The following is a 114357-nucleotide window of genomic DNA, read 5'->3' as shown; positions in this document are numbered from 1 at the left end:
CGGCGTCCAGGTCGGTCAGCTTGGCCAGCATGGCCGCGCGGCGGGAGCCGTACTCGGGGCCGGAGGCGTCCAGCCGGCTGTCGACGACGGTCATCGGGGCACCTGCCCCTCTCCGAGTCGGATCGCTCTGGCCCACAACGTCGTCAACATGTCCACCGCCGTCTCCTCGTCGCACGATTCCCCGAGATCCAGCCACACGTGGGCGAAGTGTTCGACCATCCCGCCCAGCATGACGGCCGTCAGCCGCGGGTCGAGCGAGGGGTCGGCCAGCCCCTCCTCCTGGAGGCGCCGCAGCCCCTCGGCGCCGCGCCGCACGAACACCTCTCGAAGCTCCAGCAACAGGCCGCGGAAGCTCTCGTCGGCCATCGCGGCCTGTTCCAGCATGCGCATCAGGCGCGAGTTGTCCGCCCAGGCCCGCAGGTACAGCCGGTTGGCCGCCGCGACCCTGGCGTGCGGATCGCCGGAGGCGGCCGTCCCGACGGCGCTCGCCGCGAACATCTCGCCGACGACCGCCTCGGCCACCTCGCGGAACAGGGCTTCCTTGGAATCGAAGTAGGTGTAGAAGGTGCCGTGCGAGACGCCCGCCCGCGTGCACACGTCGTCCACCCGCACGGCCTCGTACGGATGCTCCTCGAACGCCTCCCGGCCCGCCCGGACCAGGGCGGTCCTGGTGCGGCGGCCGCGTCCGGTGATCGGCGGCCCGGACTTGACGATCACGTCAGGTACCCTACCCGCGAATGGACCGATTCAGAGGGCCTTTCCCGGATTGAGGATGTTGTGGGGGTCGAACACCTGCTTGATCCCCAGTTGCAGCTCGGCGGCGACGGGCCCGATCTCCAGCCCGAGCCACCGGCGCTTGAGCACGCCCACGCCGTGCTCGCCCGTCAGGGTGCCGCCCAGATCGAGAGCCGTGCGGAAGATTTCGTCGGCCGCGGCCCAGACCTCGGCCGGCGGGTCCGCCAGGCCGCGGTCGAAGATGAACACGGGGTGCAGGTTGCCGTCCCCCGCGTGCGCCACCGTCGCGATGGCGACGCCGTGCCTGCTCGCGGCCTCCTCGACCGCGGAGATCATCTCGGGCAGGCGTGAACGGGGCACGCACACGTCCTCGACGAGGCACTGGCCGAGGCGCTCCTTGGCCTCGTAGGCGAGCCGCCGCAGACCGATCAGCTCCGCCGCCTCCTCGGGCGTCGACGCCTCCGCGACGAAGGAGGCCGCCCCGCACAGCGCGGCCATCTCCTCCGTCGAGCCCTCGGACTGCGCGATGAGCATGGCCCTCGTCTCCGGCTCCAGGCCGATGTTCTTCCAGGAGTCGATGGCCTCCAGTGTGGTCCTGTCCATCAGCTCCAGCATCGAGGGCCGGCAGCCGGCCGCGATGATCGCCGAGACGGCGGAGGCGGCGTCCCGCAACGAGGTGAACTCGGCGGCGACGGTGGCGACCTGCCGCGGCAGGCGCCGCAGCCGGACGGTGGCCGCGGTGATCACGCCCAGCGTGCCCTCCGAGCCGACGAACAACCCCGTCAGGTCGTATCCGGTGACCCCCTTCACCGTCCGCCGCCCGGTGTCGAGCACCCTTCCGTCCGCGAGCACGACCTCAAGCCCCAGTGTCGAGTCGCGGGTCACGCCGTACTTCACGCAGCGCAGACCGCCCGCGTTCGTCGCCAGGTTGCCGCCGATCGTGGAGATCTCGTACGAGGACGGGTCGGGCGCGTACATGAGCCCGTGCTCGCGGGCGGCCCGGTCGAGGTCGGCGGTGATCACACCGGGCTCGACGACCGCGATCTCGTCCGCCGGGGACAGTTCGCGGATCGCCGTCATCCTGGCCAGCGACAGGATGATGCACCCGTCGACGGCGGTCGCCCCACCGGCGAGGCCGCTGCCGGCGCCGCGCGGCACCACGGGCACGCGATGCTCGCTCGCCCAGCGCATCGTCGCGACCACGTCGTCCCTGGACTGCGCGAGCACGACGCCGAGCGCCCGTCCCGGCGTCACGAACGTGCGGTCCCGCGCGTACGAGTCGGTGACGTCCGGGTCGGTCAGCACCCGGCCTTCGGGAAGTGCGGCGACGAGCCCGCTCAGCGGGTCGGTCACAGGGTCGGCGTTGTGGTCTTTCACAACTGGACTGTACGGCCGGTCACAAAAAGGCGGTAACGCGCGTTTCGAAGAAAGATCACGGTTTGACAACCTTCGGTGAAGGGTCTTTACCCTCCTTTACCTTCTCTTTATGGTCCGTCCAGCGCGCCTATCCCGGTGCGACCTGAACGGCGTCCGGAGAACCCCGGGCGGGGAAGGGATCTTGTTGTCTAAGAGATTTCGGCGGTTAGCCGCCATCGTTCCTGCATTGGGGCTCGCAGCGGCCGGTCTGGCCACCACCGGCGCCGCCGAGTCCACCGCCTCGTACCAGCCGTCGGCCAAGGACCACTACATCAACTACGCGTCCCCCCGCGTCCAGGGTGATGTCACCACGGTCGACGAGAGGGTGCCGTCCAAGGCCGCCAGGCGCGGCCCGACGGCTGCGGAGATCGACCGCAAGTTCGCCATGGGCAACCCGGTGGCCGCGCGCGTGCTGGCCAAGCACGAGAAGCAGGCCCTGCGGACCGGGAAGAACCCCTTCGACTTCATTTACAAGAAGGCGAAGACCACCAAGAAGGCCGAACTCCTCACGCTGCTCGTCGAGTTCAACGACCAGGCGAACGACGACTTCTCCGGCTGGTCGCACCCGAAGACGATTGACGACGTCAACGATTGTGTGACCGAGCCCCCGGGCACCAAGCTGAACGGGCCGTTGCACAACAAGATCCAGAACCCCGCCCTCGCCGCCGGCGGCGGCAAGGACAACAACTCGATGTGGGTCTCCGACTTCAACACGGCCCACTACAACGACATGCTCTACACGTCCAAGGGGATCACCAAGCGGGTCCGCCCCGACCTGACCGACCCCAGGGACGGCAAGAAGGGCATCGACATCTCCGGCTCCACGATGAAGAACATGTACGAGGAGCTGTCGAAGGGCGCCTACACCGTCACCGGCCAGGCGGTCGGCTGGATCAAGGTCCCGCACTCCGAGGCCTGGTACGGCGCGGGCAAGTGCGGCACCATTCCGCAGGACATGTCCGGCCACCCCGACAACCCGCGCGGAGCCGCCCAGCTTCCCATCGACGCGGTGAACGCGCTGGCCGCGTCGAACCCGTCGTTCAACTGGGCCGACTATGACAAGGAAGACGTCTCCGACGCCGACGGCGACGGCAACCTCGACGAGCCCGACGGCGTGATCGACCATCTCGTGCTCATCCACGCCGGCGAGGACAAGTCCGGCGGCGGCGGCGCCGAGGGCACGTTCTCCCTCTGGGCGCACTCCAGCGACGTGACCGGCGGCTACACCGTGCCGGGTACGAACGTGAAGATCTCCAACTACATCCTCCAGCCGGAGGACGCGGGCGTCGGCGTGTTCGCCCACGAGTACGGCCACGACCTGGGCCTGCCCGACCTCTACGACACCTCGGGCACGGGCGACTCCGACATCGACTTCTGGGACCTCATGTCCAGCGGCTCGCACTCCGGGCCGATCTTCCAGTCGCTGCCGACCCACATGGGCATCTGGGACAAGTGGGTGCTCGGCTGGGCCAACCCGAAGATCGTCAACCCGGGTGACCGGACGAGCCTCCAGGTGATCGGCCAGACCTCCCGGACGCCGAAGGGCACGGAGGACGGTCTGCGGATCAACCTCCCGGACAAGCACGTCGTCATGTCGACCCCGCACAGCGGATCCAACCTGTGGTGGTCCAACAGCGACCAGAGCTGGGCGGACACCCGCCTGACCCGCACGGTCAGCGTCCCGGCCGGCACCGACGTGAAGTTCCGCTGGTGGAGCGACTACAGCATCGAGCAGGACTGGGACTACGGCTTCTTCGAGGTCTCCGCCGACGGCGGCACGACCTGGACCGAGCAGAAGATCTACCACGCGGACGGCACCCTCGCGTCGACCGACGACGGCTACGACGACCCGAACCACCGCATGGTCGACTACGGCAACAAGAAGTACGGCCTCACCGGTGAGAGCGCCGGCTGGCAGAACCTCTACGCCGACCTCGCCCCCTACGCCGGCAAGAACGTGCAGGTCCGCCTGCGCTACGCCACGGACGCGGCGGCCGAGGAGCGCGGCTCGTTCAACGACGACTTCTCGCTCACCAACGGCGCGGCGACCGTGTGGAGCGACGACGTCGAAGGCGGCGCAAACGGCTGGACCGCCACCACGGGCACCTTCACCGACACGTCGGGCGCCGGGTTCGTGATCCACTCCGGCCAGCTCGAGTCCGCCCAGTACTACCTGGCGGAGTGGCGCAACCTCGACGGCTTCGACAAGGGCCTGCAGTACGCCTACGACACCACCTACCAGCGCGACGGCGCCTGGAAGGTCGAGAAGATCAAGTACAACGCGCCCGGTCTGCTGGTCTGGTACCGCGACGCGTCCCGTACCGACAACAACGTGGCCGACTCCTCCTTCGACCTGCCGTCGGTGGGCCCGAAGGGCGAGCTGCTCCTGGTGGACTCGCACTTCGATCCGCTCCGCCGTACGGGTGCGGCGGCCACGATCGACACGTCCGCGCTGAAGAACCTGCCCTCGCGGCCCCAGTCCTCCAACGCGGCGTTCAACTTCGAAGGCACCTACCCGTTCAAGGAGTGCATCGAGGGCGCGCCGTTCACGCAGTACTGCACCTCGTACGGCAAGCAGCCCGCGGTGAAGACCTTCACCGACGCCAAGGGCTGGTACCCCGGCATCGAGGTGCGTGACGGCAGCCTGTTCTACCGGATGCGCGACGCCTCGACCGTCGTGCCGTCCAAGGACAACCAGCCGTACACCACCCGGGTCGTCAACCCCGACGGTTCCCCGGCGACGGACTACTACGGCGCGGACATCGGCAGCATCCTCGGCACCGGCAACCCCGGCGACGAGGGCAAGCAGCTCGGCGTCCAGGTCAAGCTGGTCAGCCCCCTGCCCGGCAACCTCGGTGTGATCGTCCAGGTCACGCCGCCGAAGACCACGCCGGTGAAGAAGTAGCCAAGTAGCGTCACGGGTGCCCAGCGGCCTCAGGCCGCCGGGCACTCCCGGCTCCCGGCACCGGCGCGGAACCCTCCGGATGTGCCTACGATGTGATCATGCGGAGTAAGGCGGACCACACCGCGGCCATCCACGAGCACCGGCGGGCCGCCCTGGTGGTGAACACCAGATCCAGACGAGGCCGGCGTCACTACGCCGAGGTCTTACACCTCGTCCAAGCCGCGAACTTCCAGCTCACCGGCGTGCATCCGATCACGGACCCCTCCCGCCTCCGCGAAATCGTCGAGCGCGCGCTGTCCGCGAAGCCCGACCTGCTGATCGCCGGCGGCGGCGACGGCACGCTGAGCAGCACGATCAAGCACGTGGCCGGCAAGGACGTCGCCCTCGGCGCCCTCCCGCTCGGCACCACCAACAACTTCGCCCGCAGCCTCGGCCTGCCGCTCGACCTTCAGGGGGCGGTCCGCGTCCTCACCGAGGGCAAGGTCGCCGACATCGACCTCGGCCTGTGCGGCGACCGGCCGTTCGCCAACCTCGCCAGCTTCGGAGTCTCCGTCGAGGTCGCCGGGACCGTACGGCCGTGGTTCAAGCGGCTCGTGGGCCGGGCCGCCTATCCGCTCACCGCGATGAGGGTCCTCCCCGGCCACCAGCCGTTCCGCGCGTACATCACCGCGGACGGGCGGCGGCACGAGCTGCTCACCCACCAGCTCAACATCGCCAACGGCCGTTTCCACGGCGGGTGGCAGATCGCCAGGGACGCCGGGATCGACAACCGCATGCTCGTCGCCTACCAGCTCGGGTCCGGCAAGCGGCTGCGGCTGATCGGCGAGACCCTCGTGCGGGCCACCACCGGCCGGTGGCGCAGCCTCGCCGGCGGCCCGTTCGTCACCGGCAGCGAGATCCTGGTGGAGACCGATCCGCCGATGGCCGCCGACATCGACGGCGAGGTGCGGCTGCGCACCCCCCTGGTCATCAAGACGATCCCGAACGGCGTCAGGGTGATGGTTCCCCAGGACTTCGTGGATCGATGAGCCGCCGGTAGGCCGGGCGCAGCAGATCGGTGATGGGGATGTGCCTGGCCTTGACCGCGGGCGGGTCGAGCGAGCGGAGCAGGATGTCCGCGGGAGCCGAAGCCCGCGAAGGCTGGTGCCGCAACCGGGCCAGCGACGTTCCCGCCTCGTAGAAGGTGGTCAGCCGTTCGGTGAACGGCACGTCGTCGGTGACCTCACGGAGGTCGTCGAGCAACGACTGCTTCGGCATGCCGCGCCACGCCAGCACCAGGAACGGGTCGTCGTCGAACCGCTCGGCGAGCAGATAGAGCACCGCCGACAGATGCTTGCAGGGAAAGCCCCAGTCGGGGCAGGAGCACTCCATCTCCAGTCCCCGCTCGTCGGGGAACAGCGGCAGGCCGCAGTCGGCGAACACGTCCTCGATCTCCGGCGGCATCTCCCCGGCGAGCAGCTTGGCCCGGTACAGCGCGCGTGCGGCGAGGGCCTCGGTCAGGATCTCCCAGTCGCCGTCCCCATAGGCTTCGATCCGGACGTCCACGCGGTACGGATCGGGCCGTGAACCCTGGACGCGGGCCGCGACGTGGCCCCGCGCGATGTCGAGCTCGAGCACCCTGCCGGAGCGGGCGTAGTTGCGCCCCCGGCTGAGCCGGCCCTTGTCGCAGATGGTCTCCAGGATGTCGATGAAGCGCCGGGACCACCACCGCTCGCCCATGGTCCCGCGCCTGGAGCGCGCCCGCAGCCCCTCGGGCTGCTCCTGCGGCTCGCGCAGGTCGCGCAGGTCGCGCTGGTCGCGCTGGTCGCGCTGGTCGCGCTGGTTGCGCAGGTCGCGCGGGTCGTGCGGGTCGGGTGGGAGCCCCATCAGCTCACCGCCTCAGGCGACAGGCGGAACAGCTCCCGCAGTTCCTCGGTCGACAGGTTCGCGATCCAGTCCTCGCCGGCGCCGACGACGCTCTCCGCGAGGGCCTTCTTGCGCTCGATCATCTCGTCGATCCGCTCCTCCAGCGTCCCCACGCAGATGAACTTCCTGACCTGGACGTTCTTGGTCTGCCCGATGCGGAACGCCCGGTCGGTGGCCTGGTTCTCGACGGCGGGGTTCCACCAGCGGTCGACGTGGACCACATGGTTGGCCGCGGTCAGGTTCAGCCCGGTGCCGGCCGCCTTCAGCGACAGCAGGAACACCATCGGCTCGTCGTCCTCCTGGAACCGCTCGACGAGCGCGTCACGCCCGGCCTTTGGCAGGCCGCCGTGCAGCCAGAGCACCGGCCGGTCCAGGTGCGCCGCCAGATACGGCTGGAGCAGCGTGCCGAACTCGGCGTACTGGGTGAAGACCAGGGCCTTGTCGCCCTCGGCGACGATCTCCTCGGCCAGTTCCTCCAGTCGGGCGAGCTTCCCCGAACGGCCGGCCAGGCGGGAGCCGTCCTTGAGGAGGTGCGCCGGGTGGTTGCAGACCTGCTTGAGCTTGGTCATCGCGGCCAGGACGTTGCCGCGGCGCTCGATGCCCTCAGAGCTCGTGATCTTGCCCATCATGTCCTCGACGACCGCCTGATAGAGGGTCGCCTGCTCAGGCGTGAGCGTGCACCAGATCTTCATCTCCAGCTTGTCCGGCAGGTCAGAGATGATCGTCTTGTCGGTCTTGAGGCGGCGCAGAACGAACGGGCCGGTGGCGCGCCGGAGAGCGGCCGTCGCGGCCTCGTCGCCATGACGTTCGATCGGCTCCTGGAAACGGGTCCTGAACGCCTTGGCGGTCCCGAGAAGCCCCGGGTTGCAGAACTCCATGATCGACCAGAGCTCGGCCAGATGGTTCTCGACCGGCGTTCCGGTCAGCGCCAGCCGCGTCCTGGCCGGTAGGGAGCGGACGGCCTGGGCCTGCCTGGCGGCGCTGTTCTTGATCGCCTGGGCCTCGTCGCACACGATCCGGCCCCAGGTGAACCCGGCGAGCGTCCCCCGGTCGCGCAGCGCCGTGCCGTACGTCGTGAGGACGAGGTCGGCCCGGGAGACACGCTCGGCGAGCTCCTCCTCGCGCAGGCGGGACCCGCCGTGGTGGAGGTAGACGTCGAGGGAGGGGGCGAACCTCGAGGCCTCCTTCTGCCAGTTGCTCAGCAGGGACATTGGGCAGACCAGCAGCGTCGGGTCCGGCCGTGCGCCGTCCGCCCGCTCCTCCAGCAGGAGGGACAGTGTCTGGGCGGTCTTGCCGAGCCCCATGTCGTCGGCGAGGACGGCGCCCAGCCCGATGCCGGACATGAACGCCAGCCAGGAGAGGCCGCGTTCCTGGTAGGGGCGCAGGCTGCCGTGGAATGCCACGGGCGTGGCCACCGGCGTCAGACGGCGGTCCGCCTCGCCGGACAGCAGGTCGCCGAGCAGGCCGTCGGCGTCCACGACCATGGGCAGGTCCTCCTCGCCGCCGTGGACGACCTCCTGGATCACCTCTGCGACCGTCATCTCGCCGGAACGGCGGCGTTCGACCGCTCTGAGCGCGGCGCCGAGCTGGCGGTCGTCCAGCTCGACCCAGCGCCCTCTCACGCGGACCAGCGGGACCTTGAGCCGGACGAGCTCGGCCAGCTGGTCCTCGGTGATCGTCTCGTCGCCGATGGCAAGGTCGACCCGGAAGTTCACGAGCTGCCCGAGGCCGAAGCCCTGATCCGAGGCCGCTCCTGGGCCGGATCTCTGTGATCTGGTGGTCAGCTTGAGGCCCAGCCGCGACTTCCCGGCCCAGGCGGGCAGCTGGACTCCGAATCCCGCCGCCTGCAGGAGAGGGGCCGCGTGCCGGAGGAAATAGAAGGCGCCCGCCATGTCGAGCCGGATTCCGGACGGGCGGGTGCCCCGGAGAGCCTCGTCGATCTTGGGATAGAGGCGAGCGGCCCTGCCGAGCCCGGCCAGCAGCGTCTCCTCGGGGCGTCCATGGAGGCCTGGTACGGTCTCGCCCGCCCACAGGAACTCGGCGGGAAGGTAGAGGCTCGGGTCGTCCGCGCCCTGGAGGGCGAACTCGACCTGCCAGGCTTCGCCGTCCTCGGTGGTGGGCGGTTCCGGTCCAGTCGCTTCCTGTTCGGTGCTCTCCTGTTCGGTGGTCTCGGGTTCGGTCGCTTCCGGTTCGGGTGGTTCCGCGAGCCGGAAGCACACGCGGAAGGGGCCGTCCGCACGCTGTGCCTGACTCATCCAGGCGTTGAGCGGCCGGGCCAGTTGCTCGGCCGCATGCGCGGTCACACCGGGAAGGAAGGCGTCGTCCCCGGTGAGGGCGATGATCCAGCGGTCGGCCAGAGGGCTGCGCGTGCCCGGGCGGTGGCCCCCGAGGAGGCGTTCGGGGAGCGCCTGCCGTACGGCGGCGTCCGCGAGCCCGGCGACGAGCTCGCCGAGCACGTGGACGGAGGGCCGCTCCTCGCCCGCCGCGCGGCAGACCGGTGGCATCGCGGCCGTGAGTTCCCGGAAACGCGTCCCGTCGGCACCGGTGAGCACCGGCCGCCAGCGTGCCGCGTAGCCGTCCCCTTCTGCGACGAGTTGCGGCAGGATCCGGCCCCGGCGGACCATGTCGCGAACATTCGCCGCGACGACGGCGAGGTAACGCAGCGAGGTGCCGGGAACCGGCGCGCCGTCGAGTGACTCGCCCGGTTCGTACGCGGCCGCGGGGAGGCGGGCGATGTCGTCGACCACGTCGAGCAGGTCGAGCGCGGCGGCGGGTTCGACCAGTAGCCCTGGTACGCGCCACGAGCTGATCCTGGGCCGGCGGGCGCCGACGTTCAGGCCTGACTCGGGAGAGGGGAGCGGGCTCCGAGCAGCGCTCGGCAGCAGCATGGTCAGCTCGGAGACGGTCGCCTTGCCGGAGATCGCCGCTGCGAGGTCACCCCAGAGCGGCAACTCGGTGAGGAGCCCGTCCGTGGAGGCCGCGAAGGGATGCGCACGCGCGGACGAAGACCCGCCTGATGAGGTCCTGGTCGACGAGGTTCTGGTTGATGAGGGTCTGCCTGAGGAGGGTCTGTCTGAGGAGGCTCCGTTTGATGAGAGCCCCTTTGCCGCGGCTCCGTTTGTCTCGGCTTCGCTTGGCGTGTCCTCAGCCCACAGCGCCAGTCGGCCGTCGATCCATGTTCCGTGGACCACCAGCACCGCCGCCGCCTCCCTTCGCCCTTCGAAACCGTAGCAGCGGCAGATGCCTGCCATGCCGGGCCGGGCTCAGCCTGTGGATATCGCCTTGGCCGAGCTCGCGCCTTCGCGACCCGGGCATCGTGGGCTCGAGCGGAGGCACGAAAAGGACTCCTGAGCGTGACAGGCCAGACCCGGCGACGAGCCTGCAGCTATATAGCCCTCACTGGGTGCAGAGCGGCGATCCGACCGCTGGCGCAGGCCTCACGGAGATTCGCGTACGGGCGCTGACCGTTCCGACAATACGTGCCGTTTTGCTCGGAAATTTGGAAGTTATTGACGATTGCCTCCTTCTCGACCAGTTTCGATTACTTAAAGCTTCGAGTTGCTCACGCTCTGCGTTTGTGAAAGGATTCATACACGTGTTCGAATTGCTTGGAGGTGCGCGGCGTTGTTCGAGATTGTTGAGCCGGTGGGGCGGGCGCCGGACGCGGGTGGTGAGTGGCTCTCTGGAGTGGGTGGTTCGTCGGGGTGGTGGTCGGATGGTTCGGCTGCTCGTGATTTCGGCTCCGCGGATGAGGCAGGTTTCGGCGCCTGCGCTGGTGACGCGTCATCCGAGGCGGGGGCCGCGTCTGGGGGTGACCACGGCCGTGGCGGGGTCAGCGGTCGGGCCTCATGGGTGGTGGTGGCTGAGGTTCGGCGGGTCGCACTGGAGATGGCTGGGGTGGGGATGCCGGGGTCGGCGGCGGGGTGTCTGGCCGAGGTTGAGGAGTTGGTGTTCGCGCGGGATCGGTTGATGTCGGCGATCGCGGCGCGGGTGGGGCGGGTGCACGGCGCGGGGGAGGCGCGGGCGCACGGTCATGCGAGTACGCGGACCTGGTTGCGCAGCGGGTGTGGAATGAGTTCGGGTTCGGCGTCGTCGCTGGTGGGTTTGGCGGTGGAGTTGGCTCGGTTGCCGGTGGTGCGGACTCGTTTTGCTGAGGGGTCGTTGAGTGAGGGGCAGGTTGCCGCGATTTGCGTGGCGACGAGCGGGCTCAGCGATGAACAGGCGAGGGTGGCTGAGCCGATTTTGGTGGGGTTGGCGGATCGGGCGAGTCCGGGTGAGGTGTCCCGGGCGGGCCGGTATCTGCGGGAGGTGCTGGACCCTGGGTGGTCGGATAAGGAGTCCGAGGCTGACCATGGGCGCCGCTTTCTCCGCGTGCGGCCGACGGGGTCGGGTGGCCTGGAGGGGGAGTTCCGATTGCCGCGGGAGGCGGGGGCGCGGTTGCGGGCGTTGCTGGACGCATTCGCGCGGCCGAAGGTGGAGGGGGATGATCGGCCGCTTCGGGTGCGGAACGCGGATGCGTTCATCGCGTTGCTGGGGCAGCAGATAAGTACCGAGTTGCTGGTGCTGGTCAACGCGGAGTCCCTGCCCGATGACCACCCTGCCAAGAACTCCCCGCCCGGCCCGCAGGCCGCAGACAAGGGCGAGCAGGCCGGTGCTGATGACGGTGCCGAGCCCACAGCTGATGGCAGCGCTGAGCCCACTGCCGAGACTGACCCGGGACCCGGCCGATCAACCGCCGCCCCAGAGCAAGAACGAGAACCGGGGGCAGTACCGAGGGACGAGCCTGAGCCGGAGTTGGGGGATGGTGCGGCCTGGTGGGCGGGCCTGGGTGAACGGGTGGATCGCCTGGTGCCCGGGCTGTTGCTGGCGACCGGGCAGCTGCTGCCGGTGCGGGAGATCCACCGGCTGGCGCGGACCTCGTCGCTGGTGCGGTTGGTGATGGACGCCGACGGTCAGGTCCTGGACATGGGCCGGGCGGTGCGGCTGGCGACCAAGGCCCAGCGCAAAGCCGCCTTCGCCCGCTACGCCACCTGCTGGGTGCAGGGCTGCCCGCTCCCGGCCACGATGTGCCAGATCGACCATGCCGACAACTGGTCCGACGGCGGCCGTACCGACCTGCGCCTGCTCGGCCCGGCCTGCCAGTTCCACAACCGCGACCGCTACCGCCGCCCCCATCTCTACCAACGGCGGCGAACCGGCAAAGACCGCTGGGCCTTCACCTACACCGGCACCCACACCAGCCGGAACACCGCCCGGAACACCGGCCAGAACACTGACCGGAACGCCGGAGGGCCCGTCAACCGACCCACGCGAACATGATCAGCAGACGCCGGCCGGTACCGACACCGGGAGGGGCGACCACGCCACCGGACGGGAATGACGCCTGCCCCGAAGGCCGGAGGTCGCAGCGCCGCCGCCACCGGCAATGCGGGGCCGGGTGATCGTCTCCACGGGTGACCCATCGCTCGGCGGCGTGACATGTCGCGGCGTGGCATGTCGCGGCGTGGCAGGCGTGACATGTAGACGTCAGTCAGTGAGAACCGCAAGCTTCGGAAAGTCTCCTGTGTGCCAGGTGGCACCGGAGGCCGTGACGGCGAAGGCCTCGAAGCCTTCCAGTTCTCCGACCCAGTCGCGGGCGGCGTCTCCCATGGCGAAGGCTGCCGTGGCGTACGTGTCGGTCATGGTCAGGCTTTCTCCAATGAGCGTGATGGAGGCGAGCGCCGTCGCGGGGCGGCCGGTGTGCGGGTCGATGATGTGTGCGCCGCGCTCAGCCGTGCCCGAGGTCGCGACCGCCAGATCGCGCCCCGTCACCACGGCGGCGAGTTCGCCCGGACGCAGGGGATGGGCGATGCCGACCCGCCAGGGGCCACCGGAAGCGGAAGATCCGGCGAGCTGCACGTCGCCCCCACCGTTCACGCAGTGGTTCGCCGCTCCCGCACGCGTCAGGATGCGTGAGGCCCGTTCGATCGCCCAGCCCTTCACGACGGCCGACGGGTCGAGACGGCCGCCGGGACGGGGCGTGAAGTATCCGCGGGACACCCGCGACGCCTCGTCACACAGGCGAAGGACCTCCACGACCTCCGGCGGGCAGTCGGCCAGGGTGATCTCCCCTCTGTCCAGTCGGCTGACCACGCTCTCTGGCCGATACGTCGAGAACGTCTCGTCGACCCGGTGCAGCCACTCCACGGCCTCGGCGACCGCACGTTCGAAGCCGTCGTCCCGTACGTCGAAGGAGAAGACGGTGCCCATCACATGCTCGGCATGGCGCGTCACAGGCCGGCCCGGTCGAGTGCGCTCTGCAGGGACCGGACGTAGCCGTCGCTCGTGTAGGTGGCGCCGGAGACCGTGTCGATCCGCGCGGACTGGGCGGCCAGGGCCTCCTGATCGAGGATCGGCAGCGCCTCGCTGTTGATACTGAAGTCCCTGCGGCTCTCCTGCGGGGCCTGAAGGACCTGCACTCCCGTGATCTTCCCGTCGGAGAGCACGAGTTGCACCTGAACAGGACCGAATCGTGTGTCGGCGACGACACCGCTGATGACCTTCTCGCCGGCTGTCTCGCCCAGGCCGGCGCCGTCGCCCGGCCAGCTTCCCGGGTTAGCCGTTACCTTCGGTACGGCCTTTCCCGTGCTCTTCTTGCCGGATGTCGCGGGAGTATCGGCCTGACCGTTCGCGTCGCCGGCGGGGGGGTCTGACATCACGCCGGGGCGTTCCGGGGCCGCCGTGACGTTGTGGGGCTTGAAGGACAGCAACAGGACGAGGCCGGTGGCGGTGACGATCACGGCGAATATCGCGCTTCGCATGGGCGCCCTTCAGAACTCGAACGATTCGTGGTGGATACGACGGCGGGGCACGCCCGCGGCCCGGAGCGCGGGGATCACGCGGCCGGTCATGCCGGTCGGCCCGCAGACGTAGACATCGTGGTCGGGCAGGTGGGGGACCAGCGCCGTAAGGGTGTGAGGAGTGAACGGGTCGCCGACCACGCTGCGGGGCCCGACGCAGTAGAGGAGCCCCGTGCCCCGTCTGGCGGAGATCTGCTCAAGTTCGGTACGGAACACCAGGTCCTCGGACGTCCGGGCACGATAGAGCAGCGTCAGGTCGCCGGGCGCCGCCGGTATCGACTCGAACAGAGCCCTCAGCGGCGTGATGCCCACTCCTCCGGCGATCAGAAGCACCTTGCGCCTCGTACGGCGTCTCGCGGTGAACGAGCCGTACGGCCCTTCCGCGAGGACTCTGGTCCCCGGGCGTATCCCGGCCAGGCCCCTGCTGTGGTCACCCAGGTCCTTCACGGTGATCCGCAACCCGTTCCGGCGGGGAGCGGCCGACAACGAGTAGGGATTGGCCGACCACCACAGTCCACGGGTGAGGAACCGCCAGCGGAAGAACTGGCCAGGCTCGATCTTCAGCCTGTCGAGGCGGCGCCCGGCGATGTGGATCGAGATGACCCCTGGAGCCTCCTCGATGACCCGCGTCACCGTGAACCGGTGCAGAAGGGCCTGGCGTATCGGGGTGAGGAATCGATTCCACACCAGCACCAGAGCGACCCCGAGGTAGAGGGCGTACCACGCGGCCTGAGCCGTGCGGTTCCCGATGAACTCGTTGCCGTCGGCCAGAACGTGCCCGAACGCCAGCCATGCGGCCAGGTACGTGTAGAAGTGCAGGTGGAACCAGGTTTCATAGCGCAGTCTCGGTCTGATCGCGCGGGCGGAGACGATCCCGATCCCGACCAGGAGAAGCACGGCCACGGTGGCCTTGAGCACGTCAGGGTAGGTCAAATTCAGCGTGACGGTCTCGCTGACGATGCCGGTGCCGTCGGTGACCGCGTATCCCCAGATGATCAGGAGCGTGTGACTCACGGCCAGGCACACGACGTACCGTCCGCCCATCGCGTGCCAGCGGGCGAGCCGGTCGGAGCCGACGCCGTGCTCCAGCACCGGAATGCGTGCCATCAGCGCGAGCAACACCGTGATCGCGTATCCGGCGAGCAGACCGGTGATCCGGCCGGCGCCGGTCAGCCATTCGTCCAGGCCCACCACGGCCGGGGTGTCGGCCCACCACAGCGCCAGTACCGCCACGGCGCCCGCCCCGATGGCCGAAATCGCGGCGGCCGGGACCATGCGGGTGGGCATGCCGCCCGTCGCGTCGCCCGGCATTTCGCCGGGTGCGTCGATGGCCACGCGAGTGTCTCCCTTCTCGGTCGAGCCGTCGAGCCGTCGAGCCGTCGAGCCGTTCAGCCCTCGAACCGTTCAGCCCTCGAACCGTTCAGCCCTCGAGCCGTTCAGCCCTCGAGCCGTCTCCGTGCGAGAGTCCGATTCGCCGGAGTGTCTGTCGGATCACCACCGTGCCAGCCGAACCTCTGAGTCGCCCTTGAAAAGGGGCAAAACGGATTATTCATAGGATTCTCAGAGAGAACGCAGAGAGTCGGCAGGGTGACCAGGAAGGACCCTTGGAAGCTATGCAGCCCGTTTCCCTCCCGCTTCCGAAGGTGCTCCGTCCCGACGGCACCCCGGTCAGGGTCCTCGTCGTCGACGACGAGCCCGATCTGGTCGAGGTCCTCGGCGCGGTCCTGCGCTACGAGGGCTGGGATGTCCGTGCCGCCGCTGACGGCCTGAGCGCCCTGACCATGGCCCGCGACTTCCGTCCGGACGCGGTGCTGCTCGATGTGATGCTGCCCGACATCGGCGGCCTCGAGGTGCTCCGGCGCCTGAGGTCCGACGCGCCGCAGGTGTGCGTGCTGTTCCTCACTGCGAGGGACGCCGTGGAGGACCGGATCGCCGGAATAACCGCGGGCGGCGACGACTACGTGACGAAGCCGTTCAGCCTGGAAGAGGTGCTCGCCCGGCTGCGGGGGCTGCTGCGCCGTGCGGGCATGGCCCAGGCCGCGGTGGGCACCCCGCTGACGGTGGGGGATCTCGTGATGGACGAGGACGCGCGGGAGGTGACCCGCGGCGGCGAGTTCGTCGAGCTGACGCCGACCGAGTTCGAGTTGCTGCGCTTCCTGATGCGCAATCCGCGCCGGGTGCTCAGCAAGGCGCAGATCCTCGACCGGGTCTGGTCCTATGACTTCGGCGGTCAGGCCCATGTCGTCGAGCTGTACATCAGCTACCTGCGCAAGAAGATCGACGTGGGCAGGCCGCCTCTCATTCACACGGTCCGGGGTGTGGGATACGTCCTCAGGCCATCGGAAAAACCATGAAGGCCGTGAACACCGTGAACACCGTGAACACCGTGAACACCGTGAACACCGTGAACACCGTGAACACCGTGAACACAATGAACACATGAGGCCGCGCACGCTTCGGGGCCGCCTGGTGGCGGGAGTGCTCGTGCTGCTCGCTCTTGGCTGCGTGGTGGTCGGCGTGGCGACCTCCCTCGCGCTCAGGGGGTTCCTGCTGCAGCGGGTGGACCAGCAGCTGTCGATGACGGTCGGCAGGTTCGCCGCCAGCCTGGAGCACCACAATGAGAACGGCGAGGGCGGGGACAGCAGGGGGCAGTCGCGCGGCACGCTCGGAGTCCGCCTGGTTGGCGGGCACGTGACCGACGCCGCCGTGGTGGCATCCGGGACCGTTCGCATCACGCTTTCCGGGGCCGACGCGTCCGTCCTGGCCGGTGTGCCGCTTGACGGCAAGGCCCACAGCGTGGACCTGTCGGTGCTCGACGACTATCGCGTGATGGCCGTCGCCGGCGCCGACGGCGACGTGCTGATCAACGGGCTCCCGACGGAAGGCGCCAACGCCACGCTTCGCCGTCTTCAGCTCGTCGAGGCCGTCGTCTTCGCCGCCGTCATGGCGGGCACCGGGGTCGCGGGCACGATCTGGGTACGGCTCTCGCTCCGCCCCCTGCAGCGGGTCGCGGCCACGGCCCGGCAGGTGACAGAGTTGCCGCTGGCCAGCGGGGAGGTACAGCTTCCCGAGCGGGTGCCGTACGACGACGACAGGACCGAGGTCGGGCAGGTCGGCGGTGCTTTCAACCGCATGCTCTTCCACGTCGGCGACGCGCTGGCCAGGAGGCACGCGAGTGAGCAGCGGATGCGCACGTTCGCGGCCGACGCCGGCCACGAGTTGCGCACGCCGCTCGCGACCGTCCGTGCGCACGTCGAACTGGCCCGGAGGGACGCGGCCCAGGTCCCCCCTGCCGTACGGCATGCCCTGGAGCGGATCGACGCGGAGTCCGCGCGGATGGGGTCGCTCGTCGACGATCTGCTGCTGCTGGCCAGGCTCGACGAGGGCAGACCGCTGGCGCGGGACGAGGTGGACCTGAGCCGCCTGGTGATCGACGCGACGGGAGACGTACGCGTGTACGGCCCGGGCCACCGGTGGCGGCTGGAGCTCCCAGAAGAGCCGCTGACGGTGACCGGTGACGCCGACCGGCTCCACCAGGTCGTCGCCAACCTGCTCGGCAACGCCCGGCTGCACACCCCGGAGGGCACCACTGTCACCGTCAAGCTCCGGGTTTTGGGCACGGGGGAAGCCGGGAGGATCGAACTGACCGTGGCCGACGATGGGCCGGGCATCCCGGAGGAGCCGCAGAAGGAGATCTTCGAACGCTTCGTCAGGGTGGACAAGGCCCGCTCACGGGCGTCCGGCGGCAGCGGCCTCGGCCTGGCCATCGTCCGGGCGGTGGTCACCGCCCACGGAGGAACCGTCGACCTGGAAAGCCGTCCCGGCCGTACGGTGTTCCGCGTGTTCCTTCCAGCCGGATGAGCCGGATGAGCCGGATGAGCCGGCTCGCCCGGCCGACGGGACCGCCAGGCCTCACACGATCTCGTCAGACAGTTGTGAGCCGATCCCGCGGGACCGGCCTTCTGCCACGTCGCGGCACGTGACCCGGCCGTTTCGTGACTGAAACTTTCATGTTCTCCGTGTGGGTTAGGGCTCCTTTGTGCGGGTAGGCCGCACCCCATCGCTGGAAGGGAGGCATGCCATGACCGACCAGATGATCAGACAGACCGAGAAGCCGTCGACCGGTGAACTGGTACGACGCCTCTCCGAGGACGTCTCCAGACTCGTCCGCGACGAGATGCGCCTGGCGAAGGCGGAGATGACGCAGAAGGGCAAGCGGGCGGGCCGGGGCGCCGGCCTGTTCGGCGGCGCGGGAGCCATGGGCTTCTACGCCGGGGCCGCTCTGGTGGCCGCCGCCATCCTCGCCCTGGCGCTGGTGCTGCCCGGATGGGCGAGCGCGCTCGTCATCGGCGTCCTGCTGCTGATCGTGGCGGCCGTGCTGGGCATGCTCGGCAAGGGTCAGGTCTCTCGGGCGACCCCGCCGACTCCCGGTCGGGCGATCCACGGGATCAAGTCCGACATCGACGCCGCGACACCACACAAATCGTATCGATGATCCACGGGGTCGTCCGAATACGATTCCAGTGTGACGGTGCATGAGGCCCGGATCGGGCGCTACTACGAGGATTTCGTGGTCGGAGACGTCTACCAGCATCCCCTCGGCCGGACGATCAGCGAGGCGGACAACACCTGGTTCACGTTGCTGACGATGAACACGAACCAGAACCACTTCAACGCCCATTTCGCGGCCGGTGCGCCGGTGGGGCGGATCATCGTCAACTCCGGCCTGTCGGTCATGGACGTCAGCCAGACCGCGATGATGAACCTCGGCTGGGACGAGATCAAGCTCACCCATCCCGTCTTCATCGGCGACACGCTCTACGCGGAGTCGATCGTGCTCGAGGCGCGGGAGTCCAGGTCGCGGCCGTACGCCGGAATCGTGACGTGCCGGACGCGCGGGCTCAACCAGGACGGCGACGAGGTCATGTCCTGGCGCCGGTCCGTCATGGTCTACCGGCGCGACGCCCCGCACGACAAGGGCTACTTCCCGCGTGCCAAGACCGGCCCGCTGGAGGCGTGATGGACTTCGAGCTGAACGAGGACCAGCGGCTCTTCCAGCGGACTCTGCGGGAGTTCGTGGAAAAGGACATCGTGCCCGTCGCCTCCGAATGGGAGCGGACGGGGCGCTACCCCACGGAGATCGTCGACCGTTTCCGCCAGATGGGGCTGTTCGGCCTCACGGTCCCCGAGCAGTACGGCGGGCTCGACCTCGACCGGGTGTCGTTCGCCCTCGTCTTCGAAGAGATCGCCCGCGGCTGGATGGGGGTGGCCGGCGTCCTCGGCTCGCATTCGCTCGCCACCTGGATGATCGCCCATCACGGCACCGAGGAGCAGCGAGCCCACTATCTTCCCGACCTGGCGAGCGGCGCCCGCCGCACGGGGATCGCCCTGACCGAGCCAGGCGCGGGGACCGACCTGCAGGGCATCCGCACCCGGGCGGTCAGGGACGGGGACGAGTACGTGATCAACGGCACGAAGACGTGGATCACCAACGCCCGGCACGCCGACCCGCTGCCCGTGCTGGTGAAGACCTCAGAGGAGACCCCCGCGCACCGCGGCATGTCGGTGCTGCTCGTCGACGGCTCGCGGGAGGGCCTCACGATCAGCAGGGACCTGCCGAAGCTCGGCTACAAGGGCACCGAGACGTGCGAGGTGGTCCTGACCGACGTGCGCGTCCCCGCGTCCTGTCTTCTCGGCGGCGTGGAGGGGCGGGGCATGCAGCAGGTGTTGTCGGCGCTCGAACTCGGCCGCATCAACATCGCCGCGCGGGCCGTGGGCGTGGCCCAGTGCGCCTTCGACGCGGCGCTGGCCTACTCGCGGCAGCGGCAGGCCTTCGGCCAGCCGATCGCGGACTTCCAGGCCGTGCAGCTCAAGCTGGCCGACATGGCCACCGAGATCCAGGCCGCCCGCCTGATGACCTATTGGGCCGCGGTGCGGTCGGAGTCGGGCGCCGTCGCCAGCGAGGCCGCCATGGCGAAGTACTTCGCCTCGGAAGTCGCGCTCAGGGCGACGATGGAGGCGATGCGGATCCACGGCGGCTACGGCTACTCCCAGGAGTTCGTGGTCGAGCGGCTCTACCGCGACGCCCCTCTGATGGCGATCGGGGAGGGCACCAACGACGTGCAGCGGCTGGTGATCGCCAGGGCGCTCGTCCAGGGCACCGCCACCCTCGGCTGGTGATGGACAATACCGAGATGCCGAATGCGGGGCCGTACGTGCCCGGATGCCTGTTCTGCGAGATCGCGGCCGGGGAGCGGCCGGCCCAGGTCGTCTTCTCCGACGAGGTCGTGGCCGCCTTCCTCGACGCCCGGCCGGTGTTCAAGGGCCACGTGCTGGTCGTCCCCCATGGGCACGTGGAGACCCTGACCGACCTGCCGGTCGAGATGGTCGGGCCCTTCTTCGAGCGGGTGCAGGCCGTCGCCCGGGCGGTCGAGGAGGGCATGGAGGCCGCCGGCACCTTCGTGGCCATGAACAACCGGGTCAGTCAGAGCGTCCCGCACCTGCACGCCCATGTCGTGCCGCGCAACCGCAAGGACGGCCTGCGCGGGTTCTTCTGGCCCCGCATGAAGTACGCCGACGACGCGGAGGCCGTTGAGACCGCCGACCGCATCCGGGCGGCGCTCGAAAAGTCCACGCTCAAAAAGTCTGCGCTCAAAAAATCTACATCGTAAAGGACCGCGCATGGACGTCCTCCGCACCCCCGCCGAGCGCTTCACCGATCTCCCCGGCTTCCCGTACGAGCCTCGCCTCGCCGAGGTGGGCGACGGGCTGCGGATGGCGTACGTCGAGACGGGCCCCGCCGACGGACCGCCTGTGCTGCTGCTGCACGGCGAGCCGAGCTGGTCGTTCCTCTACCGCCATGTCATGGAGAGGCTCGCCGCGGCGGGACTGCGGGCGATCGCACCTGATCTGATCGGTTTCGGCCGGTCGGACAAGCCCGCGCGGACCGAGGACCACTCCTACGCGCGACACGTGGAGTGGACCCGCGCGCTCGCCTTCGACGTGCTCGACCTGCACGGCGTCACGATGGTCGGGCAGGACTGGGGCGGCCTGATCGGCCTGCGGCTCGTCGCGGAACATCCCGGCCGGTTCGCCCGGGTCGTCGCGGCCAACACGGGTCTGCCGACCGGCGACATCCCCATGCCGGAGGTCTGGCACCGTTTCCGGGAGGCGGTCGCCACGGCGCCCGTGCTCGACGTGGCGCGGTTCGTCCAGTCCGGCTGTGCCACGACGCTCCCCGACGACGTACGGCGGGCCTACGACGCGCCCTTCCCCTCGGAGGAGCACAAGGCGGGGCCGCGGGCGATGCCGGGGCTGGTGCCGACCACGCCGGACGACCCGGCGTCGGAGGCCAACCGGGCGGCGTGGGCCACGCTGACGACACTGGACCTGCCCTTCCTGGTGGCCTTCTCCGACGGAGACCCGATCACGGGCGGGATGGCGCCGATCCTGAAGAAGTCCATGGCGGGGGCCGCCGGGATCGACCACCCCGTCATCAAGGGCGCCGGCCATTTCCTCCAGGAGGACGCCGGTCCTGAACTGGGGGAGATCGTGGCGGCCTTCGTACGCGAGTAGGCTCCGGCGGCGTGGAACCGCTCGTCGCCGCCCTCGTCGTCGTGGCACTCATCGCGGTGCCGGCCACCGTGTTGTGGCGGGTCCTGCGCGGCCGCCGCGACCTCGGGAGCAGTCCCGCGGAACGGGCCACCTTCGAGACCCTGCACACGGCGTCTTTGGCCGCGCCGCCCCTGCGGGCCGGGCTGACCCCCGCGGGTGCGCTCAAGGCGTCCCGCCACCTGCGCGAGCTGCTCGGCTCGCGTGCCATCGCCATCACCAACGGCGAGGAGCTGCTGGTCTACGACGGCGCGGGGGAACACCACGCGCGAGAGGCGTTCGCGCACGCGGCGGAGACGCTGGAGGACGGCCGCACGCAGGTGCTCGCCCTCGACTGCGGGCTGCCCGAGTGCCCGATCCGGCAGGCCGTGGTGGTCCCGCTCACCACGGACGACCGGGTGATCGGCTCGCTGGCGGCGTACGGCGACCACGCCTCGGCGGGACTCGTCCGTGCGGCGCAGGAGGTGGCCCGCTGGGTCGACTCCCAACTCGAGCTGGCGGAGCTCGACCGGTCGCGGACCATGCTCATGGAGGCGGAGGTCAGGGCGCTGCGCGCGCAGATCTCGCCGCACTTCATCTACAACTCGCTCACCACCATCGCGTCCTTCGTCCGCACGGATCCCGAGCAGGCGCGGGAACTGCTGCTGGAGTTCGCCGACTTCACCCGCTACTCGTTCCGGCGGCACGGCGACTTCACGACGCTCGCCGAGGAACTCCGGTCGATCGACCGCTACCTCACTCTCGAACGGGCACGCTTCGGCGACCAGTTGCAGGTGACGCTCCGCGTCGCCCCCGAGGTGCTGGCCGTGGCCGTGCCGTTCCTCTGCCTGCAGCCGCTGGTGGAGAACGCCGTACGGCACGGCCTGGAGAGCAAGCCGGGCGTCGGCCACGTCACGATCATCGCCGAGGACGCGGGCGCCGAATGCGGCATCACCGTCGAGGACGACGGCATCGGGATGGACCCCGAGCACCTGCGCCGCGTGCTCGCGGGCGAGGACAGGTCGGGCGCCGGCGGGATCGGCCTGGCCAACGTGGACGAGCGGCTGCGCCAGGTGTACGGCGACGAGTACGGCCTCGTCGTGGAGACCGGCCACGAAGCGGGGACGAAGGTCACCGTGCGCGTGCCCAAGTACCACCCCGGGGTGTCCGCGCACTGAACACCTGGTGCCCGACCACTGTGATCCGGTCGTGATGGCGGGAAACGTTGACTTTCCAATGTCCGGGTCATCACTCTCTAGGGGATTCGTCGGTGAGAGGGGTGGAGCTTGACCGGCCTCCGGGTCCTGGCGGTGGACGACGAGCAGCCCGCTCTGGAGGATCTGTCGTACCTGCTGCGGGCGGATCCGCGCATCGGCGACGTCCTGACGGCCCGTGACGGCGCGGCGGCGCTCAAGCTGCTCGACCGGGCGATCGCGGACGGGCGGCCGGTCGACGCGGTCTTCCTCGACATCCGCATGCGCGGCCTGGACGGCGTGGTACTCGGCCGGCTGCTCACACAGTTCTCGAGCCCGCCGAAGGTCGTGTTCGTGACGGCCTACGAGGACCACGCGGTCGACGCGTTCGAGCTCAAGGCCGAGGACTACCTGCTCAAGCCCGTCAGGCCGGAACGCCTGACCGAGGCGATCCGCCGGGTGTGCGGGAACCGGGACGTCGGGGAGGTCGGGCCGCGGGCCGACACGATCCCGGTCGAGCTGGGCGGGGTCACCCGGTTCGTGGCCAGCACCGAGGTCAGGTACGTCGAGGCGCAGGGCGACTACGCCCGGCTGCACACGGCGACGGGAAGCCATCTGGTGCGCATCCCGCTCGCCGCGCTCGAGGAGCGGTGGGCGTCCGCGGGGTTCCTCCGGGTGCACCGCAGCCACCTCGTCGCGGTCAAGCACATCGAGGAGCTGCACATCGACTCGGGCAAGTGCGTGGTGCGGGTCGGCGGGGCGGAGATCCCGGTGAGCCGCCGTCACACCCGTGAGCTGCGCGACCTCCTCGTACGGCGGGCCCGCAAGGTCAAGCGGGAGGACGCGGAATGAGCGAGCGATGACGGGCAAACCGCGACGGGTCGTGGTGACGAGCCCCCGGACGGCCGCCGCCCGCAGGCCGCGCCACCCGCTGACCCGGGAGATCGACGAGCAGACCCGCCTCGGCGAGGTGTACATGCGCTCGCTCGTGCGCACGCAGTTCCGCCTCGCGCTGTTCGTCTGCACCCTGCTCGCCTGCCTGGTCGGCGGCCTTCCGTTGCTGTTCCTGCTGGTCCCCGACCTGCGGTCGGCCCACCTGCTCGGCCTGCCGCTGCCGTGGGTAGTGCTGGCCGGGCTCATCTATCCCGCGTTCATCGCGGGCGCGTGGCTCTACGTGTGGCAGGCCGAGCGCAACGAGCGTGACTTCGCCGACCTGGTGGAACGCCAGTGAGCATCGCCGCCATCGTCGTCGTGGTGCTGGCGGCCATCCTCATCGGCGCGTTCGGGATCCGGATGTCCCGCACGACCTCGGACTTCTACGTCGCCTCGCGGACGGTGTCGCCGCTGTGGAACGCGTCGGCGATCGGCGGGGAGTACCTGTCCGCCGCCTCCTTCCTCGGCATCGCCGGCCTGCTCATCACCTACGGCGCGGACATGTTGTGGCTGCCGGTCGGGTGGACGGGCGGCTACCTCGTGCTGCTCGTGCTCGTCTCGGCGCCGCTGCGCCGCTCGGGGGCCTACACGCTGCCCGACTTCGCGGAGGCGCGGCTGGAGTCGATGGCGGTCAGGCGGGCCTCCAGCGTGCTGGTCGTGCTGATCGGCTGGTTCTACCTGATGCCGCAGTTCCAGAGCGCGGGGCTGGTCTTCCGCACGATCACGGGCGCGCCCGAATGGGCGGGCGGCCTCGTGGTCGCCGCCGTCGTCGCGGCCAACGTCCTGTCGGGCGGGATGCGCTCGATCACGTTCGTCCAGGCGTTCCAGTACTGGCTGAAGCTCACCGCGCTCGCCGTGCCGCTGGTCTTCATGCTGCTCGCGTGGCGGTCCGACGGGTTCCCCGGCCTGCCACCCGGCGATCCGTGGGCGTTGCCGCTGCACGGGCGCGAGCATCCCCTCTACGAGACCTACTCGCTCATCCTCGCGACGTTCCTCGGCACGATGGGCCTGCCCCACGTGCTCGTGCGCTTCTACACCAACCCCGACGGCCGCGCGGCGCGCCGTACGACCCTGGTGGTGCTGACGCTGCTCGGCGCGTTCTACCTCATGCCCGCGATCTACGGCTACCTCGGCCGGGTGTACGGCCTGCCGGCGACGGACACGGTGGTGTTGTCGCTGCCCGGGCGGCTGGTCGGGGGCATGGGAGGAGAACTGCTGACCGCGCTCATCACGGCGGGGGCGTTCGCCGCCTTCCTGTCCACGTCGTCCGGGCTGACCGTCTCGGTCGCGGGTGTGATCGCGCAGGACATCCTGCGGGGAGGCGTGCGCTCGTTCCGGGTGGCCACGATCCTCGCGGTGGTCGTGCCGTTCGCGCTGGCGGGCACGGCCAGGTCGCTGCCGGTGGCCACCGTGGTCGGGCTGGCCTTCGCCGTCGCGGCGTCGTCGTTCTGCCCGCTGCTCGTGCTGGGCATCTGGTGGCGGCGGCTGACGACGGTCGGCGCGATGTCCGGGCTGCTCCTCGGTGGCGGCCTCGCGTGCGCCGCCGTCCTGGCGACGATCACCGGCGGGCCGAAGACCGGCTGGATGGGTGCGCTGCTGTCCCAGCCGGCCGCGTGGACGGTGCCCGTCTCCTTCACCGTCATGGTGGTCGTCTCCCTGCTGACGCAGTCGCGGGTGCCGCCAGGCGTCGCCCGCACGATGGTCCGGCTGCACACTCCGGAGAGGCTCAACCTCGACCGCGGCGACTGGCGGCCGCGTTCCCTCTGAGCGTTCTCTCTGACATGTTCCTTCTGTCGTGCTCCTGACGGGCCGACTGCCGTTCGGCGCGCGGAACCGACCTCTCGTCGCATGCACCGCTCGCGCGAACGTGCGGCCTGTACGGCTGGGCGACGGGGCGGCGTCAAGGTCTCGTATGGAGGGGACCGCGCTCCTACCTTGAAGTGATTCAGATCACTGTCGAAGGAGGGCATGTGACCGTACAACACGACTCATCGGTCTACGAGGAGATGCAGGCCAGTGAGCAGTTCCAGGAACTGCGTCGCCGGTACCGTTCCTGGGCCTTCCCGATGACCGTCGCGTTCCTGGCCTGGTACCTGCTCTACGTGGTGCTCTCGGGCTTCGCCCGCGGCTTCATGGGCACCAAGCTGCTCGGTGAGATCAACGTCGCGCTGGTGTTCGGCGTGCTGCAGTTCGTATCCACGTTCCTGATCGCCTGGGCGTACTCGCGCCACGCGGCCGCCAAGCTCGACCCGCTGGCCGACGAGCTCCGCGCCCAGGTCGAGGAGAAGACCCAGTGAAACACGAGACGCTTGCCACGATCCTGTTCCTGCTGTTCGTCGCGGGAACCCTGGCGATCACCTTCTGGGCCAGCCGCAACACGAAGACCGCCACGGACTACTACGCCGGCGGCCGCTCGTTCAGCGGTGTGCAGAACGGCCTGGCCATCGGCGGCGACTACATGTCGGCCGCCTCGTTCCTCGGCATCGCGGGAATCATCGCCCTGTCCGGCTACGACGGGTTCCTCTACTCGATCGGCTTCCTCGTCGCCTGGCTGGTGGCGCTGCTGCTCGTCGCCGAGCTGATGCGCAACTCCGGCAAGTTCACGATGGCGGACGTGCTCGCGTTCCGGATGTCCCCGCGTCCGGTCCGCACGGCCGCCGGTGTCTCCACGATCGTCGTCAGCATCTTCTACCTGCTCGCGCAGATGGTCGGCGCCGGCGCCCTCGTGGGCCTGCTCCTGGGCATCACGTCGGAGTCCGGCAAGGTGTGGACGATCATCGCCGTCGGCCTGCTGATGGTGATCTACGTCGTGATCGGCGGCATGAAGGGCACCACCTGGGTGCAGATCGTCAAGGCCGTCATGCTGATGACCGGCGCCGCCCTGGTGACGTTGCTCGTCCTCGGCAAGTTCGGCTTCAACCTGTCCACCCTGCTCGGCGACGCCGCCCAGCAGAGCGGCAAGGGCGACGCCTTCCTCAACGCCGGCCTCAAGTACGGCACCGAGGCGCAGGGCATCTGGGGCAAGATCGACCTGATCAGCCTGGGAATCGCGCTCGTGCTCGGCACGGCGGGCCTGCCGCACATCCTGATCCGCTTCTACACCGTGCCGACCGCGAAGGACGCCCGCAAGTCGGTCATGTGGGGCATCGGCATCATCGGCGTGTTCTACCTGCTGACCCTCGTCCTCGGCTTCGGCGCCGCGGCGGTGGTCGGCTCGGAGAAGATCGCGGCGGCGAACGCGGCGGGCAACACGGCGGCGCCACAGCTCGCCGAGGCCATCGGGGCGGACATCTTCGGCGAGGTGGGCGGCACGATCCTGCTCGCCGTCATCGCCGCGGTCGCGTTCGCCACGATCCTCGCCGTCGTCGCCGGCCTCACGCTGGCCTCGTCGTCGAGCTTCGCGCACGACCTGTACGCCCACGTGTTCAAGAAGGGCCAGGTCACCGACAAGCAGGAGGTGCGGGTCGCGCGGATCGCCGCGTTCGTCATCGGTGCGATCGCGATCGCCCTCGCCATCCCCGCCCAGTCGCTCAACGTCGCATTCCTGGTGGCCCTGGCCTTCGCGGTCGCGGCCTCCGGCAACCTGCCGGCGATCCTCTACAGCCTGTTCTGGAAGAGGTTCAACACCGCCGGCGCGGTCTCGGCGATCTACGGCGGCCTGGTCTCGGCGCTCGTGCTCGTGATCTTCTCGCCGGCCGTCTCCGGCGCGCCGACCGCGATGTTCCCGGACGTCGACTTCCACCTGATCCCGCTGTCCAACCCGGGAGTCTTCTCGATCCCGATCGGCTTCCTGTGCGGCTACCTCGGGACGATCTTCAGCAAGGAGTACAACGCGTCGAAGTACGCCGAGATCGAGGTCCGCTCGCTCACCGGCGTCGGCATGGAGAAGGCGGCAGAGCACTGATCGGAGCACTGATCGGAGCACTGATCGGGTGCTGACCTGACACCGAGCCTTTTGGCTCTCTCCCGGCGAAGCCCGGCCGCGTCCCTTCCCGCGGCCGGGCTTCTGCTATTTCGCCCCGTTTTTGCAGGATCCACTGTCCATTGCGTCATGGTGTTGAGGCCCCAGGTCCGGATATCGTCTGGCCCGTGGACGACCCGCTCGAAACCGCCAAGGCGAGGACCCGCATCCTCGACGCCGCCGAGGAGTTGTTCGCCGACGGCGGGTACGACGCGACGCCGACGGCCAGGATCGCCGCGGTGGCCGGCGTTCCGAAGGGCCTGGTCTTCCACTACTTCCCGCGCAAGATCGATGTGCTGGTGTCGCTCGTCGACGAGCGCACGATGGTCACAGAGGAGGACGTCGAGGCCGTCCCCGGGGACGCGGCGGGCACGTTGTCGAAACTGGCCCGCATGCTGCCCCTGCGGGCGTCGCCCGACATGCGGCGCATCCTGTTCCGCGAGGCCGACACCCATCGCTCCGTCCGGGACCGGCTCGGGCGGCTGAACGCCGAGATCATCAGGCGGGCCAGGTTCGCTCTCGAACTCGCGCTCCCGGGTACCCGCGGCGACGCGGCCCGGCTGGAGGCCGCGGCCGCCACGTTCGCCGCCGTCCTCCTCTACCAGGAGAGCCTCTGCCTGCTGACCGGCCACCACATCGACCCCGACGCGGTGGCGGAGCTGATCGCCCACGCCCTGGGATAGTCCCGGGACAGCCCCGGGACAGCCCCGGGATAGATGGATGGATGGAGCCGGCCGGCTAGGCCGGGATCTTCTCCCGGATCGGAGAGGCAGGCCCGGGCACGGTCGCCGTCGCGCTCTCCTCCGTCCGCACGTCGGCGGGCGACTCGTCCGTTTCCTGGGCCGGCTCTTCGACCAGGGCGAGCAGTTCGTCCATCGCCTCGCGGAGGTGGCCGATGACGCTCCAGACGTCAGGCAGCCGGGTCGGGCACGCGACGACGCCGAAGTCGAGGCGGCCGTCGTAGGACATGCAGGTGACGCTGATCCCGCCGGTGACGTCGGTGACCACGGACATCGGGTGGTACGACAGCAGTCGCGCGCCGCACATGTACAGCGGGGCCCGCGGTCCGGGGACGTTCGAGACGATGAGGTTGACCCCGGTGCCCGCCATGCCCGCCAGCCGGAACAGCGCCGGGGTGGCCAGCGCGGTGAACGCCGCGGGGAACATCGCGCAGACGTCGGACAGCCAGGTCCTGCGCGACAGCGCGAAGCGCCGCTTGGCCGCCGCCATGGTGGCGCGGACGGTGGTCAGGCGCTCCTTCGGGCACTCCACGTTGGTGGCCAGCGGAGTGATCATCGCGGAGATCTGGTTGCCGATCGTCTCCCCGCCGCGGGTCGTACGCACCGCGACGGGGACGGCGGCGAGCAGCGGCCGGTCGGGCAGTGCGTCGTGGGCGGTCAGCCAGCGCCGCAGCGCAGACGAGCACAGGGTCATCACCACGTCGTTGGAGCTCATCCCGGAGGCGCGGGCGACGGTCCTGACCTCGCTCATCGGGATCGAACCGTAGGCGAAGGCGCGCTCGGCGGAGATCGGGCCGTTGAACGGCGTGCGCGGAGCGGCGAGGGGCGGCACTTCGGGAAGCGGCCTGTCGTCGCCCGTGATCCGGCGCGTCAGCTCGGCCATGAACCGCGCGCCCGGCAGCGCGGCCACGACGGGGATGGTGTCGAGGTCGGCGGCGGCGCGGGCGATCGAGCGGAGCGTCTCCACGGGCTGGGTGACCGACCGGGCGAACGCGCCCGCGAGCATCGGCAGGATTCCCGGCTCGGCCGCCGGGGCGACCTCGGGCGGAGCCTCCACCAGGCGCGGCTCGGGGGAGGGGTCGAGAAGCGAGACGAGGATCTCCGAACCGGAGACGCCGTCGATGGCGCAGTGGTGGACCTTGGTGTAGACGGCCACCCTGCCGCCGGACAGGCCGTGGATCAGGTGCAGTTCCCACAGCGGGCGCCCGCGATCGAGCCGCCGGGCGTGGATCTCCGCCACGTGCGCCGCGAGTTGCCGGTCGTCGCCCGGCGCGGGGAGGGTCGACTCGTGGACGTGGTCCTCGAGGTCGAAGTCGGGGTCGTCGACCCAGTAGGGCCGGTCGAGCCCGAAGGGCAGCCCGGCGAGCCGCATCCGCAGCGGAGGCGCCAGGTGGATCCGCGCACGCAGCAGGCCGATGAGGCACTGCCTGGTCACCGTGCCCGACGGGGCCGAGGACGGGTCCAGAATCGCCATGCCGGCCACGTGGGCGGCCGTCGTGCTCGACTCGACGCTCAGGAACTGCGCGTCGAGGGCCGTCAGCTGGCGCATGCTCCATCCCCTCTGCTCGCTTCCGGAGTGTGACCATAATGGCGGCAGAGAGTTACCGGGACATTACTCAGGCATCTCCGGGAGATTCCTTCAGCACGACGCGCTCGATCTCGCGTCGTCCGCGAACCGTCCGCCTAGCTGACTGCCGATGACATTCCCCGATCCCGTCGATGGAATGACCCGTGATGTCGTATCGGTGTCGTATGGCCTGCGCAAAACCTCACGATCGCCTGCGCGTCTACGGCCGGTCGAGGTAGGCCAGCAGGCGCTCCAGCGGCCAGGTGTTCACCACGTCCTCGGTCGTCAGCCAGGCGCGTTGCGCGATGCCGATTCCGAACCTCTGGTGGGCGAGGTGGGGGATCGCGTGGGAGTCGCTGTCGATGGAGAACTTCACGCCGTGGTGGCGCGCGAGCCGTACGAGATCGGAGGGGAGGTCGGCCCGGTCGGGGTAGGAGTCGATCTCCATGATCGTGCCGGTGCGCGCGGCGGCGCGGAAGACCTCGTCCCAGTCGGCGTCGACCGGCGGGCGCTTGCCGATCTTCCCCGTGGTCGGGTGGCCGATGATGTGGACGTGCGGGTTCTCGCACGCCGTGATGAAGCGGCGGGTCATCTCCTCGCGGGACTGGCCGAAATGCGAGTGGACGGAGGCGACGCAGAGGTCGAATCCGGCGAGCACGTCGGCGGGCCAGTCGACCGAGCCGTCGGGCGCGATGTTGAGTTCGCTGCCGTGTAGCAACCGCATATCCGGATATTTCCGTTGAAGGTCGGCGAGCTGCGCGCGCTGTTCGAGGGCCTTGTCGAGGGTCATCCGCTGCATGGACAGGTTCGGCGCGTGGTCGGTGACGGCGTAGTAGGCGTATCCGCGCGCCGCGCCCGCCGCCACCATGTCCTCCAGCGACGCGATCCCGTCGGTGAGGTCGGTGTGGGTGTGCAGGTCGCCCTTGACGTCCTCGAGCGTCACCAGTTCGGGCAGCTCGCCGCGCAGGGCGGCCTGGACCTCGCCGCCGTCCTCGCGGAGCGTCGGCGGCACCCACGACATCCCGAGCGCCCGGTAGACGTCCTCCTCGGTCTCGGACGCGATGACCTGGTCGTCGGCGTCGAAGAGGCCGTACTCGGACAGCTTCCAGCCCTTCTTGACCGCCATCTCCCTGATGCGGATGTTGTGCTGCTTGCTGCCCGTGAAGTACACCAGCGCCGCGCCCCACGACTCGGCGGGCACGACCCGGAGGTCGACCTGGATGCCGCGGTCGGTCCTGACCGACGTCTTGCGGTCGCCGTGCGCGATCACCTCCGTGACGTACGGCTGCCGCACGAAGGTCTCCATCAGGCTGACCGGGCCGACGGCGAGAACGTCGATGTCGCCGATGGTCTCCTTCATCCTGCGCAGGGATCCCGCGTAGGCGATCCGCTCGGCGGAGAGCGAGGCCATCACCCGCTCGGCGACGTCCGTGGCGATGCCGAGGTGGACCCGCCGACCTGACTGCTCCATCTGCTCGATGCCCTTGAGGAGGTTCTCCTCGGTCCTTGCGCCGAATCCCCTGAGCCCGGTCAGCCGTCCGGCCCTGATCGCCTCGGCGAGGGCGTCCGGGGAGTCGATGCCGAGCTCCTGGAACAGGAACAGCGCCTTCTTGGGGCCGAGCGACGGGACGCGGGTGAGCCTGCGCACGCCGTCGGGCACGCGGCCGCGCAGGTCGTCGAGCTGGCGGAAGCTGCCCCTGGCGAGGAACTCCTCGACCTTCTTGGCGATCGCCTCGCCCACGCCGGGGATCTTCCTGACGTCGGTGCTCCTGAGGTCCTCGGGGAACCCCGCGATCGACTTCGCGGCCTTCTGGTAGCTCCGCACGCGGAAGGCGTCGCCGCCCGTCAGCGCGAACAGGTCCGCGTACTCCTCGAGGGCCGCCGCTGCCTCGTCATTCGACCGTCCCATGGAGATCAGCGTACGCGGCCCGGACCCGCCGGCCCGGGGGGATCCCCGAGCCGGACGGCCCCGCGGCCGGCACGACCGGTCAGAACTGCTGGGGCCGGGTCTGGTACGGCTCCTCGAGGAAGGCGATCTCCTTGTCGGACAGTGTGAGACCCGCCGCCGCGATCGCGTCGTCCACGTGACGCTCCTTGGTCGCTCCGACGATGGGAGCGACGACACCGGGCCGGCTCAGCAGCCAGGCCAGCGCGACCGTCGCGGAAGTGGTCCCGCGTTCCGCCGCGGTCTGCGCGACCCGCTCCAGGATCGCGGCGTCGCCGTACCCGCCGTAGAGCTGCTCCTGGCGGGCCCCGTCGCCGACCTGGCGCGTGGTGTCGGCGGGGGCGCCGGCGCGCGCGAGCAGGCCGCGGGCGAGCGGGCTCCACGGGATGAGCCCCACGCCCTGGTCGACGCAGAGCGGGACCATCTCCCGCTCCTCCTCCCTGTGCAGGAGGTTGTAGTGGTCCTGCATGCTCACGAATCTGGTCCAGCCGCCCCGCTCCGCGACGTGCTGCGCCTTGGCGAACTGCCAGGCCCACATGCTGGACGCCCCGATGTACCTGGCCTTGCCGGCGCGGACGACGTCGTGGAGCGCCTCCATCGTCTCCTCGATGGGGGTCTCAGGGTCGAACCGGTGAATCTGGTAGAGGTCGACGTGATCGGTGCCGAGCCGGGTGAGCGAGGCGTCGATCGCCGAGAGGATGTGCTTGCGGGACAGGCCGTAATCGTTCCTGCCGCCGCCCATCGGGAAGTACACCTTGGTGGCGAGCACGTAGTCGTCGCGGCGCTGGAAGATCTTGCGCAGCAGGTTCCCGGTTATCTGCTCGCTGACGCCCCCCGAGTACACGTCGGCGGTGTCGAAGAAGGTGACGCCGCCGTCCGCAGCCTTGCGGACGATCGGTTCCGCCTGCTCCTCGTTGAGCACCCAGCCGCCCCACGTGTCGGGGTCGCCGTAACTCATCATCCCCAGGCAGATCCGGGAGACCTTCATTCCGGTGGAGCCGAGCCGTACGTAGTCCAATATCCACACCTCCTCCGGACATCTCACCACGATCAAGTCGGGGGTGCGCGGTGAGGTGCACGGTCAGGTGCACGGTGGGATGCGCTGTGCTGAACGCCGCGGATATTCGAAGGCGCGAACCCCGGCGTACGGCGTAGAACTGCCGGATGAGCACATTCGACACCAGGCGGCCGGACGTCGCCGACGCAGAGGCGGTCCACGACCTGGTCGCCGAGCACGACACCGCGGTCATCGGCAGGCCGGACATGACCCGGGCCGACGTCGCCGACCTGCTGGGGGAACTCGACCTCGGCAACGACAGCTGGCTGGTCCACGAGGGCGACCGGATCCTCGGCTGGGGCTGGGCGCAGCGGCAGGGGGACAGCGACAACGTCGAGGTCGACGTGCGCGCCAGGAATCAGCCGGCCGCGGACCTGTTGTGGGACGCCGTGACGGAGCGGGCGCGGCGGCTGGCGCGGGAGGCCGGTCACCCGCGGGTGCGGATCGACATCGCCGTCTACGAGCAGGACGCGGCCATGCGGGCGGCCGCGGCCGAGCGCGGGTTCGCGCCGGCGACCAGCTTTCACCGGATGCGGATCGACTTCCCCGCGCCCGTGCCGGTCACCGTGCCCGGGGCGAGCCTGGAGGCCGGTTCTCCCGGCGACATACGGCTGATGCGCACGGCGCACGGCGTCCAGCAGGAGGGGTTCGCCCTGCATTTCGGGTTCGTTCCCCGGACGTTCGAGGAGTGGGTCGAGGTGATGGAGGCGTCAAGCGCCAACGACTGGAACCAGCTCCTGCTCGCCCGCGTCGACGGCGAGCCTGCGGCGATGCTGCTCGGCACCGACCACTTCGTCGAAGACGAGAACTGCGGCTATGTGAGGACGCTCGCCGTGCTCCCGCGGTTCAGGGGGAGGGGGCTCGGCAGGATGTTGCTCGGGCACGCCTTCGCGGCGGACGAGCGGAGGGGGCGCGTCGGCACGATCCTGCACGTCGACTCCAACAACACCACCCCCGCGCTCGGTCTCTATCTGTCCGCCGGCATGCGCCCCGTGCTCGCCATCGACGTGTGGCGCAAGACGGTCAGCGCCTCCTGAGCAGGGGAAGGGCGACGACGCCGGCGGCCAGTGCGGTGATGGCCAGTCCGACGGAGGTCACCGAGATGGCGTGCGCCGACGGGGTCAGGCTGAGGAACAGGGTGCCGAACGCGGCGACGCCGACGACCTGGCCGAGCTGGAGCATCATCGCCATCAGCCCGCTGGCGTCCGGCGCCTCCGACTGCGGGACGTGCGAGAGGGCCACCGTCATCAGCGGGCTGAACGCGCCCGCCAGGCCGGTTCCGATGACGGCGAAGAGCACCTCGAGCAGCACCTCGTGGTGGCCGCCGTCGGACAGGACGGCCGCGAGGCCGAGCTCGCCGAGCGCCGTCAGCACGGTGGCCGACACGATCATCGGCCGGTGCAGGCGGGCCGGCAGGCGCTTCCAGTTGAGGCTGGTCAGGCCGAACATGGCCGCCGCGGGGATGAAGAGCAGCCCGGCGTGCAGGGCGCTGTCGCCGAGCGCGCCCTGAAGGTGCAGGGCCATCGTGAACAGGTAGCCGCCGTAGGTGACCATGACGAGGAAGATGCCGGCCGCCGCGGGGGAGACCCCGGGCGTGCGCAGCAGGTGGCCCGGCACGAGCGGATGCCTGGCCCGCCGCTCCACGAGGAGGAACGCGCAGAACACCACGACCGACGCCGCCATGGAAATCCAGCCCCACAGCGGCCAGTCCTGCTCGTGGCCGAGCACGAGGGGGACGACGAGCAGCGACACGGCGAGGGAGAGGGTGAGCAGGCCGGGCACGTCGACGCCCTGCTCGCGCGGCACGTGACCGGTCGGCAGCAGTTTGCCGCCCACGATCAGCAGGACGACGCCGATCGGCACGTTGACCAGGAAGACCGGGCGCCATGACGTGCCGAAGAGGTCGGCGGTCACCAGCAGGCCGCCGAGCACCTGGCCGACGACGGCGGCGCCGGAGATGACCGCCGCGTAGACGCTGATCGCCTTCAGCCGCGCGGCGCCGTCGAAGGAGAGCTGGATCAGGCTGAGCACCTGCGGCACCATCAGGGCGGCTCCCGCGCCCTGCAGGAGCCGGAAGGCGATCAGAAGGTCGGCGGACGGCGCCAGCCCGCACATCAGCGAGGCGACGGTGAACAGGCCGAGGCCGTAGAGGAACAGCTTCCGATATCCCAGCAGGCCGCCGAGGCGCGCGCCGGTGATGAGAAGCATCGCGTACGCGATGGTGTAACCCGAGATGACGAGCTGGAGGGCGGATCCGCCGGCGTTCAGGTCCGTCCGCAGCGTGGGGGCCGCGACGTTGACGATGGAGACATCGAGGATCGCCATGAACTGCCCCACGAGGATGACGGTGAGCAGCCACGACCTCGACCGCTGCACCGGGGGCGCGGCTGTTGCGAGGGTAGTCATGGTGTCATCATGGGGAGACCCCGATACCAGTAACGAGAGCCTGCTGATACTGGTACTGACACCACCAGGCTGCGCGCGCCGTCGTCAGCCGGAACCGGAGGGCGAGCATGGCGACGGTCACACACACCCAAGGCACACACACCGGGGGCACACACACCAGGCGGGACCAGCTCGCCTCGTTCCTGCGGAGCAGGAGGGAGCGTGTCACACCCCAGGACGTGGGGCTGCCGCCCGGGACGCGCCGCCGCACGCCGGGGTTGCGGCGCGAGGAGGTCGCGCAGCTGGCCGGGGTGGGCGTCACCTGGTACACCTGGCTCGAGCAGGGCCGGCCGATCAACGCGTCCGTGCAGGTCCTGGACGCCATCGCGCGGACGCTGCGGATGGACGCCGCCGAGCGGGAGCACCTCTACCGGCTGGCCGACCTGCCCGAGGTGGTCGACCCGGGGGCGGACGACGAACTGGACCCCGAGATCCACAAGATCCTGGGGCACCTCGACCCGGTGCCCGCCTGCGTGTACAACAGCCGTTACGACCTCATCGCCTGGAACGCCGCCTACGCCGCCTTCTTCCCCAGCCTCGTCCGTCAGGCGGCGTGCTGCCGCAACGTCCTGTGGCTGATGTTCGCGATGCCGGGCTGCTGCTGCCCCCTCGTCAACCGGGAGCAGGAGTTGCCGCAGATGGTCGCCACACTGCGGGGGGCCTACGCCCGGCACGCGGGCGAGCCTGCATGGACCGCGCTGGTGTCCCGGCTGTGCGCGGAGAGCCCCGAGTTCGCCCGGATGTGGGCGACGCACGACGTGGCCAAGCCGGGTAGCCGGATGAAGATGCTCAAGCACACGTCCGCCGGGCTGATCCGGGTGACCTCCACCAGCCTGGCCCTGTCGTCGCCGCAGGAGACGCGGCTCGTCGTCTACAGCCCGGCGGACGACGAGAGCAGGCGGCGCATGGAACTGGTCCGGGCGCATTCCGGGCCTGCCTGCGAGCACGACGTGGCGTATGCCGCCGATCGTGAGTAGGGCCGTCGCTTCGCCCATCGGGGGAGGTCTCCCGTCGTCGCACAACCAGATCCGGGGAATCTTCGCATTTGCCCCAAACAGGCAGCAACCTCTCCAGGGTTAACTCTGCGTTGCGGCGGAAACGGCTGCCACGATGGAAGCGGGTGTGACAGGTCGCACCCGGATCGCGGTCAACCCCGGGTATCGTCGCGGTCAAGTGACACGGGGGATCGGCGGGGCGGGACGGGCGTTTTGTTGCGCGGCCCTGCAATTCCTTGACACATGATCACCGCCGGGAGTACAAACCACCCAGCGCGTCGCATGTAACCGCTTTTCGCCGCGGTATGGCGCTTTCCGCCCGTCGAAGCGTTGCCGAGCCCTGCCGAACGTCGCCGAATGAGGTGGACAGGATCTTCACCGTAGAAGAGGCCAAGTCGCTGTTGCCGAAGGTGCTCGAACACGTCCGTGAACTCGTCACGTTACGGGCCGATCTGGCGGAGCTCTCCTACGACCTGAAACAGTCCGGGCTGTCCGCCATCGGGGGGATCCCCGAGTCCAAGGCGTTCGAGGCGCGGATGGACGAGATCCTCAGCTGGTTCGCCGCCGAGGGTATGGAGATCAAGGGGGTCGCCCCCGTCCTCATCGACTTCCCCGCCGTGCTGGACGACGGCGTCTCCGTCCGGCTGTGCTGGATGGAGGGGGAGGAGGAACTGGCCTGGTTCCACCGCAGCGAACTGGGCTTCGCGGGCCGCAGGCCCCTCGTCGGCGACCACGTGTAGCCCGACCACGTGTAGCCCGACCACGTGTAGCCCCGTCCCAGCCTGGGCGGGGCGGTTACTCGGTCAGGTCGTCGAATTCGGGGAGTCCGCCCAGCGCGGCCCCGTAGCGCACGCACACCATCCTGGCCACGGCCTCGTGCGCGCCCAGCGGCGCGGAACAGCCTGCCTCGATCGACTCCGCGGCGGCGGTGATGCGGTCGCCGTCCGCCTCGGGCCCGATGACGTAGGGGGCCACGGCCAGCCGGTTCGCGCCGATCTTCCGCAGCCGCTCCGCCGCGTCCCTGACCGTGGGCACCCCGTCGAGCGCGGCGGGGACCACCGGCAGGGTGAGGCGCGCGGCCAGCAGGACGGCGGTGGCGTCCGCCCCGCGCGCCGCCTCGTCGCCTCCCGCCGTCGCGACGATGATCCCGTCGACGGGCGAGGTGACGTTGAACAGGCGCATGCGGTCGGCCCGGGCCAGACCGGCCTCGGACAGCCGGATGTGCAGCGCTTCGGCGAGCAGCGGATGCGGGCCGAGAGGCTCGGTGATCTTGACGGTGGCCTCGCTCTGCGTCACGGCGTCCCGTACGGCGCGCAGCACACGCGGGTGGGGGCCCGTGACGAGGGGGACGACCACGGCGGACGGGCCCTCGGCGGTGCGCTCGGCCGAGATCGAGGAGAACTCCGTGATGAGGTCGGCGCCGCCGTCGCCGAGGGAGACGAGACGAAGGTCGATCTGGGGGTTGTCGAGCTTGATGACGGCGGCCACCTCGGTCGCCACGTCGCCGGCCTTCCCCGGAACCGCCAGGACCAGCGAGGGGGCGTCGGGCGGCAGGCTCGCCGGCAACGGCCGTCGGTGACGGCCGCTACCCATTCGGGAGGATCGCTCCCGGATAGGGAGCTTTGGCGGCTCTTCGTGACCTTCGTTCACATCGGCGGATTCTAGGGTGAATCAGCGCCAATAGCAGAACCAACGCGCGGCTTGTTGCCGACGGGTGATCCTTTCGCGTCCCGTCCCCCGGACGGAGGCGCCTCCCGCGAGGCGCTGGAAAGGCCGCTCGCGGAACGGGGCGATCGCGGGTCCGGGAGAGCCCGGCCCGGCCGTCCTGGGCGCCTCTCAGCCCCGCGCAGACACCCGCCGGAGACGTGAGAGCCTGGGCGGGCACGGGAGAGGACGGATGATGATCTCGGTTTTCGGCAGCGCCAACATGGATCTGGTCGCCTACACCGCGAGGGCTCCCCAGCGCGGTGAGACCGTGGCGGGCAGGGCGTTCGCGACGATCCCCGGGGGCAAGGGCGCCAACCAGGCGACGGCCGCGGCCCTGGCGGGTGCGGACGTCGCCTTCTTCGGCGCGGTGGGCGACGACGCCTTCGGCCCCGTGCTGCGGCGGGGGCTGGAGGCCGCGGGGGTGGACGTGAGGGGCCTCAGGACGGTCGCGGGCTCCTCCGGCATCGCCCAGATCGTCGTGGACGACGACGGATCCAATTCGATCATCGTCGTCCCGGGCGCGAACGGCGCCGTCACGGGCGCCTCGGCGGACGACCTCGAGGTGATCGGGCGCTCCGACGCGCTGCTGCTCCAGCTGGAGCTCCCCATGGCGGCCGTGGTGGCGACCGCACGGGCGGCCGGGGCGCCCGTCGTCCTCACTCCCTCGCCGGTCCAGGAACTCCCGGGTGAACTGCTCGACGCGGTCACGCTGATCGTCCCCAACGAGCACGAGGCTCGGGCGATCACCGGCCTGGCGGATCCCGAGGAGGCGCTCGGCGCGCTGCTTGAGCGCGTCCCGGAGGCGGTCGTCACCTTGGGGTCCGAGGGCGCCCTGTACGGATCACGCGCCGGGGAGCGCCTGCATGTGCCCGCCGTACCGGTGCGGGCGGTGGACACGACAGCCGCGGGCGACACCTTCGTCGGGGCGCTCTGCGTCGCCCGCGCCGAAGGCCGGTCGAACGCGGAGGCCCTGCGCTTCGCCGCGACGGCGGCGGCCCTTTCCGTGCAACGGGAGGGGGCGAGCACGTCCATGCCCGCCCGGGCCGAGATCGACGCGGCACTGACGGCCTGACCCCCTGATCCTCGGCCCCGCGTAGGCCGCTGAGGACTGAACCGGAGCATCTCCCGTTTTGTCGCCGGCCGCCGAATTTGGGAGCCTGTGACGTTCAGGTGACCGGCTGACGGGGGAGCGCATGGGGATCCACGACCTGTCCGGGGGAGACGGCGTCCTCGCCCACGTCGAGACGGTCGCCCGCCGCGCGCTGCGCCACTACGACGTGGCGCCCGGCGCGGACGTCCGCCTCATCAACGTGTCGGAGAACGCCACCTTCACCGTCGACGGCGGCGGCGTCCGCACCGTCCTGCGCGTTCACCGCCTCGGCTACCACTCGCCGCCGGCGATCGCGTCCGAGCTCGACTGGGCCCATGCGCTGCGCGCCGAGGCGGGGGTGCGCACGCCACGGGTGATTCCCGCGCGCGACGGGTCCAGGATCGTCACCGTCGAGACCCCGGGAGCCGACGTCCGCCAGTGCGTGATGTTCGAGTTCCTGCCCGGCGGCGAGCCGCCGCTGGACCGGCTGGTCGAGGACTTCGAGCCGCTCGGCGCGATCACGGCGCGGATGCACCTCCACGCCCGCGGATGGGCCCGTCCGCCGGGGTTCACCCGCTTCCACTGGGACCTCGACGCGGCCTTCGGCGCGTCCCCCCGCTGGGGGAGCTGGCGGGACGGCCTCGGCATCGACGCCGAGGCCCGCGCCGTACTCACCCGGCTGGAGGCGAGGCTGCGCGACCGGCTGCGGCGCTTCGGCACGGGACCGGAGCGCTACGGCCTGATACACGCCGACCTGCGCCTGGCCAACCTGCTCGTGGACGGCACGGGGCTCGGTGCCGCCGGGACCAGCGTCATCGACTTCGACGACTGCGGCATGGGCTGGTACCTGTACGACTTCGGCGCGGCCGTCAGCTTCATCGAGCACGACCCGCGGGTGCCCGAGATGATCGGCTCATGGGTGCGCGGCTACCGGTCCGTCGCCGACCTGCCGCGCGCCGACGAGGACGAGATCTGGACGTTCGTCATGTTCCGCCGCCTCCTCCTCGTCGGCTGGATCGGCTCCCACTCCGCGGTCGACGTCGCGCGCGAACTAGGCGCGGGATACACCCGCGGCACGTGCGAACTCGCCGAGCGCTATCTCGCGACCCCGTGATCATGGGAGGCCGCGACGTATCGTGGCGGCATGACGCTGGAGGTCGAGGGCAGGGAAGTGAAGATCACCAATCCTGACCGGGTGGTCTTCCCGCAGACCGGGCACACCAAGCGGGACCTCATCGCCTACTACCAGGTCGTCGCCGAGGGCGCGCTCCGCGGCGTGGCCGGCCGGCCGGTGATACTCAAACGGTTCGTCCACGGCACCGACCAGGCGGCCTTCTTCCAGAAACGGGCGCCGTCGAAACGGCCCCCCTGGATCGAGGTCGTCGAGCTGAGCTACCCCTCAGGCCGCACGGCCGACGAGGTCGTCATGCGCGACCTCGCCCATCTGCTGTGGACGGTCAACCTCGGGTGCGTCGACCTCAACCCGCATCCCGTGCGCGCCGAGGACCTCGACCATCCCGACGAGCTGAGGATCGACCTCGACCCGGTGCCGGGGATCGAATGGGAGCAGATCGTCTCGGTCGCCCTGGTCGCCAGGGACGTGCTGGAGGAGCACGGCCTCACCGCCTGGCCCAAGACGTCCGGCTCCCGCGGTTTCCACGTCTACGCCGCGATCGAGCCCCGCTGGGCCTTCCGCGACGTGCGGCGGGCCGCCGAGGCCGTCGCACGCGAGGTGGAGCGCAGGGCGCCCGAGGTCGCCACGAGCCGGTGGTGGAAGGAGGAGCGCCAGGGTGTCTTCGTCGACTTCAACCAGAACGCCAGGGACAGGACCGTGGCCTCGGCCTACTCCGTCCGCCCCACGGGCCTGGTCTCCACCCCCCTCGAGTGGGACGAGGTCGGCGGGCGCCGTCCGGAGGAGTTCACGATGGCGACGGTGCCCGACAGGTACGGCGAGGCCGGTGACCTGTGGTCCGGCATGGAGCGGGCCGCAGGCTCGCTCGACGCCCTCCTGGAGCTCGCCGACGCCCAGGGCCCGCGGCCAGCGGCGCCCAAGGGCACGGGACGCCGGGTGCCCGTGATGCCGCTGATCGAGATCGCCCGCGCGGAGACCAGGGACGAGGCGATGGCCGGCTTCGAGCGCTGGAAGGCCAGGCATCCCGAGGCAGCCGCCCGGCTCGAACCCGCCGACGTCCTGGTCGACTCCATGCGCGGCAGCAGCACCAACTGGACGCGGATCCGGGTCAACCTGCAGCACGTCCCCGAAGAGGAACGGCCCGCCCAGGAACCCCTCGAAGTCGACTACGACCCGTGGCGCGGCCGGTAGATCTCCCACAGTTCGCCGAGGAAGAAGCCGCAGAAGCGGGCCAGCGAGGACGGCCCGTCGGGGCCCGCCGTACGGAACGTCGTCAGCATCTTGACCAGGTCGGAGGGCAGGATGTGCAGCGTGCCCGCGGCGATGGCCTTGGCGTCGTCGTCCGCGCCCTCCTCGACGTGGCCCTCCAGCAGCCGGGCGTACAGCGTGGAGGTGTCAAGCCACAACCGGGTGGGCGGGCCGTGGTGGACGTCCTTCCACCCCGCGAGAGTGCGCGGCCGGTTCTCCGCGTCATAAAAGTGCAGCCGGTAGCGCATCTCCCTGCGGTCGGGCGAGTCCCCGGGCACGAACAGGTTGAACCAGCCGCGCGTGACCGGGCGCCTGCCCCCGCACATCGCGGACTCGACCCAGCCCTCCGCCCTGGCCTGGTGCTCCGGCTCGGCGAGGAAGCGCTGCACGTCGTCGGCCGTGATGGTGAGGCGGAACATGAACTGGCCCGCCTCGGACGTGCCCATCCGCGAATGCGGATCGGTCCTGCCCACCGCGAGGGACCCGCGCATCTCCTCGACGAACCACAGCGAGGTCGGGTCGCCGGGGGAGCCGGCGTCCCACGCGGGTACGGCGGCCTTCGCCCGGGGCACCTCGAGGGCGGCGGTCCGCCGGTTCTCGAGGATGCGCGTCGACATGCGGTCGGACAGGGCCGCGATCGTGAGCGCCGGGTTGGCGCCGACGGGTCCAGGCATCGCCGCGCCGTCCGCGATGTAGAGCCCGGGGTAGCCGAAGACCTCCCCGTAGGCGTCGCAGACGCCCTCCCCGGGATGGCGGCCCATGGGCGCCCCGCCGAGCGGGTGCACGGTCATGACCCGCTTGTGCCGCCACGAGGGGCTGTCGGCGTACTCGGCGCCGAGCACGTCGCCGATCCGCCGCATCGTCGAGCGGACGCGGTCGAAGTACTCCTCGCTCGTCTCCGCCGTCCAGACCACGTCGAGCCGGCCGTCGCGCAGCCGTAGCCTCCCATCGGGCACGTCGCGCCCCATCCCGAGGAGCGGCAGCGAACTCCCGGACAGCTCGCCGGGGCCGATGAGCCCGGCGATCTCTGCGGACAGGTTGGTGTCGCCGGTCACCAGGCCGCGCAGCCGCTCCAGCAGGAACCGGGCGGCCCTGCCGAGTTCGCTTCCCACGTTCGCGCCCTCGACGATGAAGTCGACGAACGAGGGGTAGCCGCCGTCCTCGATGTAGGCCCCCCGGCCCTCGTCGCCGTCGGCCAGCCGGATGGCGCTCGTGATGACCGGGCCGCGGCTCGCGTTGATCGGCCTGGTCCTGGTCCTGTCCCTGGCGCGCAGCAGGAACGACAGCAGGTCGCCGTTGCCCGAATACCGGGTGCCCAGCGCGTCGCCCAGGAGGGGGAACCGCCCGCGGTTCTTCAGCAGCAGCGAGGTCGTCCCGTACGTGCCTGCGGCCAGGACGAGCCGGTCGCAGCTGATCGTGTGCGGGCCGGTCCAGCGTCCGCGGCGCGGGCCGTCCTCGTTCTCCGCGCTCGGCATGTGCTCGACGTAGTCGACGTCGTAGCCGCCGCCGACGCTGGGCCGGATGGCCCGCACCTCGTGGAGGGTGCGCAGGTCCGCGCCGTTTCGGCGGGCCGCGGCCAGATAGGTGTGGTCGAGGCTGTTCTTCGCGCCGTCGTTGCACCCGATGTCGCACTCGCCGCACAACCGGCACGTACGGCGGGGCACGCCGTGCGCGTTGCCGTACACCGGGTCGACGATCGGCAGCCCGAGCCCGGGTTCCGCACCGGGGGAGGGGGCGAAGCTGACCGCGAGGGGCGGCAGCCGCCAGTCGAGGCCCAGCTCCGCGGCGGCGTCGCGCATCGCCAGCGTCTTGAGCGTGTCGTCGTAACTCGGATGCCCGAGCGGGTACGGCGTCGCGCCGATCATGCGCTCGACCACGTCGTAGTGGGGATCGAGGTCGGCCCGCGTCACCGGCCAGGACTCGTGTCCGCCGCCGGGGAGCGGCTCGTCCTTGACGAACCAGTCCTCCTCCTTGCGCAGCAGCACGTTCGCGTAGATGAGCGAACCGCCGCCCAGCCCGCTGGACACCACCGAGTCGCAGTCGCGGAAGCTCCACACGTCGAACAGGCCGTGCAGGCCCTCACGGGGATCCCAGAAGGCCCGTCCCAGCTCCGAGGGGCTGCGGGGGAACGAACCCGGAGGGTACGGCCTGCCCCGTTCGAGCACCACCACCGACAGTCCCGCCTCGGCGAGCCGGTAGGCCGCCACAGCGCCGCCGAACCCCGAGCCGACCACCACCGCGTCGACGTGTTCCATCTCTTTCGCTTTCCGTGTCGCCCCGTGCGCCGAGTGGCCCGAGTGGCCAGAGCCGGCCTAATGCCGCTTGATGAAGTCGAGGATGTGCGGGAACACGTCCAGGTGCGCGTCCTTGCCGATCAGCGTGTCGATGTGCCCGTAGCCGGGCAGGACCCGCAGCTCGTGCCGTCCCGGCGCGGCCTCCGACAACCTCTCGTGGCACACGATGTTGGAGTCGGTGAAGACGTCGTTGTGGTCGCCGGTCATGAGCAGGATCGGCGTCGTGACGTCGGCCGCCGCCGCCAGGTAGTCGTCGCCCAGGTCGTCGTGCCGCCGGTCCCCGGGGTCGAACCTCACCGCCTGCCCCGCCGCCACCATCTTGTGGACGTGCCGGTAGTAGTGCATGTCGCACGCGCCGTTGAGGTCGGCGAGACGCTCGTGCAGGTGGGTCTCAGGCCGCAGGTTGCCGTGGCGGTACATCGCGGGCTTGCCGCTGCCCCACATGAAGCTCTGCATGTGGCAGGCGGGTTCGCGGCACTCCGGGTGGAGGAGCGACACCGCCCGGGCCAGCAGCCACCGGCGGGTGAGCGGCGGCGCGTCCTTGAACCGCGGATCGAGGTAGGACAGGCCCGTGCCGTACTCCATCAGCACGGGGCCCAGGGACAGCTTGACCCTGGACCACCGGTGCACCCGCGGAGTCAGCGCCACGCTGTTGGCGACCAGGCTCGCGATCCCGTCGACCGCGCCGGCGAACAGGCTCATGCTGAACGACAACGACCCGAGGCAGTGCGCGATCACGTGAATCCGCCGCGCCCCCACATGGCGGCGGAGTTCACGTAACGCTGCCGGGTAATCGAAATGGGCGATGTCGTCCAGCGTGTGCCTGCGCGTCTCGACGTTGTACGGGAACCGGTTGCTCATCCGGAAGTCCAGCGCCCATACGTCGCCGAAACCGTTCTCGTGCAGGAACCCGACCAGGTTGGTGTGCTCCGGCATGATGAACATGTCACTCGACGAGGTCAGGCCATGGATGAGCAGGACCACATCGTCCGGCGTCCCCTCCGCCGTCGGACCGCCCGCCCGGCGGAACCGGGTCAGTGTGAGTCCCAACTCGTCCTCGGTGGCGAACGGATGGATCGAGACCTCGGCTTCCCGCACGCCGTCAAGCGTGAACCGGGGAATTCGGTGCTCCATCTGATCGTCCTCCTTGGCCCAGGCCAACGATCCCAATCCGGCCGTGTCCGGCGGCATCGTGGAAAACCCGTACTCGTGGTGAGAGGTCAGTGACGACGGTTGAGCGCGGTGGCCACGCCCACCCGTGACGACACGTCGAGCTTGGTGAAGATGCGCGACAGATGGGTCTCGATCGTCCGCACGCTGAGGAACAGCCGCTGGGCGATCTGCTGGTTCGTGAGCCCTTCGGCGACCAGCCGGGCCACCTCGAGCTCCCTTGGCGACAGCCCGAGGTCCGCGGCGTCCCGGCCGGCGCCGGCCGCGCTCGGCGCACCGCTCACGCGGACGCCGAGGCGGCGAAGCTCACGATCGGTCTGCGCCTTGAGGCCGCGCGCCCCGCACGCGTCGAACGCGGCGGCGGCCGACCTGAGGCTGTCGCGCGCCGCGCTCTTGTCGCCCGCCTCCATGTGGGCGAGCCCGGCCGTCAGCAGTGCCCTGCCGGCGTCGAGGTCGCGCTGCCCACGCGACAGGAGACGGGCGGCCTCCTGCGCGGCGGCGGCCGCCGCGGCCGGGTCCTTGCCCCGCAACGCGTGGGCCCGGGCGAGGGGGACGATCCCGGACGGCGTCTCGAGTCCCCGGTCGTCGAGCTGCGCCGCGCGAGCCGCCCACGTCATCGCCCCTGCCTCGTCGCCGCGGGACGCCGCCACCCGGGCCAGCACCTCGCACGACGACGTCAGCGTCGCCCGGTCCAGGCGCGGTGACTCGAACCTGTCGCACGCGTCGAGGACGGCCTCGGCGCCCTCCTCCAGCCGCCCGGCGTTGACCAGCGCCTGCCCCCGCGCGTAACGGGCCTGCGCCCCCCACACCTCGCCGCCTCCGACGCCGCGCTGCACCGCCTCGTTCCCGGCGAGCAGGGCGGTCTCGTCGTCACCCGCCCACGACGCGGCCAGGCAGACCTGGGTGAGCGCGAACACGAGCTGCTGGCCCGAGTCGAGCAGCCTGGCGCCCTCAACGGACTCCTCGGCGGTGGCCGACGCGTCGGCCAGCCGTCCCATCGTCACCAACGTCTTGGCCCGCCCGGCGAGCAGGTTGGTGAGGATGTAGCTCTGGCCGGTCGCGCGGGCCACCTCCGCAGCCCGGTCGAAGTGGCGCAGCGCGTCTCCGTACCGGCCGAGGTTGATCTCGGCCCAGCACAGCCAGGCGATGGCGTCGAGCCACTCCGCGAGATGGTCGTCGGGCACGGAGGCGAGCAGGCGGTCGGCCGTCCGGGCGTATCCGAGCGCCTCTGCGGCGCGGCCCGCCGCGTAGGCCGGCATCGGGCGGAGCGCGGCCACCGCGACGGCGAGGCCGGGCTCCCAGTCGTCGGCCGCGTCCGGCATCAGGTCGAGGACGGCCTGGGCGGCGCGGAAGTCGACGCGCATGAGGCTCTCTGCGACCAGCCGCATCCGCAGGGGCACCGCGGCGGCCGACCGCGGGTTGGGCATGCGGCTCAGCTCGTCGAGAAGCAGCGCCCGGGCCTCCTGCGGGCGGTCGAGCTGGCGCTCCATGAGGGCGCACACCCGGGCGGCCCGGCCCCTGCGGGGATAGTCGTCACCGGGGAGGAGCCGCAGCAGCTCGCGTGCGGTGTCGCGTCCTTCGGCCAGCCTCCCGCTGACGCCCTGGGCCCAGCTCAGCTCCATCAGCAGGGCCAGGCGGTCCTCACGCGTCGCGTGGTCGTCCGGCATGAGCCGCAGCGCGGCCTGCAGCCAGTGGGCCGAGGTGGCGGGCGCCTGCGTGATCACCGTGCGGGCGGCCGCGAGCAGGACGCCGACGGCCTTGTGGTCGCCGAACGAACCGGATCGCTGCACGTGATGGGCCTGGACGGTGGACGGCGCACCAAGTTCGGCCAGGTGGGCGGCGATCCTCGCGTGGGCGCCCACCCGCCAGCCGGCCGCGGCCGACTCGTAGACGGCCCACCGGACGAGGGGATGCCTGAAGCTGAAACGCCCCCCGCGGGTCCTGACGATGTCGCGCTCCACGAGTTCGTCGATGGCGGCCAGGGCCGTGGCCTGGGACACCTCGGCGGCCACCGCGGCGATCGCCGGCTCGAACTCGTCCGCGGCCACCGCGGCGGCCTGCGCGACCCGCAGCGCGTCGGGGGACAGGACCCCGAGCTCGACCTGGAGCACGGCCGGCACGGTGGGCGGCAGCTCCCCGGCCTCGGTGTGGTCCATCCGCGCGAGGGCCTCGAGGTAGAACGGGTTGCCGCCGCTGGCCTCGTAGAGGGCCTTGCCCCGGCTGCGGGCGACCTCGGGGCCGAGGAACTGGTCGACCTCGGCTCGGCTGAGCGGCCCGACCGTGACCTCGTGACCGCGCGGCCCGGCGGCGGCCACGAGCGTCGCGAGCCGGGGCGGGGCCTGCGCCGGGCGGTAGGCCGCGGCCACCAGCACGGGACCGCCCGGAGGGTGGCGGACGACGTGGTCGAGGAACTCCATGGAGCTCTCGTCGGCCCAGTGGACGTCGTCGAGGATGAGGACGAGCCCGTTGGACCCGGCCAGGGCGTCGATCATCTGGCGCAGGGCCCGGTAGAGCCGGTAGCGGGCCAGCCCGCTGCGGTCGTCGGCGACGGTCTCGCCGGTGTCCTGCGCGGCCAGGGCGGGGAACACTCCCGCGAGCATGGCGGCCTGCGCGGCTCCCACGGCGCCGACCACGTCCGAGTGCCGGGCGTCGATGTGGTCGTCGAGCGCGTCCACCAGCGCGCTGTACGGCATGACCTGCTCGTACTCGGCGGCTCTTCCCCACAGCGTGGTGAACCCCTGCGCGGCGGCCAGGGTCGTCAGTTCGGACAGCAGGCGCGTCTTGCCCGCTCCCGGGTCGCCCACCAGGGTCAGGAAGCGGAAGCCGTCGCCGATGCTCAGCGCGCTCCGCAACATGTCCAGCGCGTCCTGCCGTCCGACCAGAGGCCCTGCCGGTGCGCCCCGCGCAGGCGCGGGAGAGCCGGTCACGGCCGGCGAGGTCGTACGACCGTCCATTCCCACCCCACAGCGACGCGGAGACGCCCGAGGTCCCGATCGCTCGCGCCGACATTCCTCAGTAAACGCACTTTACAGATCATGCTCCCCCCACACCGGACACACAACGTCATTAACCCCCTATGGAAATTATTCGAAAAGAAACCGGTCAGTCCCTCCGTTTCCGGGGTCAGAGATGCGCCGCCGGGTACGAGCAGCCTCGTTCGCGCAGGTCGTCGGAGCCATGTCGCTGTCACGGAGCAATGTCGGAGCTGTCGCGCCACCGCGGAGGTGCCAGGTGCCTGAGCCGATCGCCGACCACGGGGGAAGGCGCACGCCGTACGGACCTCCGGGTGGGGTGGAACGGCTCGCCGCGGCACTTCCCGGACGCCTGCGCGACGCGCTTCCCTCGGAGATCGGCCTCGGCAGTCCTTGGCCCGTGCGCGTCGACACCTTCCTCGACGAGGGGGTGACCGAGGCCGACGTCGGCGCCTGGATCCAGAACGTCTCGGCGACGCACTCGAGCGGCGACGCGCTCGACATCGCGGTGCGGGACGGCCGGATCGTGGGCGTGCGCGGCAGGTCGGCCGACCGCGTCAACCACGGCAGGATCGACCCCCGGGACCGGTACGGTCCGTCCACCGGCGACGGCGCCCGGCTGACCAGCCCGATGATCAGGCAGGAGGGCCGCCTGGTCGAATGCGACTGGGACACGGCCATGGACGCGGTCGCCCGCCGGTCGAAGGAACTGCTCGGCCCTCCGGGTGGCTGGGGCCGCGTGGGGTTCTACACGGGCGGCCGGCTTCTCCTCGAGGAGCACTACACGCTCGCGGTGATCGCCAAGGCCGGGATCGCCACCCCGCACGTCGACGGCAGCACCCGCGTCGGCGACGCGACGGCGGCGGCCGCGCTCAGGGCGAGCTTCGGCGCGGACGGGCAGCCCGGCTCCTACACCGACGTCGACCACTGCGACGCCATCGCCCTGTGGGGGCACGACATGGCCGAGTCCCGCGTGGTGTGGGAGCGGATGCTCGACCGCCGCCTCGGCCCGCGCCCGCCTGCCATGATCGCGGTGGATTCGCGGGACGCGCAGGTGGCCAAGGAGGCCGACGTCCACCTGCCGGTCCGCTCCGGCACCAACGTCCCGCTGATGAACGCCCTGATGCACGAACTGATCGCCGGTAACCGCGTCGACGCGGCGTACGTGGCCAGGCACACGATCGGCTTCGCCGAACTCTGCCGGGTCGTCGAGGCGTACCCGCCCAAACGCGCGGCCGAGATCTGCGGCGTGCCGGCGGCCCTGATCGAGCAGGCCGCCGAGATCCTCGGCTCCTGCGAGCGGCTGGTGTCGGCCGTGCTGCCGGGCTTCTACCGGTCCAACCAGGCGACGGCCGCGGCGTGCCAGGTCAACAACCTCCACCTGCTCCGCGGGATGCTCGGCCGCCCGGGTGCGGGCCTGTTCCAGATGACAGGCCGGCCCGCCGGTCAGCACGCCAGGGAGACGGGGGCGACCGGCGACCTCCCCGGAATGCGCAACTGGGAGAACCCGGACCACGTGCGAGAGCTCGCCGAGCTGTGGAACGTCGATCCCGCGGCCATTCCGCACTGGGGGCCGCCGACCCACGCCATGCAGATCTTCCGTTACGCCGAGCAGGGCTCGATCCGGCTGCTGTGGGTCTCCGCCGCCGACCCGGTGGTCTCGCTGCCCCACGCCGACCGGGTCCGCAGCGTCCTCGAGAGTGAGGGCTTGTTCCTCGTCGTCCAGGACCTCTACCTGACGGAGACCGCCCGGCTGGCCGACGTGGTCCTCCCCGCCGCGGGCTGGGGCGAGAAGCCGGGGACCGTCACCGGCGCCGACCGGTCGGTCCACCTCTGTGAGCGGGCCGTTGAACCGCCCGGGGAGGCCCGCGCCGACCTGGACATCTTCCTCGACTACGCCCGGCGGATGGACTTCCGCGACCGGGACGGGGCGCCCCTCATCGGCTGGCACGACGCCGAATCGGCGTTCGAGGCGTGGAAGGCCTGCTCGAAGGGCAGGCCGTGCGACTACACCGGCATCACCTACGAGCGGCTGCGCGGCGGCAGCGGCGTTCAGTGGCCGTGCACCCCCTCGTCGGGCCACGGCGCCGAGCGGCTCTACGCGGGCGGGCGGTTCGCCACCGACTCCGGCGTCTGCCAGAGCTTCGGGCACGATCTCGCCACGGGCGCCGAGTGGGGCGCGGAGTCCTATCTCGCCAAGGAGGCGCGCGGGCGCGCCTTCCTCCACGTCGTGGACTACGAACCCTCGTCGGAGGCGATCGGAGACGGGCGCCCGCTCTACTGGGACCCGGTGTCCAAACAGCCGATATACAGCGTGGCGACCGTGCCTGTGACGCCGGACGCCGCCCCGGACGCCGGGGCCGCCGAGCTCGCGGAAGTGGGAGGAGGTGCGGAGGCGGACGGCGTCGTGCCTGTTGAGGTCTCCCAACGGCTAGAGGAGGTATGAGCGATGCACCTCGCCCACTACCTGCGGCTGCTCCACAGGTCACAAACCGCGCTGGCGGAGGCGTTCCGCGAGATCAGGCGCGGCCACCCACATGAGCCCGACATGTACGGCGTCTGCGAGCGCCTGGCCGTACAGTGCCGGGACCAGGCCAGATGGCTGGAACCCTTCGTCCGGCGCTACGAGCCGTGGACGTCGCCCGCCCAGGAGCCGGAACGGCTCCATCAGCCGCTGTTCGCGGGGACCAGGCCCGGCGGGCTCGGACTGCTGCGCGATCTGCACGACCTCTACCTGCTGGTCACCGAGTGCGACATCGCCTGCGCGATGATCGCCCAGGGCGCCCTGGGGGCGCGCGACGACGAGTTGCTCGACGTGGTCCGCCGCTGCGGAGGCGAGCTCGCCGTTCAGCTCCTGTGGTTGCGCACCCGCATGCGGCACGCGGCCCCGCAGGCTCTGGTCGTGGCGTCCTGACCTGACGTACGGCCCGACGGCCGTTGCGGTTCCGCTCCGCCGCGCCTAGCGTGGACGCGGCCGGGACGAGATCGCGCGGAGGGACGCCTGGGTGGCGGGGGACGAGGGACCGGGGAGCTCGCCGCCGTTGCGGGCCAACCGCGACTTCCTGATCTTCCTGGGGGTCCAGACCCTCTCGGTCGCCGGCGACTCCTTCTCCGCGGTCGCGCTGCCCCTGCTCGTCTTCCACGCGACGGGGTCGGTCACCCAGATGGGGCTGGTGACGGCCCTGGCCGGCGCGGCGGGCATCGTCGCCGGGATGTTCGCGGGGATGACGGCCGACCGGCTGGACCGCCGCCGCCTGCTGATCGCCTGTGACGCGGTCCGGGCCGTCCTCTACGCGGTCATCCCGATCGTCTGGCTGGTCTCCCCGCAGACGTGGCTGATCTTCGTGATCGTGCCGCTCGGGGCCGCCATCGGGATGCTCTTCTCGGTCACGTACGTCACCGTCGTGCCCGCGCTGGTCGCCGAGGGCCAGGTCATGAAGGCCAACAGCCATCTCTACGGGACCTACGCCGTGGCGAGCCTCGTCGGCCCCGCGCTCGGCGGCACGGTCTCCGCGCTGCTCGGTCCGGCCGCCGCGATCGGGATCGACGCGGCGACCTTCGCCGTCTCCGCCGCGGGCCTGTGCCTGGTGCGCCCCCGTGCCCGTACGACTCCCGCGCCGGAGCCCGCCGGGCACGGGGGAGCGCGGCGGGGAGCCCTCGACGACTTCCTGGCCGGCGCGCGGTTCCTGTGGCGCCACCCGGTCCTGCGGACGCTGACGGTCCTGCTCTCGGTCCTGACGTTCGTCACGTACGGCATGTCCGACGTGCTGATCTACCACCTCAAGCACGATCTGGAGCAGCCCGACACCGCGGCAGGGTACGTGCTGGCGGCGGCGACCGCGGGGACGCTGGCGGCCGCCCTCCTGGCGCCCGCCTTGCGCAGATCCCTGGGTTTCGGCCCGCTGTGGATCGGCTGCTACGCGCTGGGCGGCGTCGCGGTCGCCGGGGTCGGCCTGGCGGCGAGCGTCCCGGCGGTGGCGGTGCTGGCGACGGTCTTCCTCTTCTGCACCGGTGCGGCGGGGATCTCGTCCATGTCGCTTCGGCAGGAGGTCACTCCCGACGCGCTGCTCGGCAGGGTGACGTCGGCCTTCTGGACGATCCACTCTGCGCTGGGGCCGCTCGGTGCCGGGCTCCTCACCTGGGCGGCCTCGCGGCACGGCGTGGCCGCGGCGTGCCTGGTCGCGGGGTTCGGGTGCGTGACGATCGCCGTGGCGGCCACGCTGACGCCCGTGCGGCGGCCCCGGCCGGAGGGACTGGGCGCCGAGCCTGGGTGATTCCCATGGTGATCTACCCTGGTAACTTCGACGCCGATCACCGGGGCTGGTCATCGAGGCCGGTCCCCGTGGTGTCCCGCGGCAGCCGGAACTGAGGAAGGGTAACGCACCCCATGAAGCGTGGAAGGCTCCTGGGCATCGTCATGGCCGGGGGCGTCGCCGCGACGGTCCTGGTGATCGCGACGCCGACACACGCGGGACCGGGGTGCGGAACGCCGTTCAACGGATTCGACGTCGGCTCGGAGCTCCGAAGCGCCGCCAGGACCGTGGAGACCGCCGAGGGCGTGCGGACCCTCCGCGTCCGCCTGGTCAACGGGCGGGTCTTCGACGAGTCCCGTGCGGTCATCACCGACGGGTACCGGCCGGGGGATCTCGTCTGGGTCGAGCGGTCCTACGACAGCAGGCGGACCTGGACCAGGTGCGGGCCGTTCAGCGCGTCCTCGTCGAACGAGCAGGACAACATCGGCGCCTGGATGCGCGCGTGCGCCTCAACGAAGGAGGACGGCGTCGCGGACGGCTTCTGCACGCGCTGGTACTTCGACCATGACTGAGCACTGCTGAGCAACCCTGAGCACGGCTGATCCGTCGCGGCCGTTTACCGCGTCGTTCTGTGCCTTTCCGTGCCGTTCTGGGCCCGGACGCGCCGAAGGCCTCCGGGATGTCCCGGAGGCCTTCGGATCTTGTGGTGGGCGATACTGGGATTGAACCAGTGACCTCTTCCGTGTCAGGGAAGCGCTCTCCCGCTGAGCTAATCGCCCGTGCCCAGTGCTGTGACGCACTCTGCGAGCGGAAGACGGGATTCGAACCCGCGACCCTCACCTTGGCAAGGTGATGCTCTACCACTGAGCCACTTCCGCGTTGTCGCGAGATGAATCATTCGCGACGCTTCGCCAACTCTAGCGGATCCCCAGGCGTCCCGGCGCCATCGCGCCCGCTCCGGAAGAGAGCCCGGCGCTTTCCGCGGGCCCGGTGCGAGACTGGGGCCATGGCTCATTCGGACACCCACGTGCACGAGTCGGACCCGGCCTGCGCGGTGGCGCACGGGGAGGCGGCGCCGCCACAGGGCGACCGCACGCTCGTGGCCGTGTTCGCGTCCCCCGTCGCCGGCTATCTGCTGCGGTACGGCGCCGATCTCGGCTATCGCGGAATCCTCCTCGAGCCCGACCGCGATCTCGCCGAGAAGGTGCGGGCGGAGGAGCCGCCCTTCGAGATGACGAGCGGCCCGCCCGCCGGCTTGGACGGCACGGCCGACGTCGTCGTCACCGACCACCACCGGGCCGACCTCGGGCCCGTGCTCCGCGACCTGCTCGCCTGCGAGTGCCGGTGGATCGGGGTGATGGGCAAGCCGTACCATCCCGCGCCGCACGAGGTCGCGCTGGCCGAACTCGGGGTGCCCGCGGAAGTGGTCGCCCGGGTCCACCGGCCCATCGGGCTCAACATCGGTTCCCGCACTCCGCCGGAGATCGCCGTCGCCACCCTGGCCGGGCTGGTGGCCGATCGCAACGGGCGGCCGGGCGGCTTCGCGTTCTGACGGGGGGCCCGGCGGCGTTGACCCGACCGCCCGCTCGTGCGCAGGATCGGAGGCAGAGCGCACGAGAAAGGGTGATCCCATGACGAAAGTGCTGATCATCACCGGTGACGCCGCCGAGGACCTCGAGGTGATGTACCCCTACCAGCGGTTGCTCGAAGAGGGGTTCGACGTCGACATCGCGGCGCCGTCGGCCAAGAAGCTCCAGTTCGTGGTGCACGACTTCGTCGACGGCTTCGACACCTACACCGAGAAGCCGGGCCACGCGTGGCCCGCCGACGTGTCGTTCGCCGACGTGCGGCCCGGAGACTACGACGCACTCGTCGTGCCTGGCGGGCGCGCGCCCGAGTACATCAGGAACGACGCCGCCTGTCAGGAGATCGTCCGGCACTTCGCCGAGCGTTCCAAGCCGATCGCCGCCCTCTGCCACGGCCCGCTCGTGCTCGCGGCGGCGGGAGTCCTCAAGGGCCGGGTGAGCAGCGCGTACCCGGCCTGCGCGACCGACGTCGAGCAGGCGGGCGGCACGTGGGTCGACAGCGAGGCGCACGTCGACGACAACCTCGTGACCGGCCGGGCCTGGCCCGACCATCCGGCGTGGATGCGGGCGTTCCTCAAGGTCCTGCGCGACGCCGGACCGGCGGCCTGACCCCGGGATCTGGCGAACGGAACGTATCGCGTATTTCTGTACGATCTACGAGAGCCCGCCTAATGGTGGCGGGCTCTTTCGCGTCTCATGGGACCACTTAGCGGCTGATCCTGCCCGAATCCGGGCAGGAATCTTGATAGTCGGCATCCGCGCTACGTTAAGGTCCTGCTCTGTGTCCACGGCACGACATCCCTTCGAGGACCTGATCGGTCACCTCACCAGGACGACCCCGCTCGGCCCCGGTGAGGCGGCACGGGTGGTCGCCGACGTCCTGGCGTACTTCGGCGAGCCCGCCGAAGACTTCGTCCGGCGGCGTCACGGCGAGCTCCAGTCGAAGGGGTTCACCAACGACGAGATCTTCCCGAGGATCTCCGCCGAACTGTCGGGAAGGCGTGTCGCGGCGCCGGAGCTGTCCCTCCGCCAGCTCCGTCGGATTGTTTACGGATAGGAGCGGATATGTGCGGAATCGTCGCTTACGTGGGATCGCAGGACGCGGCGCCCATCCTGCTCGAAGGACTCCAGCGCCTGGAGTACCGCGGATACGACTCAGCCGGTCTCGCCGTCGTCAACTCCAAGAGCCTGCGGACGCGTAAGGTCAAGGGCCGGGTGGCCGACCTGGCCGCGGCGGTCCCCGCCCGCTTCAAGGGCGGATCGGGCATCGGCCACACCCGCTGGGCCACCCACGGAGTGCCGAGCGACGTCAACGCGCACCCGCACCTCGACCAGGAGCAGCGCATCGCGGTCGTCCACAACGGCATCATCGAGAACGCCGACGAACTGCGCCGTCGCCTGGAGGCCGACGGGGTCGTCTTCGAGAGCGAGACCGACAGTGAGGTGCTCTCCCACCTGATCGGCAGCACCGTCAAGGAGACCGACACCCTCGAGGAGGCGGTCCGCCGGGCGCTCAAGAGCGTCGTCGGCACGTACGGCATCGCCGTCGTCGACTCCCACCGCCCGGACGAGATCGTGGTCGCACGCAACGGCAGCCCGATCGTCCTCGGCATCGGCGAGAAGGAGATGTTCGCCGCCTCCGACGTGGCCGCCCTGATCCGTTACACCCGCCAGGTCGTCCACCTGGAGGACGGCGAGCTGGCCGTCCTGAAGGCCGACGGCTTCAACACGTTCACGAGCGACGCGCGCGAGACCTCCAAGGAGCCCTTCACGGTCGACTGGGAGGCCGGCCACTACGACAACGGCGGCTACGAGCACTACCTGCTCAAGGAGATCTCCGAGCAGCCCGACACGGTGGCCCGCACGCTGCGCGGCCGGCTCGACGACCGTTTCCACATCGCCCACCTCGGCGGCCTCAACATGGACCCGCGCGAGAGCCGGTCGTTCCGCCGAGTGAAGATCATCGGCTGTGGTTCCGCGTACTACTCCGGCCAGATCGGCGCGCAGCTGATCGAGGAGCTGGCCCGCATCCCCGCCGACGCCGAGCCCGCGTCGGAGTTCCGCTACCGCAGCCCCGTCGTCGAGGCGGACACCCTCTACATCGCGATCAGCCAGTCGGGGGAGACCTACGACACGCTCGCCGCCGTCCAGGAGCTGAAGCGCAAGGGCGGCCGGGTGCTCGGCATCGTCAACACCGTGGGCAGCGCGATCGCCCGCGAGTGCGACGGCGGCGTCTACCTGCACGCGGGCCCGGAGGTCTCGGTCGCCTCGACCAAGGCCTTCACCTCCACCGCGGTGGCGTTCGCGCTGATCGCCCTCCACCTGGGACGGGTCAGGGACCTGTCCCCGGCCGACGGCAGGCGGATCGTCGACGGCCTCAGGCGCCTCCCCGAGCAGATCAAGGAGATCCTGACCCAGGAGGAGCACATCAGGACGCTGGCGATGAAGTACGCCGACGCGCCCGGGATGATGTTCGTCGGCCGGGTCCGCGGCTACCCGGTCGCCCGCGAGGGGGCACAGAAGCTCAAGGAGATCTCCTACGTCCACGCCGAGGCCTACCCCGCGAGCGAGCTCAAGCACGGCCCGCTCGCGCTCATCAGCCCCGAGCTGCCGACCGTGGCGATCGTCCCCGACGACGAACTGCTCGACAAGAACCTCACCACGCTCGGCGAGATCCGCGCCCGGGAGGGACGCATCCTGATGGTCGGCCACCGGACGGCCGAGGCCGCCGACGACTGCATCGTGGTCCCCAAGAACGAGACCGAGCTCGACCCCATCCTGCTGACGATCCCGCTCCAGATCTTCGCCTACCACGCGGCCGTCGCCCTCGGGCGGGACGTCGACCGGCCGCGCAACCTGGCCAAGAGCGTGACCGTGGAGTAAGGCGCCCGGGGCGCGTCATGGACTGGGTCATGGACTGGGTCATGGACTGGGTCATGGGCTGTGTGATGGACGGTGTCACGGCAGAGGCGCGAGAGCACCTATGCCCGAAATGTAGTCACATGGCGTAATAAGTCGTACGCTGTCGGTATGCGGGCTCCTTTGGGGGGAGGATGCCGACGTGCGACGCCGATCGGTCTTCGCGCTGGGGGCGGGGGTTCTGGCTCTCGCGGCGGGGTGCGGAACGGCTGATCCGCCGGTCCAGAGCGAGATCGCCTTCGTCGTCCCCGGCCCCTCCGGAGGCCAGAACGCGGCGTTCGCCCGCGTGATGAAGGAGCTCATCGAGCATCGCCGGTGGGCGCACAAGGTCGGCGTCAGCGCGCGGCCGGGCGGTGGCGGGACGCTCGCCATCGCCCGATTCGTGGCGGCGGGCCGTCAGGGCGACCTGATGGTCGCCGACCCGGCGCTGGTCTCCGTCGCGGTGATGGACCGCGCGGCGCCCATCGCGGGCAGCACCTGGCCGCTGGCCAGGCTCGCGGGGCAGTGGGAGGTCCTGGTGGCCTCCCCATCCTCGCGGTTCAGGACCTTCGACGACTTCGCCGCCGCCCTCCTGCGCGACCCCGCCGGGCCCAAGGTGGCCGGCGGGGCGGCGGGCGGCCCCGACCACCTGCTGTACGGCCTGACGGCTCAGGGCCTGGGGGCGGACACCCGGCTGCTCGACTATGCCTCGTTCCCCACCGGCGCGCAGGCGGTGGAGGCGATCGTCGACGGCCGGGTGGCCCTCGGCTTCGGCTGCCACCGGGACGTGGTCGCCCACATCAGGGCGGGACGGCTGCGCCCGCTCGCCGTCTCCGCCTCCGAGCGCATCGAGGGCGTGGACGCGCCGACGCTGGTCGAGTCGGGTGTGCGCCTGGTCTACGCGAACTGGTGGGGTCTGCTCGCCTCCCGGCGGCTGGGCCAGACCCAGCGGGACGCGCTGCTCGCCCTCTGCCAGGCGATCGGGGAGTCGAACGCGTGGGGCCAGGCCTGCGCGCGCAACGGGTGGACGCCGATGTTGCTGGCCGGCGACGACTTCCGCATGTGGCTCGAGGCCGAGGCGGGCCGCACCGACAAGCTCCTCGGCGATCTCGGTCTGCTCTGACCGCCGGAATCCGGGCGTTCAGCCAGGTAAACCCGTCTGGCAGTATTCGTCCACTGGTGTGTGTTTCCTCCTCACCGTGGAAGGGCAAAGGGCGACGATGACGACGAGTGGGGGCGCCGTCCTGTCGGCCGCGTGGAACTGGGGCACTCTCGCCGGTGCCGTCGTCGTCGCGATCATCGCCGTCGAGCTCGTCAGGCGCGTGCTGAAGTCCCGGCTCGTGGGCGATCGCTGGTCGCTCGCCGGCCCGGTGGTCAGGCGCTGCACCTGGCCAGGATTCGCCTCCGCGGTCGTCGCCGCCGCCAACGCCGTGTACACGCCGGAGATGATCGCCCCCCGGGCGGACGGCCTCCTCCGGCACGCGTTCACGCTCCTGCTCATCACCTGTGTGACCTGGCTGGTGATCCAGGCGGCGTACGCGGTGACGGACGTGGTCCTCGACCGCCTCGTGCACGTCCAGGGCGACCGCAACCGGCGGGCGCGGCGGATCCGCACGCAGATCACCCTGGTCCGGCGGATCTCCGCCGCGGTCGTCGTCGTCGTCGCGCTGGGCGCGATGTTGTTCACCTTCCCCGAGGTGCGGGCCCTCGGCGCCGGGCTGCTGGCCTCGGCCGGCATCGCGGGCGTGGTGGCCGGCATCGCCGCGCAGTCCATCCTCGGCAACATGATGGCCGGACTGCAGCTCGCCTTCAGCGACGCGATCCGCCTCGACGACGTGGTGGTGGTCGAGAACGAGTGGGGCAGGATCGAGGAGCTGACGCTCACCTACGTGTCCCTGCGGCTGTGGGACGAACGGCGGCTGATCCTCCCGGTGTCCTACTTCACCAGCAACCCGTTCGAGAACTGGACCCGCCACGAGAGCCGGATCCTGGGCAGCGTCTACCTGCGGGTGGACTGGTCGGTGCCGGTCGAGGAGCTGCGCACCGAGCTCTACCGGGCGTTGCGCGACAACCCGCTCTGGGACCAGAAGGACTGGACCCTCCAGGTCACCGACGTCACGCCGGAGGGGCTGGTCGAGCTGCGCGCGCTGATGAGCGCCGCCGACTCGGCCAGTGCCTGGGATCTGCGGTGCGACGTCCGCGAGCACCTGGTGACGTTCGTCAGGGAGAAGTACCCGGAGGCGATCCCGCGGGTGCGGATCGAGCCGGTCGAGGAGAGGTCATGACGTGTTCGAGGGGCGCAGCACCCGGGTGCCGCCCGCGATGAGCGCCGTGGCCAGGATCCACCCCGCCACGATCAGGCCGTTGGCCAGCCACTGGGTCCAGCCGACCGGCTCCCACGCGCCGCGCTGCTCGAACACGCTGACGGGCGCGAGCAGGTCGATCGTGTAGGTGAACGCGTTGAAACTGCGCGACTCGTCGAGCCCGATCTGGTGGGGTCTCCAGTGGGAGAAGACCGAGGTCCCGGCGGCGAGGAGCAGGCCGACCCACAATCCCGCCAGCCAGGGGCGGTAGCCGTACCCCACGACGATGTCCAGCAGCCGTCCCCACACGCGTCCGGGGAGTTTGAGCGTCCGCCGCCGCGCCCGCTGCTTGGCCAGCAGAACCCGCCGGGACTCCGACTCGTGCCCGATCCTGCGGTAGTAGGCCGATAGCTGCTCGTACGGCTGGGGCCGGTAGCCGTCGGGGTCGCGGTTCAGCCAGGACAGCCGGTCGGCGAGTACGGCGGGCCCGCGCAGCGACTCGTAGGTGGTCCCGTTGAGGTGCACGTTCTCGGGGTAGCAGTCCGGCCGGTCGAACAGCACGCCGATGCGGGAGTAGCCGAGGTTGATCCCCCCTTCGACGGAGTCCGGCAGGAGGATCAGCTCGTCGACCTGCATATGGCTCAGGTGCAGGACCCGGCCCTGCGCCTTGAGAGCCGCCTTGTCGAAGGACAGCACCCCGGAGATCCGGGCGCCGCGCAGCCGGATCGCCCCCGTGGCGGTGAAGCCCTGGCTGAACTCCGCCGCCGTGGCCTGCAGGTGGTCGGCGAACACGGCGTGCCCGTCGGTGCCGGACAGGACCGCGCCCTCCAGGTAGAGGCCGCTGTTGAAGTGCGCGCCGATGAACCGCAGCCCGCCGGTGGTCCGCAGGCCGCGCAGGAACGCGCCGCCGTCCACGGTCAGGCCGCCCGCCCAGACCGCGACCGCCACCTGCGTGACCGGCTCGGAATCCCTGCCCGCGTTGTACGGCTGGCTCCAGCCGGGAAGGTCCTCGGTCCCGCCGCCCCTGGACGGGACGGACGGAGATCCGACCACGGCGCGGGACATGCGGAACTGGCCGGTGACGTGGCAGTTGTCGAGGCGTACGCCGTTCTCGATCGTCGATCCGTCGAGGTCGAGCAGGCCGTCGATCGTGGCCCGTCCGGCCCGGAACCGGCCGATGTGGCACCGGCGCAGGCGCACGCCCCGGGTCCGCGCGTCGTTGAGGGAGACGATGCCCGGGATGTGGCAGCCCAGAAGGTGCAGCCGGGAGGTGACGACGGCGTCGGAGAGGTTCAGGTCGCCGACGATGTGCGCCCCCGCGAGCCGGATGCCCGGCACCCGCCCGGGCTGGTTCTCGCTGATGCCGAGCAGCAGGGCGGCGAGCACCTCCGCGCGGACCGCGCGCCCGCGGGCCCAGGTGTGCCCTTCGGCGGGATCGTCGTTCTTCCCGTCGCGGAGATCGACGGGGGTCCCGGTGGGGTAGGCCTCCCAGACCCTCCGCTCAGCCGCGTTCAGGTCCCGGAAAGGGAGCGATCTCCCCTCGCCTGGGCCATACCGGCCCGCCAGGCGGATGAGTCCGGAAATCCATCCCGATCCGTTCACGAGCAGTCGCAAGTGCCGTCCCAGCATGCCCCGCAGCCGAAGTTGCTCAGGTAGCAGCGGCCCTTCTCGCCCCCCTGGCGGTACCTGCTCCACGGCGGCCGGTAGAGCCCGCAGGTCAGGAACGTGACGATGCCCGCGGCGATCTTCCTCCTCGGATCCGTCGGGTGGACGCGCTCGGCGAACGCGCGGCGTACGGCATGCCGGGTCTCGCCGACGAGCAGGGCCTCGACGAGGTGCCGGTCGCGCAGTTCCAGATCCTGTACGGCAAGGCCGAGCCCGGTCAGCGCGTCCTCGCACAGCCGCCCGGCCTCGGCGACCGACGTGCCGGTCGCCACGAGGGGGTTGTAGCTCCCGCGGGCCCGGTCCTCGTCGAGGTCCTCGACGGCGTCGATGATGTGCGCGATCCGGCCGAACAGGCGCCCGGCCTCGCGGAGGCTCTCGGCGTTGCGGGGCTCGCCCGCCAGCGCGGCGGTGTGGGCGAAAGCGGCCGCCACGGCCGTCTCCGTGGGTTCGGTGACCTGGAGCAGGGACGGCGCCGCCGCGGCCTCCAGCGCCACCTGCCGGTCGACGGCCTCGGTCAGCACGGTCATGTCGAACCCGAGCGACTCGGCGTCCCGCGCGGCCGCGACGGACCAGGAGGCGGCGACATGGCGTAACGGGGCGCCGGAGACGCGGCGTCCCGCCATGCCGTCCCCGTCGGCCGCGTGGTCGCGGATCTTCCCGGCGGCCAGGGCGAGCGACACGACGGCGGCCAGCCGGGCGCCCCGCTCCGCCGAGGAGACCACGTCTGTGGTCCGGAAGCCGCGCAGGGGACAGGGTCCGGCGGTGCGCTGTTCCGCCGGCCGGGAGTCCTGCGCCTCGGTCAGGACGGACAGGATGAGCCCGTCGTAGTTGGTCGCCATCCGGGCGAACTGGCCGTGGTGGTCACGCAGCGTGAGGCACAGCCCGCACAGATGGGCCCGCCAGGCCGTGAGCACGGAGCCGCAGGAGTGATCTACGCATGGTCGAACGATCCCGAACATATCCGGTACTCCCCGTCCTGATCATCCCCGTTTCGTTGGCATTGTGACACCGGGCGATGGCTTTCGGTAGAGAGCGCTGCCCCGGACTTCGAGCATTCGCGAGGCATGCATTACCGGGGGTTCGGATCCGTCCCAGGCCGGCACCCGAAGGGCTTTCCCGGGACGCCTCTCCGATTGCGCGTCGATGCTCATATTCCGCAAATTCCGTCACTTAGGGATAAAGGTGATAACTCTCGGCGCATGGCCCACGTGGATCGAGTCTCCGGGGCTCGTCTCGCCCCGTGCGGAGCGCGAACGCCCGGAGGCGGATGGGCGCGTCGGGGCACGAAATGGCCGGTGGAGGCGAGCTATTCGGGGAGGGGAGTTCCCACCGATTCTCTTGGGCGGCAAAATAGGCATAAACGGGACTCGCAGTGGTAATGACCCTGTGAGGTGTGTGATGTCACAGAATCCATTCGCCAGGTTCGTCAGATGGCTCGGACTAGACAGGAATCCGCTTCGGCGCCGGTGTGACCGGGTCGAAGCGCTGGTCCGGCTTGTCGCCGTGCTGGGCGCCATGATCGCCATCGTGGCCGGTGTGGCCCTGGGCGTCCGGGAGTACGGCGCCGGCCTGAAGGCCGAGGCCGATCAGGCTCGCGCCCGGCACCTGGTGAACGCCACCCTGACCGAGAACGTGATCGCGCCGCGCCTGTCGGCCGCGGGAGCCGCCGTGGGCCACGCCCAGGCGACCTGGAAGGCGCCCGACGGCACCCCGCGCACCGGTGTGGTCGACGTCAGCCCCACCAAGTCCGCGGGCGACGTGGTGCAGATCTGGACCGACGGCACCGGCGCCATCACGCAGCGGCCCCAGGACAGGGAGACCACGATCGTCTCCGCCCTGACGGTGGGGACCGGCGTCCCGCTGACCACCGCGGCGTTCCTGGCGATGGTGGTCGTCGTGACCCGCTCGGTGAACCAGCGGCGTGCCCGGCGCGCCTGGGAGGCGCAATGGACGGTGGTCGAACCGACCTGGCGGATCAACGGCCGCTGAGCGGCGTCGCCGTCAGGCGCTCGCGGATCAGCGCTCGATGATCTCGTTCTTCCCGATCACCACGACGCCGCTGCGGGTGACGGCGAAGCGCTTGCGGTCGTAGTCGAGGTCGAAGCCGATCCTGGCGCCGTCCGGGATGACCACGTTCTTGTCGATGATCGCCCGGCGCACCACCGCGCCCCTGCCGACCTTCACACACCCCATCAGAACCGAGTCCTCCACCTGCGAGTGGGAGTGCAGGACCACGCCGGGCGACAGGATGGAGCGCAGCGCCGTGCCGCCCGACACGATCACACCGGGCGAGACGATCGACTCCAGCGCGTGACCGATCCGGTCACCCTCGTTGTGCACGAACTTGGCGGGAGGCAGCGGATCGTTGCCGGTGTAAATGGGCCAGCGGTCGTTGTAGAGGTTGAACACCGGGTGCACCGAGATGAGGTCCATGTTGGCCTCGTAGTAGGCGTCCAGGGTCCCCACGTCGCGCCAGTACCCCCGGTCCCTGTCGGTCGAGCCGGGGACGACGTTGTGGGCGAAGTCGTACACCTCGGCCCCGCCGCCCTTGACGAACATCGGGATGATGTTGCCGCCGAGGTCGTGCCGGCTGCTCGGGTCGAGGGCGTCCTCGCGCAGTGCCTCGATCAGGGCCTGGGTCTTGAAGACGTAGTTGCCCATCGAGGCGAAGATCTGGTCGGGCGCGTCGGCCAGGCCCACCGCGTCCTTCGGCTTCTCCCTGAAGGCCACGATCCGGCGTCCCGCCGGGTCGGTCTCGATGACGCCGAACTGGTCGGCCAGGTCGAGGGGCTGGCGGATCGCCGCGACGGTGACGTCGGCCCCCGAGTCGATGTGCTGGTCGACCATCTGCCGCGGGTCCATCCGGTAGATGTGGTCGGCGCCGAACACGATCACGTGGTCGGGGAGTTCGTCGTAGATCAGGTTGAGGTTCTGGAACAGCGCGTCGGCCGACCCGGAGAACCAGTGCGGGCCGAGCCGCTGCTGGGCGGGGACGGGCGTGACGTAGTTGCCCAGCATCGACGACAACCGCCAGGTGCGGGAGATGTGCCGGTCGAGGCTGTGGTTCTTGTACTGCGTGAGCACCACGATCTGCAGGTAGTGGGCGTTGGCCAGGTTCGACAACACGAAGTCGATGAGCCGGTAGATCCCCCCGAACGGAACGGCGGGCTTGGCCCTGTCCGCGGTCAGGGGCATCAGCCGCTTACCTTCGCCACCTGCGAGCACGATCGCGAGGACCTTCATAGGGAGGACCTTAACCCCCCAAAGCTCTGACAAACACCCGTGTCGTACGACAGGGCACGAAGAGGTGTGATCAATCCGGCACGGCCTAAGCTCCTGCTATGCGTGTCGATCTGCTCAGCCGCGAGTACCCGCCCGACGTCTACGGCGGGGCCGGAGTCCACGTCGAATATCTGGCGCGGGAACTGCGGAGACTGGCCGACGTGCGGGTGCGGTGCTTCGGCGCTCCCCGCGAGGAGCCCGGCGTCAGCGCCTACCGGGTGCCCGGCGGCCTGGAGACCGCGAACGCCGCGCTCCAGGTGCTCGGCGTCGACCTGGAGATGGCCGCCGGCTGCGAGGGCGCCACCCTCGTGCACAGCCACACCTGGTACGCCAACTTTGCCGGGCACGTCGCCAAGATGTTGTACGGCACGCCTCACGTGGTCACCACCCACAGCCTGGAGCCCCTGCGACCGTGGAAGGCCGAGCAGCTCGGGGGCGGCTACACGCTCTCGTCGTGGGCGGAGCGCACCGCCCTCGCGAGTGCGGACGCGGTCGTCGCGGTGTCCGAGGGCATGCGGCGCGACGTGCTGACGGCCTATCCCGAGATCCAGGCCGACCGGGTGACCGTGATCCACAACGGCATCGACACCGACCAGTACGCCCCGGACCCCGGCACGGACGCGCTCACGCGGCACGGCGTCGACCCGGACCGCCCCTACGTCGTGTTCGTGGGGCGCATCACCCGGCAGAAGGGCCTGGTGCACCTGCTGCACGCGGCCCGGTCGTTCGACCCGGCCGCCCAGCTGGTCCTGTGCGCGGGGGCGCCCGACACTCCGGAGATCGCCGACGAGGTCGGCGGGCTGGTCCGGGAGCTGTCCGCGGCCCGCGACGGGGTCGTCTGGATCCGCGAGATGCTGCCCAGGCCCGAGGTGATCCAGATCCTCACGCACGCGACGGTATTCGTGTGCCCCTCCGTCTACGAGCCGATGGGCATCGTCAACCTCGAGGCCATGGCGTGCGAGACCGCCGTCGTGGCGACGGCCACCGGCGGCATCCCCGAAGTGGTCGCCGACGGCTCCACCGGTCTGCTCGTGCCGATCGACCAGGGCGCCGACGGCGAGCCGCACGATCCGGACGCCTTCGCCGCGGCGATCGCCGAGCGGGTCAACGAGCTTCTCGGCGACCGGGAACTGGCGGCGGCGATGGGCAAGGCAGGGCGGCGGCGGGCCGTCGACCACTTCTCCTGGGGGAGGATCGCCGAGCGCACGCTCGATCTCTACACGAGCGTCACGGCAGCCGGGGGTCGATCATCGTGATCCCGGCGGCGCCTGCGGCCCCGGAGAGCGCCTTCAGCGCGGCGGGCACCTCGCCGAGCCCGATCGTCCGCGTCACCAGCAGATCCGGGCGGAGCACCCCCGCGGTGATCATTTCCAGCATCGGGGGGTAGGCGTGGGCGGCCATGCCGTGGCTGCCCAGGATCTCCAGTTCGTGCGCGACGACCCGGCCCATCGGCAGCGCCGCTCCGCCCGGGAGCAGGCCCACCTGGACGTGGCGGCCGCGGCGGCGCAGGCTCTCGATCGACGCCGCGCACGTCGCCGGGCTGCCCAGGGCGTCGAGGGATACGTGCGCGCCCCCGCCCGTGACCTCGCGCACCCGGGCCGCGGTGTCCTCGCCCGCTTCGACTTGTACGCACGCGGCCGCGCCGAACCTCCCCGCCAGCTCGAGCGCGGCGGGGGAGACGTCGACGGCAACGACCCGGGCGCCCATCGCCGCCGCGATCATCACGGCCGAAAGGCCGACGCCGCCGCACCCGTGCACGGCCACCCACTCGCCGGGCCGCGTCCTGCCCTGGGCGGCCACCGCGCGGAAGGCCGTGGCGAACCTGCACCCGAGACTCGCCGCGGTGGCGAACGCCATGTCGCCGGGCAGGCGGACGAGATTGACGTCGGCGTAGTCGATCGCGACCTTCTCCGCGAAAGACCCCCAATGGGTGAAACCGGGCTGGGTCTGCCGCTCGCAGACCTGCTGGTCGCCCGCGGCGCACTGCGGGCATCGGCCGCACGCGCCGATGAACGGCGCGAGCACCCGGTCGCCCGGCCGCACGCCCGTCACCGCCGAGCCGACCGACTCCACGACTCCGGACAGCTCATGGCCCGGCACGTGGGGGAACGCCCTGATGTCGTCGTCGTGGCCCATCCATCCGTGCCAGTCGCTGCGGCACAGCCCGGTCGCCTCGACCCTGATGACCGCGCCCTCAGGGGACGCGACGGGCTCGGGCACCTCCCGCACCTCGGGATCCTCGCCGAATCCCTCGTACACCACCGCGCGCACCGGTCCTCCTCGTTCCGCTCCGCCGCGTCCTGTCCGCCAGGTCGCGCCCGACAAATCATGCCCTGCCGTACGCGCCTGATCGTCACGGCGCCGCGGCCGGGCCGTCCCGCGCTGAGTACGCTGGTCCGGTGATTGCGATCGAACGGGTCCGCATGGCCTTCACCGACCGGCACGGCGGCGTGAGCACGCAGCCGTACGGGTCGCGCAACCTCGGCGGGGCGGTGGGCGACGCCCCGGCGGCGGTGGCGGAGAACCGGGCCAAGACCGCGGCCGAGTTCGGCGTGGACCAGGTCGTTTTCATGCGCCAGGTGCACAGCGCCGACGTGGCCTACGTGGACGAGCCGTTCGGCGCGGAACCGCCCGCACTCGACGGTGTCCTGACCGACCGCCCCGGGCTCGCGCTGGCCGTGCTCGTGGCCGACTGCGCGCCCGTGCTCGTGGCCGATCCCGTCGCGGGCCTGGTGGGGGCGGCGCACTCGGGGCGGCCGGGAACCGAGGCCGGGGTGGTCACCGCCCTGGTCGAGGCCATGGCCGGGCGGGGCGGCGACCCCGCCAGGATGACGGCCGCCATCGGGCCCTGCGCCTGCGGCCGGTGTTACGAGGTGCCCGCAGACCTGCGGGAGCGGGTCGCCGGCCGGGTCCCGGAGACCTGGTCGACCACCGGTTGGGACACCCCGGCGCTGGACATCAGGGCCGGGATCGCCGCGCAGCTCGCGCGGGCCGGAGTCGCCGACGTCCGGCATGACGACCGCTGCACGATCGAGACGACCGACCTGTACTCCTACCGGCGGGAACAGCAGACGGGCCGGTTCGCCGGATACGTGTGGATCGGCGCCTGAGCGCGCCGCTCAGCGGGCGGTGAGGCGGCAGGCCTCTTCCCAGCGGCCCGCCTCGAACGCCGCCTCTGTCTGCGCGGGCGCGCCGACGATTGCTCTGCAGTCGTCGATCGCCTGGGCCAGCAGGCCCCGCAGCAGCGGGTTCGGGTCCTGGACGCAGGCCTGGGCGATTCCCCTGACGGCCAGCTGAACGGTGTTCGGGGCGGCGTAGCGACGGAAACCCTTGGCCGAGATACGGACTCCGCGCCTGAAGGCGAACGCCCACCGCATGGCGTCGGGAACCTGCTCCAGCACCTCACGGCTGGCGTCGCTGAGGTTCCCGGTGGCCCGGCCGTCCAGTTCGGCGAGGACGTGCTCGGCCGACAGGATCGAGACCGCCATGGCCAGTTGCCGCTCGTGCGCGACGACCGGCAGCGCCGTGGTCGCGGCGCGCAGCGCGATCCGGGCGTCGATCCGCAGATCGTCGCCGGTCAGCCCGATGACCGCCGGGATGAGTTCGGCGAGGCGTGGCCGGGCGGCGTCCGAGGTGTGGTCGTTGACCAGCCGAGCGAGCCCCGCGAGCAGCGGATGAGTGCACGACGGGTGGTCGCTCCACCGCTCGCCCGCCAGGTACGACGCGAGTTCCATGAAACACGCGCCCTTGCTCGGGTTGCGATGCTTGCCGCGGGACAGCAACGGCATTGCTTGGGGCATCTGACCGTGCATGAGCTACTCCCACCAGAATCGCCCACCATGTCCCTTCCAGTGTGCGCTCAGGCGGGGCCGTTGAGAAGGACCCCGCCCGAGGTGGCATCGGTGGAGGGCTGGACGCCCCGTGGGAGAAGGAGATCAGCCGCCGCTCTTGCGGCGGAAGGACCGCCGGCTCGCGGCGGGACCCTGCGCTCCGTGGATCTTCGCTGAGCCCTTGCCCTGACCGCCCGTGTTGTGCTCGTCCTGCGCCTGTCGCTTGCGCTCCAGGGCCTCCCGGAACTTCCGCTTCATATCGTCCTCAGAAGCTTCGGGCTCGGCTCCGGATTCCGGTTCGGTGGCAGCCATGAGGACCTCCTGCTGGGATGGGACCACCGCGCGGAACAGGTGAACCCGGCGGTGTGAGATCACTCTATCGCCACCCGTCCGCCGTCGGACGTCAGGCATGGGCGCTCTGTCAGGAGCCTGTCAGAAGCACCGGCGAAGGTGTGGTGGGCGATACTGGGATTGAACCAGTGACCTCTTCCGTGTCAGGGAAGCGCTCTCCCGCTGAGCTAATCGCCCTTCGATCACAATCATTCGATCACAATCAGAGGTGGAGACGGGATTTGAACCCGTGTACGCGGCTTTGCAGGCCGCTGCCTCGCCTCTCGGCCACTCCACCGAGCGAGGCCCCCGCAATGATCTAAAGACCTCTCGGAGCGGAAGACGGGATTCGAACCCGCGACCCTCACCTTGGCAAGGTGATGCTCTACCACTGAGCCACTTCCGCGTGACGCCTTACGGCGACGAGGTAACTGTATCGGGTTTTCGACGCCGGTGCGTACTCATAGTTGCTCGGCCGACGTTCTCCGCGATGCCCGCTCGGCGCCGCGTTCGATCGCGGGCAACATCAGGAAGATCTCCAGGATCCGGGTGAGCCGGTGCACCTCGGTGCGATGGAACGCCGGCCCCTCCGTCCGCGCCAGCACCAGGGACAGCGCCAGCGGCGGCAGCGGCGCCGTGATGACGTGGACCCCATCCGGGAGTGTCGCGGCGGCCGGACGGGCCGGGATCCCGGCAGGGAAGGCGATGTCCGACGGCGCCCGCCAGCTCGAGTAGACGATCGAGCGCGGGCTCCGCTCCGTGGCCGCGGCGGCCCAGTCGGCGCTGAAGAGCACCGGCATCGAGTCGATCAGGGTGGCGAGCGCGCGGTCGCCCGCCATCGTGAGGAACTTGAGGATCTCCAGCTCCGGATAGGTCCCCGGAGCCTCCCGCGTCGTCCAGACGCCGTCGACCCGCACACCCTCGACGCTCTCCAGCGCCCGCATGAGGTGTTCCCGCGGGACGGCGTCCGGCCAGTAGACGGTGAAGTCGTCGAGAGCCTGGCCGTCCCCCCGGTCCAGCACGACGACCTGTGTGATGTCGGCGCCGACCGTGCCCAGCGCCCGGGTGACCTGGCCGAGCGATCCAGGACGGTCCGGCAGGCCGATTCTCAGCCGCAACAGCATGGGTGACCTCCCCCGACCGTGGTCAGCCCAGCGTAACCGGGGCAAAAGTCCCACGTCCACGATCTTGTACGGCTCACGCCTCCGGCCGGGCGAAAATGAAGAAGTGAAAATCGGGACGTTCGATGTGTGGCCACCCGTCGTGCTCGCGCCAATGGCGGGCATCACCAACAGAGGTTTCCGCAGGCTTTGCCGGGAGCAGGGCGGCGGCGTCTTCGTCTCCGAGATGATCACCTCGCGTGCCCTCGTGGAGCGGATCCCGACCACCTTCGAGATGATCCGCTTCGGCGACGAGGAGTCGCCGCGCAGCATCCAGCTCTACGGGGTCGACCCGGCGGTCATCGGCGGGGCCGCCCGGATGATCGCGCAGGAGGGCCTGGCCGACCACATCGACCTGAACTTCGGCTGCCCGGTGCCCAAGGTGACCAGGCGCGGAGGCGGTGCGGCCCTGCCGTACAAGCGGAACCTGCTGCGGGCGATCATCAGGGCGGCGGTCGAGAACGCCGGATCCCTGCCCGTGACGATGAAGATGCGCAAGGGCATCGACGACGACCACATCACCTACCTGGAGGCGGGCAGGATCGCCGTGGAGGAGGGCGTGGCCGCCGTCGCCCTCCACGCCCGCACGGCGAAGCAGCACTACGGGGGGTTCGCCGACTGGGACGCGATCAGGCGGCTCAAGGAGGCGGTGCCCGAGGTGCCCGTCCTCGGCAACGGCGACATCTGGAACGCCGACGACGCGCTGCGCATGGTCGCGGAGACCGGATGCGACGGGGTGGTCGTCGGGCGCGGCTGCCTGGGCCGTCCCTGGCTGTTCCGCGATCTCGACCGGGCCTTCCAGGGGTCGCCCGAACGTGCCCGGCCCTCCCTGGGGGAGGTCGGCGCCATGATGTTCCGCCATGTCGAGTTGCTGTGCGAGGTGCTCGGCAGTGAGCGGCACGGGCTGGTCGACTTCCGCAAGCACGTGGGGTGGTACCTGAAGGGCTTCGCGATCGGCGCGGACAGCCGCCGCGCGCTCACCTCCGTCGCCACACTGGCCGAGTTCGAGGCCAGGGTCGGGGAACTGGACCCGGACCAGCCGTGGCCGGACCTGGTCGACGGCCCGCGCGGCAAGAGCGGTGAGCGGGAGAAGGTCCTGCTGCCCCACGGCTGGCTGGACGACCCCGACGACATGACCGTCCCCGGCGTCGGCGCGGAGGACGCCACGTCCGGTGGCTGAGCGGTCACGTGATGAGACTGTGATCAGATCATGACTCGCGGGAGTCAGCGTCCGGCGTAACGTGCGGTCAAGAGTCGGCGGCATGCCTCACGCGAGGGACGAGACGCTTGACGGGGACCGGGCACGAGACAGGCGCAGGGACGGGGCGCGGGCCGGAGGCGCCGCAGGAGACGTCGCGGGAGACGCCACCGGAGACGGGACGGGCGCAGGCCTCGGCCGAGAGCCTGATCGCCGAACTCGACGCAGAACGGCCGGCCAGGCGCCTGCGGGGACGCACGGCCGCGGCCGTGACGATCGTCGCCCTGGGGCTGTCGCTCTACGCGTTGTACTGGACGTTCCGGCCGGGGCCCGTCCTGCCGTACCGGATGGTCTTCCTGGCGGTGGTCCTGCCGCTGACCTTCGTCTGCTACAAGCCGAGGCGGAGCGGGCGCGACACCCTCTCGCCCCTCGACTGGGCGCTCGCGGCGCTGTCGCTGGCGGTGTGCGCGTACCCGCTCGTCGTCTTCGACGACTTCATCCGCCGCGCCTTCGCCCCGACGGCGGGCGACGTGATCGCGGGGACCCTGCTGACGCTGCTGGTGCTGGAGGCCTGCCGCCGGACGGTGGGCTGGATCCTGCCCGCGGTCTGCCTCGGGTTCCTGGCGTACGCCTACTACGGCGGCTACCTGCCGATCGACTGGGTGATCGGGCACCGGGGCTACGACCTCGAGCGGATCGTCGCCTCGTTCGTGATGGGCACGGAGGGCGTGTACGGCGTGCCCCTGGACGTGGCCGCCACCTACATCATCCTGTTCACGATCTACGGTGCCGTGCTCGACCACTCCGGCGCGGGGAAGTTCTTCGTCGACGTCTCCTTCGCGGCCTTCCGCCGCTCGCGTGCGGCTCCCGGCCGCACGGTCACGCTCGCCGGGTTCCTGCTCGGCACGGTGAGCGGGTCCGGGGTGGCGACGACCGTCAGTGTGGGCAGCGTCGCCTGGCCGATACTCAAACGGGCGGGCTACCCGCGTGAGCAGGCCGGGGGAGTGCTCGCGGCGGCGGGCATCGGCGCGATCCTTTCGCCCCCCACGCTCGGGGCGGCGGCGTTCATCATCGCCGAATACCTGCGGGTCAGCTATCTGACCGTGCTCGTCTACGCGACGATCCCCACGCTCCTGTACTACCTCGGCATCTTCCTCGCCATCGAGATGGATTCGCGCAGGTACGGCACCACGAGCGCGGGGGCGGACGGCCCCCGCGCGTGGGACCTGGTCAGGCGCTTCGGGTACCACTTCAGCTCGCTGTTCGTGATCGTCGCGCTGATGGCCCTGGGGCAGTCGCCGTTCCGCGCGGTCGTCTACGCCACGGTCCTCGCGTTCCTGCTGTCGTTCCTGGACCGGGAGCGCCGGCTCACGCCGCGCCGGGCCGCGCGTGCCCTCGCGGAGGGGACCAGGGGCGTCCTGCCCGTGGCGGTCACCTGCGCCGCCGCCGGGACCATCGTCGCCGTCGTCACGCTCACCGGCCTCGGGCTGAAGGCCAGTTCCGTGATCGTCGGCCTGTCCGGCGGGGTGCTCGCGATCACGGCCGTCGCGTGCGCGCTCGCCGTGCTGCTGCTGGGGCTGGCCGTGCCGGTCACCGCGTCGTTCGTGATCGCGGCCGTAATCATCGCGCCGGCGCTGTTCGACCTGGGCGTCGAACGGCCGGAAGCCTACATGTTCATCTTCTATTACGCCGTGCTCTCCGAGGTCAGCCCGCCGACGGCGTTGTCGGCGTTCGCCGCGTCCGCGATCACCGGGGGTAACGCCACCCGGACGATGCTGGCGACCTGGAAGTACACCCTCCCGGCGTTCCTCGTGCCGTTCGCGTTCGTGCTGGCCCCGTCGGGCTCCGCGCTGCTCGCCCAGGGGCCCGCAGGGGAGGTCCTCCTCGCGGCGGCCGTCTCCGCGCTCGCGGTCGCGGCGCTGGCGGTCGCCACCGGCGGCTGGATGCTGGGGCCGGCGGGCCCCGTCGAGCGGTCGCTCTGCGCGGCCGCCGCCGTGCTGCTCCTCGTTCTGTCCCGAACGCCCGTGCTCGTCGGGCTCGGCGCCATGGTCCTGGCGCTCGTCGTCCATCTGGTCCTGAGAAACGTCCGGAGAAACAGGGAGGCGTCCGCGTGAAATCCACGAAAGGCATCAGGTCCCTCGTCGCGGTGGCCGCGGCGGTCGCGCTGCTGGCCGGCTGCGGCGGCGACCGGTCAGGCTCGCGGAGCGGGGGCGGCACGCGGCTGTCGATCGCCACCGGCAACACGACCGGCGTCTACTACGTGCTCGGCGGCGGGCTGGCCGAGCAGATCGGCAGGCACATCCCCGGCCACCAGGCGACGGCGGAGGCGACGGGCGCCTCGGTCGAGAACATCCAGCGCGTGGTCAAGGGGCAGTCCGACATCGCGTTCACGCTCGCGGACACGGCCGCGGACGCGGTCGCAGGGAAGGGCTCCTTCACCGCTCCGCAGCCGATCCGGGCGATCGCCCGCCTCTACGACAACTACACCCACGTGCTCGCCAGGACGGACGCCGGCGTGAAGTCGGTCGCCGACCTGAGGGGCAAGCGGGTCTCCACCGGCTCCCCGAACTCCGGCACCGAGGTGATCGCGCTGCGGTTGCTCGCCGCCGCCGGGCTCGACCCCGACAAGGACGTCACCCGTCAGGCCCTGTCGCTGCCGGAGACCGTGCAGGGACTCAAGGACGGCACGCTGGACGCGCTGGTGTGGTCGGGCGGCCTGCCCACCTCCGGCATCACCGACCTGGTGACCGGCATGGGAGACGACGTGTCGTTCGTGCCGCTCGACGGCTCGCTGGCACCGATGCGGAGCGCCCACGGCGAGGTCTACGCCGCGGGGACGATCCCCAAGGCGGCGTACGGCACGCCGTCCGACGTGCCGACCGTCGTCGTCCCGAACCTTCTTGTCGTGAACGAGAAGATGGACCCGGCCCTGGCGGAGAGCCTCGCCCGGCTGCTGTTCGACCACAAGGCGGACCTGGAGAAGGTGCACGCCGCCGCCAAGGACATCACCCGCGACGCCGCGCCGAGGACCGACCCGGTCCCGCTCCACGACGGCGCGAAGAAGTACTACGGCTGAGGCCCGCGCGGGCCTCAGCCGCGCGGCTCACATCCGGGTCAATCCCCTGACGTGCAGGACGGCCGTGCCCTCCGTGTCGGAGGCGGCGAGGTCGACCTCGGCCCCGATGCCCCAGTCGTGGTGGCCCGCCGGGTCGTCGATGACCTGGCGGACCCGCCACAGCTCCTTCTCCTCCTCGATCTGGAGCAGCGCAGGGCCGCGGGCGGCGGGCCCGGTGCCGATCTCCTCGTGCTCGTCGTAGTAGGCGTCGAGGCCCGCCGCCCAGTCCACGTCCGGGTACAGCTCGAGGAGTTCCTCCTCGCGGTCCATGGCGGCCAGCTCGACCATCCGGAACATCGCGTTGCGGACCAGCACCCGGAAGGCCCGCGTGTTCGCCGTGACCGGCCGGATCCGGGACTCCAGCTCGTCGCGGGCCTCCAGGGCCTCGGACGGGTTGGCCAGCTTCTCCCACTCGTCGATGAGGCTCGAGTCGACCTGTCGTACGAGCTCGCCGAGCCACTCGATGAGGTCGTTCAGGTCCTCGCTCTTGAGGTGCTCGGGAACGGTGCGCGACAACGTGCGGTAGGCGTCGGCCAGATAACGCAGGACCGTGCCCTCCGACCTGGCCAGCTCGTAGAACTGGATGTAGTCGGTGAAGGTCATCGCCCGCTCGTACATGTCGCGCACGATCGACTTGGGGCTGACCACGTGGTCGCCCACCCACGGGTGCCCGCGGCGGTAGGTCTCGTACGCGCCGAACAGCGTGTCGGCGAGCGGCATGGGGTAGGTGACCTCGGCGAGCAGCTCCATCCGCTCCTCGTACTCGATCCCGTCGGCCTTCATCTGGGCGACGGCCTCGCCGCGCGCCTTGTTCAGCTGGGCGTGCAGGATCTGGCGGGGGTCGTCGAGCGTCGACTCGATGATCGAGACGAGGTCGAGCGCGTAGGTGGGGGACTCGGGGTTGAGCAGCTCGAACGTCGCGAGGGCGAAGGTGGACAGGGCCTGGTTGAGCGCGAAGTCCTCCTGGAGGTCCACGGTCAGCCGAGCCCTGCGGCCGTGCTCGTCGGGCTCCTTGAGCGTCTCGACGATGCCTCCGGCGAGCAGTGACCGGTAGATCGCGATGGCGTGGCTGATGTGCCGCCGCTGGGCCTTACGGTCCTCGTGGTTGTCGGTGAGCAGCCGCTTCATCGCCTGGAAGCAGTCGCCCGGGCGGTTGATGATCGACAGCAACATCGCGTTGCTGACCTTGAACCTGGACGTCAGCGGCTCGGGCTCGGCCGTCTGTAGCTTCTCGAACGTCTCCTCGTTCCACCCGACGAACCCCTCCGGCGGCTTCTTGCGGGCGTAGCCGCGCCGCCGCTTCGGGTCGTCGCCGATCTTGGCGAGTGCCCGCTCGTTCTCGATGACGTGGTCGGGGGCCTGGCAGACGACGTACCCCACCGTGTCGAAGCCGGCCCGGCCGGCCCGCCCGGCGATCTGGTGGAACTCACGGGCCCGCAGCCGGCGCACCCGGTTGCCGTCGTACTTCGACAGCGCCGTGAACAACACCGTCCTGATGGGCACGTTGACGCCGACACCGAGCGTGTCCGTGCCGCAGATGACCTTCAGCAGCCCCGCCTGGGCGAGCCGTTCGACGAGCCGGCGGTACTTCGGCAACATCCCGGCGTGGTGCACGCCGATGCCGTGCCGTACGAGCCGGGACAGGGCCCGGCCGAACCGGGTGGTGAAGCGGAAGTTGCCGATGAGGGCGGCGATCGCCTCCTTCTCGGCCTTGGTCGCCATGTTGATGCTCATCAGCGCCTGCGCGCGTTCCATCGCGGCGGCCTGGGTGAAGTGGACGACGTAGACCGGGGCCTGCTGGGTGGACAGCAGTTCCTCGAGGGTCTCGTGCAGCGGCGTCAGCCGGTAGGAGTAGATCAGCGGGACGGGCCGCTCGGCGTTCTTCACCACCGCCGTCTCGCGGCCGGTCCTGCGGGTGAGGTCCTTCTCGAAGCGTTCGACGTCGCCGAGAGTCGCCGACATGAGCAGGAACCGGGCCTGGGGCAGTTCGAGCAGCGGCACCTGCCAGGCCCAGCCGCGGTCGGCCTCGGCGTAGAAGTGGAACTCGTCCATGATCACGGTGCCGACGTCGGCGTCCGCGCCGTCCCGCAGGGCGATCTGGGCGAGGATCTCCGCGGTGCAGCAGATGATCGGCGCGTCCGCGTTGACCGACGCGTCGCCGGTCATCATGCCGACGTTCTCCGTGCCGAAGAGCGCGCAGAGGTCGAAGAACTTCTCCGACACCAGGGCCTTGATCGGCGCGGTGTAGAAGCTGACCTCGTCCCTGGCGAGCGCCCCGAAGTGCGCCCCGGCCGCGACGAGGCTCTTCCCCGAACCTGTCGGCGTGGACAGGATCACGTTGTTGCCGGAGAAGACCTCGATCAGCGCCTCCTCCTGCGCCGGATAGAGCGTGAGCCCCCGCTCGGCGTTCCACGCGACGAACGCGTCGAACAGGGAGTCCGGTTCTGAGTCGTCCGGGAGATGCCGAAGAAGGGTCATGTTCTCGCTCACCTCTCTATCCTGCCGAAGCGATGCCGCTGGTTCGACCAGCACACAGACGACAACACCCGGCCAAGGTGCGCCAAAGGGCGTGGCGCTGTGAGAACGCCGCAGGTCAAACCCACAAACTAGGCCTATGGGGGAGAAGCGGGCCGGGTTCGTCTCGCGGCGTCGCGACGAGATCGTCGACGTGTTGCTCGCGACCGCCGTGCTCGCCTACACGATCCCGCACATGCTGCTGCGGCCGCACGCGTGGTTCCCCGTGTCCCTCTGGCTGTCGGTCCCCGCCACCGTGGTGGCCGCTCTCACCCTGCTCGTACGGCGGCGCACCGCGTGGCCGTCGCTCGCCGCCTCGGTGGTGTGCGCGGCCTTCACCGGACAGGGCGTGGCGCTCGCCGCCGCCGCCTACTCGATGGCGGCCGCGAAAACGGTCCGCGCGTGGCGGGCGACCGCCGGGGGCCTGGCCGCCGTCTACCTGCTGGCCGATTATCTCGCGCCGGAGAGCCCCCGGATGGCCTTCCTGAGCGCCTTCCACGCCGTGGCGTTCGTCTACCTGCCCGCGATGATCGGGAACTGGGAGCGGGCCTACCGCGCGATGGTCGACGACCTGCGCGAGTCGATGTGGCTGCGTGAGGAGCACGCCGCGTCACGGGAGCGCCGGCGCATCGCGGGGGAACTGCACGACACGGTGACCCACGCCGTCACCGTCATGGTCCTCAACGCGGGCATCATCCAGGACAACGACGACCTCGGGGAGATCCGCAAACTGGCCAAGAACGTCGAGGACAAGGGCGTCCGCGCCCTGGCGGAGCTGCGGGAGCTGCTCACGGTGCTGCGCCGCGCGGACATGCCGGCCTCCGCCGCGGGCCTGGAGGCCATCCCGCCGCTGGTGGCGGAGGGCAACGTGACCGGTCTGCGCGTCGCCCTGCATCTCGACGTCCCCCCTGGTCTGCTGAACAGGCAGGCGGAGCACGCGTGTTTCCGGGTGGTGCAGGAGGGACTGAACAACGTACGCAAGCACGCGCCCGGGGCCCGGGTCCAGGTCGACTGCGAGGCGTGCGGAGACGTCGTGAACGTGTCGGTGGTGAACGGCCCCGGCGGCGAAGGACACGATCCCTCCCCGGCGGAGCACCCCGTGAGATCCGGCTACGGCCTGGTCGGCCTCAAGGAACGGGTCAACCTGGTCGGCGGCTGGATCATGTCGGGGCCGACGCCGGAGGGCGGCTTCGCGCTCACCGCACGCGTCCCCTGCCACCCGCCGGACGCGTCGCCCCGGCCTCCCGCGGTCAGCGGCCGCTGAGCGCCCCGAGCTCGCGCAGCGGGCCCAGGGGGCGTTCCTCGACGACGACGGCGCGCCGCCCTGGTAGCGGTCCCGCCGTCAGATGCGTTCGATCACGACGACGGGGATCTCGCGAGAGGTCTTCGTCGTGTAGACGTCGTAGTCGGGCCAGGTGGCGGTCATCGTCCGCCACATGTCGGGCCGCTCCTCCGGCGTGGCGGTGCGGGCCCTCGCCTTGAACCGGTCGCCCTTGACCTGAAGCTCGACCTCGGGATCGGCCACGAGGTTCTTGTACCAGAGCGGGTGATCCGGTGCGCCGCCCTGTGAGGCGACGAGCAGATAGGCGTCGCCGTAGGGCTGGTAGATCAGGGGGGTGCTGTGCCTGGTGCCCGTCTTGCGGCCGGTGGTCGTCAGGATCGCGACCGTGGTGCCCCGCCAGTCGTGACCCTCTTCGCCATCGGTCTCGACGTACCGCTTCACATGTTCTTTGCCATAAAGCATCTTGCTCACCTCGCCTCTCTTCCGCGTCAACCCGCGGGGGCGTCGACCAATTCCAGGGCGACGTCGAGGGCGGCCTGCATTCGCTCCTCGTCGGTCACGTTCTGGTCGATGAGGACGAACCAGACCGCGTGCATCGCGAAGACGGCCATCGACCGCCTGAGCCGTACGGCGGGGCTGTCTCCGGGCTCGCAGAGCATGTCGATGAGGCCGGTCATGCGCTCGCGCATCTCCTCGACCTTGCCGTGCCCGCGCAGCGCGGTCTGATTGCGCTCCATGAACCGCATGACCTCGTGGTGGCGGCCGCGGGTCATGTCCTCGGAGTACCGCCTGATGATCTCCCGCCGGGTCTCCGGAGTGCGCGGCTGCTCCTTCGCCCAGGCGACCAGATCCTCGATGGCCTGCGCCCGGTCCTCGGTGAGGCTGGCGACGATGTCCTCTTTGGTCTTGAAGTGGTAGTACAGCGCGGCCTTGGTCACCCCGAGGGCTTCGGCGATCTCCCGCAAGGAGGTGGCCTCGTAGCCCTGTTCGGTGAAGAGCTTGATGGCGACTTCCTGGATGCGGGTCCGTGTGTTCGTTTGTGCACCCATTGTCCGATTATCCCTTATTAACTTGACGGCCGGCAAGTAAGGAGAATACCGTAGATCCATAACTTGCCGGGCGGCAAGTAAGCCACAAGGGGGGCTCCACTGATGACGGAAACCGCGGCCGCGCCGGCGCGGTCCAGAGAAGTAATGATCGTGCTCCCGGGCCTGGTGCTGGCGATCATGCTGGCGATGCTCGACAACATGATCGTCGGCACGGCGATGCCGAGGATCGTGGCCGAGCTGAACGGCCTGGAATATTTCACCTGGGTGACCACGGCCTACGTGCTGGGCACCACCGTGTCGACCCCCATCTGGGGCAAGCTCGGCGACCTCTACGGCCGTAAGAACATCTTCCTCGGCTCCATCGTCCTGTTCCTCATCGGGTCCGCCCTGTGTGGAATGGCCGGTTCGGCGATGTTCGGCGGCACCGGCGACGGCATGACCGAGCTGATCGCGTTCCGCGCCCTTCAGGGCCTCGGCGCGGGCGGCCTCATGGTCAACGTGATGGCGATCATCGGTGACCTGGTGCCTCCGCGCGAGCGGGGCCAGTACCAGGGCATCATGGCCGCGATGATGTCGCTGGCCATGATCGCGGGTCCGCTCGTCGGCGGTTTCATCACCGACCACCTGAACTGGCGCTGGGCGTTCTACGTCAACCTGCCGCTGGGCGGCGTCGCCCTGCTGTGGTTGATCGCCAAGCTGCACCTGCCCAAGAAGCGCACCGAGCATCGGATCGACTGGCTGGGCGCGGGCGTCCTCACCGTCGGCATCACCGCGCTCGTGCTGATCACCTCCTGGGGCGGCCAGGCACACGGATACGCCTGGGGTTCCTGGCAGATCATCCTGCTGGCGGTCCTCGCGGTCGTCTCGCTCGCCGTCTTCCTGCCGATCGAGAAGCGCGCGGCCGAGCCGATCATGCCGCTGCACGTGTTCCGCAACCGCAACTTCTCGCTGACCTCACTGATCGGCTTCCTGCTCGGGTTCGCCATGTTCGGCGCGATCAGCTTCATGCCGCTGTTCCAGCAGACCGTCCAGGGCGCCTCGGCGACCAACTCCGGCCTGCTCCTGCTGCCGATGATGGGCGCGATGATGGTCGTGTCCCTCTTCGTCGGCCGGGCGATCACCAAGACCGGCAAGTACAAGATCTACCCGGTGATCGGCGGCGCCATCATGGCGGTCGGCATGTGGCTGCTGTCGCTGCAGGACGTCAACACCAGCACCTTCCAGACCGGCGTGTTCATCGCGGTCCTGGGCCTCGGCATGGGCTTCCTGATGCAGACCAGCATGCTGATCGCGCAGAACAGCGTCGAGCAGCGTGACCTGGGCGTGGCGAGCAGCGCCTCGACGTTCTTCCGCTCCATCGGTGGTTCGTTCGGCATCTCGCTGTTCGGTGCGATCTTCAACAACCACCTGACGGCGAGCCTGACCGAGAAGATCGGCCCGCAGGCCGCGGCGGCGGTCACCGCGAGTGGCGGGCAGATGAACTCCGCCGCGCTCGACCAGTTGCCTCCGCAGATCAAGGGCGGGTTCCTGGAGTCGCTCGCCGGCTCGATCAGCTCGGTCTTCGGCTGGGCGGTGCTGTTCGCGGTGCTGGTTCCGGTCCTCGCCCTCTTCATCAAGGAGATCCCGCTCAGGGGTGGCCCGACCTCGGCGAGCGAGGACCGCGAGCCGGTTCCGGCCGTCGCCTTCGAGTGACCCTCCCCGAGCAGACCGAGTAGACGTTCCTGAGAAAGCCGTACGGCCTGTGCCCCAGCTGGGGCACAGGCCGTACGGTCTTTCTGCGCCGGGGTCGGAGTCGGAGTCGGCGCCGGGGCCGATCAGGCGGGGCTTTCCGAGCGGTCGGCGGACCAGTCGGTGTGGAACGAGCCGTCGCGGTCCACGCGGCGGTAGGTGTGGGCGCCGAAGAAGTCCCGCAGGCCCTGGACGAGCGCCGCGGGCAGGCGGTCCCTGCGCAGGGCGTCGTAGTAGGCGAGCGCGGAGGAGAAGCCCGGCGTCGGGACGCCGATCGTCGCCGCCGTCGCCACCACGCGCCGCCAGGAGTCCTGGGCCGCGGTGAGCGCCTCGGCGAAGGTCGGGTCGACCAGCAGGGTCGGCAGCCGGCGGTCGGCGTCGTAGGCCTCGCGGATCCGGTCGAGGAAGCGCGCCCGGATGATGCAGCCGCCGCGCCAGATCGTTGCCATGGCCCCGAGGTCGATGTCCCAGCCGTACTCCTCGCTGGCCGCCACCATCTGGTCGAAGCCCTGGGCGTAGGCGACGATCTTGGAGGCGTAGAGCGCGCGGCGCACGTCCTCGACGAGGTCCGCGTGCGCGGCCGTCCCGTTCGGGCCCGCCAGGGCGCGTGCGGCCGCGCGCTGCTCGGGGTGGCCGGACAGGGCGCGGGAGAACACCGCCTCGGCGATGCCGGTCACCGGGACGCCGAGGTCGAGGGCGCTCTGCACGGTCCAGCGGCCGGTGCCCTTCTGTTCGGCCTGGTCGACCACGACGTCGACGAACGGCTTGCCCGTCTCGGCGTCGACGTGGCCGAGCACCTCGGCGGTGATCTCGATGAGGTACGACTCGAGCTCGCCCCCGTTCCACTCGCGGAAGACGTCGGCGAGCTCCGCGGGGGACAGTCCCAGCGCCTGCCGCAGCAGGTCGTAGGACTCGGCGATGAGCTGCATGTCGGCGTACTCGATGCCGTTGTGCACCATCTTCACGAAGTGCCCGGCGCCGTCGGGACCGACGTGCACGCAGCACGGCGTCCCGTCGACCTTCGCGGAGATGTCCTCGAGTAGCGGCCCGAGCGTCTTGTAGGCCTCGGCGTCCCCGCCGGGCATGATGCTCGGCCCGTTGAGCGCGCCCTCCTCGCCGCCGGAGATCCCGGTGCCGACGAACAGCAGGCCGCGCTCCTTCAGCGCCGCCTCCCTGCGGCGGGTGTCCGCGTAGTTCGCGTTGCCGCCGTCGATGATCATGTCGCCCGGCTCCATGTAGGCGGCCAGTTCCTCGATCACCGCGTCGGTGGGGCCGCCGGCCTTCACCATGATGATGGCTTTCCGCGGGCGGTTCAGCGACGCGACGAAATCCTTGACCGAGCCCGCGGGCAGGAACGAGCCCTCTGCCGCGTGGTCCTCCATGAACTGGTTCGTGCGCTCCTCGGTGCGGTTGTGCACCGCGACCACATATCCGTGGTGGGCGAAGTTCCTGGCCAGGTTGCGGCCCATGACGGCCAGCCCGGTCACTCCGATGTCTGCCTTGTCCATGACACCAGTCATATACCGTTCGAGGGTGTCCGGGGGCGACCGGGGGAGGCCGGGCAATCGCCGCTCTCGCTTATAGTGACAAAACCCGGCTAATCCGACGGGTTTTCTATAGAGATGGCTGTCCGGGGCGAGAAATGCTTGGCAGTGGCCTTGATCCTCTGTTAAGAGGGGGGATGCCCGAGGCCGGGCTGACCATCGTCATCATGTGATCAACGGAGAGTTCGACGTGTTCATACCGAAGCCGGAACGGTCGGTCGTCGCGATACCCCCGCCCGGAGACGGGGCCGGATTCTGGGCTGGCGCGCCCAGCGCCGTCAGCAAGGACGGGTGGATCTACCTCGCCTACCGGCTGCGGCGTCCCATCGGCGAGGGCCGCGGATACGCGATCGAGGTGGCGAGGTCGGCGGACGGGGTGCACTTCGAGACGTTGCTCACCATCTCGAAGGAGCAGATGAACACCGAGTCCCTGGAGCGTCCCACTCTCGTGGCGACCCCCGAGGGCAGGTGGCGTCTGTACCTCAGTTGCGCCACGTACGGCACCAAGCACTGGCGGGTGGAGGTCATGGAGGCCGACGACCCCGCGGCCTTCGACCCCGCCGCGGCCCGGGTCGTGCTCCCCGGCGACCTGAAGACCGGGGTCAAGGACCCCGTGATCCTTCACCACGGCGACATGTGGCACCTGTGGGCGTCCTGCCATCCGCTGGAGGACCCGCAGGAGGCCGACCAGATGGTCACCGACTACGCCACCAGCGCCGACGGGCTCGACTGGGCCTGGCAGGGGACCGCCCTCGACCGGCGGCCGGGTGCCTGGGACTCCCGAGGCGTGCGCGTCAGCGCGGTCACCTTCACGGGGGAGACCGTCATCGCCTACTACGACGGCAGGGCGTCGGCCGAGGAGAACTACGAGGAGCGCACCGGCGTCGCGATCGGCCCCGACCCGTCGACGCTGACGGCGACCGGGGCCGGGCCCGCCGCGCAGTCGGGCCACGCCGGGGGCGGGCTGCGCTACCTGGACATTGTGCCCGTCGACGGAGGCCACCGGCTCTACTACGAGCTGACCCGGCCCGACGGCGCCCACGAGTTGCGCACCGAACTGCGCTGACCCGCCCGGGGCTACGCCGTCCCGCGCCTCGGCCGCCCGTTGCGCGCCTGCCGCTGGCCTGACGGCCGGCTGCCCACGAGGCCGCCCGACCTCTCGCGGGGGCGGAGCCAGTCGCTGTAGTCCTCCTCCGTGACCTCCTGGAGGAGGGCGATGTCCGCGGCGAAGTAGGACAACAGCTCCTGACGCTGTGCCCAGGTCAGGGGCCGCCGCGCCCGGCCGCCCCGCTGGAGGACCCTCTCCATGGGCGCCGTCAGCCGCTGCCCGAGGATCCGGTCGCCCAGCCGTACGAGTTGGGAGAGCATCTCGTGGCGCCGGGTCTCCGGCGGATGGGCGGTGACGTTCTCCCGGGGGATCTCGGTGATCAGCCCCCGCTCGACGCCGAGGAACGCGCAGATGCGGTCCAGGGTGTCGGCCGGGCGGTCGACCACGTCCCGGTAGCGGAAGAGCAGCACCTGCTCGCGCGGGAACAGCGAGAACAGGTGCCTGAGCTGCTCGCCGTACCTGCCGATCGCGACGTAGTGCCAGAACGGCGCCCACCCCGCCGCGATCCTGCTGCGCTCCCGCGCGCACGCCTCGATCACGTCGCCGACCGGTTCGAGCCCCGCGGACCAGAGGTGGGTCCAGTTGGAGTGCGCGCGCTCGACCGGGTCGCGCAGCGAGACGATCAGTTTGGCTCCCGGGATCGCGTCCCGGATCCGCCGCTGGGCGGCCAGATCGTAGAGGTAGAACGGGGTCGCCTCGCCGCACAGCGCCCCGGCGGGAGCCGCGTCGAAGAGCCCCTCGTAGTCGGCGCGCCGCCACACGTGCTCGCGGTAGGTCTCGGCGTCTCCGGGACCCACGCCCGGCGGGGGCGGGCCGTCGGTGAGGAAGAACTTCGGCTCCTTGACGGCCGACATGAACAGCCCCGGATGCCGGGCCAGGGCGGTGTGCAGGGCGGTCGTCCCGGCCTTCGGGACCCCGATCACCAGGAAGTCAGGCAAGGGCATGCTTATCCTCCCTATTTTCCTACAAATTTAGTTGGAAATATCACCTCCTGGGAAGCGTCCTTTCTGGGTTGGTGTACCACCCTGGCGGCCTTCCTATCGCGGTTCCCCGGAGTCGCCCCCGAGGCGGGGTGATCGTCGTTAGCATGGCCGCCATGATCCCCACGGATCCGGAGGAAAGCCCCGAATCCCTACGCAGGCGTGCCCACGAGCTGCGGGAGTGCGCGCGGCGGGCGAGGGCCATCGCCGAGACGCTCGGCCCCTTCCTCGACCAGGCGGTGGCCGTGGCCACCGCGAAGGACGCCTGGCAGGGCTGGTACGCCAGAGAGACGACCAGCCGACTGCAGGACCACAAACGGCATCTGGGCGGGATGGCCAACCGGCTCGTCATGGACGCGGGCGCGTGGGTCAGGGAGGCCGAGAGCCTGGAACGGCAGGCCGACGCGGCGAAGAAGGCGGCCAAATGACCTACGCCGGTTTCGACGTCGACAAGATCCGCCTGCTGGCCAGGGAGCTCAGGAAGGCGGGAGGCGGGGCCGGCGGGCTCCAGCGTGACCTCGCCAAGGTGCTCGGCGACGCCGAGTCCGCCCTGAACGGCGCGTCCCCGACGTCGTACCAGCCGCTGCTGGACACGATGCGCGGCGGGGAGGCCAGGGGTGTGCCCGGCGTGCTGGCGACCGTCCTGCCGGACACGGCGGGCGAGATCGACCGACGGTGCGACCGGATCTCGCCCTCCGGCGCCCCATTCCCGCCCGGCACGGTCGTCGACCCGATGATCGTCTTCGATCGGGACGAGCCCGACCAGGGCAAGGTCAACCAGGCGCTCGACGCGATCAAGGGGCTCGGCGGCGATGACTTCGGGATGAACGGGAACCGCGACGATCTGCGCGCGGTCGCCAAGCGCCTGGAGGAACTCACCCCCGCCGAACTCGACCTGTTCCTGTCGAAGGTGAGCGACGAGGACCTCAAGAGGTACGGCAGGCTCATCTCCGACACGGGGGACGGCTGGCTCAACCCGTTCGACCACAACGGCCTGCCCGACGGCGAGCGGCGCGAGCACCTCAGCCACCTCCTCGAGCGGGCGGGACCGGGGCTGTGGGGCAAGCTCGCCGCGGACCTGCCCGGCGTCCAGCCCGGGTTCGACTCCACCGACGTCTTCCTCGACGGCGCCAACAGCCAGAGCGGCGTGAGCACCGCGGGGCTCCATTACGGCACGCCGAACGTCCCGATGTTCGTCGACGGCGTCCAGGCGGACGAGGTGGCCCAGGGAACGCTGGGCGACTGCTGGTACATCGCCTCGCTGAAGGCCACCGCCGCCGCCGACCCGAAGTTCATCCAGGACGGCATCCGGCAGAACGCCAACGGGACCGTCTCCGTGCGGGTGTGGGACAAGGACGGAAAACTGCACTGGGTGACGATGACACCCGACCTGCCGTTGGACGCCGGCGGCGACATCGCGTTCGCGCGGAGCGTCAGCGGCAACACGACGACGGAAAGCTGGCCCGGGTACTACGAGAAGGCGTTCGCCCTGCTGTACGCCGAGGACAAGGGCGGCGCCCCGGACGGCAAGGGCGGCGACGACCGGTACGACCGCGAGGAACACGGCAGCTACGGCGCCATCGAGTGGGACTACAACGAGCAGGCCCCGCCGTACGTCACGGGTGACGACGCCGACGGCATCGACCTCGACTACGACGATGTGAAGAAGGCCTTCGACTCGGGGCATCCCGTGATCGTCTCAAGCCGTTCCTCGAACGACGGGCTGCCCGCCAACCTGAAGGCCTCCTACGTGACCCGGCACGTCTTCTACGTGAAGGGGTTCAAGGACGGGAAGATCGTTCTGGGGAACCCCTGGGGTCCGGGCTCGCCCGACGCCGTGGTCACGCCGGACGAGTTCAAGAAGTGGTTCGACGATCCGCAGAAGCTGAGCGTGGGGGACTGACATGGAAGAGTGGCGGCTGCGCCGCGGCATCCCGTACCGCCTGGAGCACGGCGGGGCGTCCCTGCTCGTGGGGATCAACGACCTCACGCCCGGGCAGGTCGTCGTCACCGTGAACGTGGACGGCGTGCCGAGCGGCACCTATGAGCTGGGCGTCGGCGACACCCTCGACATCGCCGACCGGTCGTACACGGTGACCGCGATCGAGGCGGACGGGCGGGGATACGCCGACCTGGAGGCCGGGTCGTGAGGCGCGCACCGGTCCTCGTGGCCGCGCTGTTGGCGGTCTCGGCCTGTCAGTCCACCGGTGAGCAGACCGCTGAGGCGTGTTCGGGGGCCGATCGGGCCGGCGCCGTGCACATCCTCCAGGGCGGCGCCCACCCCCTGGCCGGCGGCGCCCGCGCCGGGCTCAACTCAGTCGGGGACGACCATGAGGCGACGCTTACGCTGATGGGGGGAGCGGCGGGCGACCCCGGCTCGGTGAGCGTCAAGGTGGGTGACCAGTTCACCGTCGCCGGACACCGGTTCGAGGTGGTGCAGGTCTGCGCCGACCTCGTATCCGTCGTCGCCGGCTCCTGAGGACTCGCGCGCCGTCTCTGTCCTGACCTCGAACCACACGTCGTTCCTGCCGTCTTCCCTGATGATCCCCCAGCGGTCGGACAGCACGTCCAGCAGGGGCAGGCCCCGTCCGTTCGAGCCGTTCGGCACGACGTGCCCCGCGCACGGGGGAGCGGCCGATCCGTCGTCCTCCACGCGGATCCGCACCCGGTCGCGAAGGCGCGAGACGGTGATGACGAACGTGCCGCCCTGTCCCGATCGCGAGTGGACGACCGCGTTGGTGACGATCTCACTGGTCAGCAGCACGCAGTCGTCGTGGCGTGGGTGGTCGCGTCCCAGGACGGCGGACACCAGCCGGCGAGCGTGCCGCACCTGTTCGCGCGCGCCGGCGAGCCGCGCCACCCGGTTTCCCGCAGCGTCCCCCGAGATCTCCATCGAGCCTCCTCTGTGGTCCCACAGATTGGACGTCCGCGAGTCAGCCGGAGATGTCACAAGAAGGTAGGAGTGTAGTTGCCTGCGGTGTATGTCCAGCGGTCTGTTGTCCGGGCGATGACTTTTGCGAAGTCAATCGCCGTTCCGGGAATGTGTCGCCGTCGATATATGTCTCAGGAGACGTGACGGAACCGCGCCAAGCCACCACCACGTTCTCGGGACGGACCAGGTGGGTCCGGCAACTCGAGACGCCGTTGCGCGAATTCCTGCGCACCGAGACCGGCAGTGCCGCCATCCTGCTGGCCGCCACACTGGCGGCCCTCGTCTGGGCCAATGTGGATCTGCGGTCCTACGAGGCCGTATGGGGCACCGACCTGTCCGTACGGCTGGGCGACGCGGCCGTCGCCCAGGACCTCAGGCACTGGATCAACACCGGCCTGATGACCTTCTTCTTCTTCGTGGTCGGCCTGGAGGCGCGCCGCGAGTTCGACATGGGCGAGTTGCGCGACCGGCGCAGGCTCGCCCTGCCGGTCCTCGCCGGCATCGGCGGCATGCTCGTGCCCATCGCGATCTACGCGGTGTTCAACGGGGGCCTGCCGTCCGCGCACGGCTGGGGCGCCGCCATGTCGACGGACACGGCCTTCGCCCTGGGGATGCTGGCCCTGGTCGCCTCCCGGTTCCCCGCCCGCGCGCACACCTACATGCTCACCGTCACCGTCGTCGACGACCTCATCGCCCTCTGCGTCATCGCGATCTTCTACAGCGAGCACGTGGCGGCGTTCCCGCTCCTGGTCGCGATCGCGATCTTCGCGGTCACCGTGGTGCTCAAGTCGAGATCGGTCCGCGGGGGATTCCTCTACGCGGCGCTCGGGATCGGGGCCTGGGTGGCGCTGTTCGAGTCGGGGGTCGAACCCGTCGTCATCGGCCTGGCGATGGGGTTGCTGACGAACGCCTCGCCCGCCGCCCGCGTCGACTTGGAGCGGGCGAGCGACCTCTTCCGGCTGTTCCGCGAGCAGCCGACGGCCGAGCTCGCCCGGTCGGCGACCGCGGGCGTGGTGAACGCCGTCTCGCGGAACCACCGCCTCCAGCAGCTCTACCACCCCTGGACGAGCTATGCGATCGTGCCGCTGTTCGCGCTGTCGAACGCCGGGATCCCGCTCAGCGGCGAGTTCCTCGTGCGCGCGATCACCTCGCCGATCACGCTGGGCATCCTGATCGCCTACGTGGTGGGCAAGCCCGCCGGCATCATCGGCTCGACCTGGCTGGTCTCCCGGCTCAGCGGCGGGCGGGTGCGGCCCCCTGTCGGGTGGGCGGCGGTCGCCGGCGTCGGAACCATCGCGGGGATCGGCTTCACCGTGTCGCTGCTGATCGCCACGCTCGCCTTCAGCGGCCCGGAGTTGGAGGAGGCCAAGTTCGGCATCCTGGCCGCCGCCCTGTGCGCCTCGGTGGTCACGTGGATCGTGTCGCGGGTGACCGCCATGTTGCCGAGGAAGACCAGGGCCAGGGCGCTGCTCGGCACCGCGGAGAGCATCGTCGACCTCGCCGACCCGGTCGACCCGGAACGCGACCATCTCCGCGGCCCGGAGGACGCGCAGGTGACGCTGGTGGAGTACGGGGACTTCGAGTGCCCCTACTGCGGCCTGGCCGAGCCGGTGGTGCGTGAGATCCTCGCCGACTTCGGCGACGTCAGGTACGTATGGCGGCATCTCCCGCTGCGTGACGTCCATCCGTCCGCGCAGCTCGCCGCCGAGGCGGCGGAGGCGGCGGCCGAGCAGGGGGCCTTCTGGGAGATGCACGACCTGCTGCTCAGCCACCAGGGCGACCTGCTGCTCCCCGACCTCGTCGTCTACGCCGAGCAGATCGGCCTCGACGCCGAGCGGTTCCGCGACGACCTCGACGCGCACTCCGGCGCCGACCGGATCGAGGAGGACATGGACTCCGCCGATCTGAGCGGCGTTTCCGGCACGCCCACGTTCTTCATCAACGGGCGGCGCCACCACGGCGCCTACGACATCGTGACGTTGTCCGCCGCCGTCAAGGCCGCGCGGGTGCGCGAGGCCCTGAGGTCGTAGGCGCTGAGGTTGTAGGCGCCGGGCTCGGGCGGGCGGCGCCCGTCACCGGCCGGTAGGCCCCCCGTCGAGCGCCGAGCCGTTCATGGACGTACCGTTCACCGGCGTGCCGCTGACCGACAGGACCGGCTCGTTCACCTCGATGGCCGGGAACGTGCCGGTGTCGAGGATGCCGTGCTCGTTGTAGGCGGCCTCGATCAGGGCGTACGCCTTCGCCTCGAGCTTCCACAGGGATCGGTACTCGCGGGCGGTGTCGAGCGGGATGCCGATCTCGAGTGCGATGTCGGCCGCCCGGGGCACGTACTTGTGCTCGATCTGCTCGTCCCAGTACTCCCTGGCGGCACGGATGGCGGCGGCGCGTTGCGCGGTGCCGACGATCTGGGGAGCGTTCGCCCGGCGGATCTCGTCCTCGTCGTCGACCTCGCCCGCGGCGAGCCCCGCGAGCAGGGCCGGGCGGGCGGGAGGCTCCTGCGGCTCGGGCGCCCACGGGACGGGCGGGTCCAGGTCGATCAGCGCCGCCGTGTTGTAGAGCGCTCCAATCTGGGACAGCAGCGCCTCCTGGCGCTCGGTGTCGACCGCGAGGCCGGTGTACTCCACCGCCCGGTCCATCTCCTTGTCGAGCCGCGCGAGCGCGCCGCGCATCCTGCGGTCGGACGCGCCGGCCTCGCGCAGGGCCCGGGCGCGTTTGGCGGCCAGGGCGACCCGGGTGAGCCTGCGGTGCGCGTCGACCTCGCTCGCGGTCCTGTCGCTCGCCTCGGCCAGCCCGACCCTGACCAGCACGCGTTCGGGGGTGAGCCGCCAGTTGATCCGGGCGCGGCCGGTGATGCGGTGCCGTTCGATCGCCATGCCGCGCTCCCACAGCCACGCGGCGACGAGCGGCGCGGCGAGCCGGAACAGCGCCTCGGCGAGGCTTCTGGCGTCCAGGCTGGACAACACCGCCGACAGGCCCGTGAGGGCCCAGACGGCGATTCCGTCGATGCCGGCGGAGTAGTTCTCCCGCATGTTGCGGCGGGCCCGGACGGCGCTGGTGATCACGGCCACCTCGATGAACGCGAACAGCAGCAGGCGCAGCGGCCCGTCGAAGCCGAGCACGTCACCGGAGAAGCGCCACATGCCCTGGGCGGAGACGCCGGTGGCGATGCTGGCGGCGATGATGGTGAGGATGTCCTCCGCCGGGCGGCCGGCGGCGTAGCGGCGAAGGAGCCGCGTCACCGCCCGGATGGCGGTGCGCAGGACGAAGAAGAGCAGAGTCAGCACGGCCAGGGATGACACGCAGATCACGACGGTGCCGACGGGATGGGCCGAGGTGAAGGCGGTTATTTCATCTATTGGCGGCATCGGTCACCGTCTTTCGATCTCCGACACGATATCTGGGAGATCATTCCAGAACGCGGGCATGCTCCGTGAGTAAACCGTTGCTCACCGTCGGAAGCGAAGTGATTACGGAGGACCGATACGCCACATGAGTCGCGAAGGGACTCAGGCGTCGGGTGCAGCCAGCCAGTCGTCCACCCGCCCGGTCAGCCGGGCCTTCGTCTCCTCCGGCGCGAACGAGGCCGCGATCGAGGCCCGGGCGAACTCGGCCATGACCTCGTCGCCGTACCCGAAGGCGTCCCGGACGCGGGCGTACTCCTGTGTCAAGGTGGTCCCGGCGATCGACGGGATGTCGGTGTTCAGCGTGACGACCAGACCGGCGTCACGCAGCCGGGGCAGGGGGTGGGCGGCCAGGGAGCCCGCGATGCCCAGGGCGACGTTCGACGAGGGGCACACCTCGAGCGGGATCGCCCGGTCCCGCACCTCGGCCACGAGTTCCGCGTCGTCCAGGACCCGGATCCCGTGCCCCAGCCGTTCGGCGCCGCCGGGGCCGATCGCCTCGCGGACGCTCGCCGCGCCGCACGTCTCGCCCGCGTGGTGGACGACGTGGAGGCCCGCGTCCCCGGCGGCCGCGAAGACCTCGGCGAACGGAGCCAGCGGATGGGACTCCTCCCCGGCGACGCCCACACCGGCGACGGCCGGATGGCGGGCGGCCAGTTCCACCGTGCGCCTCGCCCGCTCGACCGACCTGCGGCGCGAGTGGTCGAGCAGCACCCGGCATTGCACGCCGTGGGCCGCCTGCCCCTCGGCGAGGCCGTCGAGCACGGCCTCCAGCGGCATCTCCAGGTCGCCGAGCCGTTCGCCGTGCGAGGCCGCGGTGAACGTCACCTCCGCGTACGCGGTGCCCTGCGCCGCCTCGTCCTCACAGAACTCGACCGCGATCCGGCGGAAGTCCTCCGGCCGGCGCAGGCAGTCGCGCACGAGAGAGTTGTGGTCGGCGAACTGCCGGAAGCCGTCGAAGGCGAGGGGCGTCCCGCCGTCTCCGCGTGAGGGCACGGCCACGCCGTTCGCCGCGCCGATCTCCGCGAGCGTCTCCCAGCGGATCGTGCTCTCCAGGTGGACGTGCAGATGGGCTTTCGGCAGCAGCCTGAGGTCGCGCATGGCCGGAGGATAGGAGGCCGGGTTCCCGCCTCGCATCCGGATTTCCGCCGCCCGGGCCTCAGATGCCGAGGTTGAGCCGGGCGAGCGGCTCCACCAGTTCCTCCTCCTCGTAGCCGAGATGCGACAGCAGGGCGTCGGCCAGCAGGTCCACCTGGAGGCGGACGCCGTCGAGCTTCTCCGGGTCCTCGATCATGGCCACGAGCGCCGCGTCGAGCCCGGTCAGCACGCCCGCGATGACCTCGTGCTCCTGCTCCAGCCGTTCGACCACGGGCCCGAGGGACGGCTCCGCCCCCGTCAGCATCGGGAACATGTGCTCGTCCTCGATGGTGTGGTGGGTGGTGAGCAGGCGGCAGTAGGACGCGCAGAACGTGCCGAGCGTCCAGTAGTTCTGCCGCATCGTCAGCTGGTTGATCAGGGACCGGAGGGACTCCGCGTCGGTCTGCCCGTCCGCGACCTGCTCCAGCGCGTCCCTGATCTGGGTGAGCTCCTGCCGGAGGTGGTCGTGGATGAGGACCAGGCGCTGCCCGTTCGCGCGCTGCGCGGGAGGCAGGGCGTTGATGTCGCGCTTGGCGGACCGGGGGCGGGTCGCCTCGTCCAGGACGCTCACGGATCCCCGCTCCGTCGCCAGGACGGCCGGGGGAGCGACCGGGGCTCCCTCTTCCACCGAGGAGGCGGAGCCGGTGGAGGAGGCGGCGGGGCGCTCGCGTGCCACGGCCTCGCGGACCGCGGGCGCGACCTCCTCCGCGAAGGTCCTGAGGCTGCGCTCGTCGTCGGCGGCGAGCACGAACACGCTCATGCCGTACCGGAACGTGAGCTCGGCGAGCTGCTCGGCCCAGATCTTCGGCGGGCCGTCGAGGAAGCCGCCGCCCGCCAGGCCGGAGAAGCGCCCGGAGACGTTGTAGACACGCCGCACGTCGCCGGGGTCCCGCCCGGCCTGCTCGGCGGCGGCGTCGACGATCGCGGACATGCCCGCGAGCTCGGACGGCGCCGCGTAGCCGGACGAGGGGACCCATCCGTCGCCGAGCCGCCCGGTCAGCTCGAGCATCCTGCGCTTGTAGGCGCCGATCCACAGGCCGATGGGGTGTGCGGGGAACGGCCCGGGGTGCGCGCCGTCGAGCCGGTAGTGGCGGCCGTCGATGTGCACGCCGTCGCCGGGGGTCCACAACGCCCGCATGACCCCGATGGCCTCCTCCAGCGCGTCGACCGACTCCGCCGGAGTGCGCACCGGCCCGCCCAGTGCGGCGACGCCGCCGGGGAACGCGCCCGAGCCCAGGCCCAGCTCGACCCGGCCGTCGCTCAGCAGGTCGAGCGAGGCGGCACTGCGCGCGAGTACGGCGGGCGGCCGCAGCGGCAGGTTGACCACGTCGGGGAACAGCCGGATGCGTGACGTGCGCGCGGCGAGCACCGACAGCAGCGTCCACGTGTCGAGGAAGGACGGCTGGTACGGGTGATCCTGAAAGCCGAGGATGTCCAGCCCGAGGTCCTCGGCCAGCAGGGCCTGCCGTTCGAGCCTGCGGCGTCCGGCCGCGTCCGGCGTGAGGAACGCGCCGAACCACAGCTCGTGCCCGAAGTCAGCCATCGTGTTGTTCACTACCTCTCCCGAGCCAGCGTTCACCCCACGCGATCAGCGGCTGAACGGCGAGGGCCAGCTCCTTGCCTCTCTCGGTCATCGTGTAGGTGATCTGGACCGGCGTCGTCGGCTGGACCTCGCGGACCAGCACCTGGGCGGCGTCCAGCTCGCGCAGCCGCTGGGCCAGCACGCGCTCGGAGATGCCGGGCACGGCGGCGAGGAACTCGCTGTAGCGCCGCGCGCCGTCCTGGGCCGCCATCAGGATCGCGCCGTTCCAGCGCCGCCCGACGAGCTCGATCGCGGCCTGGAACGAGGGACAGCGCGCCTCGAAGTCATCTTTTGTCGTCATAAGTCAGATCACCGTGGGACAGCATAGCTTACATTTCGGAAGCTACTTACATTGTGGAAGTTTCCTGATATGGCATGATCTCGCCTCATGGAGCTCCAGATGCCGGAGGGCACTGTGTTGTCGGTGGTGACCGGCTCCCGCGCCTACGGGCTGGACGGCGAGGGCTCCGACGTGGACCGGCGGGGCGTCTTCGTGATACCCACGCCGATGTTCTGGCGTCTGGACAAGCCCCCCACGCACCTGGACGGCCCGATGGCCGAGCAGTTCTCGTGGGAGGTCGAGCGGTTCTGCGTGCTGGCGATGCGGGCCAACCCGACCGTCCTGGAGTGCCTGTGGTCGCCGATCGTCGAGCACGCGACCCCGGTCGGCGAAGAACTTCTCGCGATCCGGAGCGCCTTCCTGTCCCGGGAGGCCGAGCGGACGTTCGCGGCCTACTCCGACGACCAGTTCCGCCGTCTCGAGTCCCGCGGGGGCGAGCCGCCCGGTCCCGACGCCAGGTTCGCCGCCGAGCCGCGATTCAGGAAGATGACCATGCATCTGCTCCGCCTGCTGGCCGGCGGGCTGCACCTGGTGCGCCACGGTGAGCCCCTGGTGCGCGTCGACGACGGCCTCCGCGCGCGCCTGCTCGCCGTACGGCACGGCGCGACCGGCTGGCAGGAGGCGAAGCGCTGGCGCGCGGAGCTGACTGGCGAGCTGTCGGCGGCGATCGCCGGCGGAAGCGCGCTTCCCGACAAGCCGGGCAAGGACGTGATCGAGGATTTCCTCATGAGGGTGCGGAGGTCGGCCCTGTGACCGCGGTGCTGCCGGTGTGGCTGGACCGCATCCCGGGAGAGCAGCCGCATCCACTCGCGTTCGCCTCGGTCAGTGGCGCGCATCTGTACGGCTTCCCGTCCCGGGACTCCGACGTGGATCTGCGCGGCGTGCACATCCTGCCCGTCGAGGACGTCGTCGGGCTGCGGCAGGGGGAGGAGACGGTCTCCCGTGCCTGGGTGCGTGAAGGCGTCGAGGTCGACCTCGTCACCCACGACCTCGCCAAGTTCTGCCGGCTGCTGCTCGGCCGCAACGGCTACGTGCTGGAACAGTTGCTCTCGCCGCTCGTGGTGGCCTCGTCGCCGGTCCACGAGGAGCTGACGGCGCTGGCCCCTGCGTGCCTCACCCGTCATCACGCCCACCACTACCTCGGGTTCGCCCGCACCCAGCGGCGGCTGTTCGCCAGGACCGGCGAGCTGAAGCCCCTGCTCTACTCGTTCCGGGTGCTGCTCACGGGTGTCCACCTGATGCGCACGGGCCGGCTCGTCGCCGACCTGACGGGGCTGCTCGACGGCGGCCCGCCGTACCTCGCCGAGCTGGTCGCGGCCAAGCGCGCGGCCGAGCACGGCGCGCTGCCCGGCGACGCCCCCGCCGCCGACGTGCTCGACCGCGACCTGGACGCGCTCACCGCCGAACTGGAGGACGCGCGCGACCACTCGCACCTGCCCGACCGGCCCTCCGCTCAGGACGCTCTGCACGACCTCGTCGTACGGACGCGCCTCACCTCACCCCCATGCTGACAATCCGGACAAGCTGGATATGCTGATCACTGTCGAGATCATGAACACGCACGGGGGAGTGCTCCTTGGAGCAAGATCGGCGATCCTGGGGCTTCGATCCGACCACGCCCAACATCGCGCGGTTGTACGACTACTACCTGGGCGGCAAGGACAACTTCGCCGCCGACCGTGAGGCCGCCGAGCGCATCCTCACCGTGGCCCCGGAGCTGCGGCTCGCCGCCCGGGAGAACCGGGCCTTCCTCGGCCGGGCCGTCCGGTTCCTGGCCGAGTCGGGCATCACCCAGTTCCTGGACATCGGGACCGGCCTGCCCACCCAGGGCAACGTCCACGAGGTGGCCGCCGAGGTCATCGACGACGCCCGGGTCGTCTACGTGGACAAGGACCCGGTGGTGCTCGGACACGCGCGGGCCCTGCTGGCGGGCACGGGCGGGACGACCACCGTCGTCGAGGGCGACCTGCGGCGCCCCGAGGAGATCCTGAACCACGACGACGTGGTCAAGGCGATCGACTTCGGCAGGCCCGTCGGCCTGCTCCTCGTCGCGATCATGCACTTCATCCCCGACGAGGACGAACCGGCGCGCATCCTGGCCACCCTCAGGGACGCGCTCGCGCCGGGAAGCTTCATCGTCCTGTCGCACGGCACGCGCGACGCCCGCGCCGAGGCCGTGAAGGCCGGCACGCAGGTGTACGAGGGCGCCACCTCGCCGCTGGTGCTGCGCGGCCGCGACGAGATCGGGGACCTGTTCGAAGGGTTCGACCTGGTGGAACCCGGACTGGTCTGGCTGCCCGAATGGCGGCCGGACCTAGCGGTCCAGTTCGACCCGCCGGAGACGTCACTCATCCTCTGCGGCGTGGGCCGCAAGATCTGACAGCGAGGTCCAGCGTGGAGATCGGTCTTGCGCTCGCGCAGTACGGGCGGTTCGCGTCGCTGGACAGCGTCAGGCTCGTGGCGCGCGAGGCCGAATCGCTCGGGTTCTCCAGCCTCTGGGTCGGTGACCGGCTGATGACTCCGCTCAAGCCGAAGGACCCCTATCCCGGCGGGGACGGGACCATCCCGGAGGCCCACCGCGTCTTCCTCGACCCGGTCGCGGTGTTGACGGTCGCCGCGGCGACCACCACGCGGGTCCGGCTCGGCACCAGCGTGCTCAACGCGTGCTGGTACCCGCCGGTGCTGCTCGCCCGCTCGCTCGCCACCGTCGACCAGTTGAGCGGCGGACGCCTGTGCGTGGGCCTGGGGCTGGGCTGGTCCTCCGACGAGTACGCCGCCGTCGGGGTGCCCTGGAGATCGCGGGGATCCCGGTTCGACGCCGTCCTCGACCTGCTGGACGCCGTGTGGACCACCGACCCCGTCTCCTACGAGGACGAGCGCTGGGCGGTCGCCCCCAGCCACATCTTCCCCAAGCCGGCCGCCAGGCCGCCGCTCTACCTGTCGGGGTTCGCGCCGGCCGCCCTTGAGCGCGTCGGGCGCAGGGCGGACGGCTGGCTGCCCGCCGCGCTGCCGATCCCCGTCCTCACCTCCATGTGGAAGGCCGTCCAGCGGAGTGCGGAGGAGGCGGGCCGCGATCCCGACATGTTGCGCATGGTCCTGCGCAGCAACCCTCTCATCACCGACGAGCCCGCGCCCGAGTCGCGGGTGCCGCGAGCGGGAACGGTGGCGCAGATCGCCGGGTACCTCGCCGCCGCGGCGGACGCCGGAGTTCACGAGATCTTCGTGGACCTCCAGCTCACCGCCCGGGACGACCACCATCTCCTGGAACTCGCCGAGGCCTTCCGCGCCGCGCTCTGAACGTCTCCCCACCGGCGCGGTCCCCGACATGTGGGCCGCCCACATTGATCGGCCGTCTCCGTCGGGCGAACGTGTGTCTGTCACGGGGGTCGACCGTCAAGGGAGATGTGATGAGACGACGTCCGTGGGGCAGGCTGCCGGCCGCTCTCGGGATGGTGGCCGCCATCGTCCTCGCGGCCCCCGCCGCGCCCGCCTCGGCCACCGGGTCGGTGACGCTGGAGGCGACCTATACGTCCGGACTGCAGAACGGCTGGGCCCAGGTCGAGCGGTACAAGGACAACTCCAGCGCCTTCACGGCCGAGGCGTACCCGTCGGACGGCAGGGGTGACCAGACCGGCCAGACGAGGCGCCTGTTCGGCGACGTGGCCCGCCCGCACTCCTCGCGTTTCCTGCTCTACTCCGCGCCGGGATGGCAGACGGGCTCCAAGCCCGTCCCCGTCCTGCTCGTCCACGGCGCCAACCAGACGGCCGACCAGGCGTGGGCGAACCCCAACGCCGCCGGCGCGTACGGCTGCGGCCAGGCGACTTGCCCCTCGACCGGCCTCATGCAGAGCCTGAGCGGCAAGGGATACAAGGTCTTCGCGATCGGGTTCCCGCACACCACCGGCGACGGGTACTACTGGTCGGAGCAGATCGCCGACGCCGTCTCCCTGATCAGGGCCAAGACGGGCGCCGCCCAGGTCGACGTGGTCGGCTGGTCCAAGGGCGCGTTCAACGCCCGCATGTACGTCTCGTCATTGCGCAAGTCCTGGGGCACCGCGTACAGGGGGGACGTCAGGAAACTCATCCTGCTCGGAGGACCCAACAAGGGCTTCGACTGGGGCTACCGCCACGGCTGGACCCACGATTTCGCGATATTTCCTGAATGTGGAGGCACGCTCAACGCGCCCGCACCGCACACGAAGATGGTCTGCTACGGCCTCTGGCGCACCCACACCGACCTGAGCTACGAGGGCGACGCCTACCCGGGCTCCGACGACATGCTCTACCGCTGGGACGACGTCTATCCGCTGTCCACCCTCGAGCAGGACTGGTACACCACCTACTACGGCGGCACCGGCTTCTACACGGCGGGCCGCGGCATCCAGTACGCCATCGACCGCGGCTCGCTGGTCGTGCCCCTGATCAACGCCGGCACCCCGGCGAGCGTGCCGGTCTACCAGCTCTGCGGCAACACGCCGGACATGGCGCTCCTGCACAACGAACACACGGGCCCGTCCGACGGAGCCGTCTTCGTCGCCAGTTGCTCCGCGCCCGACGGGATCGGCAACCGGGCGGCCACCGCCGTCCTCGGCCTCAACCACCTCAAGCTCGGCTGGGCGTCCGGCGCCGTGAACCAGGTCGCCGCCTGGCTCGGCTGATCAGGACCGGCCAGGCGCGGGAAACTCCGGCGTCGCGGCCCCCACGTCCACCGGCCCCGGATCCCGTACGGAGGATCCGGGGCCGGCTCCATGAGCGGCCGATCACGAATACCGGTGGGCGGTGGTCGCATGCGGGCAGGGATGACTGATAATGGCTGCAATCACGACCACTCCAGGAGACCTCGGTGACCAGCCCATTCAGCAGGGACAACCTCGATCTCGCCACGAGCGCCCAGGAGCTGGCGGACAGCGCGCCCGCCGGATCTCTCCGTCACGCGGCGGCCGCGTCGGTCGCGATCACCTGCGCCACCACTCGCGACAACGATCACGCCCGCAGCACCCTGGACGGCATCGCACCCGATGACGTGCGCCAGGCCGCCCTGGAGTTGTTCGACCAGCTCTCCGGCCGCGCCGGCTGAAGCACTCCGGCCGGCCGCTCCGGACTGTCACGGTGGCCGGCCCGCCCCGGACGGCCCGCGCCGCTCAGCTCGGCTGAGAGGGGCGCGGGCCGCCGGGAGGGAGAACGCCCTCAGGAGGCGGCGCGGGCGTGCGCGCCCGACGCGAGCCCGGGCGGCGCCGAGGCCAGGGCCTTCTGGATGGCGTCGACCAGCGCCAGCGCGGCCTCCTCGGTGAGCTCGACCGCGACCCGCGCCGACGGGCCCTCGCCGGGGTTGGTGAAGTCGATGTTCAGCGTGTGCTCATGGCAGGCGTGGAACGGATGGTCGACGTAGACGGCGCCGTCGCTGAGCGTGAACCAGCCGGTCGCCCCCTTCGCGGCGCCCTCAAGCTCGATCCGCTGGGTGAGATAGGTGCACATCGTGGCTCCTGTCAGGCGCCGAGGTGGCGGCCGTAGAAGTCGAAGATCTTCTTCCAGCCGTCCACGGCGGCGGCGGGGCGGTACGAGGGCCTGTCGACGGCGAAGAACCCGTGCCCGGCGTCGGGGTAGGAGTGGAACTCGTGCTCCTTGCCCAGCTTGTCGAGCTCAGCGGCGAGCACCCCGACCTCCTCGGGCCCGGGGAAGGAGTCGTCGGCGCCGAACAGCCCGAGCAGCGGGCAGGACAGGCCGGGCGCCTTGGACAGGAGCGACGTGGCCTTCATGCCGGACTCGGCGGGCGGCTCGTTGACCACGAAGGCCCCGTAGCAGTCCACGGCCGCGTCGATCTGGAGCGAGCAGGCGGCCAGGAACGTCTGCCGCCCGCCGGAGCAGAAGCCGATCACACCGATCTTGCCGTTGGCGTGCTCCAGCCCGTTCAGGTGGGCCGCCGCCCCGGCCACGTCGCCGACGAGCTGCTCGTCGGCGACGCCGCCCTTCGCCCGCGCCGCCGCCGCCTGGTCGTCCGGGCTGACGCCCGCGCCCTCACGTGAGTACAGGTTCGGGCAGACGGCGGCGTAGCCGTGGGCCGCGAACTTTCTGACGATCTCCTTGGAGGCCTCGTCGTACCCGGGCATGTGGTGGATCACCACCACGCCGCCGCGGGCCTCCTCACCGAGCGGTCGGGCCAGGTAGGCCTCGAGCTCGGCGTCCTCGTGCCCGGCGATGTTGATCGTGCCGGCCCAGATCGCGTCGTTCATCGCTGTTCCTCTTGCTCGTGCGCACTCGTGTCGCTCGTGCGTACTGGTGGGTTCTGCCAAGCCCGTACGGCTCGCAGCGGAATGGAAGATCCGGTCAGGTCGTCGTCCTTCGCCTGCCGTCCAGCAGCGAGGCGATCGCCCCGATGACCATCATGACCGCGGCGGCGGAGAAGACCACGACGAGGCCCTGGTGGACGGGTGCGGAGATCAGATTAGGGAAGAACTCGTTCCCGGTCAGCCGGGCCTGCGTGTCCGGCGGCAGCGCGCTCAGCACGTCCGGCGGCAGGATCGTCCGGATGGGGTTGTAGCCCAGGAAGGCGGCGAACAGGCTGCCGACGGGCGGCAGGTGGCCGATCGACTGCGCGACGGCCGCGGGGACGCCCGATCTCTCCAGGCCCGAGGTGAGGGCGTTCGGCAGTCCGGCCGCCAGGCCGATGATGAGCAGGGAGAAGAAGACGCCGATCGACAGGGCCTGCCCGGAGTTCTGGAAGGTCCCGCGCATCCCGGCGGCGGCTCCCCGCTGGTGGGCGGGGACGCTGCTCATCACCCGCGAGGTGTTGGGGGAGGAGAACACGCCCGAGCCGATCCCGCTGATCGCCAGCAGGGCCGCGAAGACCCAGTAGGGGAAGTCGACCGGCAGCGCCATGAGGCCGAGGAAGGCCGCGGCCACGATGATCAGGCCGCCGGAGGCGAATAGCCGCTGGCCGTATCTGTCGGACAGGTAGCCCGACACCGGGCCGGCGGCGAGGAATCCCACCGTCAGCGGCAACATGTAGATGCCCGCCCACAGTGGGGTCTCCTCGAAGGCGAAGCCGTGCAGCGGCAGCCAGATCCCCTGCAACCAGATGATCAGCATGAACTGCAGGCCGCCGCGCCCGATCGCCGACAGCAGCACCGCCAGGCTGCCCGCGGAGAACTGCGGGATCCGGAACAGGCTGAGCTGGAACATCGGCTCGGCGGCCCTCCTCTCGATCACGCAGAACACGGCCAGCAGCAGGACCCCGCCGGCGATCCCGCCGAGTACCCACGGGTTCTCCCAGCCCGTCGAGTGCCCGCCGTACGGCTGGATGCCGTAGGTGATGGCGGCGAGCACCACGCCGAGCCCCGCCGCGAAGGTGATGTTGCCGGGCAGGTCGAGCCGGCCGGGGCGGCGCTCGCCCAGCTCGTGGAGCGAGGCGTAGGACCAGATCGTGCCGACGAGGCCGATGGGGACGCTGACCAGGAACACGACCCGCCAGTCCCATTCCGCGAGGAGCCCGCCGATGATCAGGCCGAGGAACGAGCCCGCGATGGCGGCGACCTGGTTGACGCCCAGCGCCGTGCCACGCTGCTCCACCGGGAAGGCGTCGGTGAGGATCGCCGTGGAGTTGGCGAAGAGCATGGCGCCGCCCACGCCCTGCACGACCCGCCAGCCGATCAGCCACAACGCGCCCGATCCGCCGTGCAGCGGGTCGAGCGACAACGCGATCGAGGCGACGGTGAACACCGCGAACCCGGCGTTGTAGATCCGCACCCGGCCGTACATGTCTCCCAGCCGGCCGGCCGGGACGACGAGTACGGCGGACACCAGCAGAAAGCCCATGATCATCCACAGCAGGAAGCTCACGTTGCCGGGCTCCAGCGGATTGAGCCCGATGCCCCTGAAGATCGCCGGTAGCGAGATGATGACGATCGACGAGTTCACGGTGGCCAGCAGCATGCCCACCGTCGTGTTCGACAGCGCCACCCACTTGTAACGGGGATGGTCCCGATCGAGCCGCCCGGCCCGCCGGGCCGGGCCGGAACCCGTCGAGGTCTTCGAGGCGTCCATGGAGCCTTCCGCGTCACGCATTGCGCACGACCTCCTCCTTCGACCCGATAGTAGTTGCTTTGCCTAACTAACTACTCACGGGGTCGCCGGGACCGGGGGGCGGGTGGAGGCGGGGCCCGGGCCGGCCGCCGTGATTCCTGAGCTGGCCCGGGAAAGCGAAAAGCCGCCGGAGATCCGGCGGCTTCGAACAGGCCGTCAAGGCCGGGAAAAGATGGTGGGCGATACTGGGATTGAACCAGTGACCTCTTCCGTGTCAGGGAAGCGCTCTCCCGCTGAGCTAATCGCCCGTCAGACCAGAGGTGGAGACGGGATTTGAACCCGTGTAGACGGCTTTGCAGGCCGCTGCCTCGCCTCTCGGCCACTCCACCAGGTGCAAACACCGAGCGGAAGACGGGATTCGAACCCGCGACCCTCACCTTGGCAAGGTGATGCTCTACCACTGAGCCACTTCCGCATGCCGTCCGCCCGGGGGGCGAACTCACGCGTCGAACTTTATCGAATGACCGCCCACACCCCAAATCAGTGCGAGCCGCCAGGAGGGGACGCTTCGTCGGGCGCCGAACAATAGGTGGGTTAGCGTCGAAACATGCCCGCCGAATACATCGCCCAGGACGCGGAGATCGCCCCGGTGGCGGCGCTGATCGCCGACGCCACGCGTGCCGCCATGCTCACCGCGCTCCTGGACGGCCGCGCGCTCGCCGCGGGCGAACTCGCCCGGATGGCCGGGGTGACCCCGCAGACCGCCAGCGCCCACCTGGCCCGGCTACGGGACGGAGGGCTGATCACCATGATCAGCCAGGGCAGGCATCGCTACTACCGGCTCTCAGGACCCGAGGTCGCCCAGGTCCTCGAGGTGCTCGCGACCATCAGCGGGCGCCCGGCCGTGCGTTCGCTGAAGCAGTCGCGGCAGGCCAGGCTGCTCCGGGAGGCGCGGACCTGCTACGACCACCTCGCGGGCAGGGTGGGCGTCGAGCTGTACGACGCCCTGCTGCGCGAGGGGCACCTGGTGGAGTCCGCCGACGGCGCCTGCGAGGTCACCTCTCGCGGCAGGGACGCCGTCGCCGCGTTCGGGGTCGACGTCGACGCCGTACGGCTCAGGCGCCGCAGGTTCGCCCCCGCGTGCCTCGACTGGCTGGAACGCCGGCCCCACCTCGGCGGCGCGCTCGGCGCGGCTCTGTTCGAGCGGATGGTGGCTCTGGAGTGGCTGGCGAGAGGGACCACCCGGCGGGCGATCGAGGTGACCGCCCTTGGAAGGGACGGACTGGAGGCGACGTTCGGATGTAAGGAGCTAACATGCAATACGCTGGTTACCTCCTCGGTCGCCGGCGGGCCTGCAAGCGCACGAAGAGCCACTGGGGCTCCGGGAGAGTGGGACGATGCACGACAGCGAGGCAACGGCGGTCGGGCCTGAGCCGCTGACCTTCGACGACGTCATCCAGGTCGCCAGGCACGGCGGGTCCGTGCGGCTGACGGACGACGCGCTGGCGGAGATGGCCGCCTCCCGTGGACGGATCGAGGATCTCGCCGAGGCGGACACCCCGGCCTACGGCGTCTCCACGGGCTTCGGAGCGCTGGCCACGCGGCACATCGACCCGGCGCTGCGGGCGCAGCTCCAGCGCAGCCTCATCCGCTCGCACGCCGCCGGATCCGGTCCCGAGGTCGAGACCGAGGTGACCCGGGCGATGATGCTGCTGCGGCTGCACACGCTCGCCACCGGTCACACCGGCGTGCGCCCGAAGACCGCCCGCGTCCTGGAGTCCCTGCTCAACGCGGGGATCACCCCCGTCGTCCACGAGTACGGCAGTCTCGGCTGCTCGGGCGATCTGGCCCCGCTGTCCCACGTCGCGCTGACGCTCATGGGCGAAGGCGTCGTCCGTACGGCGGACGGGCAGGTGCGGCAGGCCGGGGAGGCGCTCAAGCAGAGCGGCATCGAGCCGGTCGAACTGGCCGCCAAGGAGGGGCTCGCCCTCGTCAACGGCACGGACGGCATGCTCGGCATGCTGATCCTGGCCATCGACGATCTGGTCAGGCTGCTCAAGACCGCCGACATCAGCGCCGCGATGAGCGTCGAGGCGCTGCTCGGCACCGACGCGGTCTTCGCCGCGGACCTGCAGGCGCTGCGCCCGCATCCCGGCCAGGGGGCGGCCGCGGCCAACATGCGCGGCCTCCTCGAGGGCTCGGGGATCATGGAGTCGCATCGTGACGGGTCCTGCACCCGTGTCCAGGACGCGTACTCCCTGCGCTGTGCGCCCCAGGTCGCGGGGGCGGCCAGGGACACGGTCGCCCACGCCGCCACGGTCGCGGCGCGCGAGCTGGCCAGCGCCATCGACAACCCGGTCGTCCTCGCCGACGGCCGGGTCGAGTCCAACGGCAACTTCCACGGCGCTCCCGTGGCGTACGTCCTGGACTTCCTGGCGATCGCGGTCGCCGACCTCGCGTCGATCTCCGAACGGCGGACCGACCGGATGCTCGACGTGGCGCGCAGCCACGGCCTTCCCGCCTTCCTGGCCGGCGACCCCGGGGTGGACTCCGGCCACATGATCGCCCAGTACACCCAGGCGGCCATCGTCTCCGAGCTCAAGCGGCTGGCCGCGCCGGCGAGCGTGGACTCGATCCCGAGTTCCGCGATGCAGGAGGACCACGTCTCCATGGGCTGGTCGGCCGGCCGGAAGCTGCGGCGGGCGATCGACGGGCTGACCCGCGTCCTGGCCATCGAGGTACTGACGGCCGCCCGGGCGCTCGACCTGCGCGCGCCGCACCTGCCCGCCCGGGGCACGGGCGCGGTGGTCGGGCTGCTGCGCGAGTCGGTCGCGGGACCGGGTCCCGACCGGTTCCTCGCCCCCGAGATCGAGGCCGCCGTCGAACTCGTCGCCAGTGGCGCGGTGGTCGCGGCGGCGGAGGCGGCCACGGGCCCGCTCGCCTGAGGCTGCCCCCGGCTGAGGCTGGGCTCAGCGCCAGTAGTTGTTGGCCGCGGCGATGGTGGCGAACTCGATCGAGATCATGTGCGCGGCCACGGTGCGGCCGTCGGGATCCGCGGCGTTCTCGCCGCGGTCCCTCCGGAGGACCTCGAGGTCCGGCTGGATCGCGTGGATCGTGTTCCTGGCGATCAGGACGGCCAGCGCCCGCCCGTCCTCAGGGCTCGCGGTGATCAGGGAGTTGCCTGGGATGAGTTCCATCACGCCCCCGGATATATCGCGGATTGTCACCATGTGAATACGAATGGTAATCGTAATCGATGTGGACGGGGGCGCGGCCGGTGGATGCCGCCCGCGCCCCCGTGCACGCGGAGTGTCAGCCCGCGGCGGCGACCACCTCGATCTCGATGAGCAGGCCCGGCTGGAACAGGCGGGAGACCTCGACGGTGGTGCTGGCCGGGGGCTCGCCGGTGAAGTAGCGGCTCCGGACGTCCCGGTGCTCGCCCAGCAGCGACATGTCGGTCACGAACGTCCGCACATGGAGCACCCGGTCGAACGACGAGCCCTGGTCCTCGAGGATGCGCCCCAGGTTGGCGTAGACGAACTCGCTCTGGCGGGCCATGTCGCCCTCGCCCACGACCTGACCCTTCTCGTCGAGGGCCACCTGCCCGGACACGAACAGGAGGTCGCCCGTCCGGGTGGCGTGCGAGTAGTACCCGTTGGTGGCGGGGACGGCCGGTGGGTTGATCTTCAGCACCGCCGGGGCCGCCGCTTCGGGCGCGGCGGTGCCGGGAGCGGGTCCCTCCAGCAGCGCGGCGAAGATCGCGGTGACGTCCTGACCGCCGAGCCCGTCGCTGACGGCCTCGGCCAGCCGGTCCCTGGCCGCGGCCGTGACGGTCTGCGCCGCTCCCGGCCCTTCGCTCGCCAGTCGCAGGTCCTTGGCCGCCAGGCCGAGCGCGTAGCCGGTGGGCGGCGTGCCCGACTCGACCGCGGGACGGACGCGATCGACCATCCCCGCGAGGGCGGTGCCCGAAAGCGTGTCCAGGAAGTCCGAACGGTCAAGGCCAAGCGCCCGCACGTAGGCGAGGTTCTCCGCCAGCAACACCTGGGCGGAGACGATCGCGCTCATCACGGCGAGCTTCAGCGCCGCCCCCGCCCCGAGGGGACCGGCATGCCTGATCGTCCCGAAGACCGTGAGCACGTCACGGGCGCGGGCCAGGTCCTCCGGCGAGCCTCCAGCGAGGATGACGAGAATGCCGTCGGCGGCCGGCTTCAGGCTGCCGAGCACGGGAGCGTCGACGATCCCCACGGACTCGGGCAGCAGGTCGCGCAGCCGCGCCACCGCCTCCGGCCCGATGGTGGACATCTCCACGAAAACCGACCCGGGCCGCAGTCCCGGCAGCGCGGCCATGGCGACCTCGTCCACGGCCTCGGGGTCGCTGAGCATCGTCACGACCAGATCGGCGTCCGCGACGGCGGCGGCGGGGGAGGAGGCCACCTGTGCGCCGGGAAGCTCCTTCGGCGTCCGGTTCCACACGGTGACCTTGTGGCCGGCGTCCACGAGTCGCGCGGCCATGAGGGCGCCCATGCGCCCCAGTCCAAGAAAGGCAATCATGCGACGACGCTATTGGTGAATCCTGCCATTCCACCAACGAGTAGATTGCATGCGGCGTATGCCTCTCACTCATGGATGGACGGATGTTCGAGACGGACATGCTCCGGCTGCTCGACGTCGTGGCCCGCACGGGCTCCTTCACGGCGGCGGCGACGGAGCTCAACTACACCCAGTCGGCCGTCTCCAGGCGTGTGGCGACGCTGGAGGCCGAGGCGGGCGGCCCGCTCTTCGAGCGGCTCCCCCGAGGCGTACGGCTCACGCCAGCGGGCAGCGCGCTGCACCGGCACGCCTGTGACGTGCTCAACCGGCTCGCGCGGGCGGAGGAGGAGCTGGCCGCGATCCAGCGGGGCACCGGTGGCCGGCTGAGGGTCGGCGCGTTCGCGACGGCCAACGCCGCGCTGGTGCCCGGCGCGCTCCGCGATTTCAGGGAGGTCTTCCCCGGGGTCGACGTCGGCCTGGTCGAGGGCCTGAGCGGTGAGCTCATGGAGGGCGTCGCGGACGGCATGATCGACCTCGCCGTGGTCAGCGACTACTTCGCGGGCGTGCCGCTCGGGGACGACACCGAGATCACGCCGCTGCTGGAGGACGAACTGCTCATCGCACTGCCCGCCGGTCACCGGTTCGCCGGGGCGGACGTGGTCGACCTGCGCGACCTCCGGGACGAGAGCTGGATCGCCGGAGCCCAGCCCGACGGCACCACGACGCTCGGAGAGGCTTGCGCCCGCGCTGGGTTCACCCCCAGGGTCGAGGTCCGCATCGCCGAATGGACGGGCAAGCTCGGCTACGTCGCCGCCGGGCTCGGGATCACGATGGTGCCCGCGATGGCGGCGCCTGCCGTACGGGCCGATCTGGCGCTGCGGCCGCTCGGCGACTTCGCGCCGCGCAGGACCGTCTACGCGGCCCTGCCGCGCCCCGCGCTGGCGTCGGCCAGGGCGCTCCTCGGCTTCCTCCGGCGGGGTGTCCCGCAGACGGCCGGATCGCGCGCGCCGGCCACGGCCGCTGGACGTTTCGCCTGATATCCCGCTGATTGGGAGAATGGATCCGTGTACGACGCCTTCGCTTACATCGGCGGATATCTGGCCACCGGACTGCGTGACGTGACCACCGACCTGGCCGCGCTGGACGGCTCCGGCTGGTGGGCCGTCGTGGTGTCCTACGAAGGCAAGGTCACGTGCGCCCGGTTCGACGACGTGCGCCGCGCCCCGCTGCCGGCCGCGACGCGGCCCTGGCGCGGGCCCGACAGGGACTCCTGGCACAGCTCGCTCGACCAGGCGGGCTACGAGGACGGCGTCCGCAGGATCAGGGACTACATCGAGCAGGGCGAGGTCTACCAGGCGAACCTCTGCCGGGTGCTCTCGGCGCCGCTCCCCGGCCCCGCCGATCCGCTCGCCCTGGCCGTACGGCTGGCCGAGGGCAACCCCGCACCGTACGCCGCGGTGATCGACGTCCCGGGACTCGCGGTCGTGTCCGCCTCGCCGGAACTGTTCCTGTCGCGCCGCGGCGACGTGGTCGAGTCGCGGCCGATCAAGGGGACCGGGGCGACCGCGGACGACCTCCAGGACAAGGACTATCCCGAGAACCTCATGATCGTGGATCTCGTGCGGAACGACCTCGGCCGGGTGGCCACGGTAGGCTCGGTGTCGGTGCCCTCACTCTTCGAGATCGAGGAGCACCCCGGGCTGGTGCACCTGGTGTCGACGGTGCGGGCGAGACTGGCGGACGGGATCGGCTGGCCCGAGCTGTTCGCCGCGACCTTCCCTCCCGGCTCGGTGACCGGAGCGCCGAAATCCTCGGCGCTGCGCATCATCAACGAGCTCGAACCCGAGCCCCGGGGTCCATACTGTGGGGCGGTGGGCTGGGTCGACGCCGACCGGCGCGAAGGGGTGCTGGCCGTGGGCATCCGGACCTTCTGGATCGAGCACGACACGATCCGGTTCGGCACGGGGGCGGGCATCACGTGGGGTTCCGACCCTCGGCTGGAGTGGAACGAGACCGAGCTCAAGGCCGCCCGGCTCATCGGACTCGCGTCACGGAACGGGCCGGAAGCATAGAGATGGAGTTGGAGATGGCTGTACCCATCTGGGTGAACGGGGACCTCGTGGACCCCGGCAAGGCCGTGGTCTCGGTGTTCGACCACGGGCTCATGGTCGGCGACGGCGTTTTCGAGACGATCAAGAGCGTCGAGGGCGAGGCCTTCGCGCTCACGCGCCACCTCGACCGGCTGGCGCTGTCGGCCAAGCGCATGGACCTCCCCGAGCCCGACCTGGCCTCGATCGCCGACGGCGTCCGCCGCTGCCTCGCCGCCGCCCCGAAGTGGCCGCTGGCGCGGATCAGGATCACCTACACGAGCGGGCCCGGTCCGCTGGGCTCCGACCGGGGCTCGGACGGGCCGAGCGTGATCGTCATCGTCGGCGAGCAGAAGCCGTTCCCCGCGACCGCGAACGTCACCGTCGTGCCGTGGCCCCGCAACGAGCGCGGCGCGCTCGCGGGCGTCAAGAGCACGTCCTACGGCGACAACGCCAAGGCGCTCGCGTACGCCAAGGAGCGCGGCGGCGCCGAGGCGATCTTCGAGAACCTCGCCGGCAACCTGTGCGAGGGCACCGGGAGCAACATCTTCATCGTGACCGGCGGACGGCTGATCACGCCGACGCTGGACTCCGGCTGCCTGGCCGGGGTCACCCGCGCGCTCGCGCTGGAGTGGTACGGCGGCGAGGAGGCCGACGTGCCGATCTCGGCGCTGTACGAGGCCGAGGAGGCGTTCCTCACCTCCACCACGCGGGACGTCCAGCCGATCCACCTCGTGAACGGCACCGCGCTGCCGCAGGCGCCCGGCCCGATCACGCTGGCGGCCATGAAGGCGTTCGCCGAGCGGTCGGCAGCCGACGTCGACCCGTGAGGCAGGCCCCTCGGGTCAGGCTCCGCTCAAGCGGGTTGAGCTCGGCCGGGTCCCGCTCGGCCGGGTCCCGCTCGGCCGGGTCCCGCTCGGTCAGGCTCCGCCGTACGAACGCTGGCTCTGCGCGTTGAGCTCCGTCATCCGGACCGACTTCGCGGGGTCGGTGACGGGGTCGTCGACGCGCAGGACGTCGAGGCCTTTGGTGATGTCGCTCGAGTAGATGTAGCCGTTGTAGTAGTACGCCGACCAGGAGCCGCCGAGCTGGAGGCCGGGCCTCAGCGGCCCGCGCTCGAAGTAGGCGATCTCCTTCGGGGCGTTCGAGTCGGTGAAGTCGACGACCGAGACGCCGCCCATGTACCAGGCCTGGACCATCACGTCCCGGCCTGGGACCGGGATGAGCGACCCGTTGTGGGCTACGCAGTTCTCCTCCGGGGTCTGGATCCGGGGGATCTTGAAGTAGCCGCGCCGTACGAGCTCGTGGCCGGGCGTGATGTCGTAGACCGCGTCCGCCCCCTTGGTCGGCTCTCCTGACGCGCCGCACGTGGCGGCCAGCCCGCCGCCGAGTTCGTCACCGAAGACCACCTTGGTCCCCGCTTCGTTGAACGTCGCCGAGTGCCAGATGGAGAAGTTCTCCCTGTCGCTCACCAACTGAAGCAGGCGCGGCTTCACCGGGTCGGAGACGTCCATCAGGATGCCGTCGCCGAAGCACGCGCCGGCCGCCAGGCCCTTCTCCGGGTAGGCCGTGATGTCGTGGCACCCCGCCGACGGGAAGTCCGCGTTCTCGTCGATCACGCGCTCTTTGAGGATCTCGGGCTTGGCGACGACCCGTGCCCTCGCGGGCTCCTCCACCGGGACCTCGACGATGGAGATGTTCTCGTGCGGCGCCGGGCAGCCCTTCGAGCCCGGGATGGGCCCGGGGGAGGACACGTAGAGGTACAGCGTGCCCGAGTCCTTCCCGGGGACGATCGTGTGGGTGTGCGACCCGCATTCGGTCTGGACGGCGGAGACGTACCTGGGATGGGTCTTGTCCGAGATGTCGAAGATCCGGATGCCCTCCCATTCCGGGTCGCTGAAGGGGTCGGCAGGCGTACTCGCACAGGTGTCGTCCGATCGCGGGTCGTCGATCGACAGGAACAGCAGATCGCCGGAGACGGAGATGTCGTTCTGACCGCCCGGGCACTCGACCTGGGCCACCGCCTTGGGGTGCGTGGGATCGCCGATGTCGTGGACGGTGAAGCCCTCGTAGTTGCCGACGAAGGCGTAGTTCCCCTGGAATGCCAGGTCGGTTCCCCAGGCCTCCGGGCCGTTGAAGGGCGCCTGCAGGGGCACGTTGGCGATCACCTTCATGTTGGGGCTGTGCCCGATCTCGTCCTCACCGAGTTCGGACGCCGTCGTGGCCGCGGGCGTGCCCGTGGCCGTCGGGCTCGCCGACGACGCGGACCGGGTCGGCGACGGGGATTCGGCCGTCGTGCACGCGGCCGCGGGTATGAGGACGGCGGCCAGAACGGCCGCGGCGATCGGTCGTTTCACGGTGGCCCCTACTTATGTGAATTGGTTCAGTATGGAACCTATGTTGGGGAGCCGGGTGGCGTGCGGAGCTTTGATAACGCTTGCGCTGATATCGGGGGTCGGGCTCGCCGGCTGCTCTCCGGCCGATCAGGAGACCCCGCTGGTCGCCGGCTCACAGGTGCCGGTCGTCGTCCCCGGCGGCCCGGGAGAGCCCGGCCGTACGGCTGAGCCGGGGGAGCGGATCGGAGAGTCGGAGGCCAGGGCGGCCGCCGCCGACGTCCGCTTCGCCGAGATGATGATCCCGCACCACCGGCAGGCGCTGGAGATGGCGGCGCTGGCGCCGGACCGGACCACCGAGCCGCTCGTCAGGGCCATCGCACGGCGAATCGAATCAGGACAGGGACCGGAGATCGCCGTCATGACGTCCTGGCTCGAGTCGCTCGGCCGCGCGGCCCCGGACGGACATGATCATGACGGGGGCGGCTACGGCATGGCCACGCTGCAGGAGATGAACCGCCTGCGGACGGTGAGGGGCGCGGCCTTCGACGACATGTTCCTCCGCCTGATGATCAGGCACCACGAGGGCGCGATCACGATGGCAGGGGAGGAACTGGGCAAGGGCCAGGACCGGGCGATGCGGAAGATGGCACAGGACGTGATGTCCGGCCAGCAGATCGAGATCGCCCGTATGCGGAAGATCCAAGCGGACTAGGAGCCTGTGCGAAGTTCGGCGGGGATCGCCGGATTGGTCAGGAGCTCCAGAGCATGTTGATGAGCTCTTCGTCGAGATCCATGAAGTCGGTCTCCCGACCGGCGGGGACGAGCTCGTAGGTGCGATGGAGGAATTCGGTGAGCGGGGCCAGCGGAACCTCGAAGAGGGCCTGGCCGAAGGGGGACGTGAGACTGATGTTGAGTGTTCGCTCGCCGTCGGCGCGGGCCGGCCAGACCTGAACGTCGCCGTCGCCGACGCGCCGGACGATGCCGACGGTCAGCAGCTCACGGGCGAAGATCCACTCCACGGGCTCGTCGTTGCCCACGTGGAACGCCATCCGGATGGCGTAGGGGTCCTCGGCGGTGTAACTCAGTCCGGCGAGGAGAGGGACGGTAGCTCGGTCGGGGACCACAAGCCGAAGGCCTAGCTCGGCAGAGACGGTGGTGCTGTGCATCGTCAGCCAAACCTTTTCGTCGTCGGGTCCCCATATATAGGGGCTATCACTGCTCTGTCGGGTTTCGTTCGCGTTCTCGCTACCGAGGCGAACGAGGAGACCCGTAAGAAAGATTCCGCCTCCGGGCCCTTCTGTAACGCAGATCACAGGTCGACATTCGGTCACCTACCTGCGCAAACATCACCATCGGGCGCATCTTTTCTCGGGCTTTACCTGTCCTTGAACTCTTCCTGGCGGAGCCATTGTGGGCAAAGGATCTTACGTAGTGCGTATCGGTCGAGCACGATGCTATGACACCACACCGTCACGCCGTGGACTCTCCAGGGAACCTTTCGGCGCCTTTGGTGAACATCGGACGCTCGGGTCGGCTCGGCCTGCTTTTCGCCACCACCCCGTAGGTTGCGGTATGGTTTTCCCCGTCGGCACCGCGAGGAGCCGGCCATCCCGGGCGATTAGCTCAGCGGGAGAGCGCTTCGTTCACACCGAAGAGGTCACTGGTTCGATCCCAGTATCGCCCACCACGTTTCCGCAGTTCAGAGGCCGGACCCCTCCTAGGGGAGTCCGGCTTTTTGATCGTCTGACCCCGATCTGACCCCCGGATCGACCGTCACTCGCCGTCTCGGATCATCAGCGAGTCGCCTTCTCTGGCACGTGGTTGGGGGAGCCGGGCCCCCGCGGCGTTCGATCGGAATCGCGAGCACGCCCAAGACGTACGGCTATCAGGGTGGCCGGACCACTGTCCCGACGGGTGGTGGCGCAGGGGAACAGCGCATTTGGCCCATCGCGCTGATTGCACACATACAGGGCGAGGTGGGGCATGGTGATCGAGCCGTCACTTTATGTGATCAATCTGCGACTATCCTCTGGAGTCCTGACGTGTGGCTGCTCATACGGATAGGCGTCCAATGGACCCAGTCATTGCCCGCTTCAGGGGTCGCGGGCAGCATGACAACCGCGCCGCCCGTGAGCCTTCTTGCCGCGGGAGATTGTGGACGCGTCGCTGTCGTGAACCGCCGCGTTCGCGAGGGCGCGGCATGGCTCAAGCTGCGGCACTCTCGCCGGTAGTGAGCATTTGAACCAAGTGCCCCACTCTGGGGGTCAAGGGGTCGCAGGTTCAAATCCTGTCGTCCCGACTCTGTTTCGGCAGGTCGGAAGCCTGATCATCTTACAGATGGTCAGGCTTTTTGCTTGTCTGACCGTCGTCTGACCGTGAGCCGGAGCCTGCCGGACCGTTCTGACCGCTACTCCTCAATGCCGGACGCGACCAGGCGATTCGCGCTCTGCGGTGCGCTGGAAGCGCACATGTTCAAATGAGCTTCCGGGTCAGAGGCTCAGTATTGCGAATCTACAACGTAAAGGGCGGTGCTGATTGCGGTGGGCAGGAGAGCCGCGAGCGTCCGGTCAGGCTGGATGGTTGAGGATCTTGCGGAGGATGCTGAGGTTGTAGGCCCGGAGGGTCTGTGCCGGCGCCTTAGGCGTGTAGTTGGTGTAGTCGAGGGCGAGTACGACTGGGCCGCGCCCGACGAGGAGTTCGCCGCGCTCCGCACCCGCGGCCCCGCCGAGGTGCTCCGCCTGGCCGACGCGCAGGCCGACCCGTGGGAGGCGCTGACCGTGCTTGCCGCCGGACCGCCCGAGCTGACCGGCGAGATCGTCGCCAGGTTGCGCGCGCTTAAGGCCAGCACGCCCACTAAGGTGCCCTGGGACGGCTTCCCCGATGGTTGCGCCTGGCTGGTTCGCGGCATCGGCGACTGGACCCCGTCGTTCGTGCGCGTGCTCGCACCCGAAGTAGCCGAGGAGGTCCGGCCGCTGCTATTCGACGGCGGCTACTTGGAGGGAGTACCGCGCCTGCACCGCTTCTACGACGATGGGCACCTGCGACTGGATGACTGGGCGCACGACGTGCTCGCGCTGACGCCGATCTTGACCGTCGCCGAGCTCGACGCGCTTCTCGCGCTCAGGCGCGGCAAGCCCGGTATCAAGTCGGAGAGCACCCGCACGGCCTTCGAGACGGCCATCGGCGTCACCCTGGCTTGGCACGGGGAGTACGAGCGAGCCTACGAGCTGATCGGGGACGCCGTCTGGGAGACCGAGCTGCTACGGACCTCCGGCATGGCCGACATCCTCCCTCAGCTCCCCTCGTCCCAACTGCTCGAGTGGCTGGCCCGCGTCCATCAGATCTTCCATGATCCCAACGTCAGGGGGCCGCTGTGGGAGGTGTTCCAGGACAGGTGGCCGGAGCTGTCCAGGCAGGAGCTGTGGTCGGCGCTGGACCGGTGGACAGTCGAGCTCCCCCACGACAGCCGGTTCGGCGTTTTGGCCGACGTGCTGCTCTACCGATACCCGATCACGCAACTGGCGGGAGCGGCCGAGACCGCCCGCATCCTCGAGCTGATCATGTGACGCAGTCCGCGTCATCCCAGGCCGCCTTCCGCCAGGCGGTACACGGCAGTGGCGATCCCGTCCTGGTCGGCAGGGGAGAGGATGAGCCCCCGCTTGGTGATCCCTCCCAGCGCTGACTGACGTCGCCACTGTGCTCCCCGGCCCAGACGGCGACGTCCTCGTCGTGCCCCACGTGGGCTTCGGCGCTACGTGCTCGATAGACCGCGTCTCGGCTACCCGGTGTGCTGAGTCAGCGAAAAGGTCAGCGAGACCGCTGACACGGGGCCGTCCTGAACACGTCGGCTCAGTCCCGCCATGGTGCTTGTACAGGAATTCGAGTCGCCAGCTTCCCCGATCTCCATTGCGCCAGCATTTACCCTGGTCACCGGCCCCCCATATGTCACTCCTGTGACATTCGACAACTGTCCTGTGGATCACCCCCTTACGCAGGATTTCTGGCACGTCCATACACGCGGACAGCCGTGGCGGGGCACGTAAGGGGGCAGGCGATGAATACACAGACCATGGCTGTGGCAGGGATCGCCATCGAGCAGGTGGCGGGTGCACAGAAACCGCGGAGGGGCATCGCGAAGCGGGTCGTCGGCCGGGCGGTGATGGCCGTGGTTGCGGCTGCCATGACGGCCATGGGCGTGGCGGTGGTGCCGGCCGGAGCGGTGGTCCCCGGCGGCAACGGCAAGATCGCCTTCACCAGCGTGCGGGACGGCAACGACGAGATCTATGTGATGAACGCCGACGGCAGCGGGCAGACCAACCTCACCAACAA

At 70.5% G+C, this 114357-nt stretch carries 100 protein-coding genes and 9 tRNA genes (1 of these 109 only partly in view); 61 read left to right on the top strand and 48 right to left on the bottom strand.

Annotated features, from left to right (window positions below; genetic code table 11):
- The 3 genes in view from Pka01_RS22995 to Pka01_RS22985 are tightly spaced (at most 30 nt apart) and all read right to left on the bottom strand, a layout consistent with a single transcriptional unit that may run on beyond the window.
- Positions 1-94: the start of an acyl-CoA carboxylase subunit beta gene (locus tag Pka01_RS22995; RefSeq protein ID WP_203884910.1), read on the bottom strand. Its footprint begins 1502 nt before the window's first position; the window shows 94 of its 1596 coding nt (coding positions 1-94); it begins with the start codon at positions 92-94; its stop codon lies beyond the left edge, outside the window.
- Complete coding sequence (locus Pka01_RS22990) at positions 91-717, bottom strand: TetR/AcrR family transcriptional regulator (RefSeq protein ID WP_203884909.1); 627 nt, start codon at positions 715-717, stop codon at positions 91-93. Before Pka01_RS22990 ends, Pka01_RS22995 begins: the two co-directional genes overlap by 4 nt.
- 30 nt (positions 718-747) lie before the next feature.
- Positions 748-2112: an FAD-binding oxidoreductase gene (locus tag Pka01_RS22985; protein WP_239115218.1), complete on the bottom strand. Its 1365-nt coding sequence runs from the start codon at positions 2110-2112 to the stop codon at positions 748-750.
- A gap of 226 nt (positions 2113-2338) precedes the next feature.
- On the opposite strand from Pka01_RS22985, the gene Pka01_RS22980 reads away from it, so the two are divergent.
- On the top strand, positions 2339-5056 hold the full coding sequence (locus tag Pka01_RS22980; protein WP_239115217.1) for an immune inhibitor A domain-containing protein: 2718 nt from the start codon (positions 2339-2341) through the stop codon (positions 5054-5056).
- Between the two features lie 98 nt (positions 5057-5154).
- Positions 5155-6084, top strand: coding sequence for a diacylglycerol/lipid kinase family protein (locus Pka01_RS22975; RefSeq protein WP_203884907.1), 930 nt, complete (start codon positions 5155-5157; stop codon positions 6082-6084).
- Here Pka01_RS22975 and Pka01_RS22970 read toward each other — a convergent pair.
- Together Pka01_RS22970 and Pka01_RS40860 are read right to left on the bottom strand one after the other, a co-directional pair.
- Positions 6047-6922: an SWIM zinc finger family protein gene (locus Pka01_RS22970; RefSeq protein ID WP_203884906.1), complete on the bottom strand. Its 876-nt coding sequence runs from the start codon at positions 6920-6922 to the stop codon at positions 6047-6049. The genes Pka01_RS22975 and Pka01_RS22970 overlap by 38 nt on opposite strands.
- A complete protein-coding gene (locus Pka01_RS40860; RefSeq protein ID WP_203884905.1) occupies positions 6922-10212 on the bottom strand; it encodes a DEAD/DEAH box helicase in 3291 nt (1096 codons plus the stop codon). Before Pka01_RS40860 ends, Pka01_RS22970 begins: the two co-directional genes overlap by 1 nt.
- 637 nt (positions 10213-10849) lie before the next feature.
- Here Pka01_RS40860 and Pka01_RS22960 point away from each other — a divergent pair.
- Entirely contained in the window at positions 10850-12280 is a 1431-nt protein-coding gene (locus Pka01_RS22960; protein WP_308442269.1) for an HNH endonuclease signature motif containing protein, read from the top strand.
- A 207-nt stretch (positions 12281-12487) separates the two neighbouring features.
- Here Pka01_RS22960 and Pka01_RS22955 read toward each other — a convergent pair whose 3' ends face one another.
- The 3 genes from Pka01_RS22955 to Pka01_RS22945 are packed head-to-tail and all read right to left on the bottom strand — an operon-like array spanning position 12488 to position 15135.
- Complete coding sequence (locus Pka01_RS22955; RefSeq protein ID WP_203884903.1) at positions 12488-13210, bottom strand: FAD:protein FMN transferase; 723 nt, start codon at positions 13208-13210, stop codon at positions 12488-12490.
- Positions 13211-13230: 20 nt separating this feature from the next.
- A complete protein-coding gene (locus Pka01_RS22950) occupies positions 13231-13761 on the bottom strand; it encodes an FMN-binding protein (protein ID WP_203884902.1) in 531 nt (176 codons plus the stop codon).
- 9 nt (positions 13762-13770) lie between these two features.
- Complete coding sequence (locus Pka01_RS22945; RefSeq protein WP_203884901.1) at positions 13771-15135, bottom strand: ferredoxin reductase family protein; 1365 nt, start codon at positions 15133-15135, stop codon at positions 13771-13773.
- 278 nt (positions 15136-15413) lie between these two features.
- On the opposite strand from Pka01_RS22945, the gene Pka01_RS22940 reads away from it, so the two are divergent.
- From Pka01_RS22940 to Pka01_RS22875, 14 genes are all read left to right on the top strand, one after another.
- A complete protein-coding gene (locus tag Pka01_RS22940) occupies positions 15414-16154 on the top strand; it encodes a response regulator transcription factor (protein WP_203884900.1) in 741 nt (246 codons plus the stop codon).
- Positions 16155-16239: 85 nt separating this feature from the next.
- Positions 16240-17661 (top strand): sensor histidine kinase, encoded by a 1422-nt coding sequence (locus Pka01_RS22935; RefSeq protein WP_203884899.1) that lies wholly within the window; start codon positions 16240-16242, stop codon positions 17659-17661.
- Positions 17662-17881: 220 nt separating this feature from the next.
- Positions 17882-18295, top strand: a complete 414-nt coding sequence (locus tag Pka01_RS22930) for a phage holin family protein (RefSeq protein WP_239115215.1) — start codon at positions 17882-17884, stop codon at positions 18293-18295.
- Positions 18296-18325: 30 nt separating this feature from the next.
- Positions 18326-18820 carry a MaoC family dehydratase gene (locus tag Pka01_RS22925; RefSeq protein WP_203884898.1) on the top strand — a complete coding sequence of 165 codons (495 nt, stop codon included), beginning with the start codon at positions 18326-18328 and terminating at the stop codon, positions 18818-18820.
- Positions 18820-19980: an acyl-CoA dehydrogenase family protein gene (locus tag Pka01_RS22920; protein WP_203884897.1), complete on the top strand. Its 1161-nt coding sequence runs from the start codon at positions 18820-18822 to the stop codon at positions 19978-19980. Before Pka01_RS22925 ends, Pka01_RS22920 begins: the two co-directional genes overlap by 1 nt.
- A complete protein-coding gene (locus tag Pka01_RS22915) occupies positions 19980-20471 on the top strand; it encodes an HIT family protein (protein WP_239115227.1) in 492 nt (163 codons plus the stop codon). The genes Pka01_RS22920 and Pka01_RS22915 overlap by 1 nt, the downstream gene beginning before the upstream one ends.
- A gap of 10 nt (positions 20472-20481) precedes the next feature.
- Positions 20482-21375: a haloalkane dehalogenase gene (locus tag Pka01_RS22910; RefSeq protein WP_203884896.1), complete on the top strand. Its 894-nt coding sequence runs from the start codon at positions 20482-20484 to the stop codon at positions 21373-21375.
- Between the two features lie 11 nt (positions 21376-21386).
- Complete coding sequence (locus tag Pka01_RS22905) at positions 21387-22568, top strand: sensor histidine kinase (protein ID WP_203884895.1); 1182 nt, start codon at positions 21387-21389, stop codon at positions 22566-22568.
- Positions 22569-22676: 108 nt separating this feature from the next.
- Positions 22677-23435, top strand: coding sequence for a LytR/AlgR family response regulator transcription factor (locus Pka01_RS22900; protein WP_203884894.1), 759 nt, complete (start codon positions 22677-22679; stop codon positions 23433-23435).
- Between the two features lie 7 nt (positions 23436-23442).
- On the top strand, positions 23443-23814 hold the full coding sequence (locus tag Pka01_RS22895; protein WP_203884893.1) for a hypothetical protein: 372 nt from the start codon (positions 23443-23445) through the stop codon (positions 23812-23814).
- Complete coding sequence (locus tag Pka01_RS22890) at positions 23811-25283, top strand: sodium/solute symporter (RefSeq protein WP_203884892.1); 1473 nt, start codon at positions 23811-23813, stop codon at positions 25281-25283. Before Pka01_RS22895 ends, Pka01_RS22890 begins: the two co-directional genes overlap by 4 nt.
- A gap of 203 nt (positions 25284-25486) precedes the next feature.
- Positions 25487-25813, top strand: a complete 327-nt coding sequence (locus tag Pka01_RS22885; RefSeq protein ID WP_239115214.1) for a DUF485 domain-containing protein — start codon at positions 25487-25489, stop codon at positions 25811-25813.
- Positions 25810-27420, top strand: coding sequence for a monocarboxylic acid transporter (locus Pka01_RS22880; protein ID WP_203884891.1), 1611 nt, complete (start codon positions 25810-25812; stop codon positions 27418-27420). Before Pka01_RS22885 ends, Pka01_RS22880 begins: the two co-directional genes overlap by 4 nt.
- Positions 27421-27605: 185 nt before the next feature.
- On the top strand, positions 27606-28160 hold the full coding sequence (locus Pka01_RS22875; protein ID WP_203884890.1) for a TetR/AcrR family transcriptional regulator: 555 nt from the start codon (positions 27606-27608) through the stop codon (positions 28158-28160).
- Between the two features lie 55 nt (positions 28161-28215).
- On the opposite strand, the gene Pka01_RS22870 is transcribed toward Pka01_RS22875, so the two are convergent.
- The 3 genes from Pka01_RS22870 to Pka01_RS22860 all read right to left on the bottom strand — a co-directional run bounded on the left by Pka01_RS22870 (position 28216) and on the right by Pka01_RS22860 (position 32747).
- Positions 28216-29766 carry a WS/DGAT/MGAT family O-acyltransferase gene (locus tag Pka01_RS22870; protein WP_203884889.1) on the bottom strand — a complete coding sequence of 517 codons (1551 nt, stop codon included), beginning with the start codon at positions 29764-29766 and terminating at the stop codon, positions 28216-28218.
- A gap of 238 nt (positions 29767-30004) precedes the next feature.
- Entirely contained in the window at positions 30005-31693 is a 1689-nt protein-coding gene (polX, locus tag Pka01_RS22865) for a DNA polymerase/3'-5' exonuclease PolX (RefSeq protein ID WP_203884888.1), read from the bottom strand.
- 79 nt (positions 31694-31772) lie between these two features.
- Complete coding sequence (locus Pka01_RS22860) at positions 31773-32747, bottom strand: aldo/keto reductase (RefSeq protein WP_203884887.1); 975 nt, start codon at positions 32745-32747, stop codon at positions 31773-31775.
- A gap of 146 nt (positions 32748-32893) precedes the next feature.
- Between Pka01_RS22860 and Pka01_RS22855 the strand changes: the two genes are divergently transcribed.
- The gene (locus Pka01_RS22855; protein ID WP_203884886.1) at positions 32894-33823 is read left to right on the top strand and encodes a GNAT family N-acetyltransferase; all 930 of its coding nucleotides are present in this window, start codon (positions 32894-32896) and stop codon (positions 33821-33823) included.
- On the opposite strand, the gene Pka01_RS22850 is transcribed toward Pka01_RS22855, so the two are convergent.
- Positions 33810-35192: an MFS transporter gene (locus tag Pka01_RS22850; RefSeq protein ID WP_203884885.1), complete on the bottom strand. Its 1383-nt coding sequence runs from the start codon at positions 35190-35192 to the stop codon at positions 33810-33812. The two genes, Pka01_RS22855 and Pka01_RS22850, sit on opposite strands and share 14 nt — an antisense overlap.
- 107 nt (positions 35193-35299) lie before the next feature.
- On the opposite strand from Pka01_RS22850, the gene Pka01_RS22845 reads away from it, so the two are divergent.
- Together Pka01_RS22845 and Pka01_RS22840 are read left to right on the top strand one after the other, a co-directional pair.
- Positions 35300-36208 (top strand): helix-turn-helix transcriptional regulator, encoded by a 909-nt coding sequence (locus tag Pka01_RS22845; RefSeq protein ID WP_203884884.1) that lies wholly within the window; start codon positions 35300-35302, stop codon positions 36206-36208.
- 380 nt (positions 36209-36588) lie between these two features.
- On the top strand, positions 36589-36966 hold the full coding sequence (locus Pka01_RS22840; protein ID WP_239115213.1) for a DUF2203 domain-containing protein: 378 nt from the start codon (positions 36589-36591) through the stop codon (positions 36964-36966).
- Positions 36967-37021: 55 nt separating this feature from the next.
- Here Pka01_RS22840 and Pka01_RS22835 read toward each other — a convergent pair whose 3' ends face one another.
- Positions 37022-37792, bottom strand: coding sequence for a sirohydrochlorin chelatase (locus Pka01_RS22835; protein ID WP_239115212.1), 771 nt, complete (start codon positions 37790-37792; stop codon positions 37022-37024).
- A gap of 334 nt (positions 37793-38126) precedes the next feature.
- Here Pka01_RS22835 and Pka01_RS22830 point away from each other — a divergent pair, with 334 nt between their 5' ends.
- The 3 genes from Pka01_RS22830 to ligD all read left to right on the top strand — a co-directional run bounded on the left by Pka01_RS22830 (position 38127) and on the right by ligD (position 41346).
- Positions 38127-39005 (top strand): ribokinase, encoded by an 879-nt coding sequence (locus Pka01_RS22830; RefSeq protein WP_203884969.1) that lies wholly within the window; start codon positions 38127-38129, stop codon positions 39003-39005.
- 121 nt (positions 39006-39126) lie between these two features.
- On the top strand, positions 39127-40137 hold the full coding sequence (locus Pka01_RS22825; protein ID WP_203884881.1) for a phosphotransferase enzyme family protein: 1011 nt from the start codon (positions 39127-39129) through the stop codon (positions 40135-40137).
- Between the two features lie 30 nt (positions 40138-40167).
- A complete protein-coding gene (ligD, locus tag Pka01_RS22820) occupies positions 40168-41346 on the top strand; it encodes a non-homologous end-joining DNA ligase (RefSeq protein ID WP_203884880.1) in 1179 nt (392 codons plus the stop codon).
- Here the strand turns inward: ligD and Pka01_RS22815 are convergent.
- The 3 genes from Pka01_RS22815 to Pka01_RS22805 form a co-directional block, all read right to left on the bottom strand.
- On the bottom strand, positions 41322-43658 hold the full coding sequence (locus Pka01_RS22815; protein ID WP_203884879.1) for an FAD-dependent oxidoreductase: 2337 nt from the start codon (positions 43656-43658) through the stop codon (positions 41322-41324). The two genes, ligD and Pka01_RS22815, sit on opposite strands and share 25 nt — an antisense overlap.
- 57 nt (positions 43659-43715) lie before the next feature.
- Positions 43716-44831: an alpha/beta fold hydrolase gene (locus Pka01_RS22810; protein ID WP_203884878.1), complete on the bottom strand. Its 1116-nt coding sequence runs from the start codon at positions 44829-44831 to the stop codon at positions 43716-43718.
- 86 nt (positions 44832-44917) lie between these two features.
- Positions 44918-47821: an ATP-binding protein gene (locus Pka01_RS22805; RefSeq protein WP_203884877.1), complete on the bottom strand. Its 2904-nt coding sequence runs from the start codon at positions 47819-47821 to the stop codon at positions 44918-44920.
- 277 nt (positions 47822-48098) lie between these two features.
- Here Pka01_RS22805 and Pka01_RS22800 point away from each other — a divergent pair, with 277 nt between their 5' ends.
- The 4 genes from Pka01_RS22800 to Pka01_RS22785 all read left to right on the top strand — a co-directional run bounded on the left by Pka01_RS22800 (position 48099) and on the right by Pka01_RS22785 (position 52664).
- Positions 48099-50285: a molybdopterin-dependent oxidoreductase gene (locus Pka01_RS22800; RefSeq protein WP_239115211.1), complete on the top strand. Its 2187-nt coding sequence runs from the start codon at positions 48099-48101 to the stop codon at positions 50283-50285.
- A 3-nt stretch (positions 50286-50288) separates the two neighbouring features.
- Positions 50289-50753: a hypothetical protein gene (locus Pka01_RS22795; protein ID WP_203884875.1), complete on the top strand. Its 465-nt coding sequence runs from the start codon at positions 50289-50291 to the stop codon at positions 50751-50753.
- A 91-nt stretch (positions 50754-50844) separates the two neighbouring features.
- A complete protein-coding gene (locus Pka01_RS22790) occupies positions 50845-52113 on the top strand; it encodes an MFS transporter (protein WP_203884874.1) in 1269 nt (422 codons plus the stop codon).
- 113 nt (positions 52114-52226) lie between these two features.
- Positions 52227-52664, top strand: coding sequence for a hypothetical protein (locus tag Pka01_RS22785; protein WP_203884873.1), 438 nt, complete (start codon positions 52227-52229; stop codon positions 52662-52664).
- 132 nt (positions 52665-52796) lie between these two features.
- On the opposite strand, the gene Pka01_RS22780 is transcribed toward Pka01_RS22785, so the two are convergent.
- Together Pka01_RS22780 and Pka01_RS22775 are read right to left on the bottom strand one after the other, a co-directional pair.
- Positions 52797-52871 (bottom strand) — tRNA-Val (locus tag Pka01_RS22780).
- 27 nt (positions 52872-52898) lie between these two features.
- A tRNA-Gly gene (locus Pka01_RS22775) sits at positions 52899-52970 on the bottom strand.
- 128 nt (positions 52971-53098) lie between these two features.
- On the opposite strand from Pka01_RS22775, the gene Pka01_RS22770 reads away from it, so the two are divergent.
- The 6 genes from Pka01_RS22770 (at position 53099) to Pka01_RS22745 (ending at position 58861) form a co-directional block, all read left to right on the top strand.
- A complete protein-coding gene (locus Pka01_RS22770) occupies positions 53099-53644 on the top strand; it encodes an XdhC family protein (protein ID WP_203884872.1) in 546 nt (181 codons plus the stop codon).
- Positions 53645-53723: 79 nt separating this feature from the next.
- Positions 53724-54287, top strand: coding sequence for a DJ-1/PfpI family protein (locus Pka01_RS22765; protein ID WP_203884871.1), 564 nt, complete (start codon positions 53724-53726; stop codon positions 54285-54287).
- 172 nt (positions 54288-54459) lie between these two features.
- On the top strand, positions 54460-54735 hold the full coding sequence (locus tag Pka01_RS22760; protein ID WP_203884870.1) for a hypothetical protein: 276 nt from the start codon (positions 54460-54462) through the stop codon (positions 54733-54735).
- 8 nt (positions 54736-54743) lie between these two features.
- Positions 54744-56561: a glutamine--fructose-6-phosphate transaminase (isomerizing) gene (gene glmS / locus Pka01_RS22755; RefSeq protein WP_203884869.1), complete on the top strand. Its 1818-nt coding sequence runs from the start codon at positions 54744-54746 to the stop codon at positions 56559-56561.
- A gap of 178 nt (positions 56562-56739) precedes the next feature.
- Positions 56740-57699, top strand: a complete 960-nt coding sequence (locus Pka01_RS22750; protein WP_203884868.1) for a Bug family tripartite tricarboxylate transporter substrate binding protein — start codon at positions 56740-56742, stop codon at positions 57697-57699.
- A gap of 97 nt (positions 57700-57796) precedes the next feature.
- The gene (locus Pka01_RS22745; protein ID WP_203884867.1) at positions 57797-58861 is read left to right on the top strand and encodes a mechanosensitive ion channel family protein; all 1065 of its coding nucleotides are present in this window, start codon (positions 57797-57799) and stop codon (positions 58859-58861) included.
- On the opposite strand, the gene Pka01_RS22740 is transcribed toward Pka01_RS22745, so the two are convergent.
- Positions 58856-60508 carry a hypothetical protein gene (locus tag Pka01_RS22740; RefSeq protein WP_203884866.1) on the bottom strand — a complete coding sequence of 551 codons (1653 nt, stop codon included), beginning with the start codon at positions 60506-60508 and terminating at the stop codon, positions 58856-58858. The two genes, Pka01_RS22745 and Pka01_RS22740, sit on opposite strands and share 6 nt — an antisense overlap.
- Positions 60478-61503, bottom strand: a complete 1026-nt coding sequence (locus Pka01_RS22735; protein ID WP_203884865.1) for a DUF5685 family protein — start codon at positions 61501-61503, stop codon at positions 60478-60480. Before Pka01_RS22735 ends, Pka01_RS22740 begins: the two co-directional genes overlap by 31 nt.
- Before the next feature lie 439 nt (positions 61504-61942).
- Between Pka01_RS22735 and Pka01_RS22730 the strand changes: the two genes are divergently transcribed.
- Complete coding sequence (locus tag Pka01_RS22730) at positions 61943-62533, top strand: Rv1733c family protein (RefSeq protein WP_203884864.1); 591 nt, start codon at positions 61943-61945, stop codon at positions 62531-62533.
- A 27-nt stretch (positions 62534-62560) separates the two neighbouring features.
- Here the strand turns inward: Pka01_RS22730 and glgC are convergent, their stop codons facing one another.
- Entirely contained in the window at positions 62561-63787 is a 1227-nt protein-coding gene (gene glgC / locus Pka01_RS22725; RefSeq protein ID WP_203884863.1) for a glucose-1-phosphate adenylyltransferase, read from the bottom strand.
- Positions 63788-63885: 98 nt separating this feature from the next.
- Between glgC and glgA the strand changes: the two genes are divergently transcribed.
- Positions 63886-65082: a glycogen synthase gene (gene glgA, locus Pka01_RS22720; protein WP_203884862.1), complete on the top strand. Its 1197-nt coding sequence runs from the start codon at positions 63886-63888 to the stop codon at positions 65080-65082.
- On the opposite strand, the gene Pka01_RS22715 is transcribed toward glgA, so the two are convergent.
- Positions 65054-66097, bottom strand: coding sequence for a zinc-dependent alcohol dehydrogenase family protein (locus Pka01_RS22715; protein WP_203884861.1), 1044 nt, complete (start codon positions 66095-66097; stop codon positions 65054-65056). The two genes, glgA and Pka01_RS22715, sit on opposite strands and share 29 nt — an antisense overlap.
- 152 nt (positions 66098-66249) lie before the next feature.
- Between Pka01_RS22715 and pgeF the strand changes: the two genes are divergently transcribed.
- A complete protein-coding gene (pgeF, locus tag Pka01_RS22710) occupies positions 66250-66936 on the top strand; it encodes a peptidoglycan editing factor PgeF (RefSeq protein WP_203884968.1) in 687 nt (228 codons plus the stop codon).
- A gap of 9 nt (positions 66937-66945) precedes the next feature.
- Here the strand turns inward: pgeF and Pka01_RS22705 are convergent, their stop codons facing one another.
- From Pka01_RS22705 to Pka01_RS22680, 6 genes are all read right to left on the bottom strand, one after another.
- Positions 66946-67638, bottom strand: a complete 693-nt coding sequence (locus tag Pka01_RS22705) for a hypothetical protein (protein WP_203884860.1) — start codon at positions 67636-67638, stop codon at positions 66946-66948.
- Between the two features lie 123 nt (positions 67639-67761).
- Positions 67762-67968 (bottom strand): DUF5302 domain-containing protein, encoded by a 207-nt coding sequence (locus tag Pka01_RS22700; protein WP_203884859.1) that lies wholly within the window; start codon positions 67966-67968, stop codon positions 67762-67764.
- Between the two features lie 141 nt (positions 67969-68109).
- A tRNA-Val gene (locus tag Pka01_RS22695) sits at positions 68110-68184 on the bottom strand.
- A 29-nt stretch (positions 68185-68213) separates the two neighbouring features.
- Positions 68214-68284, bottom strand: a tRNA-Cys gene (locus Pka01_RS22690).
- Positions 68285-68320: 36 nt separating this feature from the next.
- Positions 68321-68392, bottom strand: a tRNA-Gly gene (locus Pka01_RS22685).
- A gap of 55 nt (positions 68393-68447) precedes the next feature.
- Complete coding sequence (locus tag Pka01_RS22680; RefSeq protein WP_203884858.1) at positions 68448-69110, bottom strand: ACT domain-containing protein; 663 nt, start codon at positions 69108-69110, stop codon at positions 68448-68450.
- 103 nt (positions 69111-69213) lie between these two features.
- Between Pka01_RS22680 and dusB the strand changes: the two genes are divergently transcribed.
- The 3 genes from dusB (at position 69214) to Pka01_RS22665 (ending at position 73420) form a co-directional block, all read left to right on the top strand.
- Positions 69214-70326: a tRNA dihydrouridine synthase DusB gene (dusB, locus tag Pka01_RS22675; RefSeq protein ID WP_239115210.1), complete on the top strand. Its 1113-nt coding sequence runs from the start codon at positions 69214-69216 to the stop codon at positions 70324-70326.
- 107 nt (positions 70327-70433) lie between these two features.
- Positions 70434-72458, top strand: coding sequence for a TRAP transporter permease (locus tag Pka01_RS22670; protein ID WP_203884856.1), 2025 nt, complete (start codon positions 70434-70436; stop codon positions 72456-72458).
- Positions 72455-73420 carry a TAXI family TRAP transporter solute-binding subunit gene (locus Pka01_RS22665; RefSeq protein WP_203884855.1) on the top strand — a complete coding sequence of 322 codons (966 nt, stop codon included), beginning with the start codon at positions 72455-72457 and terminating at the stop codon, positions 73418-73420. The genes Pka01_RS22670 and Pka01_RS22665 overlap by 4 nt, the downstream gene beginning before the upstream one ends.
- A gap of 27 nt (positions 73421-73447) precedes the next feature.
- On the opposite strand, the gene Pka01_RS22660 is transcribed toward Pka01_RS22665, so the two are convergent.
- Positions 73448-75937 carry a DEAD/DEAH box helicase gene (locus Pka01_RS22660; RefSeq protein ID WP_203884854.1) on the bottom strand — a complete coding sequence of 830 codons (2490 nt, stop codon included), beginning with the start codon at positions 75935-75937 and terminating at the stop codon, positions 73448-73450.
- A gap of 136 nt (positions 75938-76073) precedes the next feature.
- On the opposite strand from Pka01_RS22660, the gene Pka01_RS22655 reads away from it, so the two are divergent.
- Complete coding sequence (locus Pka01_RS22655; RefSeq protein WP_203884853.1) at positions 76074-77237, top strand: sensor histidine kinase; 1164 nt, start codon at positions 76074-76076, stop codon at positions 77235-77237.
- Positions 77238-77315: 78 nt separating this feature from the next.
- Here Pka01_RS22655 and Pka01_RS22650 read toward each other — a convergent pair whose 3' ends face one another.
- Both Pka01_RS22650 and Pka01_RS22645 read right to left on the bottom strand, forming a co-directional pair.
- A complete protein-coding gene (locus Pka01_RS22650) occupies positions 77316-77717 on the bottom strand; it encodes a nitroreductase family deazaflavin-dependent oxidoreductase (protein WP_203884852.1) in 402 nt (133 codons plus the stop codon).
- Positions 77718-77743: 26 nt separating this feature from the next.
- Positions 77744-78304, bottom strand: a complete 561-nt coding sequence (locus Pka01_RS22645; RefSeq protein WP_203884851.1) for a TetR/AcrR family transcriptional regulator — start codon at positions 78302-78304, stop codon at positions 77744-77746.
- 102 nt (positions 78305-78406) lie between these two features.
- Here Pka01_RS22645 and Pka01_RS22640 point away from each other — a divergent pair, with 102 nt between their 5' ends.
- The gene (locus Pka01_RS22640; RefSeq protein WP_203884850.1) at positions 78407-79996 is read left to right on the top strand and encodes an MDR family MFS transporter; all 1590 of its coding nucleotides are present in this window, start codon (positions 78407-78409) and stop codon (positions 79994-79996) included.
- Positions 79997-80118: 122 nt separating this feature from the next.
- On the opposite strand, the gene gnd is transcribed toward Pka01_RS22640, so the two are convergent.
- Positions 80119-81540, bottom strand: coding sequence for an NADP-dependent phosphogluconate dehydrogenase (gnd, locus tag Pka01_RS22635; RefSeq protein ID WP_203884849.1), 1422 nt, complete (start codon positions 81538-81540; stop codon positions 80119-80121).
- A 205-nt stretch (positions 81541-81745) separates the two neighbouring features.
- Here gnd and Pka01_RS22630 point away from each other — a divergent pair, with 205 nt between their 5' ends.
- Positions 81746-82642, top strand: a complete 897-nt coding sequence (locus tag Pka01_RS22630; protein ID WP_239115209.1) for a hypothetical protein — start codon at positions 81746-81748, stop codon at positions 82640-82642.
- Between the two features lie 11 nt (positions 82643-82653).
- Here Pka01_RS22630 and Pka01_RS22625 read toward each other — a convergent pair whose 3' ends face one another.
- Positions 82654-83628, bottom strand: coding sequence for a sulfotransferase family protein (locus Pka01_RS22625; RefSeq protein WP_203884848.1), 975 nt, complete (start codon positions 83626-83628; stop codon positions 82654-82656).
- Positions 83629-83780: 152 nt separating this feature from the next.
- Between Pka01_RS22625 and Pka01_RS22620 the strand changes: the two genes are divergently transcribed.
- Genes Pka01_RS22620 through Pka01_RS22610 form a run of 3 tightly spaced genes read left to right on the top strand, consistent with a single transcriptional unit; the run spans position 83781 to position 85814 of the window.
- A complete protein-coding gene (locus Pka01_RS22620; protein ID WP_203884847.1) occupies positions 83781-84092 on the top strand; it encodes a hypothetical protein in 312 nt (103 codons plus the stop codon).
- Positions 84089-85567 (top strand): C2 family cysteine protease, encoded by a 1479-nt coding sequence (locus tag Pka01_RS22615; protein WP_203884846.1) that lies wholly within the window; start codon positions 84089-84091, stop codon positions 85565-85567. The genes Pka01_RS22620 and Pka01_RS22615 overlap by 4 nt, the downstream gene beginning before the upstream one ends.
- Position 85568: 1 nt before the next feature.
- Positions 85569-85814: a DUF6406 domain-containing protein gene (locus tag Pka01_RS22610; RefSeq protein WP_203884845.1), complete on the top strand. Its 246-nt coding sequence runs from the start codon at positions 85569-85571 to the stop codon at positions 85812-85814.
- Between the two features lie 164 nt (positions 85815-85978).
- On the opposite strand, the gene Pka01_RS22605 is transcribed toward Pka01_RS22610, so the two are convergent.
- Complete coding sequence (locus Pka01_RS22605) at positions 85979-86557, bottom strand: ATP-binding protein (protein ID WP_203884844.1); 579 nt, start codon at positions 86555-86557, stop codon at positions 85979-85981.
- Positions 86558-86736: 179 nt separating this feature from the next.
- Here Pka01_RS22605 and nhaA point away from each other — a divergent pair, with 179 nt between their 5' ends.
- Positions 86737-88626, top strand: coding sequence for a Na+/H+ antiporter NhaA (nhaA, locus tag Pka01_RS22600; RefSeq protein ID WP_203884843.1), 1890 nt, complete (start codon positions 86737-86739; stop codon positions 88624-88626).
- 42 nt (positions 88627-88668) lie between these two features.
- Here nhaA and Pka01_RS22595 read toward each other — a convergent pair whose 3' ends face one another.
- From Pka01_RS22595 to Pka01_RS22580, 4 genes are all read right to left on the bottom strand, one after another.
- Positions 88669-89961, bottom strand: a complete 1293-nt coding sequence (locus tag Pka01_RS22595; protein ID WP_203884842.1) for a hypothetical protein — start codon at positions 89959-89961, stop codon at positions 88669-88671.
- A 141-nt stretch (positions 89962-90102) separates the two neighbouring features.
- Entirely contained in the window at positions 90103-91098 is a 996-nt protein-coding gene (gene add / locus Pka01_RS22590; protein WP_203884841.1) for an adenosine deaminase, read from the bottom strand.
- A gap of 58 nt (positions 91099-91156) precedes the next feature.
- The gene (locus Pka01_RS22585; RefSeq protein ID WP_239115208.1) at positions 91157-92689 is read right to left on the bottom strand and encodes an LLM class flavin-dependent oxidoreductase; all 1533 of its coding nucleotides are present in this window, start codon (positions 92687-92689) and stop codon (positions 91157-91159) included.
- Positions 92670-93017: a winged helix-turn-helix transcriptional regulator gene (locus tag Pka01_RS22580; RefSeq protein ID WP_203884840.1), complete on the bottom strand. Its 348-nt coding sequence runs from the start codon at positions 93015-93017 to the stop codon at positions 92670-92672. The genes Pka01_RS22585 and Pka01_RS22580 overlap by 20 nt, the downstream gene beginning before the upstream one ends.
- A 99-nt stretch (positions 93018-93116) precedes the next feature.
- Here Pka01_RS22580 and Pka01_RS22575 point away from each other — a divergent pair, with 99 nt between their 5' ends.
- The 6 genes from Pka01_RS22575 to Pka01_RS22550 all read left to right on the top strand — a co-directional run bounded on the left by Pka01_RS22575 (position 93117) and on the right by Pka01_RS22550 (position 98133).
- Positions 93117-93809 carry a nucleotidyltransferase domain-containing protein gene (locus Pka01_RS22575; protein WP_239115207.1) on the top strand — a complete coding sequence of 231 codons (693 nt, stop codon included), beginning with the start codon at positions 93117-93119 and terminating at the stop codon, positions 93807-93809.
- Positions 93806-94567, top strand: a complete 762-nt coding sequence (locus tag Pka01_RS22570; protein ID WP_203884838.1) for a nucleotidyltransferase domain-containing protein — start codon at positions 93806-93808, stop codon at positions 94565-94567. The genes Pka01_RS22575 and Pka01_RS22570 overlap by 4 nt, the downstream gene beginning before the upstream one ends.
- A 65-nt stretch (positions 94568-94632) precedes the next feature.
- Positions 94633-95436, top strand: coding sequence for an SAM-dependent methyltransferase (locus Pka01_RS22565; RefSeq protein ID WP_203884837.1), 804 nt, complete (start codon positions 94633-94635; stop codon positions 95434-95436).
- 14 nt (positions 95437-95450) lie between these two features.
- Positions 95451-96353 (top strand): TIGR03619 family F420-dependent LLM class oxidoreductase, encoded by a 903-nt coding sequence (locus tag Pka01_RS22560; protein WP_203884836.1) that lies wholly within the window; start codon positions 95451-95453, stop codon positions 96351-96353.
- Positions 96354-96463: 110 nt separating this feature from the next.
- A complete protein-coding gene (locus tag Pka01_RS22555) occupies positions 96464-97714 on the top strand; it encodes an esterase/lipase family protein (RefSeq protein ID WP_203884835.1) in 1251 nt (416 codons plus the stop codon).
- 185 nt (positions 97715-97899) lie between these two features.
- Positions 97900-98133, top strand: coding sequence for a hypothetical protein (locus Pka01_RS22550; protein WP_203884834.1), 234 nt, complete (start codon positions 97900-97902; stop codon positions 98131-98133).
- Between the two features lie 110 nt (positions 98134-98243).
- Here Pka01_RS22550 and Pka01_RS22545 read toward each other — a convergent pair whose 3' ends face one another.
- From Pka01_RS22545 to Pka01_RS22520, 6 genes are all read right to left on the bottom strand, one after another.
- A complete protein-coding gene (locus Pka01_RS22545; protein ID WP_203884833.1) occupies positions 98244-98531 on the bottom strand; it encodes a DUF6295 family protein in 288 nt (95 codons plus the stop codon).
- Positions 98532-98542: 11 nt separating this feature from the next.
- Positions 98543-99286 carry a dienelactone hydrolase family protein gene (locus tag Pka01_RS22540; RefSeq protein WP_203884832.1) on the bottom strand — a complete coding sequence of 248 codons (744 nt, stop codon included), beginning with the start codon at positions 99284-99286 and terminating at the stop codon, positions 98543-98545.
- Positions 99287-99380: 94 nt separating this feature from the next.
- Positions 99381-101117, bottom strand: coding sequence for an MFS transporter (locus Pka01_RS22535; protein WP_239115206.1), 1737 nt, complete (start codon positions 101115-101117; stop codon positions 99381-99383).
- A gap of 191 nt (positions 101118-101308) precedes the next feature.
- Positions 101309-101383, bottom strand: a tRNA-Val gene (locus Pka01_RS22530).
- A 10-nt stretch (positions 101384-101393) separates the two neighbouring features.
- Positions 101394-101464 (bottom strand) — tRNA-Cys (locus tag Pka01_RS22525).
- Positions 101465-101478: 14 nt separating this feature from the next.
- A tRNA-Gly gene (locus Pka01_RS22520) sits at positions 101479-101550 on the bottom strand.
- A 132-nt stretch (positions 101551-101682) separates the two neighbouring features.
- On the opposite strand from Pka01_RS22520, the gene Pka01_RS22515 reads away from it, so the two are divergent.
- Together Pka01_RS22515 and hutH are read left to right on the top strand one after the other, a co-directional pair.
- Positions 101683-102507 (top strand): ArsR/SmtB family transcription factor, encoded by an 825-nt coding sequence (locus Pka01_RS22515; RefSeq protein ID WP_203884831.1) that lies wholly within the window; start codon positions 101683-101685, stop codon positions 102505-102507.
- Positions 102473-104020, top strand: coding sequence for a histidine ammonia-lyase (hutH, locus tag Pka01_RS22510; RefSeq protein ID WP_203884830.1), 1548 nt, complete (start codon positions 102473-102475; stop codon positions 104018-104020). Before Pka01_RS22515 ends, hutH begins: the two co-directional genes overlap by 35 nt.
- A gap of 24 nt (positions 104021-104044) precedes the next feature.
- Here hutH and Pka01_RS22505 read toward each other — a convergent pair whose 3' ends face one another.
- Together Pka01_RS22505 and Pka01_RS22500 are read right to left on the bottom strand one after the other, a co-directional pair.
- Entirely contained in the window at positions 104045-104272 is a 228-nt protein-coding gene (locus tag Pka01_RS22505) for a hexameric tyrosine-coordinated heme protein (RefSeq protein ID WP_203884829.1), read from the bottom strand.
- 115 nt (positions 104273-104387) lie between these two features.
- Positions 104388-105626 (bottom strand): NAD(P)-binding domain-containing protein, encoded by a 1239-nt coding sequence (locus tag Pka01_RS22500; protein WP_203884828.1) that lies wholly within the window; start codon positions 105624-105626, stop codon positions 104388-104390.
- Positions 105627-105709: 83 nt separating this feature from the next.
- Here Pka01_RS22500 and Pka01_RS22495 point away from each other — a divergent pair, with 83 nt between their 5' ends.
- From Pka01_RS22495 to Pka01_RS22485, 3 genes are read left to right on the top strand one after another with little or no spacing between them, the layout of a single operon-like run.
- Complete coding sequence (locus tag Pka01_RS22495) at positions 105710-106642, top strand: LysR family transcriptional regulator (RefSeq protein ID WP_203884827.1); 933 nt, start codon at positions 105710-105712, stop codon at positions 106640-106642.
- Between the two features lie 27 nt (positions 106643-106669).
- On the top strand, positions 106670-107677 hold the full coding sequence (locus tag Pka01_RS22490; RefSeq protein WP_203884826.1) for a chorismate-binding protein: 1008 nt from the start codon (positions 106670-106672) through the stop codon (positions 107675-107677).
- A gap of 14 nt (positions 107678-107691) precedes the next feature.
- A complete protein-coding gene (locus Pka01_RS22485) occupies positions 107692-108522 on the top strand; it encodes an aminotransferase class IV (protein WP_203884825.1) in 831 nt (276 codons plus the stop codon).
- A 90-nt stretch (positions 108523-108612) separates the two neighbouring features.
- Here Pka01_RS22485 and Pka01_RS22480 read toward each other — a convergent pair whose 3' ends face one another.
- Positions 108613-110049, bottom strand: coding sequence for an LVIVD repeat-containing protein (locus Pka01_RS22480; RefSeq protein WP_239115205.1), 1437 nt, complete (start codon positions 110047-110049; stop codon positions 108613-108615).
- A gap of 70 nt (positions 110050-110119) precedes the next feature.
- Here Pka01_RS22480 and Pka01_RS22475 point away from each other — a divergent pair, with 70 nt between their 5' ends.
- The gene (locus Pka01_RS22475; protein WP_239115204.1) at positions 110120-110740 is read left to right on the top strand and encodes a DUF305 domain-containing protein; all 621 of its coding nucleotides are present in this window, start codon (positions 110120-110122) and stop codon (positions 110738-110740) included.
- A gap of 37 nt (positions 110741-110777) precedes the next feature.
- Here the strand turns inward: Pka01_RS22475 and Pka01_RS22470 are convergent, their stop codons facing one another.
- Positions 110778-111194 carry an SsgA family sporulation/cell division regulator gene (locus tag Pka01_RS22470; protein WP_203884823.1) on the bottom strand — a complete coding sequence of 139 codons (417 nt, stop codon included), beginning with the start codon at positions 111192-111194 and terminating at the stop codon, positions 110778-110780.
- A 446-nt stretch (positions 111195-111640) separates the two neighbouring features.
- On the opposite strand from Pka01_RS22470, the gene Pka01_RS22465 reads away from it, so the two are divergent.
- The 3 genes from Pka01_RS22465 to Pka01_RS22455 form a co-directional block, all read left to right on the top strand.
- Positions 111641-111715: transfer RNA gene (locus tag Pka01_RS22465), tRNA-Val, on the top strand.
- A gap of 889 nt (positions 111716-112604) precedes the next feature.
- A complete protein-coding gene (locus Pka01_RS22460) occupies positions 112605-113594 on the top strand; it encodes a hypothetical protein (RefSeq protein ID WP_203884822.1) in 990 nt (329 codons plus the stop codon).
- A gap of 488 nt (positions 113595-114082) precedes the next feature.
- On the top strand, positions 114083-114357 hold a 275-nt coding region (locus Pka01_RS22455; protein ID WP_203884821.1), incomplete at its 3' end, for a hypothetical protein.

The sequence above is a fragment of the Planotetraspora kaengkrachanensis genome (genome assembly GCF_016862895.1).
GTDB classification, from domain to species: domain Bacteria; phylum Actinomycetota; class Actinomycetes; order Streptosporangiales; family Streptosporangiaceae; genus Planotetraspora; species Planotetraspora kaengkrachanensis.
This window is presented reverse-complemented; position numbering and strand designations above follow the sequence as displayed.

Excerpts from the sequence above, each read along its gene's own strand:
- Pka01_RS22975 (WP_203884907.1), top strand. The coding sequence starts at position 5,155 with ATGCGGAGTAAGGCGGACCACACCGCGGCCATCCACGAGCACCGGCGG.
- Pka01_RS22970 (WP_203884906.1), bottom strand. The coding sequence starts at position 6,922 with ATGGGGCTCCCACCCGACCCGCACGACCCGCGCGACCTGCGCAACCAG.
- Pka01_RS40860 (WP_203884905.1), bottom strand. The coding sequence starts at position 10,212 with ATGGCAGGCATCTGCCGCTGCTACGGTTTCGAAGGGCGAAGGGAGGCG.
- Pka01_RS22960 (WP_308442269.1), top strand. The coding sequence starts at position 10,850 with ATGGCTGGGGTGGGGATGCCGGGGTCGGCGGCGGGGTGTCTGGCCGAG.
- Pka01_RS22955 (WP_203884903.1), bottom strand. The coding sequence starts at position 13,210 with ATGGGCACCGTCTTCTCCTTCGACGTACGGGACGACGGCTTCGAACGT.
- Pka01_RS22950 (WP_203884902.1), bottom strand. The coding sequence starts at position 13,761 with ATGCGAAGCGCGATATTCGCCGTGATCGTCACCGCCACCGGCCTCGTC.
- Pka01_RS22940 (WP_203884900.1), top strand. The coding sequence starts at position 15,414 with ATGCAGCCCGTTTCCCTCCCGCTTCCGAAGGTGCTCCGTCCCGACGGC.
- Pka01_RS22935 (WP_203884899.1), top strand. The coding sequence starts at position 16,240 with ATGAGGCCGCGCACGCTTCGGGGCCGCCTGGTGGCGGGAGTGCTCGTG.
- Pka01_RS22930 (WP_239115215.1), top strand. The coding sequence starts at position 17,882 with ATGACCGACCAGATGATCAGACAGACCGAGAAGCCGTCGACCGGTGAA.
- Pka01_RS22920 (WP_203884897.1), top strand. The coding sequence starts at position 18,820 with ATGGACTTCGAGCTGAACGAGGACCAGCGGCTCTTCCAGCGGACTCTG.
- Pka01_RS22915 (WP_239115227.1), top strand. The coding sequence starts at position 19,980 with ATGGACAATACCGAGATGCCGAATGCGGGGCCGTACGTGCCCGGATGC.
- Pka01_RS22910 (WP_203884896.1), top strand. The coding sequence starts at position 20,482 with ATGGACGTCCTCCGCACCCCCGCCGAGCGCTTCACCGATCTCCCCGGC.
- Pka01_RS22895 (WP_203884893.1), top strand. The coding sequence starts at position 23,443 with ATGACGGGCAAACCGCGACGGGTCGTGGTGACGAGCCCCCGGACGGCC.
- Pka01_RS22870 (WP_203884889.1), bottom strand. The coding sequence starts at position 29,766 with ATGCGCCAGCTGACGGCCCTCGACGCGCAGTTCCTGAGCGTCGAGTCG.
- polX (WP_203884888.1), bottom strand. The coding sequence starts at position 31,693 with ATGGGACGGTCGAATGACGAGGCAGCGGCGGCCCTCGAGGAGTACGCG.
- Pka01_RS22855 (WP_203884886.1), top strand. The coding sequence starts at position 32,894 with ATGAGCACATTCGACACCAGGCGGCCGGACGTCGCCGACGCAGAGGCG.
- Pka01_RS22850 (WP_203884885.1), bottom strand. The coding sequence starts at position 35,192 with ATGACTACCCTCGCAACAGCCGCGCCCCCGGTGCAGCGGTCGAGGTCG.
- Pka01_RS22845 (WP_203884884.1), top strand. The coding sequence starts at position 35,300 with ATGGCGACGGTCACACACACCCAAGGCACACACACCGGGGGCACACAC.
- Pka01_RS22830 (WP_203884969.1), top strand. The coding sequence starts at position 38,127 with ATGATCTCGGTTTTCGGCAGCGCCAACATGGATCTGGTCGCCTACACC.
- Pka01_RS22825 (WP_203884881.1), top strand. The coding sequence starts at position 39,127 with ATGGGGATCCACGACCTGTCCGGGGGAGACGGCGTCCTCGCCCACGTC.
- ligD (WP_203884880.1), top strand. The coding sequence starts at position 40,168 with ATGACGCTGGAGGTCGAGGGCAGGGAAGTGAAGATCACCAATCCTGAC.
- Pka01_RS22815 (WP_203884879.1), bottom strand. The coding sequence starts at position 43,658 with ATGGAACACGTCGACGCGGTGGTGGTCGGCTCGGGGTTCGGCGGCGCT.
- Pka01_RS22810 (WP_203884878.1), bottom strand. The coding sequence starts at position 44,831 with ATGGAGCACCGAATTCCCCGGTTCACGCTTGACGGCGTGCGGGAAGCC.
- Pka01_RS22805 (WP_203884877.1), bottom strand. The coding sequence starts at position 47,821 with ATGGACGGTCGTACGACCTCGCCGGCCGTGACCGGCTCTCCCGCGCCT.
- Pka01_RS22795 (WP_203884875.1), top strand. The coding sequence starts at position 50,289 with ATGCACCTCGCCCACTACCTGCGGCTGCTCCACAGGTCACAAACCGCG.
- Pka01_RS22785 (WP_203884873.1), top strand. The coding sequence starts at position 52,227 with ATGAAGCGTGGAAGGCTCCTGGGCATCGTCATGGCCGGGGGCGTCGCC.
- Pka01_RS22770 (WP_203884872.1), top strand. The coding sequence starts at position 53,099 with ATGGCTCATTCGGACACCCACGTGCACGAGTCGGACCCGGCCTGCGCG.
- Pka01_RS22765 (WP_203884871.1), top strand. The coding sequence starts at position 53,724 with ATGACGAAAGTGCTGATCATCACCGGTGACGCCGCCGAGGACCTCGAG.
- glmS (WP_203884869.1), top strand. The coding sequence starts at position 54,744 with ATGTGCGGAATCGTCGCTTACGTGGGATCGCAGGACGCGGCGCCCATC.
- Pka01_RS22745 (WP_203884867.1), top strand. The coding sequence starts at position 57,797 with ATGACGACGAGTGGGGGCGCCGTCCTGTCGGCCGCGTGGAACTGGGGC.
- Pka01_RS22740 (WP_203884866.1), bottom strand. The coding sequence starts at position 60,508 with ATGCTGGGACGGCACTTGCGACTGCTCGTGAACGGATCGGGATGGATT.
- Pka01_RS22735 (WP_203884865.1), bottom strand. The coding sequence starts at position 61,503 with ATGTTCGGGATCGTTCGACCATGCGTAGATCACTCCTGCGGCTCCGTG.
- Pka01_RS22730 (WP_203884864.1), top strand. The coding sequence starts at position 61,943 with ATGTCACAGAATCCATTCGCCAGGTTCGTCAGATGGCTCGGACTAGAC.
- glgC (WP_203884863.1), bottom strand. The coding sequence starts at position 63,787 with ATGAAGGTCCTCGCGATCGTGCTCGCAGGTGGCGAAGGTAAGCGGCTG.
- glgA (WP_203884862.1), top strand. The coding sequence starts at position 63,886 with ATGCGTGTCGATCTGCTCAGCCGCGAGTACCCGCCCGACGTCTACGGC.
- pgeF (WP_203884968.1), top strand. The coding sequence starts at position 66,250 with ATGGCCTTCACCGACCGGCACGGCGGCGTGAGCACGCAGCCGTACGGG.
- Pka01_RS22705 (WP_203884860.1), bottom strand. The coding sequence starts at position 67,638 with ATGCACGGTCAGATGCCCCAAGCAATGCCGTTGCTGTCCCGCGGCAAG.
- Pka01_RS22700 (WP_203884859.1), bottom strand. The coding sequence starts at position 67,968 with ATGGCTGCCACCGAACCGGAATCCGGAGCCGAGCCCGAAGCTTCTGAG.
- Pka01_RS22680 (WP_203884858.1), bottom strand. The coding sequence starts at position 69,110 with ATGCTGTTGCGGCTGAGAATCGGCCTGCCGGACCGTCCTGGATCGCTC.
- Pka01_RS22660 (WP_203884854.1), bottom strand. The coding sequence starts at position 75,937 with ATGACCCTTCTTCGGCATCTCCCGGACGACTCAGAACCGGACTCCCTG.
- Pka01_RS22655 (WP_203884853.1), top strand. The coding sequence starts at position 76,074 with ATGGGGGAGAAGCGGGCCGGGTTCGTCTCGCGGCGTCGCGACGAGATC.
- Pka01_RS22650 (WP_203884852.1), bottom strand. The coding sequence starts at position 77,717 with ATGCTTTATGGCAAAGAACATGTGAAGCGGTACGTCGAGACCGATGGC.
- Pka01_RS22645 (WP_203884851.1), bottom strand. The coding sequence starts at position 78,304 with ATGGGTGCACAAACGAACACACGGACCCGCATCCAGGAAGTCGCCATC.
- Pka01_RS22640 (WP_203884850.1), top strand. The coding sequence starts at position 78,407 with ATGACGGAAACCGCGGCCGCGCCGGCGCGGTCCAGAGAAGTAATGATC.
- gnd (WP_203884849.1), bottom strand. The coding sequence starts at position 81,540 with ATGGACAAGGCAGACATCGGAGTGACCGGGCTGGCCGTCATGGGCCGC.
- Pka01_RS22625 (WP_203884848.1), bottom strand. The coding sequence starts at position 83,628 with ATGCCCTTGCCTGACTTCCTGGTGATCGGGGTCCCGAAGGCCGGGACG.
- Pka01_RS22620 (WP_203884847.1), top strand. The coding sequence starts at position 83,781 with ATGATCCCCACGGATCCGGAGGAAAGCCCCGAATCCCTACGCAGGCGT.
- Pka01_RS22615 (WP_203884846.1), top strand. The coding sequence starts at position 84,089 with ATGACCTACGCCGGTTTCGACGTCGACAAGATCCGCCTGCTGGCCAGG.
- Pka01_RS22610 (WP_203884845.1), top strand. The coding sequence starts at position 85,569 with ATGGAAGAGTGGCGGCTGCGCCGCGGCATCCCGTACCGCCTGGAGCAC.
- Pka01_RS22605 (WP_203884844.1), bottom strand. The coding sequence starts at position 86,557 with ATGGAGATCTCGGGGGACGCTGCGGGAAACCGGGTGGCGCGGCTCGCC.
- Pka01_RS22595 (WP_203884842.1), bottom strand. The coding sequence starts at position 89,961 with ATGCCGCCAATAGATGAAATAACCGCCTTCACCTCGGCCCATCCCGTC.
- add (WP_203884841.1), bottom strand. The coding sequence starts at position 91,098 with ATGCGCGACCTCAGGCTGCTGCCGAAAGCCCATCTGCACGTCCACCTG.
- Pka01_RS22580 (WP_203884840.1), bottom strand. The coding sequence starts at position 93,017 with ATGACGACAAAAGATGACTTCGAGGCGCGCTGTCCCTCGTTCCAGGCC.
- Pka01_RS22575 (WP_239115207.1), top strand. The coding sequence starts at position 93,117 with ATGCCGGAGGGCACTGTGTTGTCGGTGGTGACCGGCTCCCGCGCCTAC.
- Pka01_RS22555 (WP_203884835.1), top strand. The coding sequence starts at position 96,464 with ATGAGACGACGTCCGTGGGGCAGGCTGCCGGCCGCTCTCGGGATGGTG.
- Pka01_RS22545 (WP_203884833.1), bottom strand. The coding sequence starts at position 98,531 with ATGTGCACCTATCTCACCCAGCGGATCGAGCTTGAGGGCGCCGCGAAG.
- Pka01_RS22540 (WP_203884832.1), bottom strand. The coding sequence starts at position 99,286 with ATGAACGACGCGATCTGGGCCGGCACGATCAACATCGCCGGGCACGAG.
- Pka01_RS22535 (WP_239115206.1), bottom strand. The coding sequence starts at position 101,117 with ATGCGTGACGCGGAAGGCTCCATGGACGCCTCGAAGACCTCGACGGGT.
- Pka01_RS22515 (WP_203884831.1), top strand. The coding sequence starts at position 101,683 with ATGCCCGCCGAATACATCGCCCAGGACGCGGAGATCGCCCCGGTGGCG.
- hutH (WP_203884830.1), top strand. The coding sequence starts at position 102,473 with ATGCACGACAGCGAGGCAACGGCGGTCGGGCCTGAGCCGCTGACCTTC.
- Pka01_RS22505 (WP_203884829.1), bottom strand. The coding sequence starts at position 104,272 with ATGGAACTCATCCCAGGCAACTCCCTGATCACCGCGAGCCCTGAGGAC.
- Pka01_RS22500 (WP_203884828.1), bottom strand. The coding sequence starts at position 105,626 with ATGATTGCCTTTCTTGGACTGGGGCGCATGGGCGCCCTCATGGCCGCG.
- Pka01_RS22495 (WP_203884827.1), top strand. The coding sequence starts at position 105,710 with ATGTTCGAGACGGACATGCTCCGGCTGCTCGACGTCGTGGCCCGCACG.
- Pka01_RS22485 (WP_203884825.1), top strand. The coding sequence starts at position 107,692 with ATGGCTGTACCCATCTGGGTGAACGGGGACCTCGTGGACCCCGGCAAG.
- Pka01_RS22470 (WP_203884823.1), bottom strand. The coding sequence starts at position 111,194 with ATGCACAGCACCACCGTCTCTGCCGAGCTAGGCCTTCGGCTTGTGGTC.
- Pka01_RS22460 (WP_203884822.1), top strand. The coding sequence starts at position 112,605 with ATGGTTGAGGATCTTGCGGAGGATGCTGAGGTTGTAGGCCCGGAGGGT.